Raw genomic sequence first — 110,108 nt, 5'->3', positions numbered from 1 at the left:
CAGGGAGTAGGTGATGCGCGAGGTGCCGCATTCGAGGATGCATCGTCGGCTGATCGATTCCCTTTATGTGGAATCGATGCTGCTGGCCGACGAGGCACGCGGCTATTTCGATGAAGGTGGGCGCAGGGACCGGGAATCGCTCGACGCTCTGTCGCGGGTGCTGTTTTCCTGTGAGTCGATGAAGGTCACGACGCGGCTGATGCATGTCATCGCCTGGCTGCTGACCCAGCGGGCGGTGGCCGCGGGCGAACTGCCGGTCAAGGACGCGCTGGACCCGTCCCGCCGGCTGGGCGACGCGCCCGAGACCGACGAGGCCGCGCTGAGCAATCTGCCCGACGGTGCGCGCTTGCTGATCGGCGCGAGCATCGACCTGCACCGCCGCGTCGAACGTTTCGACATCGCGCAGGGGCGCCCGAAGCTGGTCGACAGTCCGGCGCGGTCGATCCAGGACCGGCTCGCTCTGGCATTGGCCAGCTGAGCCGAGCGTCTCGACCGATCGCATCTTCGTTGAGTGACGATGGCAAAAGTCCGATCAGCGCTCCCGCGCAGGCGGGAGCCCAGAGCCACGAGCATCGCGGGTCGTTGTATTGCTTGACCCTGGGTTCCCGCCTGCGCGGGAACACCGAATAGTTTCGGTCGTGGACGAAGGACTTTCGGAGAGGTTTTATGGGGCGGGGCGGGCTCAAATCCCCAACCGAACCCGCGCCGCCGCATATTCGCGCGCCAGCTTCGCGACATAATCCCCCGCCGGCATCACCGCATCGATCGCGCCGATGCCCTGGCCCGACCCCCAGATGTCGCGCCAAGCCTTCGCCTTGGATCCTTCGTTCCCGCCGAAGTTCATCGTCTTCAGGTCGCCCTCGGGCAGGTTGTCGGGGTCGAGGCCCGATGCCGTGATTGAGGCGCGCAGGTAATTGCCGTGAACGCCGGTGAACAGGTTCGAATAGACGATGTCGCTTGCGCGCCCCTCGACGATGCCCTGCTTGTAACCGTCGACCGCGTTCGCCTCAGCTGTCGCGATGAAGGGCGAGCCGATATAGGCGATGTCGGCGCCCATTGCCTGCGCCGCGAGCACCGCGTCACCGGTCGCGATCGAGCCCGACAGCGCGAGCGGCCCGTCGAACCACTGGCGGATTTCCTGGACGATCGCGAAGGGCGACAGCCGCCCCGCGTGCCCGCCCGCGCCGGTCGCGACCGCGATCAGCCCGTCCGCCCCCTTTTCCACCGCCTTGCGCGCGAAACGGTCGTCGATGACGTCGTGTAGCGTGATCCCGCCCCAGCCGCGGACGGCGGTGTTCAGGTCCTCGCGCGCACCCAGCGACGTGATGATGATCGGCACCTGCCATTTCGCACAGGTCGCCAGGTCGGCCTCCAGCCGGTCGTTCGACTTGTGGACGATCTGGTTGACCGCGAAGGGCGCGGCCGGCGTATCCGGATTGTCCCGGTTCCACGCCGACAGTTCCTCGGTGATGCGATGCAGCCATTCGTCGAGCAGCGCCTGGGGCCGCGCGTTGAGCGCCGGAAAGCTGCCGACGATCCCCGCCTTGCACTGCGCGATCACCAGATCGGGGTTCGAGATGATGAACAGCGGCGATCCGATGACGGGGAGCCGAAGCCGGTCGAACAGGGGAGGAAGAGCCATGTCGGTTTTGTGCCGCAACCCAAATGGGCTGTCCAGCGGACCCGGCGTGCGCTTCATGAGATGACCCGGGCAGGGCGGTTGCGTGCGCCGCTCGGCGGGCGCAAGAACCGCTCATCCAGATTTTGCCCCGGAGTGTCGGAATGAGCCGCCTTGCCACTGCCTTGCTGTTGATGACCGTTTCCACGCCCGCGCTGGCGCAGGGGCAGTTGCCGAAGACCGTCGTGCCCGTCAGCTACGACATCAAGATCGAGCCCGATGCGAGCGCGATGACCTTCACCGGCAGCGAGACGGTGAACGTCCGCGTGACCGCGCCGACCAAAACGATCGTGCTGAACGCCGCCGATCTCGACGTCACGCTGGCCAGCGTCGACGGCGTGCAGGTGAAGCCGGTGCTGAACGCGCAGGCGCAGACGCTGACGCTGAACCTTGCCAAGCCGCTGACCGCGGGCAACCACCGCGTCGCCTTCGTCTGGTCGGGCAAGATCAATACCTCCGCCGCCGGGCTATTCGCGATCGACTACACCAACCCCGACGGAAGCAAGGCGCGGATGCTGGCGACGCAGTTCGAGGCGCCCGACGCCCGCCGTTTCGCGCCGATGTGGGACGAACCGGCGTTCAAGGCGAAGTTCACGCTCTCGGCCGTCGCGCCCAAGGGCCAGACCGCGTTTTCGAACATGCCGGCGAAGGTCACGAAGCTGACCGGCGACAAGCAGCTGTACAGCTTCGGCGAGAGCCCGATCATGTCGAGCTACCTGCTCTACCTCGGCATGGGTGATGTCGAGCGCAAGACGGTGATGGCGGGCAAGACCGAGATCGGCGTCATCACGCGGCGCGGTGTCATCGACCAGGCGGACTATGCGCTTGCAGCCGCCAAGCGGCTGCTTCCCTATTACGAATCCTATTTCGGCCAGCCCTATCCGCTGCCCAAGATGGACATGATCGCCGGCCCGGGTTCGTCGCAGTTCTTCGGCGCGATGGAGAATTGGGGCGCGATCTTCTATTTCGAGCCTGAGCTGCTGTTCGACGCCAAGCGCGCGACGGTCAGCAACCAGCAGCGCATCTACACCGTCATCGCGCATGAGATGGCGCACCAGTGGTTCGGCGATCTCGTCACCATGCGCTGGTGGGACGATCTCTGGCTGAACGAGGGCTTCGCGAGCTGGATGGAGGGCAAGGCGACCGCCGCGCTCAACCCGCAATGGGATTATCGCGCGCTGACCGTGGCGACCGAGCGGGAGGCGGCGATGCGGCTCGATGCGACCGCAGCGACGCATCCCGTCATCCGCAAGGTGACGACGGTCGACCAGATCGGCGAGGCGTTCGACACCATCACCTACCAGAAGGGGCAGGCCGTCATCGACATGCTGGAAAGCACGGTCGGCGAAGCGAAGTTCCGCGATGGCGTGCGGCGCTACATGGCGAAGTACAAGTATAGCAACACGCTGACCGACCAGCTGTGGGCGGAAGTGTCCGCCGCGGCGGGCCGCGACGTCGCGCCGTTCATGCACGACTTTACGTTGCAGGGCGGCGTGCCGCTGATCAGCGTGGCGACCAGCGCTTGCACGGGCGGGCGCTCGACGCTGACCTTCCGCCAGACGCGCTTCGGCCTCGATGCCGCGTCGAAGGCGCCGCAGACGTGGCGCGTGCCGGTGACCTGGACGACGCTGGGCACGGGCGCGGGGGCCAAGGGTTCTAAGGAAGTACGCGGCGCGACGCCGCAGACCGCTTCGGCCGGTTGCGGGACCGTCTTCGTCAATCCCGGCATGGGCGGCTATTTCCGCACACGCTACGACGCGGCCGGGCATGATGCGGTGGTGAAGGCCTTCGCCAGCCTGCCGGTGGCGGATCAGGTCGGCTTTATGGGCGACGACATGGCGCTGGGCTATAGCGGCGACCAGGATCTCGCGCTCTATTTTCAGACTTTGGGTGCGGTGACGGCGGATGCCGATCCGCTGGTGTGGACGATGGCGTCGGGCCAGCTGGCGCGACTGTCGGGCATGTATGACGGCACGCCGCTCGGCGACCGGGTGCAGGCGAAGACGCTTCAGGTGCTTGCCCCCGCGCTCGACCGCTACGGGCTGGAGCCGAAGCGTGACGACAGCGCGGCGGTGACCAATTTGCGCGAGCAACTGGTGTCGCTGCTCGGCGGGGCCGGCGATCCTCGCGTCGTCGATCGCGCCCGCAGCTATTTCGCCGCCGTGCGCAAGGACTCCTCGGCCATCCCACCGGCGATCCGCCGCCCGATGCTCGGCACCTTCGCGCGCAACGCGACCGCAGCCGATTGGGACGCCTTGCTCGCGACGACGCGCGCAGAGACGAACCCGGTGGTCAAGAACAGCTATATCAGCCTGCTCGGCGTCGCGAAGGACGAGGCGCTGGCCAACCAAGCGCTCGAACTGGTCAAGTCGTCCGACTTCACCGACCAGCAGAAGATCAGCCTGCTCGCCGCCGTCGCGCAGGCGCATCCCGACCTTGCCTTCGACTTCGCGACGGCCAATGCCGCGATGATCAACCCGATGCTGGAAACCAGTTCGCGCTCCAGCTTCATCGTCCAGCTGGGCGGCGGGTCGAACGATCCCAAGATGCCGGCGAAGATCACCGACTGGGCGGCGAAGAACCTGCCCGAGGCGTCGCGCGGGACCGCGGTGCGGACGGTGAACGCGATCCGCAACCGGGCGGTGTTCGCGGATCGACTGCGGCCGGCGGTTACGACTTGGGCGGGGAATTAAGGGCCGCAACTAACCAAACCAACCATCGTCATTCCCGCGAAGGCGGGAATCCATTCTGGCTGGCCGATGTGAGTCTCATCTCGGTCAGCCGGAATTCGCCCCCGCCTCCGCGGGGGTGACGGCTTAAGATCGCTAGAGGGAGGCATCAGCGCCGCGCAAAGGCTGCCGCGATCAGCCGCTTCGTCGCGGCCCAGGCCGCTGTTTCAGGGGCGACCAGTTCGACATGGCCGGTCGCGGGAACGGTGTGCAATGTCACCCGGTCGCCCTTCGCCCGGGCCGCAGCCACGTAATCGGTCGCCATCCGAAACGGGATGATCTTGTCCTCGCGGCCGTTCACGAGATCCTGTGGCACTCCCAGCGGAAACAAACGGGGGACCGACGTATCGGCATAAGGATCGGCCCGCCCGGTTCCCAAGAGTTTCGCCACCACCTCCGTCCCACACCCATTGTCCGGGCTAGCCGCGGTCGCCTCAAGATCGGGCAGACCGCCCAGACTGACGACGCTGTCGATCCGCTGCGGCTGAGCGGTGCGCAGTGCGCTGTCCCTCGGCAGCTTCGGCCGCCCCGCGAGCCACAGCGCCAGGTGTCCGCCCGCCGAATGGCCCACCGCAACGATCCGTTGCGTATCCAGCCCGAACCGCTTCGCCTCGACGCGCATTCGATCGGTCGCCGCCGCCGCATCCTGGAACGTTCCGGGATAGCCGCCCCCTGTGCGATCGACGCCGCGATAGTCGATGTTCCAGACGGCATAGCCCGAGCGGCGCAAATCGTCGGCGACCCAGTTCATCAGGCTGCGGTCGGCGATCGACGTCTGCCAGCAGCCGCCGTGCACCATCACCACCGTCCGGTACGGCGGCTTCGCACCCTTCGGCAGCCAGACGTCGACCTTCTGCATCGAATCGCTGCCATAGGCGACGGTCGCATCGGGTTCGGGCTTGGGTCGCTTGGTTAGGTCGGGCCATGTCAGCAGGTCGCCGGTCATGAGGCTGAGACTAACGGCGAGCGCGGTGTGAAGGAACATGCCGCGAGGTTAGCGGGCAAGACGCCCCCAGACCAGCGGGCGATCAGCCCGCGGAGGGGAGGGGTGGGACGGCGGGTATCTTCCCCGCCGCACGGCCGCGGATCACATTGCGGCGCTGTTCGAGCAATTCGACGACCTGCGCCGCGAAGCTCGACAATTGCCGCCTTTCGCGCTCGCTCATCCCCTCGGGCCGCGGGCGCGGATCGAACAGACAGACGGTGCCCAGCCGTGCGCGGTTGAGGGCCTTGATCGGTGCCGCCGCATAGAAGCGGACCCCGCCTTCGCACGCGACATGGATGTTGTCGCGAAAGGTCGGATGTTGGCGCGCGTCGGGCAGGACGGTGGTGTCGTCGCTTTCGAGGATATGGGTGCAGAGCGATTGGACGCGCGGCACGGACGTTCCGTCCACGCCATAGCGCGCCTTGTACCACTGGCGGTTGTCGTCGATGAACGAGATGACGGCGCTGCGGACGCTGAATGTTGTCGCGATCCGGGCGACGAGTGCGGTGAATTCGGGTTCCTCGGGCGTGTCCATCACTGCGTAACTGTGCAGCGTAGCGATGCGCGCAGCTTCGGTGACCATAGAGATTCACTCCCTCAGTCAAACCCTTACGGAATAATCCTTAGGAAAGAGTAAGCGGCACGGTAGTTTTGCGAGGTCATTGTCGATCAAACACCGCACGGCCCCGACACATGATGCGTCGCTTGGCAGAGGGCGGGGCGTCCTGCTAACGCGTGACGCTCAATGGCCAGCAATCCCGTCGACCCCATCATCGATGCCCCGTTCGACAGTGCGCTGTCCGAGCGGTATCTCGTCTACGCGCTGTCGACGATCACCGCGCGTTCGCTGCCGGATGTCCGCGATGGGCTGAAGCCGGTGCACCGTCGCCTGCTCTGGGCGATGCGGCTGCTGCGGCTCGACCCGGCCAGCGGTTACAAGAAATGTGCGCGCGTCGTCGGCGACGTGATCGGCAAATATCACCCGCACGGCGACCAGTCGGTCTATGACGCGATGGTTCGCTTGGCGCAGACCTTCGCGCTCCGATATCCGCTGGTCGACGGGCAGGGCAATTTCGGCAACATCGACGGCGATAACGCCGCCGCCTACCGCTATACCGAAGCCCGCCTGACACAGGTCGCGATAGACCTGATGGCGGGGCTGGACGAGGACGCGACCGATTTCCGCGCGACCTATAACGGCGAGGAGCAGGAGCCGGAGCTGTTCCCCGGCATGTTCCCGAACCTGCTGGCGAACGGCGCCGCCGGCATCGCAGTCGGCATGGCGACGAGTATTCCGCCGCACAACGCCGCCGAATTGCTCGACGCCGCGGTCGCGCTGATTGACAATCCGCAGGCGAACGTCCTCGATTACGTCAAGGGACCGGACTTCCCGACCGGCGGCCTGGTCGTGGACAGCCCCGCCGCCATCGCCGAATCCTACGCGACCGGTCGCGGCGGCTTCCGCGTGCGGGCGCGCATCACCGTCGAGCGCGAGAAGGGCGGCGGCTGGTATCTGGTCGTCAGCGAAATCCCTTACGGCGTGCAGAAGGGCAAGCTGATCGAGGGCATCGCGGCGCTCATCACCGACAAGAAGCTGCCGATCCTGGGTGACGTGCGCGACGAAAGCGACGAGGAAATCCGCATCGTCATCGAACCGCGTGCGCGCACGGTCGATGCCGACACGCTGACCGAGAGCCTCTATCGCCTTACCGATCTCGAAACGCGGGTGCCGCTTAACCTCAACGTGCTCGACAAGACGCGCACGCCTCGGGTGATGTCACTCGGCGAAGCGCTGGCTGCATGGGTCGAACATCAGTTCGTCGTGCTGCGTCGCCGGTCCGAACACCGGCTCCAGAAGATCGCCGACCGGCTGGAACTGCTCGGCGGCTACATCATCGCCTATCTCAACCTCGACCGGGTGATCGAAATCATCCGTACCGAGGACGAGCCCAAGCCGGTGATGATCGCCGAGTTCGAACTGACCGACCGCCAGGCCGAGGCGATCCTCAACATGCGGCTGCGCAGCTTGCGCAAGCTGGAGGAGATGGAGCTGGTCCGTGAGCGCGATGCGCTGACGAAGGAACAGGCCGGTCTGGTCGACCTGTTGGCGAACGAGGGCAAGCAGCGGCGGCGGCTCAAGGGCGATCTGCGCAAGATCCGCGATCGCTACGGTCCTGAGACGGCCTTGGGCGCCCGCCGCACGACGATCGCCGAAGCCGCCCCGGCCCGTGTCATCCCGCTGGAGGCGATGATCGAACGCGAGCCGATTACCGTCATCCTGTCGCAACGCGGCTGGATTCGCGCGATGAAGGGGCATGTCGACCTGGCGTCGGCGGAAACCATGAAATTCAAGGAGGGCGACGGCCCCGCCTTCGCCTTCCACGCGCAGACCACCGACAAGCTGCTGCTCGCCGCCGCAACGGGGCGGTTCTACACGCTGGGCGCGGACAAGCTGCCTGGCGGGCGTGGTTTCGGCGAACCGGTGCGGTTGCTGATCGAACTGGACGGCAGCGTGCAGATCATCGCCTTCCTGCGTGCATCGTCGTCGGATCGCCTGCTGGTCGCGGCGACCGATGGCCGCGGCTTCTTGGTCAAGACCGCCGATACGATCGCGGAGACGCGCAAGGGCAAGACGGTGATGACCCCGCGCGCGGGAGCGATGCTGTCGCTGGTGAAGCCGGTCCATCCGGAGGATGATTACGTCGCGGCGATCGGCGATAATCGCAAGATGCTGGTCTTCCCGCTGTCCGAACTGGCCGAATTGTCGCGCGGGCAGGGTGTCCAGCTGCAACGCTACCGCGACGGTGGCTTGTCGGATGCGATCACCTTCCGCTTCGACAAGGGGCTGACCTGGGCGATGGGCGGCGAGGCGGGGCGGATGCGGACGGAAAGCGACCTGACGCCGTGGCGTGCGGCGCGCGGAGCCGCCGGGCGGATGCCGCCGACCGGTTTTCCCCGTGACAACCGGTTTCAGGGCTGAACGAATCCAACCTAGTTTAGAGGGTCTTAACTAGTGCGGCCTAGTCAGGCTGCAATGTTGTTCCGCAAGGCCCGCGTGCCCATTCCCGTCAATGCCGGGCCGTCGTCGGACGTGGCGGACGGCGCGCGCGCGCATGGCCCGGCCATGTCGGCCCGCATGATCGACCTGCTGCCCATCCCGGCGGTCATCGTCGTCGCGCGGAATGAAGCGCTTGATTTCGAAGCGATCAACCGCCCGTTCCGCCAGGCGGGACTGGGCACCATCGCTGCCGAATCGCCATTGGTGCGCCTGCTCGGTGCGCGGATCGTCGCGTTCCTGGCGTCGGACGAGACGCATCAGGAATTCAACTGGCAAGTTGGCGAGTCGATCGACGCGCAGCACTTCCGCGTGATGCTCGCCCGTCGCGCGCAGACCCGCGGCGACGGACGATGTCTCGTCAGCCTGGTCGACCAAACGCCCGAACAGCGCACCCAGACCAGCCTGCGCCGCGAGATGTTCTCCGACAGCCTCACCGGTCTCGCCAACCGCGGCGGGTTTGAGGAGCTGATCGATTCACAGGTGACGACCGCCAACGCGCGGTCGCATGCGGTGATGATCGTCAATCTGGCGCGGTTCAGCCGCGTCAACGCCTGCCTTGGCTCGCTCGCCGGCGACGAGCTCCTGATCTCGGTCGCGCGTCGGATGAAGGGGGCCTTGCGCGGACGCGACACGCTGGCACGCATCGGCGGCGACGAATTCGCGATCCTGATCCAGACCGACGACGGCGTGCTCGACGCCGACCATGTCGCGCGCCGCATCCAGGCCGCGCTGTCGACGCCGTTCCGTCTGTCGGACTTCGAGATTCGCGTCGACTGCTCGATCGGCATCGCGCTCGGCACCGACGAGATCGCCGAGCCCGAAGACCTGATCCGCCACGCGCAGTTCGCGGTGAAGCGCGCCAAGCAGACGGGGGACGTCGAACTCTACGAACGGTCGAGCTACGACATCGTCCGGACCCATTTCGGGATCGAGACGCGCCTGCGCCGCGCGATCGAGAATGGCGAGATGCAGTTGGCGTTCCAGCCGATCTGCGACCTGTCGACGGGGCGGATCATCTCGTTCGAATCGCTCGCGCGCTGGGCACCCGACGACGTCCCCGTCTCGCCAGTCGATTTCATCCCGGTGGCGGAGGAATGCGGGCTCATCGTCCCCCTCGGCCGCTGGGCGATGGATGCGGCCGCGCGGACGATCGCCGAGTGGGACGCGCAGGCCGGCGGCCCGTGCGGCGCCAACGTGGCGGTCAACATTTCGGCGATCCAGTTGCAGCGCGACAATGTCCCGGCGATGGTCCGCCACGCGCTGGAGACGAACGGCGTCGACGGCAATCGCTTTACGCTGGAACTGACCGAAAGCGCGATCATCGGCGACCCCGACGGCATCTCCAAGACGCTTCAGGCGCTGAAGGATCTCGGCTCGCGACTGGCGATGGACGATTTCGGCACCGGCTATTCGAACCTCGCCTACCTCCAGCGGCTGCCGATCGATATCCTGAAGATCGACCGCAGCTTCATCACCGGGATGCTGGCCGACCGCGACAAGGTGGCGATCGTCCGGGCGATCCTCAGCCTGGCGCAGGCGCTGGGCATGCAGACGACCGCGGAGGGCGTCGAGAGCAACGACCTCGCCCAGACGCTCGCCGCGCTGGGCTGCACTTACGGGCAGGGCTATCTCTACTCGCAGCCGCTCTCCAGCGCCGCCGCTTTCGACTATCTCGCGTCGCGCAAGGCCTGAGCGACTTCGTCGTCGACGAGCCCGTCGACATTCGCGGGAAAGCCCAGGGCGATCCAGCGATCCTCGATCCGGCGCAGCAGGCGCGCGACCTCCGGCCCCTTGCCGATGCCGCGCGTGACGATGGCTCCGCCCGAAACCGGCAGTCTGGGTGGCGTCCAGCCCTCCGGCAGGCGCGCGTCCGCCCCGGCGATCAGCAGCCGATCCTGCGCGCTGTCGATCCCGACCCGATAGGCCAGCGCCTGCGCGCCTTCGCTGCTCGCGCCCAGACCGGCGGCTTCGAGCCGCTTGCGCTCTGCATTGGACAGCTTCAGCCGCGCCCCGACCTCGACCGCCGCGTCGTGACCGATCAGCGCGGCCAGGCGGCGGATGGCGTTGGGGGCGATCTGTTGCCCCGCCTCGGCATCGGCAAGCCGGGCAAGCCGGCCGATCCCCGCGGCATCGACTTCGGGCAGGACGGGGCGGAAGATGCCGCGGTCGTGCATCAGTCGCACGACACCGACCGCATCGCGCGCGACCAGCAGCTTCAGCAGTTCGTCGCGAATACGTTCGCGCGACAGGGCCATCAGGTCGTTGGCGCGATCGGAGCAGGCCGTCAGACCCTCCGGATCGGGCGTATCGCCGAAGCGGGCGAGGAACCGGAAGAAGCGCAGGATGCGCAGGTGATCCTCCGCGATCCGCTGGCGCGCGTCGCCGATGAAGCGGATGCGGCGCGCGTCGAGATCGGCGAGGCCGTCAAAATAGTCGAACACCTCGCCGGTCACCGGGTCGGCGTAGAGCGCGTTCATCGTGAAATCGCGTCGCGCGGCGTCCTCGCGCCAGTCGTCGGTGAAGGCGACGGTCGCATGGCGGCCATCGGTCGCCACGTCGCGGCGCAGCGTGGTGACCTCGACCGGGCCGCTTTCGATCACGGCGGTGATCGTGCCATGGGCGAGACCGGTCGGCACCGCCTTGATGCCGGCGCGGCGAAGGCGATGCATCACGTCCTCCGGATCGTGGCGCGTCGCGATGTCGAGGTCGGCGACCGGGATGCCGAGCAACGCATCACGCACGGCGCCACCGACGAAGCGCGCGTCCGCACCGCCGCCCAGCGCGTCGATCAGCTCGTCCAGACCGGCACGATGGCGCCAGTCGATGTCGGGAAGGGTCACCATTTCAACTGCTTCGAGAGATTGACGAGCATCGCCGCGGTTGCGCCCCAGATGGTTTCGCCCTGCCAGTCGATACGGGTGTAATGCCGCTCGCGTTCCTTCCACATTGCGGTTTCGGCGCGGTGATTGGCGGGGTCGAGGACGTAGGCCAGCGGCGCTTCGAAGACCGCGGCAACCTCCGCCTCGGACGGGGTCAGCGGCAGGTCGGGCGGAACGGTGGCGATGACGGGCGTCACGCGGTATCCGGTGCCGGTGCGATAGGGCGAAACCGTGCCGACGATCGTGACCGCGTCGCTCGGCAGGCCGATTTCCTCGCGCGCCTCACGCAGCGCGGCGGCGACGGCGTCGGCATCCTCCGGATCGATCCGGCCGCCGGGAAAGGCGACCTGTCCGGCATGGGCGCGCAGCGTCTCGGTGCGGCGGGTCAGGATCACGCCGGGCTCGGCGCGGTCGGTGATCGCGACCAGCACGGCGGCTTCGGTCGCCGGCGGAGCGCCCTCCAGTTCCAGCGCGTGGAGATCACCGGTCAGCAATTCGGGCGTCCCGGCGGCTCCGGCATCGAGCGCGGCGCGCAGCCGCTCGGCAAGCGTCATGCCGGCTCCAGCGGGAAGAATACGCCGTCGCTCCACACGCCCGGCGGCGTATCGTCGCCCTCGATCGCGAGGTTGGCGAGATCGTAATAGAGCGGCCGGGCGATCAGCGCGTCGAGCCCGCCGCGGATCCGAACATAGGGATGCGGGCCATCGGCCTTGCTTTCGAAGCGCAAGGGATGATCGGGGCCGGCGATGACGATATCGCCGACGTTGGTCTGGAAGGCGATGCGGCCGGCCTCCGCCTTCATCTTCACCGCGACGAACGGCGCATCGTCGACCGCGATGTCGAGCTTCTCGCCCGGATTGACGAGGACATAGCCGCCATTTGCCTCGCGCCGCAGGATCGTCGCGAACTTGCGGACCATGTCCTTGCGGCCGATCGGCGAGCCCTGATGATACCATTGCCCGTCCGACGCAATCCGCATCTCGCTGTCGCCGCAGTGGCTGGTGTTCCAGCGTTCGACGGGAGCGGGGGACCGGGTCGCGATGTGCGCGGCGACCTCATCCATCGACATAGCGTCGAGATCGGGAAGCGGCGGCATCGGCATGCCACCCCTTTGGCAAGCTAACGCGCGGGAGGGAAGGGGGAGTTGCCTATCTGTGCGCCGGCGCAGGCCGGAGCAGGATATGGTTCAGATTGGTTGAGCCACACGTCCATCCAGCCGTTCGCCCTGAGCTTGCCGAAGGGCCGCCCTTCTTCGTGCTCTTGCTTACGAAGAAGAAGGCCAGTGCTTCGACAGGCTCAGCACGAACGGAAATTCGGGGAGGATCAGATCTCGTATTCCGGTCGCCACTGCGGCTCGTCATAGGCCGGTCGGCGGGCGCCGGGCTGGCGGGACACCATCTTCGAATAGAGCGCCTTCACCGTGTTGCTGCCGGTGCGCTCGAAAAAGTTCGGCAGGACCGCGTGGACCATGCAGGCGAGGCCGCCGGCGATCATCTTTGCGCCGAAGCTCGATGCCACGCCGAAATGCTCGACATAGGTTTCGCCCACGCTCTCGGGATGGGCGCGGAACCAGCGGTGCAGGGGGCCATGGTTTGCCATGGATCAGCCATAGCGCAGACGGGTCGCGAACGGAACCTTAGAGCGTGATGACATGGTTTTGAACCATCGAGATTGCTCTGAGCCGTTCGTCGGCGAGGAGCGACGCGCAGCGCGGGCTGGTGGCCCCGCGCAAGCGTTGCGACGACGTCCGGCGGACGGCTCAGAGCAACCGCTTCGCGGCGGGCCGATTTTGGCCTGTGGAGTCGTCCCTCGTCAGTCACGGGGGCAAAGCCCCGTTCCATCCTCGCTCCTATCCACCGACCAAAATCGGCTCCGTCACGATGGGTCAAAACCATGTCATCACGCTCTAGTCGCGGCTGACCGAGTCGATCAATCGCCCGCCGGCCATGAATACCGCGATCGGGCATAGCGCGAACAGCAGCCAGCCACCGACGCCCGGATAGGTGTCGAGATAGCGCATCCCGCGCTCCACCGCGCCGACGCCCAGGCCGTAGATGACGAGGAAAGCCTCGAACTTGGTCTTGATCGTGAACAATCGGGTGATGCTCTGCCACATACCCGACAATCAGCAAGTCCCGTGCCAGCGGCGGAAAAGCGTTAATCGCGTGTTACCGGACGTAGTTAACTGTCAAGTAACCCGACAGTCTCCAGCGTCTCGAACAGGGCGCGGCGGGCGTCCTCGATCTCTCGGATCAGGCGGGCGTCGCCGATCGCGTCGTAAGCGATCGCCTCGGGCCACAGCCTCCGGACGACGGCGGCGATCCGGTCGAGCTTGGCCTCGTCGACCAGGAAGCGCGGGTCGACGGTCGCCGGATCGGCAACGACGCGCAGACGCAGGCAGGCGGGACCACCGCCGTTCGCCATCGATTCGCGCACATCGACCACCTCGACCCGACGGATCGGACCGTTGCCGGCGACATGCGCCTGAAGCCATGCCCAGACCGATGGCGTGTCGCGCGCCTCGCCGGGCACGATCAGCGTCATCGTCCCATCGGGCAGCGTCACCAGCTGGGCGTTGAAGAGATAGGAGGAAATCGCGTCGCTCAGGCTGACCGCAGACGCGGGGACTTCGACGATCTCGACCTCGGGCAGGCGCGCGCGCAGATCGGCGTAGAGCGCGTCGCCGTCCTCGAACGCTTGTTCGTGCGCGAACAGGACGCGTTCGTTCGCCACTGCGACGACGTCGTTATGGAAGGCGCCGGCAGCGATGGCGGCATCCGACTGACGGGCGAAGATCGCGTTTGCGACTCCATGCTGCCGCGCAATGGCCTCGCTCGCATCGCGGTGCTGGCGCGCGGGAAAGGGGCCGCCAGCGATGCCGTAGACGAACACCTCGACGCCGGGGCTCCCGTGCTCCGCGCACAGCCGCATGTGATTGGCGGCACCCTCGTCCCCGAATGGCGGCGGGACGGGGGCGTGGATCGCAAAGGCCGGGTCGGCGAACGCCATCCGCAGCTGGGCCAGCGTCGCCGGCCATTCATGACTGCGATGTGGCATGGTGCCGAGGTTCGCGACGCTCAGGTGACAGCGCCCGTCCGCGGTATCGGGCGCGGGCGAAACCGTCGCCGCATTCGCCGCCCACATCGCCGAGGCCGACAGAGCCTGCGCCTTCAGATGCGGGGGAGCGCTCGCATAGTCGGTCGCCAGGCTCGCCAGCCAGCGATGGTCCGGGCGCGGATGCGGCAGCAGGATGCCCTGGTGCAGCCCGAGCTTCAGATTGGCGCGCATCTTCTCGATGCCCTGCAACGCCGCCGCGCGCGGGTGGGACGTCGCGCCGGCGTTCTTCGTCGCCGCCAGATTGCCGTGGCTGAGCCCCGCATAATTGTGGCTCGGCCCGACGATCCCGTCGAAATTGATTTCGACCAGAGCCATCAGCGTTCCACCTCGGTCAGCACGTCGCCGACGCCGACCCCGAGCGCCGCGGCGCTGGCCGGGTCGATCGTGCCGTCGCCGACCTCGCCCAGCGTTACGCGGAAGTCGCGCAGCCGTCCGGTCGCGATGAGCGAGGGCACGCCGCCCTCCGCCACGCCGGTCAGCTCGAAATCGCGTGCCTCCCGCACCGTCTTCACCTGATCGGTCCGCGCCGTCATCGTCGGCCCGCCGTCGAAGATATCGACGTATTTTTCGTACGCGAAGCCTTCGTTTTCCAGCATTCGCATCGCCGCGCGGCCGGAGGGGTGGGGCAGGCCGATGACGCTGCGCGCGCTTTCCGACAGCATCGCGATATAGACCGGGTGCTTGGGCATCAAATCGGCGATGAACTGGTTGCCATGGACCGCATTGAACTGGTCCGCCTCCTGAAAATTCATGCCGAAGAAGCGGCCGGCGACGCCGTCCCAGAAAGGTGACCCGCCCGCTTCGTCGATGATCCCGCGCAACTCCGCCAGCACGCGGTCGCCGAAGCGGCTGCGGTGGTTGCGGATAAAGAGGTAGCGCGCACGGGCGAGCAACAGGCCCAGCCCCCCGGCGCGCTCGCCCGGATGCAGGAACAGCCCGCCGACCTCGCTCGCGCCGCCCAGGTCGTTGACCAGGTTCAGTATCTCCGCGCTGAACGTGCGGCCCAATTCCTCGCTGCGCTTGGTGATGGTGCCGATGCGATAGCTGTAGAACGGCCAGCGCTGGCCGACGTGCGGGAAAATCTGGCAGGTGCCGCGAACCTCGCCCGTGTCCAGATTTTCGAGCACCAGCACGAACAATTCGTCTTCGATCGTGTCGGCGTCGCGGTCGAAGGCGGCGTGGCTGCGCTCCAGCTTGGCGCGCAGCGCCGGCTTCTCGGGCGGCAGGTTGGTGAAGCCGCCCCCGGTCAGCTTCGCCATCTCGTACAGCGGTTGCAGATCGGAATCGCGCGCCGCGCGGATGACGTAGCTCACGCGAGCCCCCCTTCGATGATACGCAGGATCGTGACCGCCGACAGCCCGGCCCGCTCGGCCAGGCTGTCGGGGATCAGAAATTCGTCCGCCGAATGGATCGCACCGCCGCGCGGCCCCATCGTGTCGACGACCGGCACGCCGCAGGCAGCGATGTTGTTGCCGTCGCACACACCTCCGGTCGGATTCCAGCCGATCGGGATGCCCAGATCGGCCCCGGTCGCGCGGACCAGGCCGAACAGCTTTTCGGCGCCCGCGTCCAGCGACTTGGGCGGCCGGTTGAAGCCGCCGTGAACCTCGATCGCCACGTCATGCTCGGCCGAGACCATCGCCACTGCGCTGTCGAGGTGCGTCCGCGCTCGCACGACGTCATCGGGCAGGGCGGGGCGGAAGTTCACACGCAGAATGGCGAGGTCGGGGACGACATTGTTCGGCCCGCCGCCGTCGATCCGTGCCGGATTGACCGACAACCGCGGCCCGTGCGCGGCCTTCAAACGTACCGCCAGCGCGGCAGCGGCGACGATCGCGTTGCGGCCATCGTCCGGGTTACGTCCGGCGTGGGCGCTCTTGCCGCGCACGACCAGCGAGAAATTTCCCGTCCCTGCCCGTGCCCCCGCCAAGCCGCCGTCGGCGAGCGCGGGTTCATAGGTCAGCGCCGCGATCTTGCCCTGTGCCAGCTCGGCGATCAGCGCATTGGACGAAAAGCTGCCGGTTTCCTCATCGGAATTGATGAGAACATCGTAGCCGAAATCCCTGATTGAGCTCGCTTCGACCGCCTCCAGCGCAGCAAGCATGACCGCCAGCCCGCCCTTCATATCGGCGACACCGGGACCGTTGATCCGGCCATCGGGCAGGCGGGCGATCGCCTGAAACGGATGATCGGCGGCATAGACCGTGTCCATATGACCGGTGAACAGCATCCGCCGCGCCGCCCCCGGCCGGACGCGAAGGACGAGGTGGCGGCCGTGCGCGATCGCCTCGACCCGGCCGTCGACAGTTACCCGTTCAGCCGGAGCGGGATCGACCAGCGTGATCTCGCCGGGCAGGGTGGAGAAGGCATCCGCAAGCATCTCCGCGACCTGCGCCAGCCCCGCCAGATTGCCGGTCCCGCTGTTGACCGCGCTCCACGCCAGCGTGCGATCCAGCATCGGGGATGCAGCGGCGCGTGCGACGGCGGCGGTCTCGAGGGCGGTCAGGGACATGGGCGTCAGTCTAGCCCAGAACGGGGGCAAGGCCGCAACCCCTGGTAACAATTGTTACCAGTCCGCCGCCATCGTTAGAACGCGTAGACCAGCGACGCCCGGCTGGTCGTATCGGTGTTCACGCGACCCGCCGGCGGCCGGCTTTCGTAGCTGACCGCATAGGACATTTGCGCCGATAGCGGCCCGAACAGCTTGGCCGCCAGGGCGGTCCGCGTGGTCACCGTCGTATTGAGGTTCTGGACATAGGCCGACGCATCCTGGCTGAGCGTCACGCCGCTCGCCAGCCTCCAGTCGAAATCCAGATTGCCGCGCGCGCCGAGTTCGCTTTCGGTCGTGAAGTCGGTGAAGGCCGTCCGGCGGAAGGACGGGCCGAGTTCGATATCGAGCGTCACCGCTCGCGAGCGGATCGCGGTATAGCCCGCCCCGGCCGACGCCGAATAGCGCGAGAAATAGCCGAGGAACTTGTCCGCCTCATATTGCGCGGCACCGTACGCGTAGAGCCGGTCGTCGATCTTGTAGTTGGGTTCGTAGGACGCGAGATAATGTTCGCGCGTCGTCTGGCCCAGGCTCTCCTGATACTCGCCCAGCAGCCTGAGCTTGTGCCGCCACTGAAAGCCCTCGCGCGTGACATCCGCCGCCGCCGTCAGACCGACGTTGCGGGTGTTGCCGGTCGTGTAGAAGCCGCCCAGCTCCACCCGTCCACGCACCAGGTCGAAGAAGCCCGAGTCCTGAAGCGTCCGCGTTGCCGCCGCACTGCGCGCATCCTTCCAAGCGCCGGCGATACGGCGGATCGCTTCGGCACTTTCGGGGGCGGCAGAAGCGGCATATTTAGCGATCGTCTGCACCTCCGCCTCGCTGCCCGAAGTCATCGCCGCGTCGAGCATCGCCTTGATCGGATCGGGGATCGTTGCCGGCGCCGGCGACGTCTGGGGCGCGGCTGGATCGGCGTTGGCGAGCAGCAGCGGCAGGAGAGGAAGCAGGGCGGCACGCATGGGTCGACCCTCTACCAGCAAACGGGCGATTTTACGGCTTCGGCCGGGCGTGGCGGCGGAGCGGTTCGTCGAAGGCGGCGAGCACGGCCTCATAGAGGTCGCGCTTGAACGGCACGATCATCGCGGGAAGCTCGGCCGGCTCGGCCCATTTCCACGCGCGGAATTCGGGGTGTGCGGTCTGGATGTTCACATCCGTATCGGTGCCGGAGTAGGCGAACAGGAACCACCGCTGGCGCTGTCCACGCCACTGGCCCCGCCACAGCTTGCCGATCAGTTCGTCCGGCAGGTCGTATTGCAGTTCTTCCGGCGCCTCGGCGATCAGCGTCAGATGTTCGGGCGCGATGCCCGTTTCCTCGCCGACCTCGCGCAGGGCTGCCGTCAGCGCATCCTCGCCCGGATCGATCCCGCCCTGCGGCATCTGCCATGCCTCCAGCGTCGAATCGAGCCGCTGTCCGACGAACACCCGGCCGTCGCGGTTCAGGATCATGACGCCGGCACAGGGGCGATAGGGCAGGTCGGACATGGCGGGGCTCCGGCTGGCGGGGGCGGGTTCGGACGCCTACCTAGGGAGCGTGATCGCCGTCGTCCATCACCCCGACTATGTCGCCCCGGTCGTCCGCGGCGGCGGCCCGAGTAAGAATGCCGCCGTCCGTGACCTGTTGCTCGCTCATGGATCGCGCATCGAGTGGCACGCGCCCGAACCGATGCCCCGTGCCTGGGTGGAGGCTGTCCATGACGCCGATTACGTCGCCGAAGTCGCCGAGGCGCGAGTGCCTGCGGTCAAGGAGCGCCGCATCGGCTTTCCCATCGACGCTCTGGTATCCCGCCGCGCGTTCGCGGTGCCGGGCGGCACCTATCTGGCGGCGCTGTTGGCGGAAAAGCACGGGTTCGCCGCCAATACCGCAGGCGGCAGTCATCATGCGCTGGCCGATACGGGCGCGGGTTATTGCGTGTTCAACGACCTCGCCATCGCTGCCGTCCGGCTGGCGGAGGAGGGGCGGCGGGTGCTGATCGTAGACTGCGACGTCCATCAGGGCGACGGCACCGCCAGCCTGACCGCGGGCCGCGTCGACGTCGCGACCTATTCGATCCACGCCGAAAAGAACTTCCCCGCGCGCAAGGCCCGTTCGAGCCTCGATGTCGGCCTGCCCGACGGTGTCGACGACGATGGGTATATGGCCGCGCTGGAAAGCTCGCTGCTCCCGCTGTTGGCCGATTTCGCGCCCGACCTGATCCTTTACCAGGCCGGAGTCGACCCGTGGGAAGGCGACCGCCTCGGCCGCCTTGCGCTGACGCGCGATGGTCTGGTGCGACGCGACCAGTGGATCGCCACCCTTTCGCGCGACCGGGGCCTGCCGCTCGCGAGTGCGCTGGGCGGGGGATATGGAACCGACATGGGCGAAATCGCGGAGCGGCACGTCGCGTCGATCCTCGCGCTCGGATCGGTGTTCGAAAAATAGAATTTTTCAGAGAAGGCGCGAAGCCGCAAAGAAGTCGGGATCGTGTTATCCGCGTCAACGCCCGTCTCGTCGGCATAGGACAAATGGTTTTCGACCAACCCTCTTCGCGCCTTTGCGCCCTCTCTGAACAAATCTTCTTCCATTCGGCGGAAGGCTTCGGGATCGGCGCCGATTTCCAAAATTATGTCGGTGATTGAAACGCCTCCGGAACGGGGCGGGCATCGCGCGCGTATCCCGAATGATGCCTGACCCCGTGATCCTCTGGCTGCGCCAGGACCTCCGCCTTCACGATCAACCCGCCCTCGTCGCCGCTGCCCATGAGGCGGCGGTGATCCCGGTCTATATCCTGGACGACGATGCGCCGGGCGATTGGGCGATCGGGGGTGCGCAGCGGTGGTGGTTGCATCATGCGCTCGATGCGTTCGGCAAGGCGCTGAAAGACAAGGGATCTCGCCTGATCCTTCGGCGCGGCGATGCGGTGAAGGAACTTCACAAATTGTGTGAAGACACCGGTGCAAGCCAAATCCACGCCATCCGTCACTATGAACCGTGGTGGCGCAAGGCCGAGAAGGCGCTGGGCGACCGGCTGTGCCTGCACGACGGCAATCACCTGGCACCCATCGAAGAGGTGACGACCGGGTCCGGCGGGCTGTTCAAGGTCTATTCGTCGTTCTGGAAGGCGCTCGCGACCCGCATGCCGCCCGAGGATCCGTTGCCCGCCCCGCGATCGATCCCGGCGCCATCGAAATGGCCGAAGTCCGATAGCCTAGCCGACTGGAAACTTCTGCCGACCAAGCCCGACTGGTCCGGCGGCTTCGATAGCTGGACGCCCGGCGAGGCGGCAGCGCGGGAGGCGGCGAAGGATTTTGCCGACCGCGTGAATGCCTATGACATCGACCGCAATATGCCCTCGATCGACGGCAGCTCGCGATTGTCGCCGCACCTCCACATGGGCGAGATTTCACCGCGCGATGCCTGGCACCTCGCCGGCGGCGGCAAGGCGGCGCTCACCTTCCACAAGGAACTCGCCTGGCGCGATTTCACCAGCGGCGTGATCCTCGATCGTCCCGACTATGCCGATGCCAACGGTCGCCCGAAGTTCGACCAGCTCAAGTGGCGTCGTTCGCCTGAGGACCTGAAGGCATGGCAGCAGGGGCGCACCGGCTACCCGATCGTCGATGCCGGCATGCGCCAGCTGTGGACCAGCGGATGGATGCACAACCGCGTCCGGATGATCACCGCCAGCTTCTTGATCAAGCACCTGCTGATCGACTGGCGTGAGGGCGAGCGCTGGTTCTGGGATTGCCTGGTCGATGCCGACTTCGGCAACAACGCGGTCAACTGGCAGTGGGTCGCCGGTACCGGTGTCGACTCGAACATGTGGGGCCGCATCATGGCGCCGCTGGTCCAGTCGGAGAAGTTCGACGCCGCCGGCTATATCCGCGAATGGGTGCCGGAACTGGCCAAGCTGCCCGACGCCGCGATCCATGATCCCGAAACCGCCGGCTGCCGGCCCGCGGCCTACCCCAAGCCGATCATCGGCCACCGCGAGGCTCGCCAGCGGGCGCTGGAGGCCGGGCGCGCCGCGCGCTGACCTTGCCGCCCGCGCGCCGTACGCTATGCGGGCGCGGATGCACGGTACACGGCACGACAATCGCGGGCGCAAGGCGGCACGCAGGGGAGGAGCGACGGCAGGCCGTATCTTCGCGGCGGTCGGGCGACGCGTGCTCGACCGGGTGGATCGTGGGCTGGCCGAAGGCGCGATCGATGCGACATTGCCCGATGGCACTCACCGACGCCTGGGCGGACGGGCACCCGGCCCCGAGCCGATCGTCCATGTCCGGAGCTGGCGCGCGCTCTGGCGGCTGGCAACCGGCGGCTCGGCCGGTTGGTATGAGGCGTGGGCGGCGGGCGACTGGGCGAGCCCCGATCCGGTTCCGTTGTTCGATCTGTTCATGCGCAACCGCGCGTCGCTGGGCACCACCGCCCGCGCGGCGGCATGGTCGCGCGGGCTGCGGCGCCTGCGGCATTGGCTGCGTCGCAACGCGCCCGAGCAGGCGCGGCGCAACATCGCCTATCATTACGACCTGGGGAACGACTTCTACGCGCCCTGGCTCGACGCGAGCATGACCTATTCGAGCGCGCTGTTCCCGCGCGACGGCATGACGCTGGAGGACGGGCAGGCGGCCAAGCTTGCCGAAATCCTGGAGCGCACCGGTACGCGCGACGGTGAGACGATCCTGGAGATCGGCTGCGGCTGGGGCTCCTTCGCCGAGGCCGCGGTGGCGGGCGGGCGGCAGGTCCATGGCATCACCCTCTCGACCGAACAGCGCGACTATGCCGCCGCGCGCGTACCCGATGGCGCCCGCTTCACCCTGACCGACTATCGCGCAGTCACCGGCACCTATGACGCCGTCGCCAGCATCGAAATGGTCGAGGCGGTCGGGCGCGAATATTGGCGCGACTACCTCCGCCTGATTGCGCGCGTGCTGAAGCCCGGCGGACGCGCGGCGCTTCAGCTCATCACGATCGATGACGCGATCTTCGAATCTTATGCCGGCAATGTCGACTTCATCCAGCAATATGTCTTTCCCGGCGGCTTGCTGATCTGCGAGAGCGAGTTTCGCGCGATCGCCGCCGAGGAGGGGCTGGCCTGGCACGACGCCCGTGCGTTCGGCATCGACTATGCCGAGACGTTGCGCCTCTGGCGCGAGCGGTTCGACGCCGCCTATGCCGACGGTCGCTTGCCGGCCGAGTTCGGACCGGATTTCGTGGACTTGTGGCGCTATTATCTGATGTATTGCGAAGGCGGGTTCCGCGGTGGCGGCATCGACGTGCTGCAGGTGACCTTGGTGAAGGAGGGGGCATGAAGGGCTGGATGATCGCGGGTGCGCTGGCACTTGCCGGATGCGCGCAGACGCCGCCGGTGGCACCGCCCCCCGCCGCCGAAACCGCGCGGTTGCAGCAGGTCGGCGCGGCCGTGCTCTTCTGGTCGCAGGCGGAGCGCGATGCGAACTTTCCGCACATGGAGCGCATCTTCCCCACGCACGAGGTGAAGACCGGCCGCCGCGTGCGCCCGCTGCCCGACGGAACCCCGCTGCCGATCGCCGCAGCGGAGGTCGACGCCTTCATCGCCGCGCAGAACATCGCCGGTTTGATCGTCGTGCAGGACGGCAAGGTGCGGCTCGAACGCTATGCCCGCGGCCTGACGCGCGAGGGGCGCTGGACCAGCTTCTCGGTCGCCAAGTCGTTCACGTCGACATTGGTCGGCGCCGCGATCCGGGACGGCTATATCAAGTCGGTCAACGAACCGGTGACGCGCTACATCCCCGATCTCGCCGGCAGCGGCTATGATGGCGTGACCATCGCACAGCTGTTGACGATGACGTCGGGCGTGCGCTGGAACGAGGATTATACCGACCCGAAATCCGACGTCGCGCGCATGTTCACCATGTCCGTGCCCGCCGGCCAGGATCCGACCGTCGCCTATATGCGCACGCTGCCCCGCGAGTCCGCGCCGGGCACGAAATGGGTCTACAAGACCGGTGAGACCAACCTGATCGGCGTGCTCGTCCGCAACGCCACGAAGAAGCCGCTCGCCGACTATCTGAGCGAGAAGGTCTGGAAGCCCTATGGCATGGAAACGCCGGCGGCCTGGATGATCGACCAGACCGGCAAGGAAGTCAGCGGCTGCTGCCTGTCGGTGTCGTTGCGCGACTATGCCCGGATGGGCCAATTGGCGATGGAGGGCGGGCGCGGGATCGTGCCGGCGGGCTGGTTTGCGGACGCCACCGCCGCCAAGGCGCAGACCGGGCGACCGGGATACGGTTACGGCTATCAATGGTGGACCTATCCCGAGGGGCGATTCGGCGCGCAGGGGATCTTCGGCCAGTCGATCCTGATCGATCCGTCGCGGCGGATCGTGATCGCGATGGTCAGCGCCTGGCCCAGGGCGACCGGCGCGGAGCCGTCGGCGGCGCGGGCGGCGTTTCAGGCGAAGCTGATCGGGGCGGCGGTGGCTCGATAACCCGAGTCGTCATCCCCGCGAAGGCGGGGACCAATAGTCGCTGAAGGTGGTGAGACTCACTGCGGTCAGCCAGAATTTATCCCCGCCTTCGCGGGGATGACGATGGTGGGCGCGGGACAACGTAAGAGATGAGCGGACTCAGCCCACCCGCACGAACGCCCCCGTCTCGAACTCCTCGCCCAGCAGCGCCAGGATGCGCTCCGCGACGACCTCCGGCGCCTTGACGCTGGCGGGGTCTTCGCCCGGATAGGCGCGGGCGCGCATCTTGGTCCGCGTGGCGCCGGGATCGACGATCGCAACGCGCGTCTTGCTGAGCGCCTTCACTTCCTCGGCATAGCTCAGCAGCAGATTCTCGAATGCCGCCTTGGACGCGCCGTACATGCCCCAATAGGCGCGCGCGGTGCGGGCGACGCTGGAGGTGAGGCCGATCACCCGCCCATGCGGCGAGCGGCGCAGCATCGAATCGAACGACCCGATCAACGCCGCCTGCGCGCTCACGTTCAGCGTCAGCGTCTTGGCCAGTTCTTTGGGATCGAACGCCGACACCGGCGACAGCGAGCCAAGCTGCGCCGCATTCAGCACCAGAACGTCGAGCGCGTCCCACCGCTCGCCGATCGCCGCCGCCAGCCGCGGGATGCCGTCGCTCTCCGACAGGTCGAGCGGCGCGATCGTCGCATGGCCGCCGGCTTGGTGAATCGCGTCTTCGACCGCTTCCAGCCCGCCGGGCGTCCGCGCGGTCAGGATGACGTGCGCACCCGCCTTGCCAAGAGCGAGGGCAGTCGCCGCGCCGATCCCGCGGCTGGCCCCGGTGACGAGCGCCAGCCGGCCGGCGAGGGGAGTGTCGGTCATAAGCTTAGAATCCGTATGAAGTGGCTCAGCCAACCCGCTCTTCGAGCAAGGCAAACTGGTCGACGGGCGTCCCGCTCTCGTCCTGATCGGTCAACGGGGTGGGATAGTCCCCGGTGAAGCAGGCATCGCAGAACCCCGGCTTGACGCGGGGCCGGCCCTCGCTGCCCAGCGCCTTGTACAGGCCGTCGATGCTGACGAAGGCGAGGCTGTCGGCCTGGATATAGGTCCGCATCGCTTCCAGATCGTGGGTCGCGGCCAGCAGCTTCGAGCGTTCGGGCGTGTCGACGCCGTAGAAGCAGGAATGGCGCGTCGGCGGGCTGGCGATGCGCATGTGCACCTCCGCCGCGCCGGCCTCGCGCATCATCTGCACGATCTTCAGGCTGGTCGTGCCGCGAACGATCGAATCGTCGATCAGCACCACGCGTCTGCCCTTGATCAGTGCGCGGTTTGCATTGTGCTTCAGCTTGACGCCCAGATGCCGGACCTTGTCGCCTGGCTGGATGAAGGTGCGGCCGACATAGTGCGAGCGGATGATGCCGAGTTCGAACGGCACGCCCGATTCCTGCGCGTAGCCGATGGCGGCGGGCGTGCCCGAATCGGGGACGGGGATGACCAGATCGGCATCGGCCGGCGATTCGATCGCCAGCTGCGCGCCGATCGCCTTGCGCACGGAATAGACCGAATGCTCGTCCGCGATCGAATCGGGGCGCGAGAAATAGACCCATTCGAAGATGCAGGGCCGTGCGGCCTGCGGAGCGAAGGGGCGGTGCGAGCTGATCTCGGTGCCCTTGACGATCACCAGCTCGCCCGGCTCGACCGAGCGGAGGAATTCGGCGCCGACCACGTCGAGCGCGACCGTTTCGGAGGCGAAGATGACGCTGTCGCCCAGCTTGCCCATGACGAGCGGACGGATGCCCAGCGGATCGCGACAGGCGATCATCCCCTCGGGCGTCATGCAGATCAGCGAATAGGCGCCTTCGAGCTGCTTGAGCGCGTCGATGAACTTGTCGATCAGCGTGCGGTAGCTGGACGTCGCGACCAGATGGATGATCGTTTCGGTGTCCGAGGTCGACTGAAAGATCGAACCCGATCGGATCAGGTCGCGACGGATGCGCATCGCGTTGGAAATATTACCGTTATGCGCGACCGCGAAGCCACCGCTGGCCAATTCGGCATAGAGCGGCTGGACGTTGCGCAGCGATGTCTCGCCGGTCGTCGAATAGCGGACATGCCCGCAGGCGGTATTGCCCGCCAGCGCACGGATCACGTCGTCGCGATCGAAGTTCCCCGCGACATGGCCCATTGCGCGGTGCGTATGGAAGGCGCGGCCGTCCCAGCTGGTGATGCCGGCAGCTTCCTGCCCGCGGTGCTGGAGCGCGTGCAGGCCCAGCGCGACGAGTGCGGCCGCACCCTCCGCCCCGGAAACACCGAAGATGCCGCACTCTTCGCGCAGCTTGTCGTCGTCGAACGGATGGGTCGTGAGCATCGGGGCCTTCGCATGAGCGGCTGGTCGGTCCGACGGCGCATATAGGCGCGTGTCGCGGGATTGTCATGCATCCGACGTTCGGCCCGGCGCGTTTGGCCGGTGAGGAGATGGATGATGGCCAAGGACCACGGTGCGCAGATCAAGGACGACAAGCTGTACGAGGACCTGCGCGACGAGGGCATGTCCAAGGAAAAGGCCGCCCGCATCGCCAATGCGAAGGCCGCCGGCACGCTCGATCACGACAGCTCGCATCTCGAGGATCGCACCAAGGCGGAGCTGTACGATGAGGCGAAGGAGATCGGTATCGAGGGTCGATCCGACATGTCGAAGGACGAATTGGTGAAGGCGATTCGCGGCCACAAGTGATGGCTGGTTAACACGGCGGTGACGGGTGCGGTGCCAGAGACGGTCCATGTCCCGCCCGACCCTTGCCGCCGCCCTGATCGTCCGCAACGAGGCGCGGTGCCTGAAGCGGTGTCTGGACAGTGTCGCGCCGTGGGTCGACCGGGTCGTCGTTATCGACACCGGATCGACGGACGAAAGCTGCGACATCGCCCGTGCCTGCGGTGCGACCGTCGCGACGTTCGATTGGATCGACGACTTCGCCGCTGCCCGCAACCGGGCGCTCGAACAGGCCGATGCCGACTGGACGCTGGTCATCGACGCCGATGAGTGGATCGCGTCCGGGGGCGAGAATCTGCGCGACTGGTGTGACGGTTCCGACCGCATCGGCGTCGTGGCGATCGACAGCGATACGGCGAATGCGGGTGTCCATCGCAACTGGATCAGCCGTCTGGTGCCCCGCGGCGTCCGCTTCGTCGGGCGCGTGCACGAACAGCTGGATTCGTCCCTGCCGCGCGTGCGGGCGCCGCTCGCGCTGGGCCATGACGGCTATGCCGCCGAGCGCCTGTCGGCCAAGAGCACGCGCAACCGCCCCCTGCTGCTGCTCGCACTTCAGGAGAGGCCGGACAACGGCTATCTCCTCTATCAGCTCGGCCGCGATGCCGAGATCGCCGGCGACCTGGCTGCAGCCTGCACCTGGTATGCCCGCGCCCTCGTCGCGACTCCGCGCGAGGCGAATTGGCGGCATGAGCTCGTCCTGGGCGCGATCTCCAGCCTGACCGCGGCCAAACGGTTCGATGACGCGGTCGCGCTGGCCGACGCCGAGTTTCCATATTGGCAACGGTCCCCCGACTTCTTCTTCGTGCTCGGGAATCTGATGCTCGACCGGGCGGTGGCGGACCCTGCGCAGGCGGTGAGCGACTGGCTGCCGCTGGCGCAGGGCGCGTGGGAGCGCTGTCTCGCGATCGGCGATCGACCCGAACTGGAAGGCAGCGTGGCGGGGCGGGGAAGCCATCTCGCGCGGCACAACCTCGCCCTGATCGCGCCGATGCTGGGACACCGCGCTGCCTGATTGAGTGTGAGCGCCGAGTCGCCGTAGAAGGCGCCATGACCTCCTCCCGCGAAACCGGCCCGACCCTTGACCCCAAATATGACGCCGCCGGCCTGATCACCGCGGTCGCGACCGATGCCGCGACTGGCGAGGTGCTGATGCTGGCGCATATGAATGCCGAGGCGCTGGCCGCGACGATGGCGAGCGGGGAGGCGACCTTCTGGTCCCGATCGCGTGGTCGGTTGTGGAAGAAGGGCGAAACCTCCGGCCACGTCCTGCGCGTCGTAGAGGCGCGAATCGATTGCGATCAGGACGCGGTCTGGCTGCGCGTCGAGCCGCATGGACCCGCCTGCCACACCGGCGCGCGCAGCTGCTTCTATCGCCGGATCAAGGACGGTCGACTGGTCGCCGACGAATGATCCTCCGCGTCGTCGCGTCGGTCGTCCTGCTCGCCGCGCTGGCCAGTTGTCCGCGTAGCGAGCCGCGTGTGCGTGCGTTGGCCGAGCCCGATCTGGAAACCGCCGCCATCCTGCGCGGTCTGGTCCGCGATCCCGCCGAGAGCGACATCGCCGGGCTCTATGCGCGCAACACCGACCGCATCTGCATCGTCCGCCGTGATGCGGGCTACCGGCTCGGTGCGACGGTCGACTATGGCGAGGGGATTGGATGCAGCGCGGCGGGCGAGGTGTCGCGGTCGGGCACGCGACTGAGCGTCCGGCTGAGCGACACCTGTCGGTTCGAGGCGGCATTCGACGGTGACCGCATCGTTTTCCCGGCGATCCTGCCGGACGGCTGCGCCTCCCTCTGTCGCAAGCGGGCGAGCTTCGGAGCGGTCGACGTCGCCCGATTGAGCGCGTCTGGCGCCGAAGCCGCAACGATGCGCACTGCCGATGGCCGTCTCCCGTGTTCTTGACGTTCACGTAAAGGGAAGTTATTTTGGCGGGTATGTCGAGACACGCTCCAGCCATCGCGCTTGCGCCGATCCCGGACCGGCAGGATCGCCAGCAGTTCACGATTTCCGACCTGTCGGACGAGTTCGACGTGACGGCCCGCGCGCTGCGCTTCTACGAGGATGAAGGGCTGATTGCGCCTGAGCGCCGGGGGCTTCAGCGCATCTATTCGCACCGCGACCGCGCGCGCCTGGCGTGGATTTTGCGCGGCAAGCGCGTCGGCTTCTCGCTCGCCGAAATCCGTGAGATGATCGACCTCTACGACATCGGCGACGGCCGTCAGGTCCAGCGCCAGGTGACGCTGGAGCGCTGCCGCGACCGTATCGCGGTGCTGGAACAGCAACGCCACGACATCGACGCCGCCATCGCCGAGCTTCAGGAATTTATCGACCTCGTCGAAACCACCGTTTCAAAACAAAAAGACTGAACCGAGAGGACGCCCATGCCCCAGTATACGCCGCCCGTGCGCGATACGCGCTTCGTACTCGACGCCGTCGTCGGCCTCGATCGCTACACCAACTCGGCCGGCTTCTCGGCTGCGACGCCCGACACGGTCGACGCGGTACTGGAAGAAGGCGGGCGCTTCGTCGCCGAGGTGCTGTTTCCGCTCAACCTGTCGGGTGACCAGCAGGGGTGTACCCGCCACGCGGACGGCTCGGTGACGACGCCGGAGGGCTTCAAGCAGGCCTATGCACAGTTCGTCGAGAGCGGCTGGGGCACGCTGAGCGCGCCCGAGGCGTTCGGCGGGCAGGGGATGCCGCACGTCGTGTCGACGGCGTTCCAGGAATATATGATTTCCGCCAACATGGCGTTCGCCATGTATCCCGGCCTCGCCCACGGCGCGATCGCCGCGCTGGTCGCCAAGGGCTCGCCCGAGCAGCAGGCGAAGTATCTGCCCAAGATGGTGTCGGGCGAATGGGGCGGCACGATGAACCTGACGGAGCCGCAGTGCGGTACCGACCTCGGCCTCATCAAGACCAAGGCCGAGCCGCAGGCGGATGGATCGTACAGCATCACCGGCACCAAGATCTTCATCTCGGCCGGCGAACATGACCTGACCGACAACATCATCCACCTGGTCCTCGCCAAGACGCCGGGCGCGCCCGACAGCTCGAAGGGGATTTCGCTGTTCGTCGTGCCCAAGGTGATGGTGAACGACGACGGGTCGCTCGGCAAGCGCAACGCCGTCCAGTGCGGGTCGATCGAGCACAAGATGGGCATCCACGGCAACGCGACCTGCGTCATGAACTATGACGGGGCGAAGGGCTGGCTGGTCGGCGAGGAGATGAAGGGCCTCGCCGCGATGTTCATCATGATGAATGCCGCGCGTCTTGGCGTGGGCTTGCAGGGTCTGGCGTTGGGTGAGACCGCGTTCCAGAACGCCGTGCAATACGCCAAGGACCGCCGCCAGGGCCGCGCGCTGACCGGTCCGGCCGAGCCGGGCGAGAAGGCCGACACTTTGTTCGTCCACCCCGACGTCCGCCGCATGCTGATGGACGCCAAGGCGAAGATCGAGGGCCTGCGCGCGCTGTGCCTGTGGGGCGGGCTGCAGGTCGACCTGGAGCACAAGGCCGAGGACGATGCCGAGCGCCAGATGGCGGCCGACCTGATCGGCCTGCTGACCCCGGTCATCAAGGGCGTCGGCACCGACTGGGGCTATGAAGTCGCGACGCAGGCGCAGCAGGTCTATGGCGGCCACGGCTATATCGTCGAATGGGGCATGGAACAGTACGTCCGCGATGCCCGCATCGCCCAGATCTATGAGGGCACCAACGGCGTCCAGGCGATGGATTTGGTCGGGCGCAAGCTGGCGCAGAATGGCGGCCGTGCGGTGCAGGCGTTCTTCAAGCTGGTCGCGCAGGAATGCGCTGCGGCGAAGGCGAACGACAAGACTGCGGATTTCGCGGGTCGTCTCGAAAAGGCGCTCGGCGAGCTACAGGCCGCGACGATGTGGTTCATGGCCAACGGCATGCAGAACCCGAACGCCGTCGGCGCAGGCGCGTACAGCTATATGACGCTGATGGGCCTCGTCTCGGTCGGCTTGATGTGGCTGCGCATGGCTGACGCCGCTGCGCGGATGCTGGCGGCGGGCGAGGGCGATGCGAAGTTCCTCGAGGCCAAGCTGGTCACCGCGCGCTTCTACGCCGAACGCATCCTGCCGGACGCGGGTGCGCTGCGTCGCAAGATCGAGGGCGGCGCGGACGCGGTGATGGCGCTGGAGCCGGAGATGTTCGCGGCGTGAGACTGTAATTCATACCCGTTCGTGCTGAGCGAAGTCGAAGCACCGTTCTCCGATACGCCCGCGCCTCTCGCGGCACGGAGTACGGTGCTTCGACAAGCTCAGCACGAACGGACTATTACCTGTCGTACTCCTCCCGAGAGCGGGCCAGGGCTTACTTCTCGTCCGCCTTCAACGGCACTTTCCCTGGCAGTGGCGAACCCGCCGGCGGATTGGCGCCCGTCATGGGAACCGGCGCCGCAACCTCGCCCTTCCGCCTCACGCCCGTCAGCGGGTCCGGCCCGGTCGGTTTCGTCACCGTCGCTCCGGGCGCAGCACCGGCGATCGCCCGGAGCGCGCTGCCCGGCGTGGCGTCGTAGCTGAAATTGGTCGGCGGCGGTGGCGCCATGGTGATCGACACCTGCGCCTTCATGCATTCGGCCGGCGAGGCGCGCTTGAACTCGCCGCAGTTCCACAGCGCCTTCTCGAACCCGAACGCCCGGTCGCGTAGATAGCTGAAGCCCATCGCGCGCTGCTGCACCGGCGTGATCGGCAGGGCGGCGGGGGTGCCGGCGAGCGCGCTCCACGCCATGAACTTGCAATAGGGGCGGTCGCCGCAGGTTCGCATGGCGAGCGCGGGATATTGATCGGGCGACAGCTTCGGGTCGAGCGACACGAGGAAGGTGTTGGTGTCCTGCTCCAGCCCGGTCGGCGAGATCGCGGCCTCGCCCAGCACCGTCGGATCGAGTGTCGCGGTCGTCATCCCGGCGGCCTCGGCGGCGGTGCGATGCGCTTCGGACAGACGGGCGAGCTGCGGAACGATCGGCTCGACCCCGCCATAGGTGCCGCGGAACGCCGGTGGCGTGCCCCACCAGCCGCTCCAGCGAAAGAACAGGTGGGTGTCGACCGCGACGATCTTGTCGAGGCTGCTGCTCCAATAGGGCACGACCCAGTCGGTATGATAATGTGTCGCATGGCCGACCCGCTTGTCGACCGTTCCGTTCAGCGCCATCCGCGCGACGGCGCGCGCGCGCTCCCATGCCGCCGGATTGACCGCGCGCATCATCGCGCCGTCGCAGGTGAAGGTGAACTGGCAGCCGGTCCGCCGCTCGGCGCCCTGGAACACGACGCCGCACACCGTCTTCGGAAACGCCGGGTGGCGGACGCGGTTGATGACGACCTGGACGACCGCCTTCTCGCCGCCGGCGTCGTCGCCGGCTTCGTAGATCGCCGCGGCCGCGAGACAGTCGAGCGCGCGCGCCTGGCTTTCCGGCGTGCCGGTCAGCCGGAACGGGCGCGCGGCCGGATTCGGGTCGGTCGAGAAGGGGACGGTCGCGTTGAACGCGCGCGCGTCCTGGGGTGCGAGATCGATATAGTCGGCGGGTTCGACCGTCGGCACTTCGGTCTTCGGCACGACGCGCTGCGGACGTGCGGCAATCGCCTTGGCCACGGGCGACAGCTTGGGTGTCGTCCGCACGATCGCCAGCGGCACCGCGATCGCGAGAAGCGCGAGCAGGGCGAGAACGGCCGCGATCCAGCGCGGGACGGGGGGATTGGCTGTCTGGGAAGTCATAGCGGGCGCGCGGCTATAGCGCGGTTCGGGCCGGATGCGAAATCTGCCGCGATCCACTAAGCTTGCAGCCATCATCCCGGCGAAGCCTCGACCTATGCGAGCCCATGCCAGTGCTCCCGCGCAGGCGGGAGCCTAGGGTCATAAGCTACTCAGCCCATTGTCTTGCTTGGCTCTGGGTTCCCGCGTGCGCGGGAACACGGGTGGGTTTCGGTCAAGTACGGAGACATTCCGAAAGGTCGCGCGAAAGCGGGCGCGATCTTTTCCTCAGGACGGCCACATCCCCTTCGCCTCGCAGACGTCGAACGCGTCGGCGACCGCATGCGTGCAGGCTTCGTTACCCGGCTGGCAGGCCTTTGCCGCCCGCAATCGCGTTGCCCCACAGCTTTCGGTCGCCGGCGCGATCTTCGGCAGGGCTCGCAGCGACGAGGGGTAGACTCGCGGCGGGATCGGGATCGTCACCGTGCTCGCGGCAGCACTGGAGGCCGCGCCGCCGCCGAAGACGACCGGCCACAGCAGCAGCAGTGCGAGCATCGTCGTGGCACAGATCAGGGCGTTGCGCATTCGTCCCCCCGGACAGGTCGGCGTTCGCGGACACAAATGCCGCGAACGCCGCGCGCTATCAAGCCTCCGGCAGGAAATCCGGGACGGACAGATAGCGTTCGCCCGTGTCGTAGTTGAAACCGAGCACGCGCACGCCATCGGGCAGGTCGGGCAGCTTCTGCAGGATCGCCGCCAGCGTCGCACCGGACGATATGCCGACCAGCAGCCCCTCTTCGGCGGCCGAGCGTCGCGCCATGTCCTTGGCGACGGCGGCGTCGACCTGGATCACGCCGTCGATCGCCTGGGTGTGGAGGTTGGCCGGCACGAAGCCCGCGCCGATGCCCTGGATCGGGTGCGGTCCCGGCTGGCCGCCGGAGATGACCGGCGACAGCGCCGGCTCGACCGCGAAAACCTTGAGGTTCGGCCATTCCTTCTTCAGCGTCTCGGCGACGCCGGTGATGTGCCCACCGGTGCCGACGCCCGTCACGATCACGTCGATCGGCGCGTCGCGGAAGTCGTTCAGGATCTCCTGTGACGTCGTGCGGACGTGGACGTCGATGTTCGCCGGGTTCTCGAATTGCTGCGGCATCCAGGCGCCGGGCGTCGCATCGACGATTTCGAGCGCGCGCTCGATCGCGCCCTTCATGCCCTTCTCGCGCGGGGTCAGGTCGAATTTCGCGCCATAGGCCAGCATCAGGCGGCGGCGTTCGAGCGACATGCTCTCCGGCATCACCAGGATCAGCTTGTATCCCTTGACCGCCGCGACCATCGCCAGGCCGACGCCGGTGTTGCCGCTGGTCGGCTCGACGATCGTGCCGCCCGGCTGCAACTGGCCCGAGGCTTCCGCCGCCTCGACCATCGCGAGCGCGATGCGGTCCTTCACCGACCCGCCGGGGTTGGAGCGTTCGGACTTCACCCACACTTCGCTGTCCGGGAACAAGCGGGACAGGCGGATGTGCGGCGTGTTGCCGATCGTCTCGAGTACGGAATTGGCCTTCATGACGTCGGTCCTTTCGCGTGAACGGGCTTGGGATTTGGCATATCGGGGTCGAGGATCAAGAGCTCGTCCGGCGGATCGAACGTCCGGGCGAGCCGCAGTTGCGGGAAGATGCGCGCCCACAGCGCCGTGACGGCGACAGCGGCGATGCCGCCTGCCGTCACCGCCACCGCCGGACCGACGAGCGCCGCGAGGAAGCCCGACCGCGCCTCGCCCAGCTCGTTCGAGCCGGAAATGAACAGTGTCGACACTGCGCCGACCCGCCCGCGCATCTCGTCGGGGGTGTGCAGTTGGATCAGCGACTGGCGGACATAGACCGACACCATGTCCGCAGCGCCGACGACGAACAGGCAGGCGAGCGCGAACAGCACCGCGGGCGCGAAGTCGCTACCCACCGCCGCCGCACCAAAGATCGGCTGAAAGATCGGCACCGACAAGCCGAACAGCGCGTTCGCCGCGCCGAAGATCGCGACCGATACCAGCATCTTGACGCCGACGTTGCGCCGCAGCGGCCGGATGCCGAACCACAGGGCGACGACGACGGCCCCGAGCGACGGCGCCGCGCGCAAGTGACCGAGCCCTTCGGCTCCGACTTGCAGGATGTCGCGGGCATAGATCGGCAGCATCGCCGTCGCACCGCCCAGCAGGACTGCGAACAGGTCCAGGCTGATCGCGCCATAGACCAGTCGGTTGCGCCGGACGTAGCGCAGCCCGTCGATCATCTGCGCCCACGGCCCGCGCGTGCTGGTGATTACGGCTCGCGGGATCGCGCCGATCAGCATCAGCATCGCGAACGACAGCAGGAACAGCGTACCCGACACGGCGTAAGGCACCCACCCGGCGACGGCATAGAGGTAACCGCCCATCGCCGGCCCCAGCACCGATGCGGCCTGCCACGCGATCGAGCTGAACGCGATTGCCGTGGGCAGCACCGCCTTCGGCACCAGGTTCGGGGCGAGCGCACCGAGCGCCGGCCCGGCGAAGGCGCGCGCGACGCCTAGCAGGGCCGCGACGAAAAAGAGTGCGGGCAGGGTGATGTGCCCGGTCCAGGTCAGCCAGCCGAGCGTAATGGCGCAGGCCGCTTCCAGCCCGACCGACGCGCGCGCGATCCAGCGCCGGTCGACGCGATCGGCGACCCAGCCGGCGTAGAGCGACAGGAAGAGGAGCGGCAGGAACTGTGCGATGCCGACCAGTCCGAGCTGAAAGGCAGCCGCCTTGATGCCCATCGTCTCGCGGGCGATGTCGTAGACCTGCCAGCCGATGACGATAACCATCGCGGTCTGCGCCAGCGTCGTGGAGAAGCGCGCCAGCCAATAGGCGCGGAAATTGGGGTGGGTGAGGGGGTGGGGTGCGGCATCGGCCATGCCCGTTCCTTAGGCGGGCAGGCCGATGCCGCGCAATGATGTCAGGCAGTCAGAGGTTCGGAGCTTTTGTTGCCACCCACGAAGCTCTGCTGTCCCGGATCGCCCAGGAACGTCAGCAGATCCTTGGTGATGCGATCCCGCGCCGTCTCGGTAAAGCCGTGCGGCTCTCCGTCATATTCGACGAGCTGCGCGTCCGGAATGCCCTTCACTGCCTCGCGCGCGGTGGCGTCGATCGGCACGGTCTTGTCGGCGGTGCCGTGGACGATCAACGTCGGCACGGTGAACGACGCCAAGTCGCCGCGGAAGTCGGTGTGGCCGAACGACTCCGCGCACGCCAGCGTCGCCTTCAGGCTGGCATCCATTGCGATACGCGTCGCGGTGTGCAGCACTTCGTCGCTGACCGGGCTGGAGAATGTGCCGACACCGAAGAACTGGCCGAAGAAGGTGTTGCGGAAGAAGTCCGCGCGGTCCTTCTTGATGCCGTCGCCGATCTCCTGCAGCGTCGCTTCGGGGACGCCGTTCGGATTGTCGTCGGTCTTGAGCATATAGGGCACGACCGAGCCGAGCAGCGCGGTGGAGATCACGCCCTTGCCGCCATGCCGCGACATGTAGCGCGCGACCTCGCCGCCGCCCATCGAGAAGCCGACCAGCGTCACATTCTCGTTAGCGCCCGTCGCTTCCAGCACATCGGCCAGATCGTCGGCCAGCGTGTCATAGTCGTATCCGCTCCACGGCTGCCCCGACCGGCCGAAGCCGCGGCGATCATAGGCGATGACACGGAAACCGGCATCGGCCAGCGCCATGCTCTGCGCATCCCACATGTCGGACGAGAGCGGCCAACCGTGGATCAGGACGACGGGACGGCCGTTGCCCCAATCCTTCACATAGATGTCGGTCCCATCACGGGTTTTGACGTAAGGCATGGACAACTCCCATTATTTTGCGTCATCTCAACGGGCGGGTCGGAACCCCGTTCCGCACGACTGCGTACCGCGGCGCGGACATATCGGTTGGCCAAGGCGTCTTGTTGCAACGCAGCGGAATGGCTATGGACCTGAACCATTCTTCAACTTCAGACCGTTTTCATGTCCGATGATCCTTCCGGCCCCGTGCCGACCCTGTTCGCCGCGATCGTCAAGCAACTGTGCGTGAACGCCACCTACAACCGCGACAAGATCGTGCTGGCGCCGCATGTTGCCTATACGCGGCATGGGGAACTCTACGTCGACGCGATCACCGTCGCCCGGAACGGCATGTTGCCGCGGGAAGAGAAGCTGGGCAGCTTCAAGGTCACCGGTCTCGGTGATCCCAAGCTGACCGGCCGCGCCTTCACGATCAGCGGTCTCTACGAGCCTGAGGCGGAGAGGTATGTCGGCTGCACGCTGGTGGCCGTCGAGCCAGCCGCCGCATAATCGACCGTACCGGCGTCGGCGGGCGTCATCTCTTCCTGCCGGTCCCACAAGTCGTCCGCCACGGCGCGCTGCCGGGCATAGAGCGGGGCTCCGCGATTGACGGGGTAGGTGTAGAAGGTCGTCGCCTCCGCCATCGTCCACTGCGCTGTCCCCACGCCGACGACCGCACTCCCGGCGATGACCAGCCCGCCGATCGCGGCGCGGCGCAGATAGCCTTCCAGACCCCGCATTCGCACCCATCCTTCCCATGATTTGCGCGCGACCGATCTACGTCGATGCCGAATGTTGGTTCCCATCGGTCGTCAGAGGGCGTGCCCCACAACGGGAAATCTGCGGTTCGATCGATATGCCGTTCAAAAACCGTTCAGTCGCCCACACATAATGCAAGTCAACGCCGCGGCTTGCTCCGCCGCGCGGGGGCAGATACTAGCGGCCCGACCCCCATCAGAAGGGCTCGCATCAGGAGATCCCGGATCATGAAGTCTATCTCGAAGCTTGCGCTGGCGGCAGCGTTGTCGACCGGCGTCGTGTCGACCGCCATCGCGCTTCCGGCGGCGGCGCAGAAGAAGAACGACAAGGCGGCCCAAGGCCCCAAGCTGTCCGACGCCATCCGCAAGCCGCTGGCGGCTGCGCAGACCGCGTTGACGGCCAAGGACTATCCGACCGCGCTGGCTCAGACCGCCATCGCCGAACCGCTGGCGACGACCGACGAGGAAAAGTATTTCGTCGCCGCGATGCAGCTTCAGGCGACCGCGCCGTCGAACGATCTTCAGGCGCTGGCGCCGATCCTCGACAAGCTGATCGTCAACCCGAAGACACCACCGGCGCAGCTCGGCCAGTACAACTTCCTGCGCGGCGAAGCGGCGTTCCAGAAGAAGAAGTATGCCGAAGCGCTGCCGTATCTGACGAAGGCGCAGCAGCTGGGGTACCAGAACGAGGCGCTGCAGCTGCGTATCGCATCGGCGAACATCGAAACCGGCAATACCGCCGGTGGCCTCGCCGCGATCGACAAGACGATCAACGACGAGATCGCGGCCGGCAAGAAGCCGTCGGAAGACCTGTACAACTATGCGCTCGGCAAGGTGTACGGCAAGGACCCGGCCGCCACGTCGCAGTGGTCGATGCGCAAGCTGAAGGCCTATCCGACCGCGAAGAACTGGCGCGAATCGCTGCTTATCTACCGCGACGGTGCGGCCAAGGGTAAGCTCGATCGCGGCATGCAGATCGACCTGTTCCGCCTGATGCGCGCCACCAAGTCGCTCGCCGACCGTGGCGATTATCTGGAATATGCCGACCTGCTGTACATCGGCGGCTATCCGGCCGAAGCCAAGGCGGTGATCGACGAGGGCAAGGCGACCGGCAAGATCCCGGCGAGCGATGCCAGCGCGACGCGGACGATGACCGACGTCAACACTGCGCTGAAGAGCGAAGGCTCGCTGGCCGGCTCGGAAACCAAGGCGAAGGCCGCGGGGAACGGCAAGATGGCGCTGTCGACGGGCGACGCGTATCTCGGCCAGGGCAACACCGCCAAAGCGCTCGAGATGTATGCGCTGGCCGGGCAGAAGGGCGGCGTCGACGCCTCCGAGCTCGCACTGCACACCGGTGCGGCCTATGCCCAGGCAGGTCAGAAGGACCAGGCGCGCACCGCGTTCCAGTCGGTGTCGACCGGCCCGCGCAAGGATATCGCGGCCTTCTGGCTCCAGTATCTCGACACCGGCGTCGCCGGCGCGACTCCGGCTGCCGCTGCGCAGTAAGCCGAACCGTCGCACGTCGGATGCGAATGAAGGGGGGCGGCCTGCGGGTCGCCCCCTTTTTCATGTCCGCTCTTGCTCGGCCGCGCCGCTTCGCGCCACAAGCGGTGACGTGACCGGGAGAGATGGATGGCCGACGAACAGATGATCCGCTGCGAGCGGAACGGCGATGTGCTGGTAATCACGCTCGACCGCCCCGACCGGCTGAATGCCGCGCCATCCGCGATGTTCGAAAGGATTACCGCGGCGCTGGCCGATATCGGCGACGCTCGCGCGGTGCTGTTGACCGGTGCCGGCCGCGCCTTCTGCTCGGGCGCCGATGTGGGAGCGGGGGCGCTGCAATCGGCCGACCCTGCGCAGGCGACCTATGACGCGCTGACCGCCAGCTACAATCCCGCGATCCAGGCGGTGGTCGATCTGGGCGTACCGGTCGTCAGCGCTGTGCGCGGCCCCGCCGCCGGCATCGGGTGCAGCCTGGCACTCGCTGCGGATTTCTGCGTCGCGAGCGAGTCCGCCTATTTCCTCCAGGCCTTCGTCAACATCGGCCTCGTCCCCGATGGCGGCGCCAGCTGGATGCTGCCTCGCCTGATCGGTCGCGCCCGCGCGCTGGAGATGATGCTGCTGGGCGAGCGGGTGCCGGCGGCCAAGGCGCTCGACTGGGGCATGATCCACCGGGTCGTGACGGACGACGCGCTGGAGGCGGAGGCGCTTGCCCTGGCCCAACGCCTTGCCGCCGGCCCGACCATCGCACTGGGCCTCATCCGCCGCGGTGTAGCCGCCGCGCTCGAATCGCGCCTTCCCGATGCGCTGGAACGCGAGGCGCAGGACCAGCGTCAGGCCCGCCGCACCGCGGATTCGGCGGAAGGCGGCATGGCTTTTCTATCGAAGCGCAAACCGGACTTCCGCGGACGATAATCTTCGCTACATCGCGACGCATGACTACGCACACCACCAAGATGCTGATTCTCGGTTCCGGCCCGGCGGGCCTCAGCGCCGCGATCTACGGCGCGCGCGCCGGCATGGAGCCGATCGTCGTCCAGGGCATCCAGCCCGGCGGCCAGCTGACGACCACGACCGACGTCGAAAATTATCCGGGCTTCCGCGAAGTCGTCCAAGGCCCGTGGCTGATGCAGGAGATGCAGGCGCAGGCCGAGCATGTCGGCACGCGGATGATGTGGGACACGATCGTCGAGGTCGACCTGACGCGGCGTCCCTTCCGCCTGATCGGCGACGGCGGCGACGTGTACGAGGGCGACGTGCTGGTCATCGCGACCGGCGCACAGGCCAAGTGGCTCGGTCTCGACAGCGAGGAATTGCTGAAGGGCAAGGGCGTCAGCGCCTGCGCGACCTGCGACGGCTTCTTCTATCGCGGCAAGAAGGTCGCGGTGATCGGCGGCGGCAACACCGCGGTCGAGGAGGCGCTCTACCTGACCAACCACAGCGACGACGTGACGCTGATCCACCGCCGCGACACCCTGCGTGCCGAGAAGATCCTTCAGGCGCGCCTCCACGCCAACGAGAAGATCTCGGTGTTGTGGAACAAGGAAGTCGTCCGCTTCGTCGGCGAAGGCACGCCGGAAGGGCTGGTCGCGATCGAGCTGAAGGACACCGTCACCGGCGAGATGTCGCGGCTTGACGTCGAGGGCGGCTTCGTCGCAATCGGCCATCACCCCGCGACCGAACTGTTCCGCGGCCACCTCGCGCTCGACGACGATGGCTATATCGCGGTCGAGACGGGCTCGACCCGCACCAGCGTCCCCGGCGTCTTCGCCTGCGGCGACGTGATGGACAAGGTCTATCGTCAGGCCGTCACCGCCGCCGGCACCGGCTGCATGGCCGCACTGGACGCCGAACGCTTCCTTGCCGAAGCCGAGTTCGAGGCGGTGAAGGAAGCGGCGGAGTAAATGTTGCGGCGCTGGGGTATTCTCCAGCCCAGTTGAATCAACCTGTGCTCCGGCGCAGGCCGGAGCCTTGGCAGTCGAAGACCGGTCGCCCGCCAACGCTCCGGCCTTCGCCGGAGCACGGCTATGCATCAACCCAGTTGAATCGGATTCTAAGGAAAAGACGAGGCGCAATCCCCTTCGGTGCTCCCGCGCAGGCGGGAGCCCAGGGTAATGAGCGACGACCTCAGTAACCCTAGGCTCCCGCCTGCGCGGGAGCACGGAGGGGTTGTTCGCTAATCTCGCCGACATCGCGTGCTCCGGCGAAGGCCGGAGCGTTGGCGGACGTAAGGGCTTCGATCGCCACGGCTCCGGCCTTCGCCGGAGCACAATAGGGTTTCGCTCACGGCCGCTGCCCCGCGCCCGGCGTCACCCCAGCGCCTTGCGGCTCGCGAATTCGCATAGCGATCCGAACGTCGCCAGCGTATCGCCGTCGATGTCGTCGTCGTCGATCAGAATGCCCAGGCGATCCTCGATCTCAGTCAACACGCCGGCGACCGCCATCGAATCCAGTTCCGGCAGCGCGCCGAACAGCGGGGTTTCTTCCCGAAAGGCGGCGGCGCGCTCGGCGCTCACGCCCAGTACGTCGCGCAGCACCGCGCGCACGGTTTCGACGATTTCGGCTGCCCCATCGCCTTGCACGGTCTGACGTCCCCCGGAAAAATCCTTGTCGGCCCCTACTTTGGGCGACACGCCTTGCCAAGTCCGCGCGAGGCAAGCCATGTGCCGTCATGGCGCAGCCCGACCCCACGCCCCATCCGATCGACCATGTCCTGCGCGGGGATGCGGACGCCATCGCGCTGGAGGATCGCGCCGGCGCGCTGACCTTTGCGGAAGCGGAAAGCGCCGTCGCGCGCCTGGCCGGCTGGCTGGCCGGGTTCGACCTGCCGCCCGGATCGCGCGTCGCCAGTTGGCTGCCGAAGACGCGCGACGCCTGCTTCCTCCCGCTCGCCGCGCCGCGGGCCGGGCTGGTCCATGTCCCGATCAACCCGGTCCTGAAACGCGCGCAGGTCGCGCATATCCTCGCCGACAGCGGCGCGCGCCTGCTCGTCACCCAGCCGAGCCGCACCGCATCGCTCGAACCCGGCGACGTCCCAGCGGGCGTCATGGTGGCCGAGGCGGCGGGGCAGGGCGATCCGCTGCCCCCCGGCACCGCTGATCCGGATACGCTGGCGGCGATCCTTTACACCTCCGGCTCGACCGGTCGACCCAAGGGCGTGATGCTCAGCCATGCCAATCTCTGGCTCGGTGCGGTCAGTGTCGCCCATTACCTGCGGCTGACCCCCGACGACCGCGTCCTCGGTGTCCTGCCGCTCAGTTTCGATTACGGGCAGAACCAGTTGTTCTCGACTTGGCAGGCCGGTGCACGCGTGATCCCGCTTGATTATCTGACACCGCGCGACGTGGTTAAGGCCGTTGCGCGGCATAGCGCTACGACGCTCGCCGGGGTGCCGCCGCTGTGGGTGCAACTGCTAGAGAGCGACTGGGGCGATGCCGGTGCGACCCTGCGTCGCCTCACCAACTCCGGCGGCGCGCTGACGCCGCGGCTGGTCCGGGCCTTGCGCGAGCGGTTCCCACACGCCGACCTCTACCCGATGTACGGCCTGACCGAAGCCTTCCGTTCGACCTATCTCGATCCTGCGTTGGTCGATGCCCACCCGGACTCGATCGGCCGTGCGATCCCCTTTGCCGAAGTGATGATCGTCCGCCCCGATGGCTCGCAAGCCGCCCCCGATGAGCCTGGCGAACTCGTCCACGCCGGTCCGCTCGTCGCGCAGGGCTATTGGCAGGACCATGAGCGCACCGCCCACCGCTTTCGCCCCGCGCCCTCATGGTCGCGGTCGGGCGGGACGGCAGTCTGGTCCGGCGACACCGCGGTCGCCGATCCCGACGGCCTGCTGCGCTTCGTCGGCCGCGACGACGAGATGATCAAGTCCGCCGGCAACCGCATCAGCCCGACCGAGATCGAGGAAGCCGTCGTCGCCGGCGGTGAGGCGGTCCAAGCGGTCGCGATCGGCGTGCCCGACCCGCGCCTGGGTCAGGCGATCGTCGTCGTGGTCCGTGGTGACCCCGCTCGCGAGGGCGACCTGCGCGCCCGCCTGCGCCGCGACCTGCCCAGCTTCATGCAGCCGGCCCGCTACGACTGGCGCGATGACCTGCCGCGCAACGCCAACGGCAAGTTGGACCGTGCGGCCCTCACTAAGTCCGTCCGGACAGGGGATGGTCAATGAAGCCGACCGGACCGATCCCGCCCTATTTCACTGCGCCCGGACCGCTTGCGATCGCCGGCCGCGCCGCCGAGGATTGGGCTGCGGACCGCGGCACGCCCCTGTTCGTTTACGACCAAGCGATCGTCGCCGACCGTATCGCCACACTTCGTGCCGCTTTGCCCCCGGCAGTCGAGATCCATTATGCGATCAAGGCCAATCCTTACGCGCCGCTGCTCGCTGCGATGGCGCCGCTGGTCGGTGGGCTCGACGTCGCTTCCGCCGGCGAACTCGACATGGCGCTGGCCGTCAAACCCGCCGCCCACATCAGCTTCGCGGGGCCTGGCAAGCGCGATGCCGAGCTGGAGGCCGCGATCCGCGTCGGTGCGACGCTCAACCTCGAAAGCGAAGGCGAAGCGACCCGCGCGGTGGCCATTGCCGATCGGCTTGGCATCACGCCGCGGCTGGCGGTGCGGGTGAACCCCAGCTTCGAACTCAAGGGCAGCGGCATGAAGATGGGCGGCCGCCCGTCGCCCTTCGGCATCGACGAAGCCCGCGTCCCGGCGCTCGTCCGCCGGCTGATCGCGGCGGGTGCCGATTGGCGCGGTTTCCATATTTTCGCCGGGTCGCAGGCGCTCGACACTGCCGCGATCATCGAGACGCAGCGCGCGACGGTCCATCTCGCCCGCGACCTCGCCGATCGCGCGGGTGCCATGCCGCCGCTGGTCAATCTGGGCGGGGGCTTCGGCGTGCCCTATTTCGCGGGCGACACGCCGGTCGACGTCACCGCGATCGGCGCGGCGCTCGGCGAGGTGCTGGAGCCGGGCTGCGCCTATGCGATCGAACTCGGCCGCTGGCTGGTCGCGGAGGCGGGCGTGTACCTGACCCGCGTCGTCGACCGGAAGGATAGCGGGGGCGAGACCTTCCTCGTCGTCGACGGTGGCCTCAACCATCAGCTTGCTGCGACGGGGAATTTCGGAACAGTGGTGCGCCGCAACTATCCCGTCATGCTCGCCCGCGGCGGGGAACCGACCGAGACGGTGTCGATCGTCGGCCCGTTGTGCACCCCGCTCGACCGGCTGGCGGACCGCATCGCCTTTCCACGGGCGGACGTCGGGGATGTGGTCGCGCTCTTCCTGGCCGGAGCCTATGGCGCGACCGCCAGCCCGGCGCGGTTCCTCGGGCATCCCGATGCGCAGGAGGTCCTGGCGTGATCGCTCCAGTGTCGGCCGCTGGTTGAAGACCACCGACGAACTGAGCCTGCGAAGCGGCCGGGCCGGTGGAACGCCGCGGCGGAACTTGGTACCGCGACGGCGGCATGAGCGGCACCGCAGGCATATTCTACCCCGGCACGCCGAAGCCGGTCGACCCGGCGCGCATCGCGATGATGCTCGACGCCCTGGCTCACCGCGGTCCCGACGGGGCAGGGGTGTGGACGGGCAGCGGCGTCGGGCTTGGTCATCGGCGCCTGGCGACCATCGACGTAGCCGGCTCGCCTCAGCCGATGCAGGCAGGTGCGCTGACGATCACCTATGATGGCGCGATCTTTAACTTCGCAGAGTTGCGCGCGGAGTTGCAGGAAAAGGGTGCCCGATTCGCTACTTCGGGCGATGCCGAAGTCCTGCTCCACGGCTGGCATGCGTGGGGGGCGGGGCTGCTCGACCGGCTGATCGGCATGTTCGCCTTTGCGATCCACGATGCCGACGCGAACACACTGACATTGGTCCGCGACCGACTGGGCGTGAAGCCGCTCCACTATGTCGAACTCAGCGATGGCGCGATCGCCTTTGCCTCGGAACTCAAGGGGTTGCTCGTGCATCCTTTGGTCCGGCGCGAAGTCGACGTCCGCGCCGTCGACGACTTCATGGCGCTCGGATACGTCCCCGATCACGCCTGCATCGTGGCCGGTGTGAAGAAGCTGCCCGCCGCCGGACTTCTCCACCTCGAACGCGGTCGCCCGATCCCGGCCCCGCGCCGCTGGTGGGACATCGACTTCACGACCCGCGCGACGGGCTCGCCCAGGGAGTTGGAAGCCGAACTGGTCGATCGCCTGCGCTCTGCCGTCCGCTGCGGGATGGTCGCCGATGTGCCGCTCGGTGCGTTCCTGTCGGGCGATCTCGACAGCTCGGCGATCGTCGCGCTGATGGCGGAGGCGTCGCCGCGCGCCGTCAAGACGCTGTCGCTCGGCTTCGAAAAGGCCGCATCTGCCCACGCGGTCGCCGAGCGTTTCGCCACCGACCATCGCCGCGGCAGCCCCGTTCAGGACGACCTCTCCCTGATCGACAACCTGGTCGCGGCGTTCGACGAACCCTTCGCCGAACCTTCCGCTTTCGCCACCTACCGGTTGAGCGAACTGGCGCGGGGAAGCGTCGCAATCGCGCTGTCGGGCGACGGTGCCGACGAAGCGTTCGCCGGGCACCGCCGCTACCGCCTCCACGCGATCGAAGACAGCGTGCGCAGCCTGCTGCCCGGCGAGATGCGGCAGACGATGTTCGGTACGCTCGGACGGCTCTGTCCCGATGCGGATTGGATGCCGCGTCCCCTGCGCGCGAAGTCGATGTTCCTATCGCTCGCCGACGACGGTGCCGCCGCCTATGCCCACGCGGTCGGGATGACGACGCCGGAGGCCCGCGATCGGCTGTACGGTGATGCCTTCCGCCGCAGCCTCGGCGGCTACCGCGCCGAGGACGCGGTGATCGCGACGATGCGCACCGCCCCGGCGCGGACGGCGCTCGACGCCGCGCAATATACGGATATGCATCACCAGTTGCCCGGCAACGTGCTGACGCGGGTTGATCGCATGTCGATGATCAACGGCCTGGAACTTCGCCTGCCTCTGCTCGACCACCGCCTGCTCGAATTCGCTGCGACCCTGCCGGATCGGCTGCGAATCCACGGCGGGCAGGGCAAATGGCTGATGCGGAAGGCCATGGTGCCCTGGTTGCCGAAGGACATCCTCTATCGGCCGGAGCCAACTCCCGTGTCGCCGATCAGCGGCTGGTTTCGCCGCGACCTGGCGAGCGAGGCCGCTTCGCTCAGCAAATCGCCGGTGTTGGGCGCATGGTTCGAGCGAGCAACGCTCGACCGGTTGTCGGAGGACCATCTGGCCGGGCGTGCCGACCACGGCCTGCTGCTCTGGCAGTTGCTGATGCTCGACCGCAGCGTGCGGCGGATGTTCAGCTAAACCTAAGTCGCCCTCACCCTTCCGCGGCTTCGCCGCTCCCTCCCTCTCCCGCTGGGAGAGGAGTGTCGGGTCGTCCATGCCCCCGGGCATGGACTGAACAGCGCGGGGCGCTGTTCACCCGACGCTGGGCCCGCCGCCGTCAGGCGGTGGGAAGGGTGAGGGTGACGGTGTCACCGCAACTTCGCGATTCCCAATCCGTCCGCCTTCGCCCGGTCCTTCACCGACTCCTCGCTGCGCGTCAGCGCCTTGGCGATCGCCTTCAGCGCCATGCCCTTCTTCGCCAGCGTGTGCAGCTTCTGCACCTCCGCGGCGGTCCACGGCTGCTTGTGCCGCTCGAATCCTTCGCCCTTAGCCATGGAAGACAGCCATAGCGGCATGCAGCGTAAGCGCCACCAGGCAGAGCGTCGAGGCCACGAAGAGGACGAAGCGCGGTCCGACCTTGTTGACCGTCGCCTGGAACACCGAGTGGACGATCCGCAGGGCAACATAGCCCCACGCCAGCCACGCGTTGAAGCCGTTGCCGGTCCCCGTCAGCGCGATGACGATCGCCACCGCGTAAAAGATCGTCGGCTGTTCCATCAGGTGGTTATAGTTATGCGCCGGCCAATTGGCCTTGGGCGGCAGCGCGCGGTCGGCGTCGCCGGTCTTGCTGCCGGTCAGCTTGGTGAGGTCGATCCCGGCGGCCTTCAGCGCGGGCAGGCGGGTGGCCAGCATCCAGACCCACATGACCAACGTCCAGGCGATCAGAACGACGACGGGTTTGAGAATGTCCTGCTGCACGAAAAAGCCTCCCCCCGGGTGGTTGCGGGGTGAGGCTGCATCATTCGGTTGTCGACTGCAACCTATCGATCGTCATGCCGGGCTCGACCGGGCATCCAGGGTCACGAGTGGCGTCGCCTGCCGCCCTGGATGCCGGATCAAGTCCGGCATGACGTCGACTTTTAGGCGAACAACTTCGCCCAACCCCGCTTCGCCCGGTCCTTCCAGTGCCCGCGATGATACGCATCGCTCGCCAGCAGCGGCATCACCGAGCCGGCTTCCGCGAACACCATCTGCTCGATGCCGGTGTTCACCTTGCCCCAGCTGGCCGCTTCCTGCAGCGTCGACGACGAGCACGCCCCGTCGCGCACATCGGCGACGGTGATCTGTACGGCGTACTTGTGAACCTCGACGTCCTCGTGGCCCAGGATCTCGGCGCAGACGACGGTGTCCTGGATGAAGTTCTTCGGCACGCCGCCGCCGATCATCAGCAGGCCGGTGGTGCCCGCCTGGATCTTGATCTCGGTCAGCTCGCGGAAGTCGGCGATGGCGTCGAGCACCATGTACGGACGGCCTTCCTTCGCGGCGTCGACCTGATGCTTCACCAGGCCGAAGCCCGCCGACGAATCGACGAACGCCGGGCAGAAGATCGGCACGTCATGCTCATAGGCGAGCTTGACCAGGCTGTTGTCCTTCTTGCCATGCTCGACGAGGTACTTGCCCATCTCGCGGATGAACGCGCGGCTCGAATAGGGCTTGGGCTCCAGGCTCTCCGCGATCTTATTGATCGTGAAGTCGCAGTCCTGCAGCTGCTCCTCGTCGATGTACGTGTCGTAGATGCGGTCGATGTAGAGCGAACGCAGCGTGTCATCGTCCGGGATTTCAAGCGCTTGATAGTGCTTGTGGCCAAGGCCTTCGAAGAAATCCATGTCGACGATGGTGGCGCCCGTGGCGACGATCACGTCGACCATGTTGTTGCGCACCAGTTCGGCATAGAGGTCCATGCAGCCGCCGGCCGAGGTCGAGCCCGCGATCACCAGGCAGACCGTGCAGTCCTTGTCGGCCAGCATGTCGTTGTAGATCTTCGTCGCACGGCCGAGGTCGCGGCTGGTGAAGCTCATGTCCGCCATCGCATCGACGATCGGGCGCGCGTCGAAGCTCTTGATATCGATGTGCTTGACCTGCTTCGACAGAAGTTCGGCCTTGCGGGTGTCGTTGATCGGGGCGTTGGCCGCCGCGGTCTTGGTCAGGGTGTCGGTCATGATCGATTACCTCAACAAATAGCCGTCATCCCCGCGGAGGCGGGGTTCCAGGGTCGCGAGCGACGCCCTGCTTGGCTCTGGATTCCCGCTTTCGCGGGAATGACGTGGGAAGATTACAGCGTGACGACGTTCGACGCGACCGCTGGCTCCACCTCGGCATAGAGGCTCGCCATCGGTTCGTCCTCGACGATGACCGTCTCGTCCGACCCGAAGCCGTTGAACGCGGTGCGCATGGCCGAACCATAGGCGCCGAGCATCCCGACCTCGATATAGTCGCCCGCACGGATGTCCGCCGGCAACAGGAACGGACCGGTCATATGGTCCAGATCATCGCAGGTCGGGCCGTAGAAGCTGAACGCCATGTCCTTGGCATTGCTGTCCGGCTCGCGCAGCAGGCGGACCGGAAAGCGCCAGCCGATGTGCGCGGCGTCGAACAGCGCGCCGTACGCACCGTCGTTGATATACAGTTCGTCGCCACGACGCTTTTCGACGCGCACGATGATCGAGCTGTATTCGGCGCACAGCGCACGGCCCGGTTCGGCCCACAGTTCGGCCGAATAGCTGACCGGCAGCGATTCGAACGCGCGGTGGATCGTCTCGAAATAGCGTTCCAGCGCGACCGGCTCCATGCCCGGATAGACACTGGGGAAGCCGCCGCCGACGTCGATCACGTCGACCGTCACCGCCGCCTCGACGATGGCCGCGCGCACGCGCTCCATCGCCTGGGCATAGGCGTCGGGCGACATCGCCTGGCTGCCGACGTGGAAGCAGATGCCCAGCGCATCGGCCGCCTGGCGTGCAGCGAACAGCAGCGCCTTGGCTTCGTCCGGCATCACGCCGAACTTCGACGCGAGGCTGAGCTTCGACAGGTCCGACGATACGCGGATGCGCACGCACAGGGTCAGGTCCGCCGCGGCCACACCGTCGCGCGACGTCGCGGCGACGATCTTCTCCAGCTCCTCCATCGAATCGAGGCTGAAGACGCGAACGCCATGCTCGAAATAGGCCTGATGAATCGCTTCCTCGGCCTTCACCGGGTGCATGAAGCACAGGGTGGCGTCCGGGAGCGTGCGTGCGACGAGCCGCACTTCGCCCAGCGACGCGACGTCGTAATGCGTCACGCCGGCATCCCAGAGGATCTGGAGCAGGTCGGGGGAGGGGTTCGCCTTCACCGCATACATCGACCGGCCCGGGAACTTCTCGACGAAGAATCGGGCGGCACGCGCAGCGGCATGCGGACGAACGAGAGTTACCGGCTGGACCGGCTTCTCCTTGGCGATCTCGACGGCGGTACGAACGAGGGTCGGGGCGGCTAGCCCCAGCGCGCGATCTTGCTGGTGCAACTCAAGGGACCTCCAATGCCAGGGGTAAACCCCGGACTTTCAGTTCACGAACACTGCCTTGCGGTGGAAGTCCCATGGGGCAGCGGAGGCGGGCAAATAGGGTCGTCTAACGAGCATGTAAAGTGTTTCGTTGCGTCGCGATTTGCGGCAGGGACGAGGCGTGACGATCGTGCGACAACCCACCCGCGCCGGCGTGCGCGATGCCGCGGCCAAAATGGCCGATCTGCTGCCCCCGACGCCGCTGTTGCGTGCCCGGATTCGCGGCGTGGAACTGGCGTTTAAGGCCGAGTCGCTGCAACCGATCGGCGCGTTCAAGATCCGCGGTGCCTGGCACCGGCTGACCGCGCTGGACGAAGAGGCACGGGCGCGGGGCGTCGTCGCCTTTTCCTCGGGCAATCACGCGCAGGGTGTCGCCTGGGCCGCCCGCGAGCTGGAAATGCCCGCCGTCATCGTGATGCCCGACGATGCGCCCAAGGTGAAGCGCGACTCGACGCTGTCGCTCGGCGCTGAGGTGGTGGGGTGCAACCGCTTCACCGACAGCCGCGAAAAGATCGCCGCCCATCTCGCCCATGCGCGCGGCGCGGTGCTGGTGCCGAGCTTCGACGACGCCTGGGTGATCGAGGGGCAGGGGAGTGCGGGGATCGAGGCGGAGGACCAGTTCGACGAGATCGGCTGGGGCACGGTCGACCATGTCGTCACGCCCTGCGGCGGCGGCGGGCTGTCGGCGGGCCTCGCGCTCGCGCTGCCGGACGCGCAGCTGACGATCGTCGAACCGGAAGGCTGGGACGATATGCGCCGCAGTCTAGAGGCGGGCTGGATCGAGGAAGTCCCCGATGACGCGCCTTACACCTCCTGCGATTCGCTTCAGACGAAGCGGGTGTCGCAACTCACTTTCGACGTTCTGTCGCGTCGCGGCGCTACGGGCGTGGCAGTGACGGAGGCCGAGATCCGCGCGGCGCAGCGCTGGGCGGCGGCTAAGCTGCGCCTGGTGGTCGAACCCGGCGGCGCGGTCGCCATCGCCGCGCTGCTCGCGGGCAAGGTCGAGCCGCAAGAAAATATGCTGGTGATGGTGTCCGGCGGGAACGTCGATCCGGAGGCCTATGCGGCTGTTTTGGGTCGGTCGGATTGAAGACGGTTTGATTCACGCAAAGGCGCAAAGGCGCTAAGATTACGTCGCCTGTGGCGCGCGTAGGTTACTTCGCCACCCCTGGCTGCGTTGGCAGCCGACCAGCTTTTGAAGTCTCGCTTCGCGAGTCTGACCCCGCGATCGCCCCACAGGCAACCAATCTTCGCGCCTTTGCGCCTTTGCGTGAATCAAACTTTCTTTTTCAAAACCTTACCCTACAAACGCCCGCTCGATCACATAATCGCCCGGCTTGGCATTCGACCCCTCGGTAAAGCCCATCCCGTCGAGCATCGCCGCGGTATCGCGGATCATCGCCATGCTGCCGCACAGCATCACCCGGTCGGTCGTCGGATCGAGCTTCGCGTCGCCCGGAATGCCGTCGAACAGCGACCCGTCCTCGATCATCGTCCCGATGCGCTTCTGCGTCGGGAAATCCTCGCGCGTGACGGTCGGCACATAGTGTAGCTGCGCCCGCGCCTGATCCTCGACCAGCGGATCGCCCGTCAGCTTCGATTCCAGCACGTCGCGATAGGCCAGGTCGCTCACCCGGCGGACCGAGTGGACGACAACGATCTGGTCGAACATCTCGTATACGTCCGGATCGCGGATCAGGCTGAGGAACGGCGCGAGACCCGTGCCCGTCGCCAGCAGGAACAGTCGCTTGCCCGGCGTCAGCGCATCGGTGACCAGCGTGCCGGTCGGCTTACGGCCGAGATAGATCTGGTCGCCGACCTGAACCTGTTGCAGGCGCGACGTCAGCGGGCCGTCGGCGACCTTGATCGACAGGAAGTCCAGTTCCTCGTCCCACGCCGGCGACGCGACCGAATAGGCGCGCAGCAGCGGCTTGCCCTCGCCCTGCAGGCCGATCATCACGAACTCGCCGGAGCGGAAGCGAAAGCTCGCCGGCCGCGTGATCGCGAAGCTGAACAGATGCTCGTTCCAGTGGTGGACCTTGGTCACCGTTTCCACGGTCAGCGCGGCGGTCGGTTCAAGCACGGTCGGGGCAGCGATCGAATCGCTCATCAGAAACTATGTCCTTCATGCGTCGCGGGTTGGTTGTTCCCTCCGCGATAGATGGTTGGATTGTCGGAATGCGCGGCGCCCATAGCAGACAAGGCGGCCGGCGGTCGAGTGTTGCGAGTGAATCGCAAGGATGCGATGGACGGGCGTATGGACGCCCTCGCCAAACTCGCCCCCACCATCACGATGCTCGCCGTCTTCGCGCTCGTCTTCGGCGGCATCCGCCTCTTGCGCGCGGGGGCCGAGAATCGGACCAAGGGCGTGCTGATGCTCGTCTGCGCGGCGGTGCTGGTGGGGAATGTGCTCATCTGGACGCTGTAACGGGGGCGGGGAGCGGCGCATTTGGCCGCTCGTGCACCGTTTGCGAAGGCAGAATGGGTTCGTCCGGGGCAAGGTGAGCTTGCTACCCCCATTCCGTTCGCACTGAGCTTGTCGAAGTGCCGCTCTTCTTCTTCTACTCGGAGGCACGCGCGGGCATCGGCAAAGCCGATGCCGTCGGTCGGTGCGATGCACCGCCGGCCGGGCTCGCCGCCGCCGCGGATTAGCGTGTCGCTAATCCGCGGCGGGCTCCAAATTCGCCTATTTGATAGGCGAATTTGGATCGAGCCGCATATCCAGATACCGGTCCACGCTGCCCATCAGCTGATCCATCTCATGCTCGAAGAAATGGTTCGCGCCGGGGATGGTGTCGTGGTGGATGGTGATGTGCTTCTGGGTGCGCAGCTTGTCGACCAGCTTCTGCACCGCGATCGGGGTCACGACCTCGTCCGACTCGCCCTGGATGATGATGCCCGAGGACGGGCAGGGCGCCAGGAAGGTGAAGTCGAACATGTTCGCAGGCGGCGCAACCGAGATGAAGCCGCGGATTTCCGGGCGGCGCATCAGCAGCTGCATGCCGATCCAAGCGCCAAAGCCGAAGCCGGCGACCCAGGTGGTCGACGCTTCCGGGTGGAAGCTCTGCACCCAGTCGAGCGCGCTCGCCGCGTCCGACAGTTCGCCGACGCCATTGTCGAACACGCCTTGGCTCTTGCCGACGCCGCGGAAATTGAAGCGCAGCGTCGCGAAGCCGCGACGCTGGAACGTCTTGTAGAGTTCCTGCACGATGCGGTTGTTCATCGTGCCGCCCGACATCGGGTGCGGGTGCAGGATCATCGCGACCGGTGCGCGCGGCTTGGGGGCAGGGGCGAAGCGGCCTTCCAGACGACCTTCGGGACCGGGGAAAATGACTTCTGGCATGATGATCGGAACCTGCGAAGGATGCTGACGCGTTGAAATGGCGCCTCGGAAAGCGCGCGCTATATAAGAAGGCCGTACGCGGGCGCAACGAAACTCGACTCTACCCAAGGAGCCTCGTGGCCAACCGTCTCTATCTTGATCATGCGGCGACCACGCCGATGCTTCCCCAGGCCGCCGAGGCTGTGGTGCGCGGGCTGGCCGGCTGGGCCAACCCGTCGTCCCCGCATGCGGAGGGGCGGGCGGCCCGCGCGATGCTGGAGAGCGCACGCAACGTGCTGAAGGCCGCCTATCGTTGGCCGGGCGAGCTGATCCTGACCAGCGGCGCGACCGAGGCGATCGCGATGGCGCTGACCCGCGCGCAGGTCGCCTCTGTGCTGATCGGCGCGACCGAGCATGAAGCCGTGTTGCGCGCCGCGCCCGAGGCGGTCCGCATCCCGGTTCGGCCGGACGGCGTCATCGATCTGGAGGTGCTCGGCCACGAGCTCGCCGTCGCTCCCGCGCCAGCGCTCGTCGCGATACAATGGGCCAATAGCGAGACCGGCGTGATCCAGCCGATCGCCGAGATCGCCGAGATCGTCCACGCCGCCGGCGGCAAGCTGTTCGTCGATGCCGCGCAGATGCCGTCTGCGTGGAACGACCACCCGCCGCAGGAGGTCGCCGACCTGATCGCCATTTCGGGGCACAAACGTGGCGGTCCCGCCGGGATCGGCGGGCTGCTGGTGCGCGATCTGGCCTTGCTGCTCCCGACCGGCGGGCAGGAGCGGGGCTATCGCGGCGGCACGGAAAACGTCCCCGCCGCGCTCGGCTTCGCTGCCGCCACCGCCGTCGAGGAAGACCTGGCCGCGATGGCGACGCTGCGCGCACGGCTCGATTCGGCGATCGAGTCGCTGGGCGGGGAGATCGTCGCCGGTCATTCGCTCCGCGCGCCGCACATCGCCTCCTATCGCATGCCCGGCCTGTCCGCGGCGGCGCAGCTGATCCGCTTCGATCTGGCCGGCATCGCCGTATCGGCCGGATCGGCCTGTTCGTCCGGCACGATGCGCCCCAGCCACGTCCTCGCCCATATGGGCTGGGAAGGGGCGGCGGCGGGCGAGGTGGTGCGCGTCAGCTTCGCCCGCGGCACGACTCCGGCCGACGTCGAACGCTTCATCAGCGCCTGGGCCGAAGTCGCCCGCGACCTGCGCTTCCGCGGCGAGGCAGCCGAAGAGCTGCTGTGATCTACCTCGACTATCAGGCGACGACCCCGCTGGCGCCGGAAGCGCTGGACGAGATGCTACCGTGGCTGCGCGACGGTTTCGCCAACCCGCATTCTCCCCACGCCGCCGGCCGCCGCGCGAAGGCCGCGGTCGAGGTGGCGCGGGATCAGGTCGCCGCGCTGCTGCCCCCGAACGGCCGCGTCAGCTTCACCAGTGGCGCGACCGAGGCGCTCAACTGGGCGATCAAGGGCGTCGCCGGCCCGGTCGTCACCCTCGCCACCGAACATGCCGCGGTGTTGGAGACGGCGGATGCGCGTCGCGATTGTACGGTCCTGCCGGTCGGCGCGGACGGCCGCATCGACCTGGCCGCCGCCCGCGAGGCGATCCGCCCCGGCACCGCGCTGGTCGCGGCGATGCTCGTCAACAACGAGATCGGCACGATCCAGCCGATCGCCGAACTCGCCGAGATCGCCCATGCGGTGGGGGCGCTGTTCCTGTGCGACGCGGTGCAGGGCTATGGTCGCCTCGACGTGCCCGATGCCTGTGACCTGGTCGCCGTCTCCGCCCACAAGATCCACGGGCCGAAGGGCGTCGGCGCATTGTGGGTCCGCGACGGCGTGACGCTGGCGCCTCTGCTTCACGGCGGCGGGCAGGAGGCCGGCGGACGTTCCGGCACGCTCAGTCCGGCACTCTGTGCCGGCTTCGGCGCGGCGGCGGCGGTGGCCAAGGTGCGGCAGGCCGAAGATGCGGCGCATGTGGCGGCGCTGTTCGACCGGGCTTGTGCCTTCTTCACCCCCCTCCCTGAAAGGGAGGGGCCGAGGGTGGGTGACTCTCCCCAGACCAAGACGCGCGTGGAGGGCAACCCACCCCCAACACCTCCCATTTCAGGGAGGGGAGGATGGATGCTCAACGGCTCGCTCGACCACCGCTACCGCGGCAACCTCAACATCCGCCTCCCCGGCCTCGACGTAGCGAGGCTGATGAGCGACCTGCGCGACATCGCCTTCTCCGCCGGCTCGGCCTGCGCCAGCGGGTCGGGTCGCCCCAGCCATGTCCTGCGCGCGATCGGCCTGAGCGATGCACAGGCGCGCGAGAGTCTCCGCATCGGTTTCGGCCGCTATACCACGCTTGAGGAACTGGACGACGCCATGACCCGCATCGCCGCCGCCGCCAGCCATCAGCGGCGCGCGGCATGATCCGGGTTCATGTCATCGGCGTCGACGGGCGCACATCGGACCTGGCCGGCGAACCCGGCGACACGCTGCTCCGCGTCGCGCAGGCCGCCGGCCAGCCGCTGGAGGGCACGTGCGAAGGCCAGATGGCCTGCTCCACCTGCCACGTCATCGTCGCGCCGGAGGATTTCGACCGCCTGCCGCCCGCCAGCGAGGAGGAGGAGGACATGCTCGACCTCGCCGCCGGCGCGACGCGGACCAGCCGCTTGGCCTGCCAGATCGACCTGACGCCAGACATCGACGGCATCACCGTCCGCCTGCCGGCAGAGGCACGGGATATGCGCGGTCGATGAACGGGAGATAACGTCTCATTCATGGAACGTGCATGGCCAGCTAACCATTCTCCTCGTCAGTAGCCCGCGTATCGGGCGTGTAAAAAGAGGAGTTGGATCATGAAGATGATCGCATTGGCCGCCGCCGGCCTCATCGCCGCCACCGCGCTCACGCCCACCCCGGCGCAGGCTCAGCGCTATGGCTGGAACGATGGCCGCGGATGGGATCGAGGATATGATCGGGGTTGGGATCGCGGCCGCCGCCACGATCGCCGCAACTGGAACCGCGGTTGGCGCGGCGACCGCGGCTGGGATCGCGGTGGGTGGAACCGGGGCTATGATCGCGGCTGGCGCGGCAATCGCGTGCGCTGCGTCTGGGTCGACGGCTGGCGCGGACCGGAGCGCCGCTGCTTCCGCTGATCAGGTGACTTGATCGCGCCGCCCGGCTCCCCTATCTGGCGCACGGGAGTCGGGCGGACGGGGTCGTCGCCAACTTGGTCAGGTCCGGAAGGAAGCAGCCACAACGATTTCGCCCCGGGTCGTCCCGGCTCCCACCGCGCAGCCTGCGAGAGAGCGGCTGCGCCGCTCCACGCAAGCAAGCGCGGCCGGCGGGCCAGCGGCCCGACCGACGCCGCGGCTTAGCCGCGGCGCGACCACCCATCAAAAGCTCGCCGACAGGCCCAGCCACACGGTCCGCCCGTAATTGACCGTGCCATAGGTCGCATCATCGAGTCGCTTGTCGCCGAGGTTGTAGATCCCCCCATTGACCGTCAGCTGCCGCGTCAGCCGGTGCGATGCCAGCAGGTCGGCGGTGACATAGGCCGGAGCGGGGCTGCCGGTGATCGTCGCTTCATATTCGCGACCATAATAGTTGATCGACGTCCAGAGCCGTGTCGCCGGGTCGATGTCCCAGTCGCCGCGCAGATTGCCCTTCCATGTCGGCGTCAGCGCCAGCGGGGCGCCGGCATTGGGGCCGCTCTTCTGCTCGGAATCGAGATAGGTCACGTTGCCGCGGACCGAAAGCGCCGGGTCGATTCGCCACCGGCCGCTCAGCTCCACGCCCAGGATCGCAGCGCGGTTGATGTTGACGCGGTCCATGACCTGCAACCCCTCCCAGCGGCGGGTGGTCGTCACGGTCGACAGCTGGTCGCGGAAGTCGTTGTAGAAGACCGTCGCCGACACGCCGCTGCCGGCGCGATCGGACCACATCGCGCTGGCTTCGTAGTTGACGCTGGTTTCCGGCTTCAGGTCCGGATTGCCGAATTGGATGAAGCGGTTGCGCCGGATCACCGCATAATCGGGGATGACCGCGCGCAGCTCGGGCGCCTTGAAGCCACGCGCGACACCGCCCTTCAGCGTCCACCGGTCGGTCACCCGCCACACGGCATAGCCCCGCGGATTGACATGCTGTCCGTATTTCTCGTGGTCGTCGAGCCGCACGCCGCCGGTCAGCGTCAAACGCGGCAGGACACGCCATTCGGTTTCGGCGAACACCGCCTGCTGAACGACGGAATAGCGTTCATAGGCGCGCTCGCGCGGCGTTCCGCGGTTCGCCTGGTTCCAGTCGCGCAGGCCGGTCTTCAACCATTGGACCCCGACGGTCGTCGTATTGCGGGCGGTGGCCAGCACCAGCTTCCCGTCGAACACGCGGTTGCGCACTTCGGGGCGGCGGCCGAAGACGTCCGTCTGATCGGGCGTGGCCAGCCCCTCGCGGCTGGTCTTCTCGTCCAGATAGGACAGGACTGACGTCAGCTTGCCCCAGCGGCCGTTGTGCATCGCCGACCAATAGTCGCGGTCGTTATCCTGCTGGCGCGTCGCCCAGTTCGGGCTGACGCCTCGGCCGTTGCGCAGGCGCGACAGCCCGCCCTCCAGGATGACCTCATGCCCGGTAGCGGGCGTCAGCACCGCCCGTCCGGTGACCGTGCGGTTCCGCGCGCGGGCAAAGCCGTTGGTGACGATCACATCGTCGTCGGCCGCGCGGTGCAGGAAGCTGCCCCACGCCTGCACGCCCAGAATATCGGCGACGACCGGGCCGCTGACGAAGGCCTGGGCGTTGCCGGCGTTGCCCTGATCGTCGTTCAGCCGCAGCGAGTAGTCGTAGGACAGCGTGCCGCTCCACACGGGAGTCGGGCGGCGGGTGATGATGTTGATGACCCCGCCGATCGCGTCCGACCCGTAGAGCGACGACATCGGTCCCCGCACCACTTCGATCCGTTCGATCGCGGCGGCGGGGGGCGTGAAGCTCTGTTCGTAACCGCGGTTGCCGTTCACCCGCGACTCGCGCGCGCTCTGGCGCCGGCCGTCGACCAGGATCAGCGTATAGTCGCCAGGCATGCCGCGCAGCTGAATGTCGGTTTCGTTGGCGCCGCCGTTCACGACCACCCCTTCGACATCGCGGACCGCATCGGCCAGATTCTGGATCGAGCGGCGGCGCAGGTCACCACCGTCGATGACGGTGATCGACGCCGGTGCGTCCTCCTGCCGCTGCTGATATCCGGTCGCGGTGACGACGATATCCTCGCCGCCCTGTGTCTCGGACTGGGCCGGTGCGGTGCTCTGCGCCAGCGCGGGCGCAGAAAACAGCAAGGTCGATGTCAAAAGGGCGGCAAGATACGACCGCGCCGACAGGCACGGGCGGGGGATCGGCGACATGATTTCCTCCTTTGGAAACGGCCTCTCCCAAAACCCGCGGGTCCGATAATGCTATTGAATATTGATCGCAATTAAAAACGTAGGTTTGATCTTTCTGTTGGCGAGCGGAGCATGAGGCAGGTCAGGCAGCCGCTTCCGTTTCCCGTTACTCACACTCATGCCCGTGACCGCAGGAAGCGCGAGCCGACGGCAGGATTACGCCTCCGCCGAAGTGGAACAAAAATAGAACTTTCCTACATAGCCCAAATCTGCTCCATCCTTTCGGATGACCGCGCCCCGTGCCCCCGCCGATCCTTTTCCCTTCACGTCCGTGCCGATCGCCCGCGCGCGCCACGACGGCTGGTCGCCGGAGCGTCAGCGCCGTTTCATCGCGGCGCTGGCCGAACTCGGCAGCGTCAACGGCGCCGCCCGAGCGGTGGGCTCGACCCGCACCAGTGCCTATCGCCTGCGCACTCGCGACGGCGCAGAGAGCTTTGCCGCCGCCTGGGACGCGGCGCTGTCGGATGCGCGGGCTCGGCGGTTCGATGCGCTGTTCGAGCGGGCGACGGTCGGTGTGCTGGTGCCGCGCCGGTATCGCGGGGAATTCGTCGGCACGCGGCATTTCCACGACAATGCCGCGGGACTCGCCGCGCTGCGCGAGCCGCCGATTCCGCCGCGTTGGGTGCAAAAGTGACAAAGGTGACGAAAGTGACGAAGGCTGACGAATGGAGCGCGGTATCGCAACTTTTGCCCGGACCGCCCGGGCTATTCGGCTGCCGCGATCGTCGCCTGTCGCGCGATCAGGCGCCAGCCGTCGCTGCGCTTCGCCCACACGTCGGTGAAGGGGCGCATTACCTGCTTGCCGGCGCCCGGTCCCTTCAGCGGCACCATCGTGTCGTATCCCATGACGACGGTCACTTCGGGCTTCTCGCCGACGAAGGTGATGTGCTTGCGGAAATCCTTATAGTCGAGGAAGTCGTGCTCCATCACCGCAATCACCTCTTCGCGGGTCAGGACGCGGTTGTCCGGCGAATTGACGACGAAATCCTCCGCCCACACCGACCGGACGCCCGCCGCGTCATGCGCCATCATCGCCTTGCCCAGCCGGCCGTAGCTGGCGCCGATCTCCGGCGGCATCCGCACGCCGGGCGCGAGTTGCGCGGTCGCGGGCAGTGCCGTCGCGAACAGGATGGCGGCCAGTCCGATCGTCTTGCGCATGGGTCGTCTCCGTGTCGAAGCCAGCGGCACTATGCGGCGCACGGGTTGCACGCGCAACGTCGCGAAGCCTTCGACAACGCTCGCCAGACCCCCTAGAGAAGACCGCAATGTCCGACTCTCTAGACCTCGGCGAACCCCCGCAGCCCAAGGGCGCTGCGTATCGCGTCCTCGCCCGCAAATATCGGCCGCAGACCTTCCGTGAGCTGATCGGCCAGGACGCCATGGTCACGACGCTCGCCAACGCCATCAAACGCGACCGGCTGGCGCACGCGTTCCTGCTGACCGGCGTCCGCGGGGTCGGCAAGACGTCGACCGCGCGGCTGATCGCCAAGGCGCTGAACTGCATCGGCCCGGACGGGCAGGGCGGGCCCACGATCGATCCGTGCGGGGTGTGCGAGCCGTGCCGGGCGATCGCCGAGGGGCGTCATATCGACGTGATCGAAATGGACGCCGCCAGCCACACCGGCATCGACGACATCCGCGAGATCATCGAGGCGTCGCGCTATGCCGCCGTCTCGGCGCGCTACAAGATCTACATCATCGACGAAGTCCACATGCTGTCGAAGGCCGCGTTCAACGGCCTGCTCAAGACGCTGGAGGAGCCGCCCGGCCATGTGAAATTCCTGTTCGCCACGACGGAGGTGAACAAGGTGCCGGTGACGGTCCTCTCGCGCTGCCAGCGCTTCGACCTGAAGCGCATCCCGGCCGATCTGCTCGCCGGTCACTTCGCCGAAGTCTCGCGAGCCGAGGGTGTCGAGGCCGAACCCGATGCGCTGGCGCTGGTCGCCCGCGCCGCGGAAGGATCAGCGCGCGATGGCCTCTCGATCCTCGACCAGGCGATCGCCCATGCGGGCATCGAGGGCGGGGCGGTGACAGCGGATGCCGTGCGCGACATGCTGGGCCTCAGCGACCGCGGCGCAATCCGCACCTTGTTCGGCAAGCTGCTGGAGGGAGATGCGGCCGGCGCGCTTGCCAATCTGCGCCAGCAATATGACCTGGGTGTCGATCCGACTGCGGTGCTGAAAACGCTGCTGGAGACGGTCCACGGCGCGACGCTCGTCAAGATCGGCGCGGACATGGCCGGGACCGGCCAGGCGGCGGAGGAACGCGCCGCGCTGACCGACTGGGCGACCGCGCTCAGCTTCCCCGCGCTCCACCGTCTGTGGCAGCTGCTGTTGAAGGGACATGACGAAGTGGCGCGCGCTGCGCTGCCGATCGAGACGGCGGAAATGGCGCTCCTGCGCGTCATCCATGCCTCCAGCCTGCCCGATCCGGGGGAGCTGGCGCGACAGATCGCAAGCGGCGGCGTGCCCGCACCGGCGACGGGGCAGGGCGCGGCTCCGGCGGCTCCGGCGGCGTCGGCTCCGACTGCCGAGGCGGTGCTGCCGGCGACGCTGCGCGACGTCCATACCCTGCTCGACGCGTCCGACCGGATGCGCCTCGCGGTCGATGTCTGGCACCGGCTGCGCGTGGTGAGCTTCGCCTTTCCGGAGATCATCCTCAGCAACCTCACCCCGCTGCCCGCCGACCTGCCGAAGGAGCTGGCCGCCGAATTGCGCGTGCTGACGGGCAAGACGTGGAAGGTGACGTTGTCGCCGACCGCCGGCGACCCCACCTTGGCAGAACAGAGTGCGGCGGCCGAAGAGGCGACGCGCGCGGCGGTGCTGGCGACTCCGATGGTCGCCGCGGCGCTGGCGGCGTTCCCCGGCGCGGAACTTAAGGACTATAAACTGGCCGGAGGCTTTCAGGCGTGAAGAGTATCGAAGACATCATGGTGATGGCGCAGAACGTCCAGGACGAACTGCAAAAGGCGCAGGCGAATCTCGACACAATCGAGGTCGAGGGCGTGTCGGGCGGCGGCCTGGTCAAGGTCAAGGCGTCGGCCAAGGGCCGGATTATGAGCGTCGACATCGACGACTCGCTGCTGGCGCCTAGCGAGAAGCAGATGCTGGAAGACCTGGTCGCCGCCGCGTTCAACGATGCGCGGACCAAGGCGGATGCCGCGTCCTCGACCGAAATGGGCAAGCTGACCAGCGGCTTGCCGTTGCCGCCGGGGTTCAAGCTCCCGTTCTGAGACGTTTCCATTGCGGAACGAAAAGCCCGGCTAAACCGTTGCGCGCGCATCGACTTTGTAACGAAGGGGATGCGTGATGAGTGACGACCGTTACACCGAAACCACGACGACCAACGCCCAGCCGACCCACACGACGACGATCGTCGAACGGCGCGGCGGCGGCGGCGGCCTGCTGATCGGCCTGGCCGTCCTGATCGTCGTCGCAGTCGGCGCGTTCTTCCTGTTCACCCAGAACAGCAGCGAGACGCGCAAGGACAACGCGATCGCAGGCGCCGCGACGTCGGTCGGCTCGGCCGCGAAGGATGTCGGCGACGCCGCGAAGAAGGCGGTGGACTGAAGCCTGCCCTTGGGGAGAGTCAAACTCACTCTCCCCGTTCGTGCTGAGCTTGTCGAAGCACCGTTCTACGAGCTCAGCACGGACGGTTTTTAGTGCGGGGTCTACCGCAAACAGGCATCCAGCCCCTGATTGCCCACCACCGAAATCCGCCGCTGGATCAACCCGGCATAGCGCCCGGTAAAGCCCCGCGGAGCGATCCCGGCGCGCTTCTTGGGCAGCGGCAGGACAGCTGCGATCTGCGCCGCCTCCCGTGGGCTCATCTTGGCGGCGCCGTGCTTGAAATAGCGCTGCGATCCGGCCTCGACGCCGTAAGTGCCGATGCCCGTCTCGGCGACGTTGAGGTAGACTTCCATAATCCGCCTTTTGCCCCAGATCGTCTCGATCAGGACAGTGAAATAGGCCTCCAGCGCCTTGCGAACATAGCCGCCGCCCTGGAACAGGAAGACGTTCTTGGCGGTCTGCTGGCTGATCGTCGATCCGCCCCGGATACGCCCGCCCTGTGCGTTGCGATAGGCGGCGGCAGCGATCGACTTATAGTCGAAGCCGGAATGCGAGCAGAAGCGCGAGTCCTCCGCAGCGATAGCGGCACGCGGCATGTCCGGGTCGATCCGCTCGAGTGGGGTCCAGTCCTTGGTCACGCCGTGCCCGGACACGACGTCGCCCAGCATCGTCCAGGTGATCGGCGGCGGCACGAACCGGTAGACGACGGTCATCACCACGCTGACGATCAGAAAGGCGAGCAGCAGCTTCGCCAGCCACCTCATGACGCGGCGGAGAAAGCCGGTACGGGCCGGGCGGCGGGGCGGACGAGCGGTGGCGGCCATGCCGCCCTGCTAACCGCCGCGGCGTCGCAAGGGAATATGGGTCATTGCATTGCCGTCGGGCGACCCCATAGCATGGCATGATGCGCATCCTGCCGATCCTGCTCACCGCCCTCGTCGCAACGCCCGCCCAGGCGCAGGGTCTGCGTGACTTCTGCGCCGACCGACCCGGGCTCGGCACGCCGGCTTGCACGCTCGATCCCGGCCATGTGATGGCGGAGACGGGGCTGGCCGACTGGACGCTCGACCGCTCCGCCGGACAGCGGACCGACACGACGACGCTGGCCGACACGCTCCTCCGCATCGGCCTGGATGCCCAGACCGAGGCGCAGGTCGGGTGGACTGCCGTCGGCCTCCAGCGTCAGCGTGACGCGAGCGGGATGGTCGAGCGATCGGCCGGCGTCGGCGATATGACGCTGGCGCTGCGCCGCAACTTCAGCAATCCGGACGGGTCGGGCGTGTCCGTCGCCGCGATGGGTATCGCCTCCCTGCCGACCGGCGGGCAGACGATCGGAGCGGGCGACTGGGGCGCGGCGATGCTGGTGCCGATGAGCGTCGACCTGCCGGGCGGCCTCAACCTGCAACTGACGCCCGAGGTGGATGCCGCGGTCGACGAAGACCGGCACGGCCGCCACCTCACCTACGGAAGCGTCGTCGGGTTGCAGCTACCGTTCGGCAAGTCCTTGTCAGCGACCGGCGAGCTGTCGGTCTTTCGCGACGACGATCCCGGCCAGCATGTGACCAAATCGATCGCCGGCGTGTCGCTGGGCTGGCAGCGAGGCAAGAACCTGCAGTTCGACGCCGGGGCAAACGTCGGGCTGAACCGGACGACGGACGACCTCGAACTCTATGTCGGGGTCGCCCGCCGGTTCTGATCAGGCGGTGGCGGGGATCATCCGGTTGCCGCCGGCCAGGCGCATCATCGCCTTTTGCAGCTTCTCGAACGCACGAACCTCGATCTGGCGGACGCGTTCGCGGCTGACGCCATAGACCTGGCTGAGTTCCTCCAGCGTCTTCGGATCGTCGGTCAGGCGGCGCTCGGTCAGGATGTGCTTCTCGCGCTCGTTCAGGTCGTCCATCGCCGTCACGAGCATGTCGTGGCGCACATCGGCTTCCTGCGCATCGGCGACGATCTTGTCCTGCAACGGCGCGTCGTCGGCCAGCCAGTCCTGCCACTGTCCCTCGCCATCCTCGCGCATCGGGACGTTGAGCGAAGTGTCGCCGCCCATCGCCATGCGGCGGTTCATCGACGTGACCTCTTCCTCGGTCACGCCCAGGTCGGTCGCGATCTTGGTGAGATGTTCGGGCGACAGGTCGCCTTCCTCGAACGCGTCGAGCTTCGACTTCATGCGGCGCAGGTTGAAGAACAGCTTCTTCTGCGCGGCCGTTGTGCCCATCTTTACCAGCGACCAGCTGCGCAGGATGAATTCCTGGATCGACGCGCGGATCCACCACATGGCGTAGGTCGCCAGGCGAAAGCCCCGGTCGGGCTCGAACTTCTTCACGCCCTGCATCAGGCCGATATTCCCTTCGGAAATCAGCTCGGACACGGGCAGGCCATAGCCACGATAGCCCATCGCGATCTTCGCGACCAGACGCAGGTGGCTCGTCACCAGCTGTGCGGCGGCATCGGGGTCGCCATGATCCTGAAAGCGCTTGGCGAGCATATATTCCTGCTCGGGCGCAAGGATCGGAAACTTCTTGATCTCGGCGAGATAGCGGTTGAGGCTCGCCTCACCGCCGAGCGCAGGAATCGTCGCTGGGACGTTGCTGCTTTTTGCCATGATCGTACCTTTCTCCTTGCTGGACCATGCCGCACCGCGGCAAAGGTCCCTGACCTTATACTCGAAGCTGGTTGAACAGTTCCTGCATGTCAGCCGGCATTTCGCTTTCGAACGACAAAGCGATGCTTGTGATGGGGTGAATGAACCCCAGCCGGGCGGCATGCAACGCCTGACGGTGGAAACCGAGTGTTTCCAAGAGCGCCCGGTGCGACGACTTCGTCCGGCCGTAGACCGGGTCGCCGACGAGCGGATGGCCGAGCGATGCCATGTGGACGCGCACCTGATGTGTACGCCCCGTTTCCAGCCGACATTCGACGAGCGCGGCGTCGCGAAGTTCACGAAGTTCACGCCAATGCGTGATCGCGTGCTTACCGCCCGAGACGATCGCCACCTTCTTGCGGTTCTGCGGCGAGCGGGCGAGCGGTGCGTCGACGACACCTGCCTTCACGCGCGGCCGGCCCGACACGATCGCCTTGTACCGCCGGTCGATGCTGTGTGCCTTGAACTGGCGGGCGAGTCCCTCGTGCGTGCGGTCGGTCTTGGCCGCGACCATCAGGCCCGACGTGTCCTTGTCGATCCGGTGGACGATCCCCGGTCGCGCGACGCCGCCGATGCCCGACAGCGAGCCCTGGCAATGGTGGAGCAGCGCGTTCACCAGCGTGCCGTCGAGGTTGCCCGCCGCCGGGTGCACGACGAGCCCGGCCTGCTTGTCGATGACGATCAGATGCTCGTCCTCGTACACGACGTCGAGCGCGATATCCTGCGGTTCGTTGTGCGCCGGCGTCGGGTCGGGCACGGCGATGTCGTAGAGGCCGTCGCCGACCGCCTTTTTCGCCGGGTCGCGGACCAGACCGGCCGGGCCCGTGACGGCGCCGGAGGAGATCAGCACCTTCAACCGCTCGCGCGACATGGTCGGCACGGCGTCGGCGAGCGCACGATCCAGCCGCCAGCCATCGGCTGCCGCGGCAATCCGCGCTTGAATGATGGAAACCCCCCGGTCCATGAGTGGCACCCAAATGGGAAAGAGTGTCGAAATTTCAAGCCGCATCCTGGCCGAAATCGCTGCCGAGGCGGCATCGATCGAGGATCGTGAAATTTGCGGCCTGCTGTTCGGCGACGACGACCGGATCACGGCTCACATACGATGCGCAAATGTCGCTGCCGAGCCGGAGCGCCGTTTCGAGATCGATCCCGCTGCACTGATCGCCGCGTATAGAGCGGAGCGGGGAGGGGGCGCGCGGATCATAGGGTGCTATCATTCGCACCCTTCGGGCGACCCCGCGCCGTCGCGGACGGACGCGGCCGATGCCGTAACGGAAGGCTGGATCTGGTTGATCGCGGGCGGCGGCCCGATTCGCGGCTGGCGGGTGGTCGCCGGCGGAGAACGCCATGAACGGTTCGATCCCGTCGACCTGCGCCCGATCGATGCCATGTGAGCGGTTGCGGCGAGCGCCCGCTTGCCTGTAAGGCCACGCGCTTCCCCAGGAGCATTGCCTTGCCGACATCTTCGACCGAATTCGCCAGCTTGCTCTGTTCGCGCCTGTGCCACGATCTGTTGAGCCCCATCGGGGCGCTCAACAACGGGCTGGAGCTGCTGGCGGACGAAACCGATCCGGAAATGCGCCAGCGCTGCCTGGAGCTGCTGAGCGAAAGCGCGCGGGCATCGGCGAACAAGCTGAAATTCTTTCGCCTGGCCTTCGGTGCGGCCGGTGGCTTCGGCGAGCGGGTCGACACGCGCGAGGCGCAGGCCGCGGTGATGGGTCTGTTCGGCGACAATCGCCGCGTGAACATCGGCTGGATGATCGAGGACCCGACGCTGCCGAAGGGCGCGATCAAGGTGCTGCTCAACCTGACCCTGATCGCGGGCGATGCACTGGTGCGCGGTGGTCAGCTGGATATCGGCGCCGAACAGCGCGACGACCATGTCGAGATCGTCGTGCGCGGTGAGGGGCAGCGGATCGTGCTGGACGACGAACTGCGCGGCGCGCTGGCGGGGACCTCGGCGGGCGCGATCACGCCGCGTGCGGCGGCGGCGCATCTGGCGCGATCGCTCGTGACCGAAAACGGCGGCTCGCTGCAAATTTCGCCGCCCGATGCGCCCGTCCTGATGTTCGGTGCGATCATCAACGCGACGTAACCTCGTGCCCTCCCCTGCAAGGGGAGGTGGCAGGCCGCAGGCCTGACGGCGGGGTGTCCAGGTGTCCGGAGAGGGTTACACCCCTCCGTCGCGCTGACGCGCGCCACCTCCCCTTGCAGAGGAGGATTGTTGGGGCAGCCGACGCCCGCTCGTTTCATCATCGAAACCTCCGGCGACGTAAACGCCGATTTAACCGCACCTGTCTCAAGGTCCCGCCGGATTGCCAGTGGGGACCCAGGTGGACGAGTTACTCCAGGAATTCATCGCGGAGACGCGAGAGACGCTCGACGTGCTCGCGGGCGAGATCGTCGCGTGGGAAGCCGATCCCACCGATCGCGGGCGGCTGGATGCGATCTTCCGCTTCGTCCACACGGTCAAGGGGAGCTGCGGCTTCCTGGATCTGCCGCGCCTCGCCCGGCTCAGCCATGCCGCCGAGGACGTGCTGGCCGCGGTGCGCGACGGCAAGCGCATGCCCGACCGCGCGCTGGTCAATGCGGTGTTGGCGGTCGTCGACCGGATCGGCGAGCTGGTCGAGGCGATCGACGCACAGGTCGCGCTCGACGACTCCGGCGAAGACCTGCTGATCGCGGCGCTGGCCGAGGGGCGGGAGTTCGTCGTGCAGGCGCCGGCTCCGACGGGACACCGCAGCGCTGCCCGCAGCGTTCGACTGAACGTCGACCTGCTCGACCGGATGATGTCGGGAATGTCCGACATGGTGCTGGCGCGCAACGAACTCGCACGGCGCGTCCGTGAGGAAAATCCCGACCCCGCGCTCGAAGCCGCGCTCGAACGCCTGTCCGCGACCGTCGCCGACATGCGCGAGACGGTGACGCGGACGCGGATGCAGAAGATCGATTCGCTGTTCTCTGCGCTTCCGCGCATGGTCCGCGATACTGCCGCAAGCCTAGGCAAGTCGGTGTCGGTGACCGTCGAGGGCTCGGACGTCGAACTCGACCGCGAGATGATCGAGGTACTGCGCGACCCGCTTGTTCACATCGTCCGTAACTCGATCGATCATGGGATCGAGGCGCCGGCGGTGCGTCGCGCGCTGGGTAAGCGCGAAAATGGTCGCCTGACGGTCAGCGCGCGCCAGGCCGGCAACCAGATCATCGTCGAGGTGATCGACGACGGCGCCGGCATCGACACTGACCGGCTCATCGCCAAGCTCGCTTCCAACGGCGCACGCGACGAACGCGACCTGCGTGCACTGTCGGCGCGCCAGCAGCTCGACCTGATCTTCGAGGCCGGCCTGTCGTCGAAGGACGAAGTCACCGAAATCTCGGGCCGCGGCGTCGGCATGGATATCGTCCGCGCCGCCATCGAGCAGATCGGCGGCCGGATCGAACTCGACAGCACGCGCGGCAAGGGATTGCGCATCGCGATCCATGTGCCGCTGACCCTCTCGATCATTCCGACCATCGTCGTGGGCGTCGGCGATCAGCGCTTCGCCATTCCGCGCCAGGCGATCGAGGAGATCGTGAGCGAGGAGGGCGAGGCGATCCGCATCGATCACGTCGGCAGCGCGACGCTGGCGACGGTCCGCGACCGCCGCCTGCCGCTGCTGCCGCTCGACGAGCGCCTGGGGTTGAAGCGCAACCGCGATACACAGATGCTCGTCATCGTCGGCATCGGCATCGGCAGCTATGTGCTGGCGGTCGATTCGGTCCATGATACCGAGGAACTGGTCATCAAGCCCGCCGCGCCGGCGATCATGGCCTGTGGGCTGTTCGCCGGGCAGACGCTCCCCGATAACGGCCGTCCGATGCTGATGCTCGACTGCTCCGGCCTCGCCGCCGACGCCGGGCTGGTCTTCACCCGCGAGACGCCGGTCGACGAAGACGCGGTCGAAGCCGAGGTTCCGGGCATTCAGGCGCTGTTGTTCCGGGATGTCGACGATACGCTGCGCGCCCTGCCGCTCGCTGCAGTCGACCGTATCGAAACCGTCGCCGCGGCGCGGATCGGCGTTTCGGGCGGCAAGCTTCGCCTGATCGTCGATGAACAGATCATTCCGCTGATCGCCAGCGCCGACACGTCGGCCCGCCCGACGATCGACGTCGTGCGGATGACCGATGGGGCCGGCGAGATCGGCTATGCCATTACCGAGGCGCTGGATATCGTGGCGCTGCCCGACACGATGGCCGATCCGGTCGTCCCCGGCATGGTCGCCGGCGTCGCGCTGATCGACGGCGAACCGGTCGAGGTCATCGATCCGTTCTGGCTGTTCGCGACCGAGCGGGCGGAGGGCGAGGCGCCGCCGGTGCGGCAGCCGACCTGCCTGATCGGTCGCGATCCGTGGCTGCGGGGCTTCGTTGCGCCGATGCTGGCGCGCGCCGGCTACCGCGTCGTCGAGGAGGATGCCGGCGGCACCGCCGATGCGGTCCTGCTGCTCGATGGCCAGGGTGCCGACGGGCACGGCAGCGACGATGCCATCCGCCTGACCGCCGGGGCAGCATCGACGCCCGGCGCGATCTACCGATACGACCGCGCCGCGATCCTGGCTGCGGTCGAGGCCAGGGTGGCGATCCGCCACGGCGATGCGAAGCGGGCGGGAGTCGGCCGATGAAAGATCTGTTCCTCATTGCCCATATCGCCGGCCGGACGGTCGCGATCGGCTCCGACCAAGTCGAATCGGTGGTCGACATCGCCGAGGTGACGCCGGTGCCGCGCGCGGCGTCGCTTGTCCTGGGGCTGTCGGCCCTGCGTAGCCGCGTGGTAACCGTGATCGATACGCGGATCGCCCTCGGGCTCGACGGCGGCAGCGGGACGGGTCGCGCGGTCATCGTGCGCGTCGACGGGCATCACTACGCGATGCTGGTCGATGCTCTGGACGACGTATCGGCCTTCGCGCTCCAGCCCCTGGCGAACGGCACCGCGCTCGCCCCCGAATGGCGCGCGATCGCGATCGGCATTGTCGAGCGGGACGAAGAGCCGGTGCTGGCGATCGATCTGGCCGGCCTGGTGCCCGGTGTTTCGACGGCGCTCGCGGCCTGAACGAAATCCGGTTGGATTAACGCGTCCCTTACCCCTTGCGACGCATAAGCGTGATCGCAGTCGCGTAGAAGAAAGTGATCAGATGAAGACCTGTCTCGTCGTCGATGATTCCAAGGTAATCCGAAAGGTTGCCCGACATATCCTCGAAACGCTCGACTTCGAGGTGCGCGAGGCTGGCGACGGTCGCGAGGCGCTCGACAGCTGCCGCGAACTGACGCCGGACGTCATCCTGCTCGACTGGAACATGCCCGTGATGAGCGGGATGGATTTCCTGCGCGCCCTGCGGGATTCGGAGATCGCCAAGCGGCCGAAGGTCGTCTTCTGCACGACCGAGAACGGCATGGCCTATATCCGCGCCGCGATCGAGGCGGGGGCCGACGAATATGTCATGAAGCCGTTCGACCGCGAGACGCTGGAGAGCAAGCTGCAGATCGTCGGCATGGCCTGACGCGCGTCCGCGTAGAGGCCAGAGCCATGTCCATTCCCAGTCCCAGGCCGGTCGCCGAGGCGGCCGTGCGCAGCGTCCTGATCGTCGACGATTCGATCGTCGCACGTGCGGCACTCGGCCGGATGATCGACGCGACCGACCGCTATGTGGTCGTCGGCGCGGTCAGCGGCGTGCGTCCGGCACTCGAATTCCTGAAGCGTCACCGCGTCGACATCGTCCTGCTCGACCTGCAATTGCCCGAGATCGACGGGCTGACCGGCCTTCCCGACCTCCTGGCCGCGGGGCAGGGGGCGAAGGTGCTGGTCGTGTCCGCAACCGCCGGGGAAGGCGCGATCGCGACGATCCAGGCGCTGGCGCTGGGCGCCGCCGATACGCTCGCCAAGCCGGGTATCGGCGACTTTGCCGGGCGTTTCTCGGACTTGCTGCGCGAGCGGCTGGATCGGCTTGGCAGCGTCGACGAGGTTGCGACCGCAGCGCCGCGCGCGCCAGTGTCTGCGCCGCAGCAGTCGATCAGCCCGTTCGACATCGTGGCGGTAGGCGCGTCGACCGGCGGCATCCATGCGCTGAGCGCGATGCTGCGCGCGATCCCGCCGGCGTTCCGTCAGCCGATCCTGATCACCCAGCATCTGCCGGCATCCTTCATGCCCTATTTCGCGGCACAGCTTGCGCTGATCGCGGGGCGTCCGTGCGACGTCGCGGAGGATCACATGCGGATCCGCCCCGGCCGCATCATGATCGCGCCGGGCCACGCCCACCTCTGCTTCGCGCGGACCAGCGACGGCGCGGCGGCGCGGCTGTCGCGTGAGCCGGCGGTCAGCGGCTGCCTGCCATCGGTCGACCCGATGTTCGCGTCGGCCGCGCAGGTGTTCGGCAAGCGTGCGCTCGGCGTCGTGCTGAGCGGGATGGGGCGCGACGGCAGCATTGGCGCGCGCGACCTGCTGGGCGAAGGCGCGTCGGTCATCGTTCAGGATCGCGGCAGCTCGGTCGTGTGGGGCATGCCCGGTGCGATCGCCAATGCGGGAACGGCGACCGCCATCCTGCCCCCCGATGCGATCGGGCGCCTGATCGCCGAGCAGGGGGTGGGGAAATGACCGCGCTCGTCGGTACCGGCGGTACGACCGACGCCGGCACGGCCGCAGCGATCCGAACGATCGCGACGATGTTCGAACGGCGTACCGGCCAATTGCTCGGCCAGCAAAGGATGTGGCGGGTCGAGTCGGCATTGTCGCCGATGCTGCGCGATCTGGACATGAAATCACTGGCACAACTGTCGGTGCGGCTGAATGCCGCGGGCGAGGAACCTCTTGTGCAACGTGTGGTCGACGCGCTGATCAATCACGAGACGTCGTTCTTCCGCGACGCGCCGGTCTTCACGATGGTGGCGGATGCGGCGGTCGCGCTGCACGCCGCCGCGCCCGACCGGCGGCTGCGTATCTGGTCGGCGGGCTGCTCGACCGGGCAGGAGCCACTGAGCCTGGCGATGATGCTCGACGAGCGCGGACTGCCCGACACCGCCTATGACATCATCGCCACCGACGTGTCGGCCGATGCCGTCGCGCGCGCACGGCAGGGCAGCTTTACCCAGTTCGAGATTCAGCGCGGCCTGCCGATGATGCGGATGATCACCTGGTTCGACGGCGACGACCGGAGTTGGACCGCGAAGCGCGAGCTGGTCGGCCGTATCCAGTTCCGCACCCACAATCTGGTGTTCGACGCGCCGCCTCCCGGTCACTTCGACGTGATCCTTTGCCGCAACGTGCTCCTGTATTTCGCGCAGGACGTTCGCCGTCAGGTCTTTTCGATGTTCGCCGACGCGCTGCGGCCATCCGGGCTGCTGGTGCTCGGCGCGGGGGAGACGGTGATCGGCCAGACCGACCGGTTCGATCCGTCGACGCAGTGGCGCGGCGCCTATACGCGGGTCGACTGAGCGGCATTGCCGTCAGCGGCTATCGACCGTAGGTTGACCGCCGCGCATGGACTTCATCGACTCGCCTTCGCCCAATTTCGACGAACGCCTGCTGCCGGTGTCGGCGATCGTGCTGCATTATACCGGCATGCTTGACGGCCCATCGGCGCTGCAACGCCTGTGCGACCCGGCCGCGAAGGTCTCCTCGCACTATCTGGTGTATGAGGATGGGACGGTCCATCGCCTGGTCGCGGAGGACAAGCGCGCCTGGCATGCGGGCAACTCGCATTGGCGCGGCATGACCGACCTGAACAGCGCATCGGTCGGGATCGAGATCGTCAATCCGGGCCATGAGTATAAATACGTTCCCTACCCCGACGTGCAGATCGACGCGGTCATCCGGCTTGTGTCCGAGATCAAGGATAGGTGGCAGATCTCGCGGGGCAACGTTGTCGGCCATTCGGACATCGCACCGGCGCGCAAGCGCGACCCGGGCGAGCTGTTCCCGTGGCATCGCCTCGCCCGCCTGCGCCTCGCGCTACCGCGACCCACGAAGAACCTGATCGATCCGCAGTGGACCGAAGCCGGCTTCCTGCTGGCGCTCGAGCGTTTCGGCTATGACGTGACCAATCCGATGGCGGCGATCGTCGCGTTTCAGCGGCGGTTCCGACCCGAACTTGTCGATGGCGAGATCGATGCCGAATGCCGGATGATCCTGCTGGCGCTGTTGTTGCCAAAACCCCAAGGGGACGACTAAGGCCGACCGCGCCAGAGGGTCGGGCGGCCGCGGGTGTCTTCACGACACGCGAGGAAAGTCCGGGCTCCACGAAACGACGGTGGCGGGTAACGCCCGCCGGGGGTGACCCCAGGGACAGTGCAACAGAGAGCAGACGTCCGGGTCTCGACCCGGTCACGGTGAAAGGGTGCGGTAAGAGCGCACCGCGCGACTGGTAACGGAAGCGGCACGGTAAACCCCACCGGGAGCAAGACCGAATAGGGATGGCATATGGGCCTCGTTTCGGCCCGTCGTCCGGGTTGGTTGCTGGAGGCGGCGCGCGAGCGTCGTCCTAGAGGAATGGTCGCCTATCCTTGCCGCGAGGCGAGGTGGACAGAACCCGGCTTACAGACCCTCTGGCGCTTCGCCGAGGCGATTAGCAGTAGCTAATCGCCGGTGCGGCGAGCCGCACGGCGAAGCGCGGCCGGCCTCGTGCAACGAGGACCGACGGGCACGCGATTAACTCGCGTGCCCAAGCCAGCCGGCAATCCTGATGCGCCCGATCCCCAAGCTGATATACCTCGAACCCACACCGATTCGGCCCCGTCCGGCCGCGTCGACTGGGGGGAACAGGACAGATGTCGGCAATGATCGCCGCGGCCATGATCGCACAGGCCGCGCAGCCCACGGTGCAACAGGCCTTCGAAGCCGCGACGGCGTTGCAACGCGACAAGAAATTCGCCGAGGCACTGGCGGCGTGGGAAGCGCTGGAGAAGCGCGTCGCCGGCAATCGCCGCACGCTGGCGATCATCGCCGCGCGCAAGGCCATGCCGCTCTATAAGCTCAACCGGCGGGACGAATCGATCGCCGCGGCGCGAACCGCGCTGGCCGGCCTGCCGGAAAGCGACACGACGCTCAGAGCCGACCGCTATGATACGCTGCTGCTGCTGGCTGCGGTCGCGAAGGCCTCGCTCGACTATGCCGGCGCCGTGTCGCTCTATGCCGAGGCCGGTCGGTTCGCGGATCAACCCGGCGACCAGCTGGGCGCGTTGCTCGGCGAAGCGGAGACCGGCATCTTCGTCGCGCCCGATCGCGCCCGCGCCGCGCTCGACCGCGCCGATGCGATCATGGCCGGCAAGACCGTCGCGCCCGCCGTCATCGCGGATTTCCAGCGCCAGCGCACCTTGCTGCTGCTCAATACCGGCGATGTCGCGGGTGCCCGCAAAATGGGGTTGAAGACCGTAACCACGCTCGGCGGCCTGACGTCGCGGGTCGACCTGCGCGATGTCGCGGCGCGATCGGACGTAGCGATAGCGGCCCTTTTGGCGGGCGACGAGGAGGAGGCGCGGCGGTACATGGCCTATACCGGGGCGGGGCGGCTCGGTGACGACAAGGCGCTGTCGCCCGGCACCGGCATCACGCCCCCCGATTGCGGCGGCGACGCCGGTCTGAAGCCGAGCGATGTCGCCATCGTCCAATTCTCGATCGGCGAGGACGGATCGGTGACCGCGAGCGAGCCGGTCTACGCCGCCGGCGGCGGGCGCGTCGCGCTGGAATTCGCGCGGGCGGCGCGTCGCTGGTCGTGGGAAGCGGAGGAGGTGAAGGCCCTGCCGCCCTTCTACCGATACAACGTGCGGGTCGAGCTGCGATGCTCGGTGGCGTTCGAGCGGCCGTCCTTGCAAGCGGCGCTCGCCGGTGATCTTGCCGAGTGGTTGCAGACGAAGCGTGTGACGCTGGCGACGGGTACGGAGCGGCTGACGCCGGCCGAACTCGTGACGCTCACGTCGTCCCTGCCGGCCGCGGGGAGCGAGACGATCGCCGCCGTCCCTGTGCTCTATCGCCTGATGACGAATTCAGCCGTGGGCCGGGAGGAGACGTTGACTTACGGTCAGCGAGCGATGGCGATCATCGACAGGAGCGATGCACCGCCGCTGGCCCGGCTGGCGGTGGCGCTGCCGACGTTGAAGGCCAGCAGTGCGGAAGCGTGGCGGACTTCCCCGTTGCGCCAGCGACTGGAGGTGTTGCTGACCGACCCGCGCTACGCCAACGACCCCCGTGCCCGCGCGGTGCTGCGTCTGGAACTGGCTGACAGCAACAAGCCCGGATCGGCACGTTCGGTCGAAATGCTGCGTGCGGTCGCCGACGATGCTGCACTGCCGGACAAGGACCCGTTCAAGGTCGGCGCGCTCGTCCGGCTGGCTTCGGCGGAAAAGATCGCCGGGCGGCCCGATATGGCGCGGGCGATGTTCGAACGGTCCGGACTGGCCGCCAGCCAATGCGCGCTGGTCGACAAGCAGCCGCAGCTGCTGCGCTTCAATGGCGAATTTCCACAGGAAGCGCGCCGCTGGGGGTTCGAGGGATGGGTGCAGGTCGAAAGCGATATCGATGCAGAGGGGCGGGCGCTGAACACGCGGGTCGTTGCCGCCTATCCACCCTTTGTCTTCAGCGACGGTGGGCGCGATCTGGTCGCGACGGCCCGGTTCGCCAAGACCTTCCGTCCCGACGGCGGTCTGGGGTGTGGGGGGACGTCGACCAAGATCAGGTTCAAGCTGGCGAACTAGGCTTCGGCCGATCGACGCGCACAGTGGCCAAGCGTCCTGACTTGCGTCGCCCGGCATCGGCCCTATGTCGGGGCCGATGGCGCGGCCGACACGTTCCGATAACTGGGGTTTCCCTCGCTGGGGCGGCTATGGCTCGTCGCGCGAGGCGACGACCGTGCGCCTGTGCGACCGCCATGGATGCGAGGAACCGGGCAAATGCCCCGCGCCCAAGGCACCCAACAGCCCCGAACGCTGGTATTTCTGTCAGACCCACGCGGCGGAATACAACAAGGGCTGGGATTATTTCGCCGGCCTCTCGGCGGAGGAAGCCGCCGCGCGCGAGGCAGATGAGCGGCGCGATGCCGGCGGTTTCTCGCAATCGAAGCATAACAGCTGGGCGGGGCCGGGCGACGGCACGCGGTCGCGCGACGAAATGCGTGCGCTCGATGTGCTGGAGCTGGAACCGGACGCCGATTTCGAGGCGGTGCGTGTCGCATGGCGGCGGCTGGCGAAGGCGAGCCATCCCGATGTGAAGCCGGGCGACGCGGAGGCAGCGACGCGGTTCCAGGCGATCCAGGCGGCCTATGAAGTGCTGCGGACCGCCGAGGAACGCCGGCAGTGGAAGCCCGCGTGATCCGCCACCTGCCGTCGGGGTGGGAAGACGCGGTCGTCATTTGCGGGAAATGTTCGAAGAAGCTGAGTGGAGGCTTTGGCGATCGTGGCCGGTTGTCGCTGGCGAAGGCGCTGCGCAAACGGCTGGGACTCGCGAAGGGACGCAAGGCTGCGATCGGGATCGTCGAGACGAAGTGCCTCGGGGTCTGCCCCAAACGCGCGGTCGTCGTCGGACGGGCTGGCGGGTGGCTGGTCGTGCCGGAAGGGACCGAGGTCGATCGGGTCGCGGCCGAGCTGGGGTTGGGCGAGGCCCAATGACTGCCTCTCACGTCCGTTCGCCCTGAGCTTGTCGAAGGGCTGTCCTTCTTCGTGCCTCAAGGCCCGTCGCACGACGAAAAGGGCAGTGCTTCGACAGGCTCAGCACGAACGGGGGGCGACGGGCGGGCGGGCGCTACGCGTACCGCAGCGCCGTCTCGCGGATCAGCGCGATCATGTTAGGGATGCCCTGGGTCCGGTTCGAACTGAGCTGGTTCCGCAAGTCGAACGGCGCCAGCGCGCCTTCGATATCCGTCGCGAGGATCGCTGCCGGTGTCTGGTCCTGGACCGTCAGCAACACCAGCGCGATGATCCCCTTGGTGATCGCGGCGTTGCTGTCGGCCAGGAAGTGCAGCCGCCCGTCGTCCCGGACGGTGGGATAGACCCATACCGAGGCCGAACAGCCGCGCACAAGCGTCGCGTCTGTCTTCAAGGCCTCGGGCATCGGCTCCAGGTCGCGGCCGAGGTCGATCAGCAGGCGGTAACGATCGTCGGCGTCGAGGAAGCCATATTCGTCGGTCAGGTCGGCAAGGGTGGTCATCCCTCGCCCCTACGCCGGGGGTGGCTCAGAGGTCCACCCCGGCGGCGATCGCTTCCAGCTTGCGGATGCGTTCCTTGAGGTCCGCGATCTCGATGCGGGCGCCGGCGCTGGGGACGCTGGGCGCCTCGTCCAGCTCGCGACGGGCGTTCAGCTCCTGTGCCTTCAGCGCCAGCCAGCCGCGCCAGCCGGTCAGGGTCGCCATCGTCACCATGCCCAGGCCGGCGAGGCCGGCGGTGGCGATCGTCAGGTAGGAATTGGGGTCGGTCATCATGCCATACTTCCTGTCAGGCTTGAATGTCAGTTGCGGGGGCCGCGCAGCTTCTCGATCTCACGATCGAGCCGCAGGCTGCCTTCGTTGTCGGTGACCACGCGTTCCAGCACCTGGATGCGGTCGCGCAGGTCGGCGATCTCGCTCTTCAGGCGGTGGTTCTCCGCCGCGGTCGAAGCATCGCCCATCATGTCGAACTCGCCGCGGACGTCGCGACGACGGATGCCCATCTTCGCCTTGACGATGTTGGCGAACATCACGATCGCGACGATCATCACCACCATGAATTGACCACCGGACATGCTTGTAACTCCCTCTTTTATCGTTGTTTTGCTGTAGTGGGCTTATTCGGCCGGGTGGAGCGCCGCTTCGCGGGCCTCGCGGCGGCGGGGGCGGTCGACCCGCTCGGTCAGATAGCAGCCGACTCCGGCCACCGCCGCCATGACGATGCAAAATACCAACATTGTCGTGTGTCCCTGGTTGAGTTTGGCCGGGCGGAAAATCCCGCCCGCACCCCTCGAAAGTCAGTTCAGCGGCGGGTTCGTCCGCTCATCGCGCAGCCGCTCGATCTCTTCCGAGACGCCCATGCCGCTGTCGGTCACGATCCGCTCCAGCACCCGCACTCGCTGTTCCAGCCGTTCGGTGTGGGCGGCATATTGCGCCGCCTTCTCCGCGGTCTGGGCATTGAGCGCTTCGGCCATCTTTTCCTTGTGGGTCAGCCAGCGCTTGAACATTTCGCTGCCGATCCCGAGGATGACCGGCAGGCCGATCACCACGAAGCAGATCATGAAGATGGTGAAGCCGTTCATCGTCGTAGGTCCTTCGTTCAGCGCAGGGCGTCGATTTCGCGGGCTGTCCGCTCGGCGGGGTCGGTGGCGATGCGTTCTAGCACCGCGATCCGCTCCTCCAGCCGGCTGACCTTGCCCTGAAGCGTGGCGTTCTCGTTCGTCAGCAGCTCGATCTTCCGTGTGTCGGCGAGCGCCTTCTTGCCTTCCCCGGTAGCGCCCCACTCATCGGTCGGCTCATAACCGTGTCGGGCGCGGATCCAGTTGTTGATCAGCCAGCTGCCCATGCAGATCGCCACGATCATGATGACGAAGAGAGGTTTACCCCATTCCATCATATGTCTCCCGCTCGAGGCCTGCGCTTAGCGCAGTGCCTCGATCTCTTCGGCCAGGCGCGTGTTGCGGCTGGTGTAGTGGGTCTCGATGTCGGCCAGGCGACGGTCGAGCTCGCGGAACTTGCTGCGGACCTCGGCGGTCGAGCGCTTGGGGTTCGACCGGACGCCCTGCCAGAACTTCTCCTGATCCGGCGTCTCGTAGAGGTCGTAGGGCTTCTTCGGCGCCAGCACGCCGGCGGCGATGTAGCCGACGATGACGATCCCGTTGCTGACGACGGTCAGCAGGACCATCCCGACCCGAACCAGGGTCACGTCGATCCCGGTATAGTCCGAGATGCCGGCGCAGACGCCCATCCACTTGCCGTTGGGCTTGTCGGTGTAGAATTTCGTGCGGGCAGCCATGTCTCAGTTCCTCCGCGAAAAATCATAGTCTTTGATCGGGCTCGGGCTGGTCGTCGCATCGGACGTCGGGGCCGAGAGGTGGCGGAAATCGGGATTGTCGGCAGCGACGATGCGTTCGACCGTCTGCACTCGGTCCTCAAGACGGCGGGCGAAGTGATAGAGCTCATCGAGCAACTGTTCGTCTTCGTCGGTAATCCGCGGCGCCTGCTTCCACTTCGTCACGTAATGGAAGATCAGCCAGGGCAGGCCGATGAAGATGCAGGTGATCGCGATCAGCGGTACGAAAATCTCCTCCATCGCCTCAGCCCTCCTTGTTCAGGCGCGCCTTGAGCGCGGCGAGCTCGGCGTCCACCTTGTCGCTGGAGCGCAGGTCGGCGAATTCGTCCTCCAGCGTGCGGACCGCGCCCAGGCCGGCGGCATCCGCGCGCCCTTCGGCTTCGTCCACGCGACGCTCCAGTATGTCGAAGCGCGAGAAGGCTTCCGCAGTCTTCGGACCCGCATACATGTCGCGCAGGCGGAAGCGGTTGTTGGCGCTTTCCAGCCGCGTCTCGACCGAGTTCTGGCGGGCGCGGGCCTCGCTCAACTTCTTCTGGAGCTTCGCGATATCGACTTCGTAGGCGCGCAGCGCGTCGTCGAGCACCGAAATCTCGGCGTTCAGCTGATCGCACATGTCGGCAGCCTTCTGGCGCTCCAGCAGAGCCGCCTTGGCAAGATCCTCGCGGTCCTTCGACAGCGCCAGCTCGGCCTTTTCGGTCCAGCTCGCCTGAAGCCCTTCGAGCTTCATGATGTGGCGGCGCATTTCCTTCTGGTCGGCGATCGTGCGGGCGGCCGAGGCGCGGACCTCGACCAGCGTGTCCTCCATCTCGGAGATGATCATGCGGACCATCTTCGCGGGGTCTTCCGCCTTGTCGAGCAGGTCGGTCACGTTGGCGGCGATGATGTCGCGGGTCCGGGAGAAGATACCCATCGAAAACTCCTACACTCACTCACATATGTCTTGCCGGGGTGGGGCGAGGGATCCCACCCCGGCTCGCCCGGCCCAGGGGCCTGAACCGGACGGTTGCTCATAGCATTGCAGGGGGCGTGCCAAATCCAAAAACCCCGGATTTGCGTCGTTTTTCGACCCTGCCGGTATCGATCCGATTTAGCTGCTTGCTAACAGTTGGCGATTTACGCCATGCAGAGGCAATGGCTATCCAGCGCACAACCCAGGTCGTAGGACAATCGAGCGCATTTCTCGACTCGCTGGAGCGCGCCAGCCGCGCCGCGGCGCTCGATCGGCCGGTGCTGGTGATCGGCGAGCGCGGGACCGGCAAGGAACTGGTTGCCGAGCGTCTTCATCGCCTGAGCCCGCGCTGGGACCAGCCACTGGTCGTCATGAACTGTGCCGCGCTGCCCGAGACGCTGATCGAGGCCGAACTGTTCGGGCATGAGGCGGGCGCCTTCACCGGCGCGACCAAGGCCCGCGCGGGGCGGTTCGAGGAAGCGGACGGCGGCACATTGTTCCTCGACGAGCTGGGCACGCTGAGCATGGCGGCGCAGGAGCGGCTGCTGCGCGCGGTCGAATATGGCGAGGTCACGCGGATCGGTGCGTCACGGCCGATGCGTGTCGACGTACGGATCGTGGCGGCGACCAACGAGCATCTGCCCGAGCGGGTCGAGAAGGGGACGTTCCGCGCCGACTTGCTCGACCGGCTGAGCTTCGAGGTCATAACCCTGCCGCCGCTGCGCGCGCGGTCGGGCGACATATTGGTGCTCGCCGACTTCTTCGGGCGGCGCATGTCTTCGGAGATCGGCCGCGATCGCTTTCCCGGCTTCGGCGTCCACGCAACCGATGCGCTGACCGATTACAGTTGGCCGGGGAATGTCCGCGAGTTGCGCAACGTCGTCGAACGGGCGGTCTATCGCTGGGACCGGCCGGGGCCGATCGACGAGATCGAGATCGATCCCTTTGCCTCACCGCATCGTCCCGGAGCGGCGCGAGGCAAGCCGTCGGAGCCGCCGCGTTCCGGCTCGAACGTGCCGATCGAAGAACCCGTGGTGGCATGCGAGGAAGGTCCGTCCGACTTCAAGGCGCGCGTCGCCCGGTTCGAGCGCGAGTTGCTGACGAAGTGCCTGGCCGAGCATCGCTACAACCAGCGCCAGGCCGCCGCCGCACTCGGCCTGAGCTATGACCAGTTGCGGCATGCTTTGCGTCGACACGGGTTGCTCGGGGCCGGCTAACCTCCCATATCGCCGCCGTAACGACCGCGGACCCTCAACGGCGCCCGCGCGTTGCTGCGACGACATTCCAAACTGGAGACGATCATGGCCTTCGAACTTCCGCCGCTCCCTTACGCCTATGACGCGCTGGAGCCGACGATCGACAAGGAGACGATGACGCTCCACCACGACAAGCACCACAAGGCCTATACCGATAAACTGAACGAGTTCGTCGACGGTGATGCATCGCTGCAGGGCCAGTCGATCGAGCAGATCATGTCGAGCCTGAGCGGCAAGCCCGCGGGCCTGCGCAACAACGGTGGCGGCTATTGGAACCACGACTTCTTCTGGAAGTCGATGAAGGGCGGCGGATCGCAGCCGACCGGCGCGCTCAAGGACGCGATCGAGGCCAAATGGGGTTCGGTCGACGCGATGAAGGAAAAGTTCAACGCGGCCGGCGTCGGGCAGTTCGGATCGGGCTGGGTGTGGCTGATCGTCGGCGAGGACGGCGAGCTGGCGATCACCTCGACGCCGAACCAGGACAATCCGCTAATGGACGTCGCGGAGACGAAGGGCACGCCGATCCTGGGCAACGACGTGTGGGAGCACGCCTATTACATCTCGTACCGCAACGTGCGGCCGGATTATCTGAAGGCGTGGTGGAACGTGGTCGACTGGGACGTCGCCAACGAGCGGTATGACGCGGCGAAGAAGTAAGTGAGTCTCACGCCCTCTCCCCGTCAGGGGAGAGGGATGGGGAGAGGGGAAGGTGTCTCACCGAGACCGGTTCTCGCGGACAGGCCCCTCTCCCAACCCTCTCCCCGGAAGGGGAGAGGGCTTGTTTTGTCATCCCTCAGGCGGCACCGGCGTATCGCCGTCGACCGTCAGCCCGTTCTTCAGCAGCATCGGAATGTTCGCCAACGCGAACACAAACGTCGCGGGCATCACCACCCATAGCTTGAACGCGGCCCAGCGGGTCAGGTCGTCGCCGGGTGCCAGCATCCGCCATGCGATCTCGTTCGCCACTGCCATGACCGCGAAGAATACCGCCCAGCTGATCGTCAGCTTGCGCCACCCCGCCTCGGTCAGGCCCGGATAAGCGCTCTCCAGCATCAGCTTCAACATCGGTCGCCCGGTCGCGACGCCGAACGCCAGGATGCCGGCGAGCATCGCATAGACGATCGTCGGCTTGACCTTGATGAAGGTCGTGTCGTGAAAATAGAGCGTCAGCGCCCCGAACACGAGCACCAGCCCGCCCGAGAACCACAGCATCGGCGAGATGCGCCCGAGCTTTAGCCGCGACACGATCATCGCCGCGGCGATCGCGACCATGAAGGCGACGGTCGCGGTCAGTGCCTTGGCGATCTGCGGGCCGGGCGCGAGTTGATTGACCGCGAAGAACACGACCAATGGACCCGCGTCGATGCCTAGGCGTAGGAGGGGGGAGGGGGCTTTGTCGGCAGCCATTCGCAAATTTCCGTTCGTGCTGAGCTTGTCGAAGCACCGTACTTCGTGCCGCGAGCGACTGGCGTGTGTATCGCAGAACGGTGCTTCGACAAGCTCAGCACGAACGGAAATAACGGCCTGTCAGGCCCGCAACGGGTACCGATCAGAGCAATTCGTCCACCCCGGCGATCATTCGCCCGACCTCGGTCGGGTCGAACGGCCGCAGGTCGTCGATCTTTTCGCCGACCCCGATGGCGTGGATCGGCAGGCCGTATTTCTCCGCCGCCGCGACCAGCACGCCGCCGCGCGCGGTGCCGTCGAGCTTGGTCATGACCAGGCCGGTGACGCCGGCCACTTCCTTGAAGACCTCGATCTGGCTCAGCGCATTCTGACCCGTCGTCGCGTCGAGCACGAGGACCACGTCGTGCGGGGATTCCACGTTCAGTCGGCCGAGGACGCGGCGAATCTTCGCGAGTTCGTCCATCAACTCGCGTTTGTTCTGCAACCGGCCGGCGGTGTCGACGATCAGCACGTCGATGCCGGTCGCGGTCGCCTGCTTGACCGCTTCGTAAACGATGCCGGCCGCGTCGCCGCCCTCGGCGCCGCTGACGATGGGTACGCCGATCCGCTCCGCCCAGGTGCGAAGCTGGCCGATCGCGGCGGCGCGGAACGTATCGCCGGCCGCCAGCATCACGCCGTAATCCTGCTCCAGGAACAGGTTGGCGAGCTTGGCGATCGTCGTCGTCTTGCCGCTGCCGTTGACGCCGATGACCAGAATGACCTGCGGGCGCGGAAAGGCCTCGATCTCCAGCGGCTTGGCAACGGGGGCGAGCGCCTTGGCGATCTCCTCGGCGACGACGACGCGGATGCCGAGCTCCTCCATGTTGCGCTCATACTGCCCGTCGGAGAGCCGCTGGCGGACGCGTGCGGAGGTCGCCGGGCCGAGGTCGGAGGCGATCAGCGCCTCCTCGATATCGTCGAGCGTCGCATCGTCGAGCCGCGCCGCGCCGAGCCCGGCGAGGTTGCCCGTCAGCCGGTCAGAGGTCCGCTTGAAGCCGCCGAGCAGGCGCTGCGACCAGGATGGGGTGGTGCTCATGAAATCTGTCCGATCAATTGGCCGTCGGCGATGTGAGTAATGCTGGCGATAACCAAATCACCCGTTCGGGCTGAGCTTGTCGAAGGGCTGTCCTGCTCTTCATCCTGCGGGATCGAAGAAGGACAGGGCTTCGACAGGCTCAGCCCGAACGGCAGGGAAAGGGTGATGCTTGCGAAATTCTCGGCATGGCCCCGATCGCCGGGAGCTTCGACCAGCACGCGCTGCTCCGTCCCCACGAGCGACGCGAGCCACCTCGCCCGGTGCGCCTCTGCCTCGGCCCGCAGCCGCGCCGCGCGGTCCTTCACCACAACCGGCGCGACCTGCGGCATCCGGGCGGCCGGCGTGCCGGATCGCGGAGAGTAGGGAAACACGTGCGCGTGGACGATGTCGCAATCTGCGATCAGCGCGACGCTATTGGCGAACATCGTCTCATCCTCGGTCGGAAAGCCGGCGATGATGTCGGCGCCGATCGCGATCTCCGGCCGCTTCGCCTTCAGCCCCTCGACCAGCGCGACGCTTTGCGCACGGCTGTGACGCCGCTTCATGCGTTTGAGGATCAGGTCGTCACCGGCCTGAAACGACAGGTGCACATGCGGCATCACGCGCGGCTCGCCTGTCAGCAGGTCGAACAGGCGATCGTCGATCTCGATCCCGTCCAGCGACGACAGGCGGAGCCGGGGCAGGGTCGGCACAAGCTTCAGGATGCGCTCGACGAGGTGACCGAGCGTCGGCGCGCCGGGCAGGTCGTGACCGTAGCTGGTCAGGTCGACGCCGGTCAGAACGACCTCGTTATGCCCCGCCGCGACCAGGCCCGCGATCCGCTCGACCACGGCGCCGGCCGGGACAGATCGGCTCGGCCCGCGGCCGAAGGGGATCGCGCAGAAAGTGCAGCGGTGGTCGCAGCCGTTCTGGACTTCGACGAGGGCGCGGGCGTGACCCTCGAACCGGACAGGTGCGGGAAGGGCCGGAGCGCCCCAGTGCGATGGCGCCAGCTTGTCGAGATTGCCGACCACCCGGTCGACCTCCGCCATGCCCGCGAACCCGGCGGGGTCGATCGTCGCCGCGCAGCCGGTCACGACGATCTCCGCGCCCGGCCGCCGGCGGCGGGCGCGACGGATCGCAGCGCGGGTGGCCTTCACCGCGTCGTTCGTCACCGCACAGCTGTTCACCACCACGACGTCACGGTCACCGAGATACCCCCGGATCGTTTCGCTTTCGGCGATGTTGAGCCTGCAGCCGAGCGTAATCACCTCGGGCGCCAAGGGAGCGAGCATGACGGGTCATCTAGGGCCATCATCGGCCTATCACAACGGCCATGACGGAGCGTATTTTCGCGCAGGGCTAGAAGCGAGGAGAGAGCGATGCAATTGCATCGTGACCGACGAGCGACGCCGCCCTGCGCGAAAATACGCCCGCCGCCCCGCGGTTGGCTCCACTTGCCCGCCGGCGGCGTCGCGCGTCTTGCACGTAGCAGCGCTACGTGCTGCAACACGCTTCTCGCCGGACGAACAGGTGGAGCCAATCATGGCCATTGTGATAGACCGATGATGGCCCTCGGGCCGGGCACCGGCGAAATCTATGACGCGGCGCAGAAGGTCAATGACTTCTGGTTTTCGCTGACCGAGGAACAGCAGTTCGCCAAGGACCCGGTGCTCGACCGCGCCATAGCCGACAATTTCGCTCAGATGCGTCAGGATGTGCTCGACAGCGACGCGCTCGGCTGGCGCGCGGAGCCGGAGACGATATTGGCCGCGATCATCCTGCTCGACCAGTTCAGTCGCAACCTCTACCGCGGCCAGGCCAAGGCGTTCGAGGCCGATCCGCTGGCGCTGTCGCTCACGCATGACGCGCTCGACAAGGGATGGGACGCGGTGTTGCCGCCCGAGCGCGCGGTGTTCCTGCTCATGCCGCTGATGCATGCCGAACAATCGCAAGCCCAGGCTCTGAGCGTCGCGAAGTTTGAAGCATTGGGATTGGAAAAAAACGCGAAGTTCGCGCGCGACCATGCGGAGGTGTTCGAACGTTTCGGCCGCTTCCCCGGTCGCAACGAGGCGCTGGGGCGCGGTTCGACCGAAGAAGAGCTAGATTACCTCAGCCAGCCAGGCGCCGGCTGGTAACCTCGGCCAACGGATCGGGCGTGCGGCCGACCAGCATGCCGCGCTCGGCGAGCAGGCGGCGGGCGCCGGCGATCGACAGCGGCTTGCCGTAATGCCAGCCCTGCCCCTTGGCGATGCCGAGCGCGATCAGCCGTTCCTCGATCTCCCCATCCTCGACGCCCTCGGCGGTGACCGGCAGGTTCAGGCTGTCGCCCAGCCGCGCGATCGCACCTACGATCGCGGCAGAGTCGGCGCTTTCGGTGAGCGAGGTGACGAAGCTCTTGTCGATCTTGATCCGGTCGAAGGGCAGCGCGCGCAGATGGGCGAGCGAGGAATAGCCGGTCCCGAAGTCGTCGAGCGCCAACCGGACGCCCTGGTTCTTGAGACTCGCGACGGTGGACTGCGCGAGCGCAAGATTGTCGAACAGCGCGGTTTCGGTGATCTCGATCTCGCAGCGCCGGGCGGGGAAGCCCGTTTCGGTCAGCACCTTGATGATCTTCTGTGCGAGCCACGCGTCGCGCAACTGCCACGGCGAGATGTTGACCGAGATGATCAGGTCCGGGTCCCAGTCCCGCGCGGCGGCGAAGGCCTGGCGCAGGATCGACAGCGACAGGTCGGCGATCATGCCGGTTTCCTCGGCGATTCCGATGAACGCGTCCGGGCTGATCAGGCCCCGCGTCGGATGGTCCCAACGCGCCAGCACTTCGAACCCGGTCAGGCGGCGGGTGCCCAGATCGACCTGCTGTTCGAAATAGGGCACGATCTCCTGCCGGGGAATGGCGAGGCGCAGCCCGCTTTCCAGTTCGTTGCGGGTCTGAAGCTCCCGCTCCATCTCCGCATCGAACCAGGCGAACCGGTTCTTGCCGGACTTCTTGGCGGCGTACATCGCGATGTCCGCGGCGCGGAGCAGCGGCTCGATGGTCGCGCCGTCGGTATCCGATCGCGCGATGCCCAGCGAGGCGGAGATATGGCAACGGATGCCGTCCGCGTCGAACGGCTGCGCCATGCGGCTGACCAGCTTTTCGGCGATGCGGACGACGACGTCGGGATGGCCGGCGTCGAACAGGAAGCCGCAGGCGAATTCGTCGCCGCCCAGCCGCGCGACGAGGGCGCCGGACGGCAGCAACCGCTCCATCTCGGCCGCGACGACGCGTAACAGCGCGTCGCCGACCGAGTGACCGTGCATGTCGTTGACCGACTTGAAATGGTCGAGGTCGACCATGAGGACAGCCATCGCCTTGCCACGCTGGACGGCCCGGGTGAGCGCGATGGCGCCTTCCTCCGCGACGCTGCGGCGGTTGAGGAAGCCGGTCAGCGGATCGCGCGCCGCGAGCATCTGCGCGCGTTCCTCTGCCGCGGCCCGATCGACGACCTCCTGTCGCAGCGAGCGGTGACGCCGCCAGCCGAGCAGGATGAGCGCGACGTTCAGGATCAGCGCGACGACCAGTGGTTGATCGACCGGATCGGGCGCGTTGTTGACGTAGCGATCCAGCGTCGTCGACAATACCGAGCTGCCGATCCCGACGAACATCAGGATCGCCGCAACGCTGATGGCGCCGGTCACCAGTTCGGCGCGAGAGGCGCTCAGGCGCTGATCGCTGATATCCGTACGCACGCTGTCCATTCGCCTTCCCCGGATTGGTCGGCGGAGGGGTAGCGATGCAGGGTGTAGATGCGGTTAAGGCGCACCGGCCTTGCGTTTGATGGCCAGCCTCGCTAGAGGGCGCGTCGATCGTTCCCTTTTTCCAGGGGTGCGTGACGCATCTGCCGCCGATCCTGCATGACGGGACGGCGACGCCGGCCGACGAGGTTTCGTCCGCCGGCGTTTTTCGCGTTACGTGGCTTCGGGCGCAAGGGCAATTTTGGAGTGCGCGCGATGTTCGACAGCCTGAGCGACCGCCTTGGCGGAGTGTTCGACCGCCTGCGCGGCCGCGGTGCGCTGACCGAGGCCGACGTGCGCGGTGCGATGCGCGAAGTCCGCGTCGCGCTGCTCGAAGCCGACGTCGCGCTGCCCGTCGCGCGCGAATTTGTCGACAAGGTGACCGAACAGGCGGTCGGCCAGAACGTCCTGCGCTCGGTCACGCCGGGGCAGCAGGTCGTCAAGATCGTCAACGACGCGCTGGTCGAGATGCTGGGCAGCGACAATGTCGGGCTCGACATCGACGTGACCCCGCCGGCGGTCATCATGCTCGTGGGCCTCCAGGGCTCGGGCAAGACGACGACGACCGCGAAGCTCGCCAAGCTGCTGAAGGGCCGCGAGCGCAAGAAGGTCATGATGGCGTCGCTCGACGTCAACCGCCCGGCCGCGCAGGAACAGCTCGCGGTGCTCGGCACCCAGACCGAAGTCGCGACGCTGCCGATCGTTGCGGGCCAGCAGCCGGTCGACATCGCGCGTCGCGCACTCCAGGCCGCGAAGCTCCAGGGCTTCGACGTGCTGATGCTCGACACCGCAGGCCGCCTGCACGTCGACCAGGCGTTGATGGACGAGATGAAGGCGGTCGCCGACATCGCGACGCCGAACGAAATCTTGCTCGTCGTCGACGCGCTCACCGGCCAGGACGCGGTCAACGTCGCCAAGAACTTCAGCGAGCAGGTGCCGCTGACCGGCGTCATCCTGACCCGCATGGACGGCGATGCCCGCGGCGGTGCGGCGCTCTCGATGCGCGCCGTCACCGGCAAGCCGATCAAGTTCGCCGGCATGGGCGAGAAGCTCGACGCGATCGAGCCGTTCCACCCCGGCCGCGTCGCCGGCCGCATCCTGGGCATGGGCGACGTCGTGTCGCTCGTCGAAAAGGCCGCGCAGTCGATCGAGGCCGAAGATGCCGAGCGGATGGCCGCAAAGCTCGCCAAGGGTCAGTTCGACATGAACGACCTGCGTGCGCAGCTTGCCCAGATGCGCCGCATGGGTGGTCTGGGTGCATTGGCTGGCATGATCCCGGGCATGAAGAAGGCGCAGGCCGCAATGGCCTCCGGCGCGGTCGACGAGAAGATCCTGCTGCGCATGGACGCGATGATCGGGTCGATGACGCCCAAGGAGCGCGCCAAGCCCGAACTGATCAACGCCAAGCGCAAGATCCGCGTCGCCAAGGGCAGCGGGACGACCGTTCAGGACGTCAACAAGCTGCTGAAGATGCACCTCGAAATGTCGACGGCCATGAAGCGCATCAAGAAGATGGGCGGGCTGAAGGGCATGATGGCGATGCTGGGCAAGGGCGGCCTTGGCGGCATCGGCAACGCCATCGGCGGCGCCCAGATGGGCGACATGATGGGCAAGCTCGACCAGCAGGGCGGCGGGATGCCGGGCCTGCCGGGACTTGGCGGACCCGATGGCATGAAGCTGCCGCCGGGCTTCGAAAATCTGATCAAGAAAAAGTAATTTAATTGAGCGTTTAGAGAAGGAAGAAGATAATGGCAGTTAGCATTCGCCTGTCGCGTGGCGGCAGCAAGAAGCGTCCCTATTACCGCATCGTCGTTGCCGATTCGCGCGCGTCGCGTGACGGCAAGTTCATCGAGAAGATCGGCACCTACAACCCGCTGCTCGCCAAGGACGACGAGAAGCGCATCGTGCTCGACGGCGATCGCGCCAAGCACTGGCTGAGCGTCGGTGCGCAGCCGACCGACCGCGTCGCCCGCTTCCTCGACGCCGCCGGCGTTCGTGAGCGCGCCGCGCGCAACAACCCGAACAAGGCGAAGCCGGGCGAGAAGGCCACCGAGCGCGCCGAAGAGCGTGCTGAGAAGCAGAAGGCCGCCGAAGAAGCCGCTGCCGCCGCCGCTGCTGCTCCGGCCGCGGAAGAGTCCGCTGCCGAGTCGGCCGCCGAGGAAGCACAGTCGGACGCGTAATGCCGTCGTCCCCGCGCAGGCGGGAACCCATCTCCCGCACCGTCTTCATGGCGGCCGCGGGAGATGGATTCCCGCCAGCGCGGGAATGACTGCTTTCTCGTGACCCGATGGCGGTCGTTATGCGTTGTTCCTGCTGCAACAGCCGGAGCAACTACCATGACCGCCACGCCTCCTCCGACCGAACCGGACACCGATGACCAGGACGACGCCACCGAAGAAGGGCGCTCAGCAACCGACCCAGCCGAAGGCGCCGACGACGCGCCCCCCGGCGACGACGGCAGCGCCGACCGCGCCAGGTGAGCGTACTGTCACGCTGGCGGCCGTGATCGGTGCGCATGGCATTTCCGGCGAGGTCCGGCTGAAGGTCTTCGCGGAAGACCTTGGTGCGCACAAAAGCTTCAATGGCGGCACGCTGACGGTCAAGTCACTCAAGATGACCCCGCAAGGCGCCATCGCGCGCTTCGCGGAAGTGACCGATCGGACCGCGGCGGAAAAGATGCGCGGCACCGAACTCACCGTGCCGCGCGACAGCCTGCCGCCGCTGGGCGAAGACGAATATTATCATGCCGACCTGCTTGGCCTGGCCGCCGTCGCGGAGGATGGAGCCGCGATCGGCACCGTCGTCGCGATCGACAATTTCGGTGCCGGCGACGTGATCGAAATCGAGCGCCCGGACGGCAAGCGCTTCATGATCCCGATGACCGAAGCCGCGGTACCCCGCTGGGACGCGACCACGTTGACCGTCGCCGATGGCTGGGCGGATTGATCCGCACCGCGGTCCTGTCCGACATCCACGGCAATCTGCCGGCACTCGAAGCCGTCATCGCCGACGCGACCGCGCAAGGCTGCGACGCATTCTTCAATCTCGGTGACAGCCTCTCCGGTCCGCTCTGGCCGGCCGAGACCGCCGACCGCCTGATCTCCCTCGATTGGCCGACGATCGCGGGCAATCACGAGCGGCAGTTGTTCGGCACGCGACTGGGGGCAAGCGATGCCTTCGCCGCCGCGCGCCTGTCCGGTCGGCACCGGCGCTGGGTCGAAAGTCTGCCCGCGACGCTGGCGATCAATGACGCCTGGCTGTGTCACGGCAGCGCGAGAAGCGACATCGAGCATCTGCTGTTCTCGGTCGATACGGTGGGCTTTCGCGCCGCGACCGATGCAGAAATCCCCGAGAGGCTGGATGGCGCCGCGACGCTGACCCTCTGTGGCCATTCGCATGTCGCGGCCGAGCGTAGGCTGCGGGACGGACGGCGTATCGCGAATCCGGGCAGCGTGGGATTGCCGGCCTATACTGACGATCGACTTTACCCCTACGCCGTCTCGAACGGTGATCCGTGGGCGCGCTACGCGATCCTCGATGACGGGAGACTGACGTTCCACGCGGTCGACTATGACCATCGCGCCGCTGCACGGCGCGCGCGGGACGGTGGGTTCGATCAGTGGGCAAGCTGGCTGGAGACGGGCAAAATCCCGAACACCTGACGAAGCATACCTCCCAGCCCAGAGCGTATCCAGCCAGGCTGAACCGGCTTGTGATCCGGTGAAAGCGGCGCGGCGTGCAGGCCGATTGGATCGCACTCGGGAACGCCAACCGTTCGCCCTGAGCGAAGTCGAAGGGCATGGCACTCCTGTGCTTCGACTTCGCTCAGCACGAACGGTAACGGGTGAGCCGGATTACGGGCGCTAGCTGGTGACTGCGATCTCGATGCGCGTCGGTTCGTCGCTGGGGGCGAACCGCGTCTGACGCAGGAGGCGGCGGACCTCCGCGATCTCGCGTGCCGGTCTGCCGCCCGACTGGAGCAGCTTCAGGGCGGAAACCGTCCCGTCCGTCGTCACCGAGGCGCAGAAGGCGATCGACGCCGCCGTGCGCAAATGCTGCGGGATGTCGGGGCGCGACACCAGGATCGGGGCGCGATCGGGTGGCGAGCTACAGGCCGTCCGGTTGGAATAGACGGGCTCGACGATGCCCGTTGGCGGATCGACGTTCGTGAACAATTGCACGTGGCGGACCTTCGGAAACTCGTAGATTTCCACGACGTCGATTGACGGTGTCCAGCACAGGCACATCGTTGTTGGCGAGATATCAAGTGCGGGCCAGCCGACGATCACGGCGCCGTGGATCAGGGACGTTCCGACGAGACCGCGCCAGTCGAGCATGATGTGATGGTATCACATCAATGGCCACCCGCAACCGTCAGCGGCGCAGCGGCATACGCTCCGAAAGCTCGTTGCGAATCGTCGTCGCGGCCACACCGGCCTGACCCATCGCGTTGCTAATCTGGTCCAGGCCCTTCACCACGTCCCCGGCAGCGAACAGGCCGGGGAGGGAGGTGCGCTGGTGGTCGTCGACCTCCAGACAGCCGTCGTCGCTGGCTTGCGCGCCCGCCTCGACCGCCAGTTTCGATCGGATGACCGAGCCGAGCGCCGGGTAGACGCTGTCGAACCGGCGTTCGCCCTCGGCCGTCTGCACGACCATCTCGGCGCCGTCCGCGTGCAGCGGCGTGCAGGGGCCATCGACCCACTCGACACCGGCGTCGGCCAGTTCGCGACGGCACACGTCGGGCAAGTCGTGTGCACCGTCATGCGCGATCAGTGTAACTTCCCTGGTATAGCCGCGTAGAAACAGCGCCTCGCGCATGCCGTGGTCGCCGGTGCCGATGACGCCGACGCGCTTGTCGGTCACTTCATAGCCGTCGCAGATCGGGCAATAGCGGATCAGCCCCGCCGCGAGCGCCGCGTCGTGCGCGTCGCGCGGCATGTCCGGGCGGTTGTTGACGACGCCGGTCGCGAGCAGGATCGTGCGGGCGTCGAAGGTATGGTCGCCGGCATGGACGCGGAAGTCGCGTCCGATCGGCTCGATCCGCGTCACCTCCACACCCTCGCGCACCGCGCCGTAGCGTTCGGCCTGGCGGAGCATGCGAAGAAGCAGGTCGGGGCCTTCGATCCCGTCCGGATAGCCGGCGTGGTTGTGCGTCCGCGGGATGAGCGCGGCGCGGCTCGACCCGCAGTCGAACAGCCGGATCGAAAGGTGAAAGCGCGCGAGATAGATCGCCGCCGTCAGGCCGGCCGGACCGGCGCCGATGATGATGCAGTCGTCCACGCGAGCCCAAGCGACGAAGCGGTCGTCGGTTCCGCTTGGCGATTACATGATTGCTTCGTATCCCTCCGCACAAACGGGGGAGACGACAGATGAAGCATATGGCGATCGCATTGGCGTTGGCGGGTGTCTCAAGTCCCGTCCTTGCCCAAACCACACCGGCGACCGTGCCCGCGGCAGACGTCGCCGGCATCGCGCCGAAGATCGACGCGATCTTTGCCGACTGGGCGCGTGAGGCGCATGTTCCCGGTGCGGCGTACGGCATCGTCAAGGACGGTCGTCTCGTCCATGTCGGCACGATCGGCACGCAGGATCAGGAAAGCAACCGCCCCGTCACCGCCGACAGCCGCTTCCGGATCGCGTCGATGTCGAAGGCCTTCACTGCGCTCGCCATCCTGAAGCTGCGCGATGCCGGCAAGCTGTCGCTCGACGCGCCGGCCGAGCAGTACGTGCCGGAGATGCGCGGGTGGACCTATCCGACCAGCGACAGTCCCAAGATCACCGTCCGCGACCTGCTCCACCACATTGCCGGCTATGTCGAGGACAATCCCTGGGGCGACCGCCAGCAGGTGCTGACCGAGCCGCAATTCACCAGGATGTTGAAGGACGGCGTACCCTTCGCGACCGCGCCGGGATCGGCGTTCGAATATTCGAACCTGGGCTATGCCACGCTGGGGCGCATCGTCTCCAACGTGTCGGGCGTGCGGTATCAGGACTATATCCGCCGGGAGATTATGGCGCCGCTGGGCATGACCTCGACCGGCTATGACATCTTCGCCTCGCCGAAGGATGCCCGCGCGATCGGCTATCGCTGGCAGGACGGCGGCTATGTCCGCGAACCCGACATGGCCGATGGCGCTTTCGGGGCGATGGGCGGGGTCGAGACGACCGCCAACGACTATTGGCGCTGGGTGGCGTTTCTTCTGTCGGGCTGGCCCGCGCGTGACGGCGCCGACACGGGGCCGGTGAAGCGGTCGACGGTGCGTGAGATCGTCGAGGGCGCGAACTTCGTCAGCGGCCAGATGCGAAATGCTGCGCTCGGCGCGCCATGCCGGCAGGCGAGCGCCTATGGGATGGGCTGGCGCGTGATCGACGACTGCGACATGGGACGCGTGGTGACGCACAGCGGGGGCTATCCGGGCTATGGCTCGAATGTCGCACTGCTGCCGGACGCAGGTGTGGGCGTGTTCGTCTTCTCCGCCCGAACCTACACCGGCGGTGCGTTGCCGATGTGGAAGACGCTGATGGCCCTGCGCGACGCCGGATTGGCCACGCCGCGGACGGTGCCGGTGTCGGAAGGATTGGCGGCGGCCTATGCCGCGGCGAAGACGGCGTGGACCGCAGGAGATGCGACCGTCGCGCCGCTGGCGAACAACGTCCTGCTCGACCGCGACGCCGCCCGCCGCGCCCGCGAGATCGCTGACGCCAAGGCGCAGGTCGGCACGTGCACGATGGCAGAGGCGATCCGACCGATCTCCGCGATGGAGGGCACCTTCACCTGGCATTGCGAGCGCGGCCACATCGCCGGCCGCGTCCAGCGCGCCCCGACGCCGGCGTTGAGCCTACAGGTCATCGACTTCCGGGTGGTGCGGGATTGACGTATATACATCGCGTATATACATTTCGTGCATGACGAAGGAATATCTCGCGAAAACGTTCAAGTCGGGCAATTCGGTGGCGCTGCGGCTGCCGAAGGCGCTTGGTGTGAGTGAGGGGGCGCAGATGCGTGTGCGCGAGGAAGCGGGGAAATTCATCCTCGAGCCGACCGATGCGCCGAAGCGGAAGTTCAACGTCGATAAGGTGTGGGGCGCCGGGATCGGGCTCGGGTTTGAACTGATCCCGGACGAGGACCGCGTGTTCGAACCGCGTCGCCTGATTGGTGACGAGGCCGCAGGTGCATGAAGTATCTGCTCGACTCCAATATCGTTATCGGAGCGACGCTGGCGATCGGTGATGGACTGCGTCGGCGCATGGCCGACTGCGACGCGGGTGACATGGTCATGTCGTCGATCGTCTATGCGGAAGTCGCGTTCGGCTGCATGCAGGGAAAGCCACCGGCGATCTCCGTCCTGCGCGCCTTTGTCGAAGAGGTGCCGATCGTCGATTTCGATGCCGGCGCCGCGATTGCTTATGCGGGATTGCCCTTTCGCAGGGCAAGCTACGACAGGCTGATCGCCGCGCACGCGCTCGCGCTTGGCCTGACATTGGTAACCGACAACACAGCGCATTTCGCCGACATTCCCGGCCTGCGCGTCGAGAATTGGGCGCAATGACCTTCGCCGCCACCGTCCTGACCCTATACCCGGAGATGTTCCCCGGCCCGCTCGGCACGTCGCTTGCCGGGCGGGCGCTGCGAGAGGGCAAGTGGTCGCTCCAGACCACGCAGATTCGCGACTTCGCAACGGACAAGCACCGGACGGTCGACGACACGCCGGCCGGGGGCGGGGCGGGGATGGTGTTGCGCGCCGACATCCTCGCCGCAGCGATCGACAGCGTGACCGACCCCGTGCCCATCCTGGCGATGAGCCCGCGCGGGGCGCCATTGACCCAGGCTCGCGTGCGCGAGCTGGCGGCTGGGCCAGGCGTTGCCATCCTGTGCGGCCGGTTCGAGGGGTTCGACGAGCGCATCTTCGCCGGCCGCGCGGTCGAGCCGGTGTCGATCGGCGACTATATTCTGTCGGGTGGCGAGATGGGCGCGCTGGTCCTGCTCGACGCTTGCATTCGGCTGCTTCCCGGCGTAATGGGCGCGGCCCTCAGTGGGGATGAGGAAAGCTTCGAAAGCGGCCTCCTCGAATATCCGCACTATACCCGACCCGTCGAGTGGGAGGGCCGCACGATCCCCGAAGTGCTGCGATCGGGGGATCATGCGCGGATCGCGGCCTGGCGTAAAGCGCAGGCCGAGACCGACACACGGCTACGGAGGCCGGACCTGTGGGAGCGTTACACCGGCGCTCGGGTCCAACCTCCCTCTGGTGCGCGGCATCCGTCAGAGGACGACAAGACATGAACGTCATTCAGCAGCTCGAAGCCGAGCAGATCGCCAAGTTCACCGACAGCAAGTCGATCCCCGAGTTCCGTCCGGGCGACACGCTGCGCGTCGGTGTGCGCGTCGTCGAAGGCGAGCGTACCCGCGTCCAGGCCTATGAAGGTGTGTGCATCGCGCGCGCCAACAAGGGCATGGGGTCGAGCTTCACCGTCCGCAAGATCAGCTTCGGCGAAGGCGTGGAGCGTGTGTTCCCGCTGTATTCGCCGAACATCGACAGCATCACCGTCGTCCGCCGCGGCGTCGTGCGTCGTGCCAAGCTGTACTATCTGCGCGGTCGTACCGGCAAGTCGGCGCGTATCGCCGAGCGCCGCGACAACCGTCCGACCGAGGCTGCGGCGGCCGAATAAGCCGCCAGCCTGTCTGGTTACGGGCGGGGCGTCGCGACTTTGGTCGCGGCGCCCCGTTTCGTTTTGGTGGCGGGCGCGCGGAGACTTGAAGTTCAAAGCGATCGGCGTTGCTGGACATGGCTCGCCCTAAGCAAGGTCGAAGGTTAGCCCTTCATCAAGTGCTTCAATTTCGCTCAGCACGAACGGTTTTATAAATTTGGTGGGGCTATCGATCGCGAAACCCCATCGACGTTGCCGTGAAGTGAAGGCTGCCGCGAAGGTATCGCCTATGCCGCATTGGCCAGAGCCTCAGGCCACATCCCGCAACATGAAATATAGCAGTGCGAACCAGGCGAAGAGGCCGAGCACGCCGATCACATAGGGCAGCCGCTCGCGCCAGCCGCGCTCGACAGGGTCTTCGCCGTCCATCACCCAACATCCTAGCCTGTGAAGCCAAGACGGCAAGCGTGCGTCGCTTCGCAGTGCGATCCACGCTTGGGGGGTGAGGATATCGCCGACGCCGTCGCGCGTCCGGTGCTGCCGACCCGCAAGCCTCCGCCGCTCGTTGCAGCGGGCGTGCCGGTCGCAGCCTGAGGGGCTTGCACGGGACGGGGCGTCCGGTACGCTCCGCCGCATGCTCCGATCTTCCCTCGCGGCACTTGCCGCCTCCGTCGCGTGTCTCACTATGCCTGCCAAAGCCGAAGACCTGACGCTGCAACGCGTCTTCGCTAGTCCCGATCTCGCCGGCGAACAGCCGCGCGCGTTGAAGCTGTCGCCTGATGGGCGCCTGCTGACCTCGCTGCGCCCGCGCGCCGAGGAAAAGGACCGCTTCGACCTGTGGGCGATGGATACGGCGACGGGTCAGTGGCGGATGCTGGTCGACAGCAAGAAAGTCGGGACCGGCGCCGAACTGTCCGAGGCGGAGAAGATGCAGCGCGAGCGCGCCCGCATCGGCGGCCAGCGTGGGATCGTCGCCTATCAATGGTCGTCGGATGGCAAGTCGATCCTCGTGCCGCTCGACGGTGACCTGTATCTCGCGACGCTCGACGGCAATGTGAAGCGCCTGACCAATACGCCGGGTGGCGAACTCAACCCGTTGGTCAGCCCGCCCGGCAACCTGCTGAGCTTCGTGCGAGATCAGAATCTCTACGTCTCCGACCTAAGCGGCGGCGAGGCGCGCAAGATTACCCCCGACGGCGCCGGCACGGTGCATTGGGGCGAGGCGGAGTTCGTCGCTCAGGAGGAGATGGACCGGACCACCGGCTACTGGTGGTCGCCCGACGAACGGTATGTCGCGGTCGAGCGTTTCGACGAAGCCCCGGTCGGCACGGTCGTCCGCGCGGCGATCGGTGCGGATGGGACACGGGTGTTCGAACAGCGCTATCCGGCCGCCGGCACGCCCAATGTGCTGGTCGACCTCTATGTGATTCGCCCGGACGGCAGCGGGTCGGTGAAGGTCGATCTCGGCAAGGACCGCGATATCTATCTCGCGCGCGTGAAGTGGGCGCCCGATGGCAAGACGCTCTACGTCCAGCGCCAGAACCGCGAGCAGACCGTGCTCGACGTGCTGAAAGTCGACCCGGCGACCGGCGCCGCCAGCGTGCTGTTCACCGAGAAGTCCGGACCGAAGAGCTGGGTCAACCTGTCGAACGTCTTCGTGCCGATGAAGGACGGCAGCATCGTCTGGTGGTCCGAACGCGACGGCCACGGCCACCTCTATCGCTTCAAGGCGGGCAAGTGGACGCAACTGACCAAGGGGGCCTGGGACGTGGCCGGGGTGAACGGCGTCGATGAGGCGGGCGGCAAGCTCTATTTCAACGGCAACAAGGATGGGGTGTTGGAGCGCCATGTCTATGCGCTCGACCTCCGGACGCTTGCGACGACGCGCCTGACCGAACCAGGCTGGTGGAACACTGCCACCGCCGACGATGCGGCCACGCGCTTCATCGTCCAGCGCTCCAACCCGACCCAACCGACTCAGGTCTATCTCGCCGACCAGACCGGCCGACGGCTGTCGTGGATCAGCGAGAACACTGTGAAGCCGGGGCACCCCTATCACCCCTATCTCGCCAGCCATGTCGAGACAAAGTTCGGAACGCTGAAGGCGTCGGACGGCGAGACGCTGTATTGGGAAATGCTGACGCCCAGGCTGGAGCCCGGCAAGCGCTACCCCGTATTCTTTGAACATTACGGCGGCCCGCACAGCCAGACCGTGTCGCGTAACTGGGGGCCGCCGCTGCACCAGTATCTGGTCGACAAGGGCTATATCGTCTTCATGATCGACAATCGCGGCTCGGCCAACCGCGGCAAGGCATTCGAGGATGCGATCTGGCACGCGATGGGCGGGATCGAGGTGCGCGACCAGCTCGACGGCGCCAATTATCTGAAGACGCTCGATTTCGTCGATCCCAAGCGGATCGCGACCTATGGCTGGTCCTACGGCGGCTATATGACGCTGAAGATGCTGGAGGCGAACCCCGGCGTGTATGCCGCGGGCATCTCCGGCGCGCCGGTTACGAAGTGGGAACTTTACGACACCCACTATACCGAACGCTACATGGGCGCCGATCCGAAGGGGCGGGACAAGGCGGCCTATGCGAAGGCCGCGGCGATCGAGGACGGGCCGAAGATCCGTGATCCGCTGATGCTGATCCACGGCATGGCCGACGACAATGTCGTGCTCGACAATTCGACCGCCTTCGCCGCCCGGATGCAGGCGACGAATACGCCGTTCGAAATGATGTTCTATCCCGGAAAGACCCATTCGGCGGGCCGCGACATCCACGTCTGGACGACGATCCTCGACTTCCTCGATAGGACGGTTGGCCCCGGCCCCAAGTAGAGCTTGGCTTGCTCGTGGGGGGTCGTGCCGCTACGGCGCCGCGCGAGCAAGTGGAGGGTTATATGGGGTATCGGATCGTTGTCGCGGGTGCGACAGGCAATGTCGGGCGCGAGGTTCTCGCCATCCTGGCCGACCGCGAGTTCCCGATCGACGAAATCACGGTGCTCGCCTCCGCACGCAGCCAGGGCGACGAAGTCGACTTCGGCGAGACGGGCCGCAAGCTCAAGATCCAGAATATCGACAATTTCGATCCCGCCGGCTGGGACATGGCGATCTTCGCCATCGGGTCGGACGCGACCAAGGTGCATGCCCCGCGCTTTGCTGCGGCCGGATGTATCGTCATCGACAATTCGTCGCTGTACCGGATGGACCCGGACGTGCCGCTGATCGTGCCAGAAGTGAACCCGGACGCGATCGACGGCTACACGGCCCGGAACATCATCGCGAACCCCAACTGCTCGACCGCGCAGATGGTCGTCGCGCTGAAGCCGATCCATGATGCGGCGAAGATCACCCGCGTCGTCGTCGCGACCTATCAGTCGGTGTCCGGCGCGGGCAAGGCCGGCATGGATGAGCTGTTCGAGCAGAGCCGCAACATCTTCGTCGGCGACTCGGCCGAGCCCAAGAAGTTCACCAAGCAGATCGCGTTCAACGTGATTCCGCACATCGACAGCTTCCTGGACGACGGGTCGACCAAGGAAGAGTGGAAGATGGTGGTCGAGACCAAGAAGATCCTCGATTCCAAGATCAAGGTGACCGCGACCTGCGTGCGCGTGCCGGTCTTCGTCGGCCATTCCGAAGCGCTCAACGTCGAAATGGAGAACGAACTGTCGGCCGAGGACGCGCAGAAGATCCTGCGCGAGGCGCCCGGCGTCATGCTGGTCGATAAGCGCGAGGACGGCGGGTATGTGACCCCGGTCGAATGCGTCGGCGACTATGCGACCTTCGTGAGCCGCGTGCGCGAGGACCCGACCGTTGAGAACGGTTTGGCGCTGTGGTGCGTCAGCGACAATCTGCGCAAAGGCGCGGCGCTGAATGCGGTGCAGATCGCGGAACTGCTCGGGCGGCGGCACCTGAAGAAGGGGTGAGCGCTTCTCGCGTCCATTAGCCCTTCGATAGGCTCGGTGCGAACGGTGGTGGGGTTCGGTGGCCCCACCAACCTTCATCAATAAGATTTCCTTGCCGGAAATCCGCGGTCGACGCGTTGGGCGGGGATGGATGAGACACCCCTGATCACCGGCCTGAAATGGTTCGCCACGCTGACCGGTATCACCGCCGCATTCATGGTGTCGCTCGACAGCGGGCGGCGCGTGACGGGGTGGGGGTTCGTGATCTTCGTCGCCTCCGCCATCGCGTGGATCGCCGGGGCCGTGTTGACGCAGGATTGGGCGCTGACGTCGCAGAACAGCGTCCTGCTGGGCATCAACCTGTTGGGCGTGTATCGCTACCTGATCCGCAAGAAGGACGTGTAGAGCGATTTACTGGGCGATCGGCCTCGGGGGGCTGGGAGCGATCTTCGGCAGCTTCATCGCGACCGTCGCGGTGCGCTGGCCTGCGCCCGCGCTGACCGGCCGCTCGCGGTGTGATGGCTGTGGGCGCACGCTGGCGGCGTACGAGCTTGTCCCGATCCTGAGTTGGTTGGCCTTGCGCGGAGGGTGCCGGACCTGCGGCGGTCGGATCGGGCTGCTGCATCCTGTCATCGAGATGATCGCAGCTGCTATCGGCATTGCGGCGGGCGTCGCCGCCAGCGGCGCGCCGGCGGTGGCGGGTGCGGTGTTCGGCTGGCTGTTGCTGCTCGCCGGCGCGATCGATTTCGTCGCCTTCCGCCTACCCAACCCGGTGACGATGACCATTGCCCTGCTCGGTCTGGCGACGGGACTGGCCGGGCTGGAGCCTGATCTTACGGATCGGGCGATCGGTGGCGTCGCGGGGTTCGGTGTCCTGTGGCTGATCTCAGCCGCCTATGTTCGCGCTCGCGGTCGGATAGGGCTGGGAGGCGGGGATGCGAAGCTGCTCGGCGCGATCGGGCTTTGGCTTGGCTGGCGCGCGCTGCCATGGGTCGTGCTGGTCGCTTGCATGCTCGGGCTTGGCTGGGCGGCGGCGCGGCGAATGCGGCGAGACGATCGCTTGCCGTTCGGGACAGTGTTGGGGGCAGCGGCGTTTGCGCTATGGCTGATCACCACCTCGAACGCGGGACCGATCGGATGACCGAGTTGAACCAGTTCCTCGATCGCCAGCGGGCGGCGTTCATGGCCGAACTGCCGGTGACCGCCGCCGTCCGCAAGGATCGGTTGAAGCGCGCCATCGCCATGGTCGCCGACAGTGCGGCCGCCTGGTGCGATGCGCTGAGCGAGGATTTCGGCCACCGCAGCCGCGAGCAATCGATGATCACCGACATCGGCGGCTCGATCGGCCCGCTGAAGCATGCGCTGAAGCATGTCGACCGTTGGATGGCGCGGGAGAAGCGGGCGGTTCGCTTTCCGCTTGGCCTGCTCGGCGCGCGGGCGTGGGTCGACTATCAGCCAAAGGGTGTCGTCGGCGTCATCGCGCCGTGGAATTTCCCGGTGAACCTGGTGATGGCGCCGCTCGCCGGCATCCTCGCTGCGGGCAACCGGGCGATGGTCAAGACGTCCGAATTCACGCCCCGCACCGCCGCGCTGTTTGAGGAGATGTCGCCGCGATACTTCGCCGCCGACGAACTGGTGTTCGTGTCCGGCGGGCCGGATGTGGGGCAGGCGTTCGCCGGGCTGCCGTTCGACCATTTGCTGTTCACCGGAGCGACCGGTATCGGCCGCCACATCCTGCGCGCCGCCGCCGATAATCTGGTGCCGGTGACGTTGGAGCTTGGCGGCAAGTCGCCGGTGATCCTTGGACGCTCCGCCGACATCGCGCGCGCCACCGAGCGGATCGCGCTGGGCAAGATGCTCAATGCCGGCCAGATCTGCCTCGCACCCGACTATGTGCTCGCGCCGGCCGACCGCGAGGCTGCGGTGGTCGAGGGGCTGAAGGCGGCGGCGTCGGCGATGTACCCGACCTTGCTCGCCAATCCGGACTATACCGCGATCATCAACGACCGGCATCATGCCCGGCTGACCGACTGGATCGAGGACGCGCGGGCGAAGGGCGCGACGGTCGACGTGGTCGATCCTGCGGGCGAGGACTTCGCCGGCACCAACAGCCGCAAGATGCCGCTCCACATCATCCGCGATGCGACCGACGAGATGACCGTGATGCAGGAAGAGATCTTCGGCCCCGTCCTGCCCATCCGCCGCTATGAACGCATCGACGATGCCATTGCGGAGGTAAACCGCCGCGACCGCCCGCTCGGCCTCTATTATTTCGGTGAGGATGCCGCCGAGCAGGCGCGGGTGCTCGATCGGACGATTTCGGGCGGTGTGACCGTCAACGACGTCGTGCTGCACGTATCGATGGAGGACCTGCCCTTCGGTGGCATCGGGCCGTCGGGCATGGGCGCCTATCATGGCCGCGACGGGTTCCGGACGTTCAGCCACGCCAAGGCGGTGTTCAAGCAATCGCGGCTGGACGTGGCGAAGCTCGCCGGGCTCAAGCCGCCCTATGGCAAGGCGACGCGGCGGACGATCGCGCAGGAGGTGAAGGGCTAGGTTTCGTGCTCCGGCCGAGGGCGGAGGACGATTCCTACGGCAGCTGCGCCTTCGGAAAGTCGGCCCAGACGTCGTCATAGTCCTCGTCCAGCGCGCTCGTTTCCAACGCGTAGTCGGTTGCGGCGAAGACCCAGCGGCTTTCGATCATGAACGCCATCGTGCCGTCGATCTTGTGCGGCTTGAGCTCCGCCTCGCTCGCCCCCCGCCAGCTTGCGACATCGGGGCCGTGGCCGCTCATCTGGTTGTGAAGCGACAGCGCGCCGGGTCGGAAGCCGTCTGCCTTGGCGTCATAGGCACCCGCGATCAGGCCCATGCATTCGCTCATCACGTTGCGGTGGAACCAGGGCGGGCGGAACGTGTCCTCCGCCACCATCCAGCGCGGGGGGAAGATCACGAAGTCGACGTTGGCGGTGCCGGGGACATCGCTGGGCGAGGTCAGGACGGTGAAGATCGATGGATCGGGGTGGTCGAAGCTAACCGTGCCGATCGTGTTGAAGCGCGACAGGTCGTAGCGACACGGCGCGAGGTTGCCGTGCCAGGCGACGACGTCGAGCGGCGAGCGGCCCAGTTCGGTCGTCCACAGGCTGCCGAGGAATTTCTGGACGAGCTCATAGTCGCCCTCCACATCTTCGAACCAGGCGACCGGCGTCTCGAAATCGCGCGGGTTGGCGAGGCCGTTAGCGCCGATCGGACCGAGATCGGGCAGGCGGAAGGGCTGGCCGTGGTTCTCCGCCACATAGCCACGGGCGGTGCCGTCGGGCAGCTCCACGCGGAAACGGACGCCGCGCGGAATGATCGCGACCTGGCCGGGCGCGACGTCGATCCGCCCCATTTCGGTCAGCAGGCGAAGCGCGCCCATCTCGGGAAGGATCAGCATTTCACCGTCCGCGGACACGAACGCACGACGGACCATGTCTTTCGATGCGTGATAGAGGTGCATCGCGACGCCGGTCTGAGTCTTGGGACCGTCGCCTGCGACCAGCATCGTCGTCAGGCTGTCGAGCCAATCGCTTTGGTGCGCCGTATCCAGCGGGCGCCAGCGGAGGCGATTGGGGGCGAGGGGGGCATCGCTGACGCCGGGCGCGAACCGCTCGGCGCCGGCGTAGCGGGTGAAGGCGGGGTGGCTGGCCGACGGGCGCAGGCGATAGAGCCAGGAACGCCGGTTCTCGTGCCGGGGCGCGGTGAAGGCGGTGCCGGACAGTTGCTCGGCGTAGAGGCCGAAAGCCGGCTTCTGCGGGGAGTTGCGGCCCTGGGGCAGGGCGCCGGGGACGGCTTCGGTGGCGAAGTGGTTGCCGAAGCCGGTCATGTACTGCGGGTTTGTCATCTCGCCTCTCCCTCCCTCGCCCCTTCGCAGAAGGGGAGAGGGTTGCGCAGACTTGGGCTCGTCAGAGCGCTAGTCGTAGCTGGGTGAGGGGTTGGCGGTCGCCTGGGCGACCGCGCGAGCCTGCGGCTCGCTCGACCCTCTCCCAACCTCCGCTAGGCAGCACGCTGCCAAGCTACGGTATCCCTCCCCCTGTCCAGGGGGAGGGCAGTTTAGATCAGGCCTCGGCCTTCGCCGGAACGACGCCGCGACGGATCTGGTCGAGTTCGATGCTCTCGAACAGCGCCTTGAAGTTGCCTTCGCCGAAGCCGTCGTTGCCCTTGCGCTGGATGATCTCGAAGAAGATCGGGCCGATCATGTTGGCGGTGAAGATCTGGAGCAGGAGCCCGCCGCCCGTCTCCGGTGCGCCGTCGATCAGGATGCGGCGCTTGCGCATTTCAGCCACGTCGTGACCGTGGCCGGGCAGGCGCTGGTCGATCATGTCGAAATAGGTATCGGGCGAATCCTGGAAGATGATGCCGCGCTCGCGCAACTTGTCGACGGTCGCGAAAATGTCATCGGTCGTCAGGGCGATGTGCTGGATGCCTTCGCCCTTATAGTCCTTGATGAACTCCTCGATCTGCGAATGCTCGTCCTGGCTTTCGTTCAGCGGGATGCGGATCTTGTCATCCGGCGCGGTCATCGCCTTGCTGAACAGGCCCGTCGCCTGGCCCTCGATGTCGAAATAGCGGATCTGGCGGAAGTTGAAGATGCGCTCGTAATAGTCCGCCCAGTAATCCATCCGCCCGCGCTTCAGATTGTGGGTCAGGTGGTCGAGCACGTTCAGGCCGACGCTGTTGTCGTTGCGCGCCTTGCCCGTCGGCAAGAAGTCGGTGCCCCACACGTCGTCCTTGGCATCGACGAGGTAGAGGTTCGCGCCGCCGATACCCTCGATCGCCGGGATGTCGAGTTCACCGGGGCCGTTGCTGCCCTTGACCGCGACCGCACCGCGCTCGACCGCCAGCTTCAGTGCGGCTTCGTCGTCCGCAACGCGGAACGCCATCGCATTCGCGCTCGCGCCGTGCGCATCGCGGAAGCCGGCGACCTGGCCTGCCTCGTCCATGTTCAGCAGGAAATTGATCTCGCCCTGCGCATAATGCCGTACGTTCTTCGACTTGTGCGTGCCGACATGGGTGAAGCCGAGTTTTTCGAACCAGTCCGCCATCGCGTCCGGATCGGGCGAGGTGAATTCGACGAAGGCAAAGCCGTCGAGGCCCATCGGATTGTCGTGCTGATCGGTCATGGCATCCTCATGAACTGGTTTCAGTTGTTACTATATCAGCGGGACGGTGCCGTAAAGGCCGGCCTTGCCGCGCGCCGCCGACGCGCGCACAGTTGCGCGCGTGACGGAACAGCTGAAACTCGACGATTTCCTCCCCTATCGCTTGTCGATCGCGTCGAACCGGGTGTCGGACGCGGTGGCGGGCACGTACCGCGCGCTGTTCGGACTGCGGATTTCCGAATGGCGGCTGGTCGCGGTGCTCGCCGAAAGCGAGGGGTTGAGCCAGCAGGCGCTGGGCGCTCGGACGCAGATGGACAAGGTGACGGTCAGCCGCGCCGCTATCGCCCTGGTCGATCGCGGGCTGGTGGCGCGGGCGGCGAACCCGAGCGATCAGCGGTCGCACAATCTGGCGCTGACCGAGGCGGGGCGCGCACTTTACGCGGAGGTCGCGCCCAAGGCGCTGGAGATTGAACGGCGGCTGTTCGGTGGGTTCGACGCCAGCGATCTCGAACGGTTCCGGGCGATGCTGGCGCGGATCGAGGATGCCGTCGACCGACTTTGACCTACGCATATGTTATTGGCTGCAAACATAATTTCGTGACGCCGGAGCCAATCGGGACATCGATCGTTACGCCCCTCTAACGGGGCGCGCGACCCCTAAGAGTTAAGGGCGGGAGTTCGCGGGACGTGCATCGGGGCATGATGAGTTTGTGGCTGTTGGCTGGCGCGGTGTCGTTGCCGGCGCTCGCGCATGGGCAGATCAACCAGCCCAAGCCCAACCAGGGGGCGCCGTCGAAGCTTCCCGATGCGTCCCAGCGACAGCCGCAGCAGCAAGGCGCCGTTGTCGCGGACCCGCAGGGCGACGCGCCGATCGTCCCCGACGCGACCTTTGAGAAAGAAGTGCCTCAGCTGAGCAGCGATCCGAATGCGCCGCTGGAGCCGATCGAGGATTTCGCCGCGCCCGCCACCGTCGCGCCGGCTTCGGCAGCCCAGCCATCGGTGGCCGGTGATACCGTCGCTGCCCAGGTCGCGCAGGACGGGGAACTCGCTAAACCACTCGCGCCCCTGTCGAGTTTCAACGTCGAGCCGGTGGAGATCGCCGGCGTAGAGGACGCACCGGCCAGCGAAATCCGCTACGAGACGCGGATCGAGGGGCTCGACGCGATCGGCTTGACCGACCGGTTCAACGCCTTGTCCGCGCTGAAGGATGACAAGGACGCGCCCAACGCCGTTATCGTCGCGGCCCGCGCTCGCGAGGATGAGGAACTCGCTAAACGGCTCATGCGCGCCATCGGCTATTACGACGGGACCGCGACGTCGACGATCGAGCCGCTGAAGGATCAGCAGGGTCGGGTCCGCGCGATCGTTACCGCCATTCCGGGCGCGCAGTACAAGTTGGGGTCGATCACCGTCCGCGCCGAACCCACGGTGCCGCAGGGCCTGATCGAACGCGAACTGCCGTTGAAGGTCGGCGAGCCGATCGATGCAGAGCGTATCCAGGGCGCGGAGGCGAACGTGTCGCTGAAGCTGCCGCAGCAGGGCTATGCCTTTGCTGAGGTCGGGCAGCGCGACATTCTGCTCGACGATGCGACACATCTCGGCGACTATACCCTGCCGGTTACGACCGGCCCGCGCGGCAGCTTCGGGCGGATCGTGACTAAGGGCGATCCGGTGTTCGAGACCGATCATATCGAGGTCCTGCGCCGCTATCGGCCCGGCGAATTGTACGATGCGCGCAAGGTCGACGACCTGCGTCAGGCGCTGGTCGCGACCAGCCTGTTCCAGTCGGTCGCGGTCGAGCCGCAGCGGACCGGCCGGGCGGGGCCGGACGGCACGGAAGATGTCGACCTGCTGATCACGCAGAACAAGGGGCCTGCGCGGACGCTTGCCGGGCAGATCGGCTATGGCACCGGCGAAGGCTTTACGCTCCAGGGCAGTTGGACGCATCGCAACCTGTTCCCGCCCGAAGGCGCGCTGATCGCCAGCGGGATCGCCGGTACGCAGCAGCAGGGGCTGGGCGTCACCTTCCGCCGTTCCAACGCCGGCAAGCGCGACCGCACCGTGTCCGCCACCGTCTCGGCCAACCGCCAGAACTACGACGCCTACGAGGCCTTCACCGGCACGCTCGCCGGCCGGATCAGCTATGATTCGACACCGATCTGGCAGAAGAAATGGACCTATTTCTACGGCTTCGAACTCGTCGGGACCAATGAGGATGTCTATGACTTCTCGCTGTCGGACCGGGTCCGACGGACCTACTTCATCGGCGCGTTGCCGGCCTATCTTGGCTATGATTCGTCCGACGACCTGCTGAACCCGACGAAGGGCTTCCGCGTGAAGCTGAACCTCAGCCCCGAAGCGTCGATGAACCGCGGCACCCGACCCTATGTCCGCGGCATGCTGGAGGGGACGGCCTATTATCCGGTAACGAGCAGCATCGTCATCGCCGGCCGCGCGCGGGTCGGCGCCATCGGCGGCATCGCACGCGACGACCTGGCCCCGTCGCGGCGCTACTATGCCGGCGGCGGCGGCTCGGTACGCGGGTTCGGTTTCCAGGAACTGGGGCCGAAGACCGAGGAGCCGAATCCGAAATTCGATCCCGACGATCCCGAGACGAAGGAGCCGCGCACGATCTTCCGCCCGGTTGGCGGACGCAGCTTCAACGAGTTCGCGATCGAGGCGCGGTACCGGTTCGGCAATTTCGGGATCGTGCCGTTCCTGGATGCCGGGCAGGTCTATGACAGCACGCTGCCCAAGGGCTCCGACCTCCGGTTCGGGGCGGGTATCGGCGGGCGGTTCTACACCAATTTCGGGCCGATGCGGATCGACGTCGCGACGCCGATCGCGCGCAAGCCGGGGGAATCGAAGATCGCCCTGTACCTCTCGATCGGGCAGGCCTTCTGATGGTCGAGACGCCCGCAACCGCCGAACCGACGACCGTCGTCGTCCGGGAACGTCGCCCGCTGTGGCAGACGATCGCGAAATGGGTCGGAATCGTCATCGCCGGGCTGGCATTGCTGCTGGTGCTGGTGATGTTGGGCATCAACACGCAACCGGGCCGCCGCTTCGTTGCCGATCGCATCGCCGGCTATACGATGGCGAACGGCATCAACATCCGCGTCGGGCGGATCGACGGGTCGATCTATGGCGACATGCGCCTGCGCGACGTGCGGGTGCGCGACCAGAAGGGCGTGTTCCTGACCTCGCCCGAGCTGCGGGTCGACTGGCGGCCGTTCGCCTTCGCGCGCAACCATGTCGACATCCGCCAGCTGACCAGCCCGTTGGTGAGCATGAGCCGGATGCCGGTGCTGAAGCCCGTGCCCAGCGATCCCAATGCGCCGTTGCTGCCCGACATCGACATCGACGTGAACCGGTTGGCGATCGATCGGATCGACCTGGCCCCGGCGGTCAGCGGCACGCGGCGGCTCGCGCAGGTGGCGGGCAGCGTCCACATCGCCGACCGCCGTGCGCAGGTACAGCTGGACGGGCGGACGCTGACCGGGCCGGGTATCGCCGGCGGCGACCGCGTCGCGCTGCGGCTGGATGCGGTGCCGGAGAACAACCGCTTCGATCTCAAGCTGAACGTGCAGGCGCCGGCCAATGGGCTGGTCGCGAGCATGGCGTCGCTGGACGCTCCGTTGACGCTGGCGGTCGATGGCCGCGGTGACTGGCAGCGGTGGACGGGCCGGGCTGTGTCAACGCTCGGCGGCGGCAGCCTTGCCGATCTCAAGGTCGAGGGGCGTGACGGCAAGTTCGTCGTGCGCGGGACGACGCAACCGGGGCTGTATCTGAAGGGGCCGGTCGAGCGGCTGACGTCGCCGCGGCTCGACGTCGCGATCGATGCGGCCTTCGCCGATCGCGTTGCGGATACCAAGCTGCTGCTGCGCTCCAGCGCGTTGCAGGTGACCGGCGACGGCAAGCTGAACCTCGCCGACAGCCGCTTTTCGAACTTCAAGGCGACGGCGATGCTGCTGACGCCGGGCGCGATCGCGCCGAACCTGAACGGGCGCGAAGTCCAGCTGGCGGTGGCACTCGACGGGCCGTTCGCGACGCCGGTCGTCGATTACAAGCTGCGTGCCGCAGCGCTCGGCTTCGGCGAGACGGTGGTGCAAGGTCTGTATGCCGAGGGTCGCGCGCGGGTTGATGCCGATCGGATCATGATCCCCGTCGCGGCGAAGGCCGCGCGGGTGTCGGGTCTGAACGCCGCGGCCGGCGGGTTGCTGACCAATGTCGCGATCAACGGCGACCTGGCGATCAACAACGGCACCGAAATCCTGTCCGACAATCTGCGCATTCGCTCCGACCGGATCGACGCGACCGCCGTCGTCGCCGCGAATCTGGCGTCCGGACGCTATGCGGGCGCGCTCAAGGGGCGGGTCAACGACTACCGCGTCGAGGGCTTCGGCATCGTCAATCTGACAACCGACGCGCAACTCTATACACCGGCCGCAGGCGGCTTCGGCATCCGCGGGCGGGTGGTCGCGCGGACGTCGCGGATTTTCAACGACGGCGCGCGCGACTTCCTGGGCGGCAACGCCATCGCGCGGGTCGACCTGGACTATACCCCACAGGGGATCATCGTCTTCAACAACCTGCGGGTGAACGCGCCGCAATTCCGTGTGACGCGCGGGTCGGGGCGTTACGATCCGGCGGGGCCGTTGCTGGTCGATGCGGATGCCTATTCGACCGTTTATGGTCCGGTGAGTGCGCGCGTGACGGGGACGCTCTATGCGCCCGTCGCCACCATCCGTGCCGCGCGGCCGGGGCTGGGCGTCGGGCTGAACGGCGTCACCGCGACGATCCGTGGACAGGGCAGCCGATACGCCATCGTCGCGCGTGGCGGGTCGGAATATGGGCCGTTCTCCGCTGACCTGCTGCTGTCGACCGGACCGCGGCTGACCGCGGATATCCGCAAGGCGACCTTCGCCGGGATCGATTTTCGGGGGCGCGTCGAACAGACGCCGGCCGGGCCGTTCGCCGGGCAGCTGGCGTTCAACGGGTCGGGCGTAAACGGATCGCTGCGGCTGGCGGCGCAGGGCAACGTCCAGCGCGCCGACGTGAATGCGCGCGCGCTGAACGCGGTCATTCCGGGCAGCGCTGGTCTGACGATCGGTCGTGCGATCATCGTCGGGACGGCCGTCCTCTATCCGAATCAGCCGGCGATCACCGGCGACGCGCAGATCGCGAGCCTGAAGATGGGTGAGTTCCTGCTCCGCACCTCACGCGTGAAGCTCGACTATCGCGGCGGCAGCGGAACGGCGCAGGCATTTGCCGACGGATCGTCGGGCGTGCCGTTCCGCGTCGGGCTGAACGCGCGCTTCTCGCCGCGGCTCTGGCTGGCGGCGATGCAGGGGCAGGCGAACGGAATCAATTTCAAGACCGCCCAGCCGGCGCGGATCATTCCGGAACGCGGCACCTATCGCCTGCAACCGTCCCGGATCGACTTCGACCAGGGCTCCCTGCGGCTGGCCGGGCGTTACGGCAACGGCATCGAAGTGCAGTCGCGGCTCGACCGGCTCGACCTGTCGATCGCCAACGCCTTCGTGCCGGGCATCGGTCTCGGCGGGCAGGCGAGCGGCAGCCTCGATTTCCGCCAGCCGACCGGTGCCAGCTTCCCGCAGGCGGATGCGAAGCTCAGGATCGCCAACTTCACCCGCTCCGGCCTCGCGTCGGTGTCGACGCCGGTGAACATCGTCTTTGCCGGGCGGCTGGTGCCCGACGGTGGCGACGCGCGCGCGATCATCCAGCGGGGCACGACGACGGTCGGGCGCTTGGTCGCGACGCTGCGGCCGCTGCCCCCAGGCGCGGGCAGCTGGACGACGCGGTTGATGGCGGCGCCCCTGTCGGGCGGGATCCGCTACAACGGGCCGGCGGGCGTGCTGTTCTCCTTCGCCGGATTCGCCGGTCAGCAACTGAGCGGGCCGATCGGTGTGGCGGCGGACTTCGGCGGGCGAGTGTCGTCGCCACAACTGTCGGGCGTCGTGCGTGCGAGCAACCTGACATACGACAATGAAACCTATGGCACGCGCCTGACCAACATGCGGCTGAACGGGCGCTTCACCAATGACCGGTTCGAATTGACCGACATGGCGGCGCAGGCGGGCGAGGGGGCCATCGCAGCGCAGGGCAGTGTCGGCCTGGCGTCGGATGCCGGCTTCCCGATCGATGTGAGAGCGACGCTCAACAATGCGCGTCTCGCTCGCAGCAATGCGCTGGGCGCGACCGCGACCGGCACGATCCGCGTGACCAATTCGGCTGCGAACGGCGGCCTGATCCAGGGCGAGCTGACCATTCCCGAGGCGCGC

The 110,108-nt window shown here is 67.0% G+C and carries 112 protein-coding genes and 2 other RNA genes (1 of these 114 running past the window's edge); 65 read left to right on the top strand and 49 right to left on the bottom strand.

Going from position 1 to position 110,108, the window contains the following annotated elements; all coding sequences use genetic code 11:
- The first annotated feature begins 13 nt into the window (after positions 1–13).
- Positions 14–478 (top strand): DUF1465 family protein, encoded by a 465-nt coding sequence (locus ACFSC3_RS15170; RefSeq protein WP_380941267.1) that lies wholly within the window; start codon positions 14–16, stop codon positions 476–478.
- Positions 479–682: 204 nt separating this feature from the next.
- Here ACFSC3_RS15170 and ACFSC3_RS15165 read toward each other — a convergent pair whose 3' ends face one another.
- Complete coding sequence (locus tag ACFSC3_RS15165) at positions 683–1,642, bottom strand: NAD(P)H-dependent flavin oxidoreductase (protein WP_380941266.1); 960 nt, start codon at positions 1,640–1,642, stop codon at positions 683–685.
- Between the two features lie 140 nt (positions 1,643–1,782).
- On the opposite strand from ACFSC3_RS15165, the gene ACFSC3_RS15160 reads away from it, so the two are divergent.
- Positions 1,783–4,371, top strand: coding sequence for a M1 family metallopeptidase (locus ACFSC3_RS15160; RefSeq protein ID WP_380941265.1), 2,589 nt, complete (start codon positions 1,783–1,785; stop codon positions 4,369–4,371).
- Positions 4,372–4,516: 145 nt separating this feature from the next.
- On the opposite strand, the gene ACFSC3_RS15155 is transcribed toward ACFSC3_RS15160, so the two are convergent.
- Positions 4,517–5,392, bottom strand: coding sequence for an alpha/beta hydrolase (locus ACFSC3_RS15155; RefSeq protein WP_380941264.1), 876 nt, complete (start codon positions 5,390–5,392; stop codon positions 4,517–4,519).
- Between the two features lie 43 nt (positions 5,393–5,435).
- On the bottom strand, positions 5,436–5,975 hold the full coding sequence (locus tag ACFSC3_RS15150; protein ID WP_380941263.1) for a GAF domain-containing protein: 540 nt from the start codon (positions 5,973–5,975) through the stop codon (positions 5,436–5,438).
- A 162-nt stretch (positions 5,976–6,137) separates the two neighbouring features.
- Here ACFSC3_RS15150 and parC point away from each other — a divergent pair, with 162 nt between their 5' ends.
- A complete protein-coding gene (gene parC / locus ACFSC3_RS15145; protein ID WP_380941262.1) occupies positions 6,138–8,372 on the top strand; it encodes a DNA topoisomerase IV subunit A in 2,235 nt (744 codons plus the stop codon).
- Positions 8,373–8,528: 156 nt separating this feature from the next.
- Entirely contained in the window at positions 8,529–10,142 is a 1,614-nt protein-coding gene (locus ACFSC3_RS15140; RefSeq protein WP_380941480.1) for a putative bifunctional diguanylate cyclase/phosphodiesterase, read from the top strand.
- Here ACFSC3_RS15140 and ACFSC3_RS15135 read toward each other — a convergent pair.
- From ACFSC3_RS15135 to ACFSC3_RS15090, 10 genes are all read right to left on the bottom strand, one after another.
- Positions 10,118–11,293 carry a CCA tRNA nucleotidyltransferase gene (locus ACFSC3_RS15135; RefSeq protein WP_380941261.1) on the bottom strand — a complete coding sequence of 392 codons (1,176 nt, stop codon included), beginning with the start codon at positions 11,291–11,293 and terminating at the stop codon, positions 10,118–10,120. The genes ACFSC3_RS15140 and ACFSC3_RS15135 overlap by 25 nt on opposite strands.
- A complete protein-coding gene (locus tag ACFSC3_RS15130) occupies positions 11,287–11,883 on the bottom strand; it encodes a CoA pyrophosphatase (RefSeq protein ID WP_380941260.1) in 597 nt (198 codons plus the stop codon). The genes ACFSC3_RS15135 and ACFSC3_RS15130 overlap by 7 nt, the downstream gene beginning before the upstream one ends.
- A complete protein-coding gene (locus tag ACFSC3_RS15125; protein WP_380941259.1) occupies positions 11,880–12,431 on the bottom strand; it encodes a DUF1285 domain-containing protein in 552 nt (183 codons plus the stop codon). The genes ACFSC3_RS15130 and ACFSC3_RS15125 overlap by 4 nt, the downstream gene beginning before the upstream one ends.
- Before the next feature lie 221 nt (positions 12,432–12,652).
- The gene (locus ACFSC3_RS15120; protein ID WP_380941258.1) at positions 12,653–12,928 is read right to left on the bottom strand and encodes a DUF6356 family protein; all 276 of its coding nucleotides are present in this window, start codon (positions 12,926–12,928) and stop codon (positions 12,653–12,655) included.
- 307 nt (positions 12,929–13,235) lie between these two features.
- The gene (locus tag ACFSC3_RS15115; RefSeq protein ID WP_380941257.1) at positions 13,236–13,445 is read right to left on the bottom strand and encodes a hypothetical protein; all 210 of its coding nucleotides are present in this window, start codon (positions 13,443–13,445) and stop codon (positions 13,236–13,238) included.
- Positions 13,446–13,510: 65 nt separating this feature from the next.
- Positions 13,511–14,761 carry an N-succinylarginine dihydrolase gene (locus tag ACFSC3_RS15110; RefSeq protein WP_380941256.1) on the bottom strand — a complete coding sequence of 417 codons (1,251 nt, stop codon included), beginning with the start codon at positions 14,759–14,761 and terminating at the stop codon, positions 13,511–13,513.
- A complete protein-coding gene (locus ACFSC3_RS15105; protein WP_380941255.1) occupies positions 14,761–15,759 on the bottom strand; it encodes an arginine N-succinyltransferase in 999 nt (332 codons plus the stop codon). The genes ACFSC3_RS15110 and ACFSC3_RS15105 overlap by 1 nt, the downstream gene beginning before the upstream one ends.
- On the bottom strand, positions 15,756–16,958 hold the full coding sequence (locus ACFSC3_RS15100) for a hydrolase (protein ID WP_380941254.1): 1,203 nt from the start codon (positions 16,956–16,958) through the stop codon (positions 15,756–15,758). The genes ACFSC3_RS15105 and ACFSC3_RS15100 overlap by 4 nt, the downstream gene beginning before the upstream one ends.
- Positions 16,959–17,032: 74 nt before the next feature.
- Positions 17,033–17,950, bottom strand: coding sequence for a DUF481 domain-containing protein (locus ACFSC3_RS15095; RefSeq protein ID WP_380941253.1), 918 nt, complete (start codon positions 17,948–17,950; stop codon positions 17,033–17,035).
- Between the two features lie 31 nt (positions 17,951–17,981).
- Complete coding sequence (locus tag ACFSC3_RS15090; protein ID WP_380941252.1) at positions 17,982–18,473, bottom strand: RNA pyrophosphohydrolase; 492 nt, start codon at positions 18,471–18,473, stop codon at positions 17,982–17,984.
- A gap of 49 nt (positions 18,474–18,522) precedes the next feature.
- On the opposite strand from ACFSC3_RS15090, the gene ACFSC3_RS15085 reads away from it, so the two are divergent.
- The 4 genes from ACFSC3_RS15085 to ACFSC3_RS15070 all read left to right on the top strand — a co-directional run bounded on the left by ACFSC3_RS15085 (position 18,523) and on the right by ACFSC3_RS15070 (position 23,437).
- On the top strand, positions 18,523–19,410 hold the full coding sequence (locus ACFSC3_RS15085; protein WP_380941479.1) for a histone deacetylase family protein: 888 nt from the start codon (positions 18,523–18,525) through the stop codon (positions 19,408–19,410).
- Positions 19,411–19,651: 241 nt separating this feature from the next.
- Entirely contained in the window at positions 19,652–21,004 is a 1,353-nt protein-coding gene (locus tag ACFSC3_RS15080) for a cryptochrome/photolyase family protein (protein WP_380941478.1), read from the top strand.
- A 37-nt stretch (positions 21,005–21,041) separates the two neighbouring features.
- Positions 21,042–22,280 carry a class I SAM-dependent methyltransferase gene (locus tag ACFSC3_RS15075; protein ID WP_380941251.1) on the top strand — a complete coding sequence of 413 codons (1,239 nt, stop codon included), beginning with the start codon at positions 21,042–21,044 and terminating at the stop codon, positions 22,278–22,280.
- Positions 22,277–23,437 (top strand): serine hydrolase domain-containing protein, encoded by a 1,161-nt coding sequence (locus tag ACFSC3_RS15070; protein WP_380941250.1) that lies wholly within the window; start codon positions 22,277–22,279, stop codon positions 23,435–23,437. The genes ACFSC3_RS15075 and ACFSC3_RS15070 overlap by 4 nt, the downstream gene beginning before the upstream one ends.
- Before the next feature lie 138 nt (positions 23,438–23,575).
- Here ACFSC3_RS15070 and ACFSC3_RS15065 read toward each other — a convergent pair whose 3' ends face one another.
- Both ACFSC3_RS15065 and purF read right to left on the bottom strand, forming a co-directional pair.
- A complete protein-coding gene (locus ACFSC3_RS15065; protein ID WP_380941249.1) occupies positions 23,576–24,286 on the bottom strand; it encodes an SDR family NAD(P)-dependent oxidoreductase in 711 nt (236 codons plus the stop codon).
- Between the two features lie 25 nt (positions 24,287–24,311).
- A complete protein-coding gene (gene purF, locus ACFSC3_RS15060) occupies positions 24,312–25,772 on the bottom strand; it encodes an amidophosphoribosyltransferase (protein ID WP_380941248.1) in 1,461 nt (486 codons plus the stop codon).
- 114 nt (positions 25,773–25,886) lie between these two features.
- Between purF and ACFSC3_RS15055 the strand changes: the two genes are divergently transcribed.
- From ACFSC3_RS15055 to ACFSC3_RS15030, 6 genes are read left to right on the top strand one after another with little or no spacing between them, the layout of a single operon-like run.
- Positions 25,887–26,138 (top strand): DUF7218 family protein, encoded by a 252-nt coding sequence (locus ACFSC3_RS15055; protein ID WP_380941247.1) that lies wholly within the window; start codon positions 25,887–25,889, stop codon positions 26,136–26,138.
- Positions 26,139–26,184: 46 nt separating this feature from the next.
- Positions 26,185–27,186, top strand: a complete 1,002-nt coding sequence (locus ACFSC3_RS15050) for a glycosyltransferase (protein WP_380941246.1) — start codon at positions 26,185–26,187, stop codon at positions 27,184–27,186.
- A gap of 35 nt (positions 27,187–27,221) precedes the next feature.
- Entirely contained in the window at positions 27,222–27,584 is a 363-nt protein-coding gene (gene hisI, locus ACFSC3_RS15045) for a phosphoribosyl-AMP cyclohydrolase (RefSeq protein ID WP_380941245.1), read from the top strand.
- Positions 27,581–28,078: a hypothetical protein gene (locus ACFSC3_RS15040; RefSeq protein WP_380941244.1), complete on the top strand. Its 498-nt coding sequence runs from the start codon at positions 27,581–27,583 to the stop codon at positions 28,076–28,078. The genes hisI and ACFSC3_RS15040 overlap by 4 nt, the downstream gene beginning before the upstream one ends.
- 32 nt (positions 28,079–28,110) lie before the next feature.
- The gene (locus ACFSC3_RS15035) at positions 28,111–28,542 is read left to right on the top strand and encodes a MerR family transcriptional regulator (protein WP_380941243.1); all 432 of its coding nucleotides are present in this window, start codon (positions 28,111–28,113) and stop codon (positions 28,540–28,542) included.
- A 15-nt stretch (positions 28,543–28,557) separates the two neighbouring features.
- A complete protein-coding gene (locus ACFSC3_RS15030) occupies positions 28,558–30,357 on the top strand; it encodes an acyl-CoA dehydrogenase C-terminal domain-containing protein (protein ID WP_380941242.1) in 1,800 nt (599 codons plus the stop codon).
- Between the two features lie 151 nt (positions 30,358–30,508).
- On the opposite strand, the gene ACFSC3_RS15025 is transcribed toward ACFSC3_RS15030, so the two are convergent.
- From ACFSC3_RS15025 to ACFSC3_RS15005, 5 genes are all read right to left on the bottom strand, one after another.
- The gene (locus ACFSC3_RS15025; RefSeq protein WP_380941241.1) at positions 30,509–31,906 is read right to left on the bottom strand and encodes a cell wall hydrolase; all 1,398 of its coding nucleotides are present in this window, start codon (positions 31,904–31,906) and stop codon (positions 30,509–30,511) included.
- A gap of 264 nt (positions 31,907–32,170) precedes the next feature.
- Entirely contained in the window at positions 32,171–32,467 is a 297-nt protein-coding gene (locus ACFSC3_RS15020; protein ID WP_380941240.1) for a hypothetical protein, read from the bottom strand.
- A gap of 58 nt (positions 32,468–32,525) precedes the next feature.
- Positions 32,526–33,446 carry a cysteine synthase A gene (gene cysK, locus ACFSC3_RS15015; protein WP_380941239.1) on the bottom strand — a complete coding sequence of 307 codons (921 nt, stop codon included), beginning with the start codon at positions 33,444–33,446 and terminating at the stop codon, positions 32,526–32,528.
- Positions 33,443–34,807, bottom strand: a complete 1,365-nt coding sequence (locus ACFSC3_RS15010) for an MFS transporter (RefSeq protein WP_380941238.1) — start codon at positions 34,805–34,807, stop codon at positions 33,443–33,445. The genes cysK and ACFSC3_RS15010 overlap by 4 nt, the downstream gene beginning before the upstream one ends.
- Before the next feature lie 41 nt (positions 34,808–34,848).
- Positions 34,849–35,730 carry an alpha/beta fold hydrolase gene (locus ACFSC3_RS15005; RefSeq protein ID WP_380941237.1) on the bottom strand — a complete coding sequence of 294 codons (882 nt, stop codon included), beginning with the start codon at positions 35,728–35,730 and terminating at the stop codon, positions 34,849–34,851.
- A 162-nt stretch (positions 35,731–35,892) separates the two neighbouring features.
- On the opposite strand from ACFSC3_RS15005, the gene ACFSC3_RS15000 reads away from it, so the two are divergent.
- Positions 35,893–36,219: a hypothetical protein gene (locus ACFSC3_RS15000; protein ID WP_380941236.1), complete on the top strand. Its 327-nt coding sequence runs from the start codon at positions 35,893–35,895 to the stop codon at positions 36,217–36,219.
- Here ACFSC3_RS15000 and ACFSC3_RS14995 read toward each other — a convergent pair.
- Entirely contained in the window at positions 36,153–36,449 is a 297-nt protein-coding gene (locus ACFSC3_RS14995) for a hypothetical protein (protein ID WP_380941235.1), read from the bottom strand. The two genes, ACFSC3_RS15000 and ACFSC3_RS14995, sit on opposite strands and share 67 nt — an antisense overlap.
- 246 nt (positions 36,450–36,695) lie before the next feature.
- On the opposite strand from ACFSC3_RS14995, the gene ACFSC3_RS14990 reads away from it, so the two are divergent.
- From ACFSC3_RS14990 to trxB, 3 genes are all read left to right on the top strand, one after another.
- A complete protein-coding gene (locus tag ACFSC3_RS14990; RefSeq protein ID WP_380941234.1) occupies positions 36,696–37,973 on the top strand; it encodes a hypothetical protein in 1,278 nt (425 codons plus the stop codon).
- Between the two features lie 126 nt (positions 37,974–38,099).
- Positions 38,100–38,885 (top strand): enoyl-CoA hydratase-related protein, encoded by a 786-nt coding sequence (locus tag ACFSC3_RS14985; RefSeq protein ID WP_380941233.1) that lies wholly within the window; start codon positions 38,100–38,102, stop codon positions 38,883–38,885.
- 20 nt (positions 38,886–38,905) lie between these two features.
- A complete protein-coding gene (gene trxB, locus ACFSC3_RS14980; RefSeq protein WP_380941232.1) occupies positions 38,906–39,874 on the top strand; it encodes a thioredoxin-disulfide reductase in 969 nt (322 codons plus the stop codon).
- A gap of 405 nt (positions 39,875–40,279) precedes the next feature.
- On the opposite strand, the gene ACFSC3_RS14975 is transcribed toward trxB, so the two are convergent.
- Positions 40,280–40,516 (bottom strand): phosphopantetheine-binding protein, encoded by a 237-nt coding sequence (locus ACFSC3_RS14975; protein WP_380941231.1) that lies wholly within the window; start codon positions 40,514–40,516, stop codon positions 40,280–40,282.
- Between the two features lie 125 nt (positions 40,517–40,641).
- On the opposite strand from ACFSC3_RS14975, the gene ACFSC3_RS14970 reads away from it, so the two are divergent.
- The 3 genes from ACFSC3_RS14970 to asnB all read left to right on the top strand — a co-directional run bounded on the left by ACFSC3_RS14970 (position 40,642) and on the right by asnB (position 45,301).
- Positions 40,642–42,141: an acyl-CoA ligase (AMP-forming), exosortase A system-associated gene (locus tag ACFSC3_RS14970; protein WP_380941230.1), complete on the top strand. Its 1,500-nt coding sequence runs from the start codon at positions 40,642–40,644 to the stop codon at positions 42,139–42,141.
- On the top strand, positions 42,138–43,331 hold the full coding sequence (locus tag ACFSC3_RS14965) for a pyridoxal-dependent decarboxylase, exosortase A system-associated (protein WP_380941229.1): 1,194 nt from the start codon (positions 42,138–42,140) through the stop codon (positions 43,329–43,331). Before ACFSC3_RS14970 ends, ACFSC3_RS14965 begins: the two co-directional genes overlap by 4 nt.
- A 104-nt stretch (positions 43,332–43,435) precedes the next feature.
- On the top strand, positions 43,436–45,301 hold the full coding sequence (gene asnB, locus ACFSC3_RS14960) for an asparagine synthase (glutamine-hydrolyzing) (protein ID WP_380941228.1): 1,866 nt from the start codon (positions 43,436–43,438) through the stop codon (positions 45,299–45,301).
- Between the two features lie 170 nt (positions 45,302–45,471).
- Here the strand turns inward: asnB and ACFSC3_RS14955 are convergent, their stop codons facing one another.
- From ACFSC3_RS14955 to ACFSC3_RS14940, 4 genes are all read right to left on the bottom strand, one after another.
- Complete coding sequence (locus ACFSC3_RS14955) at positions 45,472–45,657, bottom strand: hypothetical protein (RefSeq protein WP_380941227.1); 186 nt, start codon at positions 45,655–45,657, stop codon at positions 45,472–45,474.
- Entirely contained in the window at positions 45,650–46,081 is a 432-nt protein-coding gene (locus tag ACFSC3_RS14950) for an MAPEG family protein (RefSeq protein WP_380941226.1), read from the bottom strand. Before ACFSC3_RS14950 ends, ACFSC3_RS14955 begins: the two co-directional genes overlap by 8 nt.
- Before the next feature lie 161 nt (positions 46,082–46,242).
- The gene (locus ACFSC3_RS14945) at positions 46,243–47,322 is read right to left on the bottom strand and encodes a 1,9-bis(guanidino)-5-aza-nonane synthase (RefSeq protein ID WP_380941225.1); all 1,080 of its coding nucleotides are present in this window, start codon (positions 47,320–47,322) and stop codon (positions 46,243–46,245) included.
- Positions 47,323–47,435: 113 nt separating this feature from the next.
- The gene (locus ACFSC3_RS14940; RefSeq protein WP_380941224.1) at positions 47,436–48,665 is read right to left on the bottom strand and encodes a type III PLP-dependent enzyme; all 1,230 of its coding nucleotides are present in this window, start codon (positions 48,663–48,665) and stop codon (positions 47,436–47,438) included.
- A gap of 160 nt (positions 48,666–48,825) precedes the next feature.
- Here ACFSC3_RS14940 and ACFSC3_RS14935 point away from each other — a divergent pair, with 160 nt between their 5' ends.
- Positions 48,826–49,794, top strand: a complete 969-nt coding sequence (locus tag ACFSC3_RS14935) for a threonine ammonia-lyase (RefSeq protein ID WP_380941223.1) — start codon at positions 48,826–48,828, stop codon at positions 49,792–49,794.
- A gap of 207 nt (positions 49,795–50,001) precedes the next feature.
- Here ACFSC3_RS14935 and ACFSC3_RS14930 read toward each other — a convergent pair whose 3' ends face one another.
- Positions 50,002–50,814: a ferredoxin--NADP reductase gene (locus tag ACFSC3_RS14930; protein ID WP_380941222.1), complete on the bottom strand. Its 813-nt coding sequence runs from the start codon at positions 50,812–50,814 to the stop codon at positions 50,002–50,004.
- Positions 50,815–50,931: 117 nt separating this feature from the next.
- Between ACFSC3_RS14930 and ACFSC3_RS14925 the strand changes: the two genes are divergently transcribed.
- On the top strand, positions 50,932–51,132 hold the full coding sequence (locus ACFSC3_RS14925) for a hypothetical protein (protein ID WP_380941221.1): 201 nt from the start codon (positions 50,932–50,934) through the stop codon (positions 51,130–51,132).
- Between the two features lie 258 nt (positions 51,133–51,390).
- On the opposite strand, the gene ACFSC3_RS14920 is transcribed toward ACFSC3_RS14925, so the two are convergent.
- Positions 51,391–52,047 carry an alpha/beta hydrolase gene (locus ACFSC3_RS14920; RefSeq protein WP_380941220.1) on the bottom strand — a complete coding sequence of 219 codons (657 nt, stop codon included), beginning with the start codon at positions 52,045–52,047 and terminating at the stop codon, positions 51,391–51,393.
- A gap of 116 nt (positions 52,048–52,163) precedes the next feature.
- Between ACFSC3_RS14920 and ACFSC3_RS14915 the strand changes: the two genes are divergently transcribed.
- The 5 genes from ACFSC3_RS14915 to ffs all read left to right on the top strand — a co-directional run bounded on the left by ACFSC3_RS14915 (position 52,164) and on the right by ffs (position 55,304).
- A complete protein-coding gene (locus ACFSC3_RS14915; protein WP_380941219.1) occupies positions 52,164–53,264 on the top strand; it encodes a cysteine desulfurase family protein in 1,101 nt (366 codons plus the stop codon).
- On the top strand, positions 53,261–54,439 hold the full coding sequence (locus tag ACFSC3_RS14910) for a cysteine desulfurase family protein (protein WP_380941218.1): 1,179 nt from the start codon (positions 53,261–53,263) through the stop codon (positions 54,437–54,439). Before ACFSC3_RS14915 ends, ACFSC3_RS14910 begins: the two co-directional genes overlap by 4 nt.
- Positions 54,436–54,768, top strand: coding sequence for a 2Fe-2S iron-sulfur cluster-binding protein (locus ACFSC3_RS14905; RefSeq protein ID WP_380941217.1), 333 nt, complete (start codon positions 54,436–54,438; stop codon positions 54,766–54,768). The genes ACFSC3_RS14910 and ACFSC3_RS14905 overlap by 4 nt, the downstream gene beginning before the upstream one ends.
- 99 nt (positions 54,769–54,867) lie before the next feature.
- Complete coding sequence (locus ACFSC3_RS14900; protein WP_380941216.1) at positions 54,868–55,167, top strand: hypothetical protein; 300 nt, start codon at positions 54,868–54,870, stop codon at positions 55,165–55,167.
- Positions 55,168–55,210: 43 nt separating this feature from the next.
- Positions 55,211–55,304: signal recognition particle sRNA small type (gene ffs / locus ACFSC3_RS14895), an RNA gene on the top strand.
- Between the two features lie 103 nt (positions 55,305–55,407).
- Here the strand turns inward: ffs and ACFSC3_RS14890 are convergent.
- Entirely contained in the window at positions 55,408–57,399 is a 1,992-nt protein-coding gene (locus ACFSC3_RS14890) for a TonB-dependent receptor domain-containing protein (RefSeq protein ID WP_380941215.1), read from the bottom strand.
- Positions 57,400–57,664: 265 nt separating this feature from the next.
- Between ACFSC3_RS14890 and ACFSC3_RS14885 the strand changes: the two genes are divergently transcribed.
- On the top strand, positions 57,665–58,072 hold the full coding sequence (locus tag ACFSC3_RS14885) for a hypothetical protein (RefSeq protein ID WP_380941214.1): 408 nt from the start codon (positions 57,665–57,667) through the stop codon (positions 58,070–58,072).
- 71 nt (positions 58,073–58,143) lie between these two features.
- On the opposite strand, the gene ACFSC3_RS14880 is transcribed toward ACFSC3_RS14885, so the two are convergent.
- Complete coding sequence (locus ACFSC3_RS14880) at positions 58,144–58,596, bottom strand: nuclear transport factor 2 family protein (protein WP_380941213.1); 453 nt, start codon at positions 58,594–58,596, stop codon at positions 58,144–58,146.
- A 107-nt stretch (positions 58,597–58,703) separates the two neighbouring features.
- Here ACFSC3_RS14880 and ACFSC3_RS14875 point away from each other — a divergent pair, with 107 nt between their 5' ends.
- The 3 genes from ACFSC3_RS14875 to ACFSC3_RS14865 all read left to right on the top strand — a co-directional run bounded on the left by ACFSC3_RS14875 (position 58,704) and on the right by ACFSC3_RS14865 (position 61,007).
- Positions 58,704–60,350, top strand: coding sequence for a DNA polymerase III subunit gamma/tau (locus ACFSC3_RS14875; protein WP_380941212.1), 1,647 nt, complete (start codon positions 58,704–58,706; stop codon positions 60,348–60,350).
- Positions 60,347–60,670: a YbaB/EbfC family nucleoid-associated protein gene (locus tag ACFSC3_RS14870; protein WP_380941211.1), complete on the top strand. Its 324-nt coding sequence runs from the start codon at positions 60,347–60,349 to the stop codon at positions 60,668–60,670. Before ACFSC3_RS14875 ends, ACFSC3_RS14870 begins: the two co-directional genes overlap by 4 nt.
- 76 nt (positions 60,671–60,746) lie before the next feature.
- The gene (locus tag ACFSC3_RS14865; protein ID WP_380941210.1) at positions 60,747–61,007 is read left to right on the top strand and encodes a hypothetical protein; all 261 of its coding nucleotides are present in this window, start codon (positions 60,747–60,749) and stop codon (positions 61,005–61,007) included.
- A gap of 101 nt (positions 61,008–61,108) precedes the next feature.
- On the opposite strand, the gene mtgA is transcribed toward ACFSC3_RS14865, so the two are convergent.
- Positions 61,109–61,831: a monofunctional biosynthetic peptidoglycan transglycosylase gene (gene mtgA / locus ACFSC3_RS14860; RefSeq protein ID WP_380941209.1), complete on the bottom strand. Its 723-nt coding sequence runs from the start codon at positions 61,829–61,831 to the stop codon at positions 61,109–61,111.
- Positions 61,832–61,908: 77 nt separating this feature from the next.
- Here mtgA and ACFSC3_RS14855 point away from each other — a divergent pair, with 77 nt between their 5' ends.
- Positions 61,909–62,703, top strand: a complete 795-nt coding sequence (locus tag ACFSC3_RS14855) for a transporter (protein ID WP_380941208.1) — start codon at positions 61,909–61,911, stop codon at positions 62,701–62,703.
- Here the strand turns inward: ACFSC3_RS14855 and rpoH are convergent, their stop codons facing one another.
- Both rpoH and ACFSC3_RS14845 read right to left on the bottom strand, forming a co-directional pair.
- Positions 62,704–63,612, bottom strand: a complete 909-nt coding sequence (gene rpoH / locus ACFSC3_RS14850) for an RNA polymerase sigma factor RpoH (RefSeq protein WP_380941207.1) — start codon at positions 63,610–63,612, stop codon at positions 62,704–62,706.
- A gap of 55 nt (positions 63,613–63,667) precedes the next feature.
- On the bottom strand, positions 63,668–64,615 hold the full coding sequence (locus tag ACFSC3_RS14845) for an RluA family pseudouridine synthase (protein WP_380941206.1): 948 nt from the start codon (positions 64,613–64,615) through the stop codon (positions 63,668–63,670).
- Here ACFSC3_RS14845 and ACFSC3_RS14840 point away from each other — a divergent pair.
- From ACFSC3_RS14840 to ACFSC3_RS14785, 12 genes are all read left to right on the top strand, one after another.
- The gene (locus ACFSC3_RS14840) at positions 64,614–65,048 is read left to right on the top strand and encodes a M67 family metallopeptidase (protein WP_380941205.1); all 435 of its coding nucleotides are present in this window, start codon (positions 64,614–64,616) and stop codon (positions 65,046–65,048) included. The genes ACFSC3_RS14845 and ACFSC3_RS14840 overlap by 2 nt on opposite strands.
- Positions 65,049–65,107: 59 nt before the next feature.
- Positions 65,108–65,749: a histidine phosphotransferase family protein gene (locus ACFSC3_RS14835; protein WP_380941204.1), complete on the top strand. Its 642-nt coding sequence runs from the start codon at positions 65,108–65,110 to the stop codon at positions 65,747–65,749.
- Positions 65,750–65,987: 238 nt separating this feature from the next.
- The gene (locus ACFSC3_RS14830) at positions 65,988–68,312 is read left to right on the top strand and encodes a chemotaxis protein CheA (RefSeq protein ID WP_380941203.1); all 2,325 of its coding nucleotides are present in this window, start codon (positions 65,988–65,990) and stop codon (positions 68,310–68,312) included.
- The gene (locus ACFSC3_RS14825) at positions 68,309–68,740 is read left to right on the top strand and encodes a chemotaxis protein CheW (RefSeq protein ID WP_380941202.1); all 432 of its coding nucleotides are present in this window, start codon (positions 68,309–68,311) and stop codon (positions 68,738–68,740) included. The genes ACFSC3_RS14830 and ACFSC3_RS14825 overlap by 4 nt, the downstream gene beginning before the upstream one ends.
- 82 nt (positions 68,741–68,822) lie before the next feature.
- On the top strand, positions 68,823–69,188 hold the full coding sequence (locus ACFSC3_RS14820; protein ID WP_380941201.1) for a response regulator: 366 nt from the start codon (positions 68,823–68,825) through the stop codon (positions 69,186–69,188).
- A 26-nt stretch (positions 69,189–69,214) separates the two neighbouring features.
- Positions 69,215–70,279, top strand: coding sequence for a chemotaxis protein CheB (locus ACFSC3_RS14815; RefSeq protein WP_380941200.1), 1,065 nt, complete (start codon positions 69,215–69,217; stop codon positions 70,277–70,279).
- Positions 70,276–71,115, top strand: coding sequence for a CheR family methyltransferase (locus ACFSC3_RS14810; RefSeq protein WP_380941199.1), 840 nt, complete (start codon positions 70,276–70,278; stop codon positions 71,113–71,115). Before ACFSC3_RS14815 ends, ACFSC3_RS14810 begins: the two co-directional genes overlap by 4 nt.
- A 46-nt stretch (positions 71,116–71,161) precedes the next feature.
- Complete coding sequence (locus tag ACFSC3_RS14805) at positions 71,162–71,851, top strand: N-acetylmuramoyl-L-alanine amidase (protein WP_380941198.1); 690 nt, start codon at positions 71,162–71,164, stop codon at positions 71,849–71,851.
- A gap of 11 nt (positions 71,852–71,862) precedes the next feature.
- An RNA gene (rnpB, locus tag ACFSC3_RS14800) (RNase P RNA component class A) lies at positions 71,863–72,233 on the top strand.
- Between the two features lie 214 nt (positions 72,234–72,447).
- On the top strand, positions 72,448–74,370 hold the full coding sequence (locus tag ACFSC3_RS14795) for a hypothetical protein (RefSeq protein WP_380941197.1): 1,923 nt from the start codon (positions 72,448–72,450) through the stop codon (positions 74,368–74,370).
- Between the two features lie 76 nt (positions 74,371–74,446).
- Positions 74,447–74,983 (top strand): J domain-containing protein, encoded by a 537-nt coding sequence (locus ACFSC3_RS14790; protein WP_380941196.1) that lies wholly within the window; start codon positions 74,447–74,449, stop codon positions 74,981–74,983.
- On the top strand, positions 74,980–75,279 hold the full coding sequence (locus ACFSC3_RS14785; protein WP_380941195.1) for a (2Fe-2S) ferredoxin domain-containing protein: 300 nt from the start codon (positions 74,980–74,982) through the stop codon (positions 75,277–75,279). Before ACFSC3_RS14790 ends, ACFSC3_RS14785 begins: the two co-directional genes overlap by 4 nt.
- A 133-nt stretch (positions 75,280–75,412) precedes the next feature.
- Here ACFSC3_RS14785 and ACFSC3_RS14780 read toward each other — a convergent pair whose 3' ends face one another.
- The 8 genes from ACFSC3_RS14780 to pspA all read right to left on the bottom strand — a co-directional run bounded on the left by ACFSC3_RS14780 (position 75,413) and on the right by pspA (position 78,574).
- Positions 75,413–75,817 carry a SufE family protein gene (locus ACFSC3_RS14780; RefSeq protein ID WP_380941194.1) on the bottom strand — a complete coding sequence of 135 codons (405 nt, stop codon included), beginning with the start codon at positions 75,815–75,817 and terminating at the stop codon, positions 75,413–75,415.
- Between the two features lie 25 nt (positions 75,818–75,842).
- Complete coding sequence (locus tag ACFSC3_RS14775) at positions 75,843–76,085, bottom strand: hypothetical protein (protein WP_380941477.1); 243 nt, start codon at positions 76,083–76,085, stop codon at positions 75,843–75,845.
- A gap of 29 nt (positions 76,086–76,114) precedes the next feature.
- Positions 76,115–76,387, bottom strand: coding sequence for a hypothetical protein (locus ACFSC3_RS14770; protein ID WP_380941193.1), 273 nt, complete (start codon positions 76,385–76,387; stop codon positions 76,115–76,117).
- A 222-nt stretch (positions 76,388–76,609) separates the two neighbouring features.
- Positions 76,610–76,894, bottom strand: a complete 285-nt coding sequence (locus ACFSC3_RS14765) for a hypothetical protein (RefSeq protein ID WP_380941192.1) — start codon at positions 76,892–76,894, stop codon at positions 76,610–76,612.
- A gap of 17 nt (positions 76,895–76,911) precedes the next feature.
- Positions 76,912–77,205, bottom strand: a complete 294-nt coding sequence (locus ACFSC3_RS14760) for a hypothetical protein (protein WP_380941476.1) — start codon at positions 77,203–77,205, stop codon at positions 76,912–76,914.
- Positions 77,206–77,232: 27 nt separating this feature from the next.
- Positions 77,233–77,607 carry an envelope stress response membrane protein PspC gene (gene pspC / locus ACFSC3_RS14755; protein ID WP_380941191.1) on the bottom strand — a complete coding sequence of 125 codons (375 nt, stop codon included), beginning with the start codon at positions 77,605–77,607 and terminating at the stop codon, positions 77,233–77,235.
- A gap of 3 nt (positions 77,608–77,610) precedes the next feature.
- Entirely contained in the window at positions 77,611–77,904 is a 294-nt protein-coding gene (gene pspB, locus ACFSC3_RS14750) for an envelope stress response membrane protein PspB (RefSeq protein WP_380941190.1), read from the bottom strand.
- A gap of 4 nt (positions 77,905–77,908) precedes the next feature.
- A complete protein-coding gene (gene pspA, locus ACFSC3_RS14745; RefSeq protein WP_380941189.1) occupies positions 77,909–78,574 on the bottom strand; it encodes a phage shock protein PspA in 666 nt (221 codons plus the stop codon).
- A gap of 227 nt (positions 78,575–78,801) precedes the next feature.
- Here pspA and pspF point away from each other — a divergent pair, with 227 nt between their 5' ends.
- Complete coding sequence (gene pspF, locus ACFSC3_RS14740; protein ID WP_380941475.1) at positions 78,802–79,830, top strand: phage shock protein operon transcriptional activator; 1,029 nt, start codon at positions 78,802–78,804, stop codon at positions 79,828–79,830.
- Positions 79,831–79,914: 84 nt separating this feature from the next.
- Complete coding sequence (locus tag ACFSC3_RS14735; RefSeq protein WP_380941188.1) at positions 79,915–80,526, top strand: superoxide dismutase; 612 nt, start codon at positions 79,915–79,917, stop codon at positions 80,524–80,526.
- Between the two features lie 129 nt (positions 80,527–80,655).
- On the opposite strand, the gene ACFSC3_RS14730 is transcribed toward ACFSC3_RS14735, so the two are convergent.
- The 3 genes from ACFSC3_RS14730 to ACFSC3_RS14720 all read right to left on the bottom strand — a co-directional run bounded on the left by ACFSC3_RS14730 (position 80,656) and on the right by ACFSC3_RS14720 (position 83,625).
- On the bottom strand, positions 80,656–81,276 hold the full coding sequence (locus ACFSC3_RS14730) for an inner membrane-spanning protein YciB (RefSeq protein ID WP_380941187.1): 621 nt from the start codon (positions 81,274–81,276) through the stop codon (positions 80,656–80,658).
- Between the two features lie 142 nt (positions 81,277–81,418).
- The gene (ftsY, locus tag ACFSC3_RS14725; protein ID WP_380941186.1) at positions 81,419–82,351 is read right to left on the bottom strand and encodes a signal recognition particle-docking protein FtsY; all 933 of its coding nucleotides are present in this window, start codon (positions 82,349–82,351) and stop codon (positions 81,419–81,421) included.
- Positions 82,348–83,625 (bottom strand): MiaB/RimO family radical SAM methylthiotransferase, encoded by a 1,278-nt coding sequence (locus ACFSC3_RS14720; RefSeq protein WP_380941185.1) that lies wholly within the window; start codon positions 83,623–83,625, stop codon positions 82,348–82,350. The genes ftsY and ACFSC3_RS14720 overlap by 4 nt, the downstream gene beginning before the upstream one ends.
- A 270-nt stretch (positions 83,626–83,895) precedes the next feature.
- On the opposite strand from ACFSC3_RS14720, the gene ACFSC3_RS14715 reads away from it, so the two are divergent.
- Positions 83,896–84,468 (top strand): DUF924 family protein, encoded by a 573-nt coding sequence (locus ACFSC3_RS14715; protein WP_380941184.1) that lies wholly within the window; start codon positions 83,896–83,898, stop codon positions 84,466–84,468.
- On the opposite strand, the gene ACFSC3_RS14710 is transcribed toward ACFSC3_RS14715, so the two are convergent.
- Positions 84,443–86,071, bottom strand: a complete 1,629-nt coding sequence (locus ACFSC3_RS14710) for a putative bifunctional diguanylate cyclase/phosphodiesterase (protein WP_380941183.1) — start codon at positions 86,069–86,071, stop codon at positions 84,443–84,445. The two genes, ACFSC3_RS14715 and ACFSC3_RS14710, sit on opposite strands and share 26 nt — an antisense overlap.
- Positions 86,072–86,323: 252 nt before the next feature.
- On the opposite strand from ACFSC3_RS14710, the gene ffh reads away from it, so the two are divergent.
- The 4 genes from ffh to ACFSC3_RS14690 all read left to right on the top strand — a co-directional run bounded on the left by ffh (position 86,324) and on the right by ACFSC3_RS14690 (position 89,769).
- A complete protein-coding gene (ffh, locus tag ACFSC3_RS14705) occupies positions 86,324–87,823 on the top strand; it encodes a signal recognition particle protein (RefSeq protein ID WP_380941182.1) in 1,500 nt (499 codons plus the stop codon).
- A gap of 32 nt (positions 87,824–87,855) precedes the next feature.
- Positions 87,856–88,287, top strand: coding sequence for a 30S ribosomal protein S16 (rpsP, locus tag ACFSC3_RS14700; RefSeq protein ID WP_380941181.1), 432 nt, complete (start codon positions 87,856–87,858; stop codon positions 88,285–88,287).
- 193 nt (positions 88,288–88,480) lie between these two features.
- On the top strand, positions 88,481–89,053 hold the full coding sequence (gene rimM / locus ACFSC3_RS14695; protein ID WP_380941180.1) for a ribosome maturation factor RimM: 573 nt from the start codon (positions 88,481–88,483) through the stop codon (positions 89,051–89,053).
- On the top strand, positions 89,050–89,769 hold the full coding sequence (locus ACFSC3_RS14690) for a metallophosphoesterase family protein (RefSeq protein ID WP_380941179.1): 720 nt from the start codon (positions 89,050–89,052) through the stop codon (positions 89,767–89,769). Before rimM ends, ACFSC3_RS14690 begins: the two co-directional genes overlap by 4 nt.
- 201 nt (positions 89,770–89,970) lie before the next feature.
- Here ACFSC3_RS14690 and ACFSC3_RS14685 read toward each other — a convergent pair whose 3' ends face one another.
- A complete protein-coding gene (locus ACFSC3_RS14685) occupies positions 89,971–90,444 on the bottom strand; it encodes a hypothetical protein (RefSeq protein ID WP_380941178.1) in 474 nt (157 codons plus the stop codon).
- 37 nt (positions 90,445–90,481) lie between these two features.
- Positions 90,482–91,387 carry an NAD(P)/FAD-dependent oxidoreductase gene (locus ACFSC3_RS14680; protein WP_380941177.1) on the bottom strand — a complete coding sequence of 302 codons (906 nt, stop codon included), beginning with the start codon at positions 91,385–91,387 and terminating at the stop codon, positions 90,482–90,484.
- Between the two features lie 89 nt (positions 91,388–91,476).
- On the opposite strand from ACFSC3_RS14680, the gene ACFSC3_RS14675 reads away from it, so the two are divergent.
- From ACFSC3_RS14675 to ACFSC3_RS14630, 10 genes are all read left to right on the top strand, one after another.
- Positions 91,477–92,982 (top strand): serine hydrolase domain-containing protein, encoded by a 1,506-nt coding sequence (locus tag ACFSC3_RS14675; RefSeq protein ID WP_380941176.1) that lies wholly within the window; start codon positions 91,477–91,479, stop codon positions 92,980–92,982.
- A 31-nt stretch (positions 92,983–93,013) separates the two neighbouring features.
- Positions 93,014–93,286: an AbrB/MazE/SpoVT family DNA-binding domain-containing protein gene (locus tag ACFSC3_RS14670; RefSeq protein ID WP_380941175.1), complete on the top strand. Its 273-nt coding sequence runs from the start codon at positions 93,014–93,016 to the stop codon at positions 93,284–93,286.
- A complete protein-coding gene (locus tag ACFSC3_RS14665) occupies positions 93,283–93,657 on the top strand; it encodes a type II toxin-antitoxin system VapC family toxin (protein ID WP_380941174.1) in 375 nt (124 codons plus the stop codon). The genes ACFSC3_RS14670 and ACFSC3_RS14665 overlap by 4 nt, the downstream gene beginning before the upstream one ends.
- Positions 93,654–94,391 (top strand): tRNA (guanosine(37)-N1)-methyltransferase TrmD, encoded by a 738-nt coding sequence (gene trmD / locus ACFSC3_RS14660; RefSeq protein WP_380941173.1) that lies wholly within the window; start codon positions 93,654–93,656, stop codon positions 94,389–94,391. Before ACFSC3_RS14665 ends, trmD begins: the two co-directional genes overlap by 4 nt.
- The gene (gene rplS, locus ACFSC3_RS14655; RefSeq protein WP_380941172.1) at positions 94,388–94,777 is read left to right on the top strand and encodes a 50S ribosomal protein L19; all 390 of its coding nucleotides are present in this window, start codon (positions 94,388–94,390) and stop codon (positions 94,775–94,777) included. Before trmD ends, rplS begins: the two co-directional genes overlap by 4 nt.
- Positions 94,778–95,390: 613 nt before the next feature.
- Positions 95,391–97,598 carry a DPP IV N-terminal domain-containing protein gene (locus tag ACFSC3_RS14650; protein ID WP_380941171.1) on the top strand — a complete coding sequence of 736 codons (2,208 nt, stop codon included), beginning with the start codon at positions 95,391–95,393 and terminating at the stop codon, positions 97,596–97,598.
- 62 nt (positions 97,599–97,660) lie between these two features.
- Positions 97,661–98,686: an aspartate-semialdehyde dehydrogenase gene (locus ACFSC3_RS14645; protein ID WP_380941170.1), complete on the top strand. Its 1,026-nt coding sequence runs from the start codon at positions 97,661–97,663 to the stop codon at positions 98,684–98,686.
- A 126-nt stretch (positions 98,687–98,812) separates the two neighbouring features.
- Positions 98,813–99,070 carry a hypothetical protein gene (locus tag ACFSC3_RS14640; RefSeq protein ID WP_380941169.1) on the top strand — a complete coding sequence of 86 codons (258 nt, stop codon included), beginning with the start codon at positions 98,813–98,815 and terminating at the stop codon, positions 99,068–99,070.
- 4 nt (positions 99,071–99,074) lie between these two features.
- The gene (locus tag ACFSC3_RS14635) at positions 99,075–99,806 is read left to right on the top strand and encodes a prepilin peptidase (RefSeq protein WP_380941474.1); all 732 of its coding nucleotides are present in this window, start codon (positions 99,075–99,077) and stop codon (positions 99,804–99,806) included.
- Complete coding sequence (locus ACFSC3_RS14630) at positions 99,767–101,221, top strand: coniferyl aldehyde dehydrogenase (protein ID WP_380941168.1); 1,455 nt, start codon at positions 99,767–99,769, stop codon at positions 101,219–101,221. The genes ACFSC3_RS14635 and ACFSC3_RS14630 overlap by 40 nt, the downstream gene beginning before the upstream one ends.
- A gap of 34 nt (positions 101,222–101,255) precedes the next feature.
- On the opposite strand, the gene hmgA is transcribed toward ACFSC3_RS14630, so the two are convergent.
- Positions 101,256–102,545, bottom strand: a complete 1,290-nt coding sequence (gene hmgA, locus ACFSC3_RS14625; protein ID WP_380941167.1) for a homogentisate 1,2-dioxygenase — start codon at positions 102,543–102,545, stop codon at positions 101,256–101,258.
- A gap of 214 nt (positions 102,546–102,759) precedes the next feature.
- Positions 102,760–103,824, bottom strand: coding sequence for a 4-hydroxyphenylpyruvate dioxygenase (gene hppD / locus ACFSC3_RS14620; RefSeq protein WP_380941166.1), 1,065 nt, complete (start codon positions 103,822–103,824; stop codon positions 102,760–102,762).
- Positions 103,825–103,888: 64 nt separating this feature from the next.
- Between hppD and ACFSC3_RS14615 the strand changes: the two genes are divergently transcribed.
- The 3 genes from ACFSC3_RS14615 to ACFSC3_RS14605 all read left to right on the top strand — a co-directional run.
- A complete protein-coding gene (locus tag ACFSC3_RS14615; protein WP_380941165.1) occupies positions 103,889–104,365 on the top strand; it encodes a MarR family winged helix-turn-helix transcriptional regulator in 477 nt (158 codons plus the stop codon).
- A gap of 137 nt (positions 104,366–104,502) precedes the next feature.
- The gene (locus ACFSC3_RS14610) at positions 104,503–106,707 is read left to right on the top strand and encodes an autotransporter assembly complex protein TamA (protein ID WP_380941164.1); all 2,205 of its coding nucleotides are present in this window, start codon (positions 104,503–104,505) and stop codon (positions 106,705–106,707) included.
- A protein-coding gene (locus ACFSC3_RS14605) for a translocation/assembly module TamB domain-containing protein (protein ID WP_380941163.1) crosses the window boundary here: on the top strand, positions 106,707–110,108 show its 5' portion. Its footprint extends 837 nt past the window's final position; only the first 3,402 of its 4,239 coding nucleotides appear in the window; its start codon is at positions 106,707–106,709; the stop codon falls past the right edge of the window. Before ACFSC3_RS14610 ends, ACFSC3_RS14605 begins: the two co-directional genes overlap by 1 nt.

The organism is Sphingomonas floccifaciens (genome assembly GCF_042681125.1).
Taxonomy (GTDB): Bacteria; Pseudomonadota; Alphaproteobacteria; order Sphingomonadales; family Sphingomonadaceae; genus Sphingomonas; species Sphingomonas floccifaciens.
Note: the sequence above shows the minus strand (reverse complement) of the source record. Positions and strands in the feature narration are given on the sequence as shown.

Excerpts from the sequence above, each read along its gene's own strand:
- ACFSC3_RS15170 (WP_380941267.1), top strand. The coding sequence starts at position 14 with ATGCGCGAGGTGCCGCATTCGAGGATGCATCGTCGGCTGATCGATTCC.
- ACFSC3_RS15165 (WP_380941266.1), bottom strand. The coding sequence starts at position 1,642 with ATGGCTCTTCCTCCCCTGTTCGACCGGCTTCGGCTCCCCGTCATCGGA.
- ACFSC3_RS15160 (WP_380941265.1), top strand. The coding sequence starts at position 1,783 with ATGAGCCGCCTTGCCACTGCCTTGCTGTTGATGACCGTTTCCACGCCC.
- ACFSC3_RS15155 (WP_380941264.1), bottom strand. The coding sequence starts at position 5,392 with ATGTTCCTTCACACCGCGCTCGCCGTTAGTCTCAGCCTCATGACCGGC.
- ACFSC3_RS15150 (WP_380941263.1), bottom strand. The coding sequence starts at position 5,975 with ATGGTCACCGAAGCTGCGCGCATCGCTACGCTGCACAGTTACGCAGTG.
- parC (WP_380941262.1), top strand. The coding sequence starts at position 6,138 with ATGGCCAGCAATCCCGTCGACCCCATCATCGATGCCCCGTTCGACAGT.
- ACFSC3_RS15140 (WP_380941480.1), top strand. The coding sequence starts at position 8,529 with ATGATCGACCTGCTGCCCATCCCGGCGGTCATCGTCGTCGCGCGGAAT.
- ACFSC3_RS15135 (WP_380941261.1), bottom strand. The coding sequence starts at position 11,293 with ATGGTGACCCTTCCCGACATCGACTGGCGCCATCGTGCCGGTCTGGAC.
- ACFSC3_RS15130 (WP_380941260.1), bottom strand. The coding sequence starts at position 11,883 with ATGACGCTTGCCGAGCGGCTGCGCGCCGCGCTCGATGCCGGAGCCGCC.
- ACFSC3_RS15125 (WP_380941259.1), bottom strand. The coding sequence starts at position 12,431 with ATGCCGATGCCGCCGCTTCCCGATCTCGACGCTATGTCGATGGATGAG.
- ACFSC3_RS15120 (WP_380941258.1), bottom strand. The coding sequence starts at position 12,928 with ATGGCAAACCATGGCCCCCTGCACCGCTGGTTCCGCGCCCATCCCGAG.
- ACFSC3_RS15115 (WP_380941257.1), bottom strand. The coding sequence starts at position 13,445 with ATGTGGCAGAGCATCACCCGATTGTTCACGATCAAGACCAAGTTCGAG.
- ACFSC3_RS15110 (WP_380941256.1), bottom strand. The coding sequence starts at position 14,761 with ATGGCTCTGGTCGAAATCAATTTCGACGGGATCGTCGGGCCGAGCCAC.
- ACFSC3_RS15100 (WP_380941254.1), bottom strand. The coding sequence starts at position 16,958 with ATGTCCCTGACCGCCCTCGAGACCGCCGCCGTCGCACGCGCCGCTGCA.
- ACFSC3_RS15095 (WP_380941253.1), bottom strand. The coding sequence starts at position 17,950 with ATGCGTGCCGCCCTGCTTCCTCTCCTGCCGCTGCTGCTCGCCAACGCC.
- ACFSC3_RS15090 (WP_380941252.1), bottom strand. The coding sequence starts at position 18,473 with ATGTCCGACCTGCCCTATCGCCCCTGTGCCGGCGTCATGATCCTGAAC.
- ACFSC3_RS15080 (WP_380941478.1), top strand. The coding sequence starts at position 19,652 with ATGCCTGACCCCGTGATCCTCTGGCTGCGCCAGGACCTCCGCCTTCAC.
- ACFSC3_RS15075 (WP_380941251.1), top strand. The coding sequence starts at position 21,042 with ATGCACGGTACACGGCACGACAATCGCGGGCGCAAGGCGGCACGCAGG.
- ACFSC3_RS15070 (WP_380941250.1), top strand. The coding sequence starts at position 22,277 with ATGAAGGGCTGGATGATCGCGGGTGCGCTGGCACTTGCCGGATGCGCG.
- ACFSC3_RS15065 (WP_380941249.1), bottom strand. The coding sequence starts at position 24,286 with ATGACCGACACTCCCCTCGCCGGCCGGCTGGCGCTCGTCACCGGGGCC.
- purF (WP_380941248.1), bottom strand. The coding sequence starts at position 25,772 with ATGCTCACGACCCATCCGTTCGACGACGACAAGCTGCGCGAAGAGTGC.
- ACFSC3_RS15055 (WP_380941247.1), top strand. The coding sequence starts at position 25,887 with ATGGCCAAGGACCACGGTGCGCAGATCAAGGACGACAAGCTGTACGAG.
- ACFSC3_RS15050 (WP_380941246.1), top strand. The coding sequence starts at position 26,185 with ATGTCCCGCCCGACCCTTGCCGCCGCCCTGATCGTCCGCAACGAGGCG.
- hisI (WP_380941245.1), top strand. The coding sequence starts at position 27,222 with ATGACCTCCTCCCGCGAAACCGGCCCGACCCTTGACCCCAAATATGAC.
- ACFSC3_RS15040 (WP_380941244.1), top strand. The coding sequence starts at position 27,581 with ATGATCCTCCGCGTCGTCGCGTCGGTCGTCCTGCTCGCCGCGCTGGCC.
- ACFSC3_RS15035 (WP_380941243.1), top strand. The coding sequence starts at position 28,111 with ATGTCGAGACACGCTCCAGCCATCGCGCTTGCGCCGATCCCGGACCGG.
- ACFSC3_RS15030 (WP_380941242.1), top strand. The coding sequence starts at position 28,558 with ATGCCCCAGTATACGCCGCCCGTGCGCGATACGCGCTTCGTACTCGAC.
- ACFSC3_RS15025 (WP_380941241.1), bottom strand. The coding sequence starts at position 31,906 with ATGACTTCCCAGACAGCCAATCCCCCCGTCCCGCGCTGGATCGCGGCC.
- ACFSC3_RS15020 (WP_380941240.1), bottom strand. The coding sequence starts at position 32,467 with ATGCGCAACGCCCTGATCTGTGCCACGACGATGCTCGCACTGCTGCTG.
- cysK (WP_380941239.1), bottom strand. The coding sequence starts at position 33,446 with ATGAAGGCCAATTCCGTACTCGAGACGATCGGCAACACGCCGCACATC.
- ACFSC3_RS15010 (WP_380941238.1), bottom strand. The coding sequence starts at position 34,807 with ATGGCCGATGCCGCACCCCACCCCCTCACCCACCCCAATTTCCGCGCC.
- ACFSC3_RS15005 (WP_380941237.1), bottom strand. The coding sequence starts at position 35,730 with ATGCCTTACGTCAAAACCCGTGATGGGACCGACATCTATGTGAAGGAT.
- ACFSC3_RS15000 (WP_380941236.1), top strand. The coding sequence starts at position 35,893 with ATGTCCGATGATCCTTCCGGCCCCGTGCCGACCCTGTTCGCCGCGATC.
- ACFSC3_RS14995 (WP_380941235.1), bottom strand. The coding sequence starts at position 36,449 with ATGCGGGGTCTGGAAGGCTATCTGCGCCGCGCCGCGATCGGCGGGCTG.
- ACFSC3_RS14990 (WP_380941234.1), top strand. The coding sequence starts at position 36,696 with ATGAAGTCTATCTCGAAGCTTGCGCTGGCGGCAGCGTTGTCGACCGGC.
- ACFSC3_RS14985 (WP_380941233.1), top strand. The coding sequence starts at position 38,100 with ATGGCCGACGAACAGATGATCCGCTGCGAGCGGAACGGCGATGTGCTG.
- trxB (WP_380941232.1), top strand. The coding sequence starts at position 38,906 with ATGACTACGCACACCACCAAGATGCTGATTCTCGGTTCCGGCCCGGCG.
- ACFSC3_RS14970 (WP_380941230.1), top strand. The coding sequence starts at position 40,642 with ATGGCGCAGCCCGACCCCACGCCCCATCCGATCGACCATGTCCTGCGC.
- ACFSC3_RS14965 (WP_380941229.1), top strand. The coding sequence starts at position 42,138 with ATGAAGCCGACCGGACCGATCCCGCCCTATTTCACTGCGCCCGGACCG.
- asnB (WP_380941228.1), top strand. The coding sequence starts at position 43,436 with ATGAGCGGCACCGCAGGCATATTCTACCCCGGCACGCCGAAGCCGGTC.
- ACFSC3_RS14955 (WP_380941227.1), bottom strand. The coding sequence starts at position 45,657 with ATGGCTAAGGGCGAAGGATTCGAGCGGCACAAGCAGCCGTGGACCGCC.
- ACFSC3_RS14945 (WP_380941225.1), bottom strand. The coding sequence starts at position 47,322 with ATGACCGACACCCTGACCAAGACCGCGGCGGCCAACGCCCCGATCAAC.
- ACFSC3_RS14930 (WP_380941222.1), bottom strand. The coding sequence starts at position 50,814 with ATGAGCGATTCGATCGCTGCCCCGACCGTGCTTGAACCGACCGCCGCG.
- ACFSC3_RS14920 (WP_380941220.1), bottom strand. The coding sequence starts at position 52,047 with ATGCCAGAAGTCATTTTCCCCGGTCCCGAAGGTCGTCTGGAAGGCCGC.
- ACFSC3_RS14905 (WP_380941217.1), top strand. The coding sequence starts at position 54,436 with ATGATCCGGGTTCATGTCATCGGCGTCGACGGGCGCACATCGGACCTG.
- ACFSC3_RS14900 (WP_380941216.1), top strand. The coding sequence starts at position 54,868 with ATGAAGATGATCGCATTGGCCGCCGCCGGCCTCATCGCCGCCACCGCG.
- ACFSC3_RS14890 (WP_380941215.1), bottom strand. The coding sequence starts at position 57,399 with ATGTCGCCGATCCCCCGCCCGTGCCTGTCGGCGCGGTCGTATCTTGCC.
- ACFSC3_RS14885 (WP_380941214.1), top strand. The coding sequence starts at position 57,665 with ATGACCGCGCCCCGTGCCCCCGCCGATCCTTTTCCCTTCACGTCCGTG.
- ACFSC3_RS14880 (WP_380941213.1), bottom strand. The coding sequence starts at position 58,596 with ATGCGCAAGACGATCGGACTGGCCGCCATCCTGTTCGCGACGGCACTG.
- ACFSC3_RS14875 (WP_380941212.1), top strand. The coding sequence starts at position 58,704 with ATGTCCGACTCTCTAGACCTCGGCGAACCCCCGCAGCCCAAGGGCGCT.
- ACFSC3_RS14865 (WP_380941210.1), top strand. The coding sequence starts at position 60,747 with ATGAGTGACGACCGTTACACCGAAACCACGACGACCAACGCCCAGCCG.
- mtgA (WP_380941209.1), bottom strand. The coding sequence starts at position 61,831 with ATGGCCGCCACCGCTCGTCCGCCCCGCCGCCCGGCCCGTACCGGCTTT.
- ACFSC3_RS14855 (WP_380941208.1), top strand. The coding sequence starts at position 61,909 with ATGATGCGCATCCTGCCGATCCTGCTCACCGCCCTCGTCGCAACGCCC.
- rpoH (WP_380941207.1), bottom strand. The coding sequence starts at position 63,612 with ATGGCAAAAAGCAGCAACGTCCCAGCGACGATTCCTGCGCTCGGCGGT.
- ACFSC3_RS14840 (WP_380941205.1), top strand. The coding sequence starts at position 64,614 with ATGAGTGGCACCCAAATGGGAAAGAGTGTCGAAATTTCAAGCCGCATC.
- ACFSC3_RS14845 (WP_380941206.1), bottom strand. The coding sequence starts at position 64,615 with ATGGACCGGGGGGTTTCCATCATTCAAGCGCGGATTGCCGCGGCAGCC.
- ACFSC3_RS14825 (WP_380941202.1), top strand. The coding sequence starts at position 68,309 with ATGAAAGATCTGTTCCTCATTGCCCATATCGCCGGCCGGACGGTCGCG.
- ACFSC3_RS14820 (WP_380941201.1), top strand. The coding sequence starts at position 68,823 with ATGAAGACCTGTCTCGTCGTCGATGATTCCAAGGTAATCCGAAAGGTT.
- ACFSC3_RS14815 (WP_380941200.1), top strand. The coding sequence starts at position 69,215 with ATGTCCATTCCCAGTCCCAGGCCGGTCGCCGAGGCGGCCGTGCGCAGC.
- ACFSC3_RS14810 (WP_380941199.1), top strand. The coding sequence starts at position 70,276 with ATGACCGCGCTCGTCGGTACCGGCGGTACGACCGACGCCGGCACGGCC.
- ACFSC3_RS14805 (WP_380941198.1), top strand. The coding sequence starts at position 71,162 with ATGGACTTCATCGACTCGCCTTCGCCCAATTTCGACGAACGCCTGCTG.
- ACFSC3_RS14795 (WP_380941197.1), top strand. The coding sequence starts at position 72,448 with ATGTCGGCAATGATCGCCGCGGCCATGATCGCACAGGCCGCGCAGCCC.
- ACFSC3_RS14790 (WP_380941196.1), top strand. The coding sequence starts at position 74,447 with ATGGCGCGGCCGACACGTTCCGATAACTGGGGTTTCCCTCGCTGGGGC.
- ACFSC3_RS14780 (WP_380941194.1), bottom strand. The coding sequence starts at position 75,817 with ATGACCACCCTTGCCGACCTGACCGACGAATATGGCTTCCTCGACGCC.
- ACFSC3_RS14775 (WP_380941477.1), bottom strand. The coding sequence starts at position 76,085 with ATGACCGACCCCAATTCCTACCTGACGATCGCCACCGCCGGCCTCGCC.
- ACFSC3_RS14770 (WP_380941193.1), bottom strand. The coding sequence starts at position 76,387 with ATGTCCGGTGGTCAATTCATGGTGGTGATGATCGTCGCGATCGTGATG.
- ACFSC3_RS14765 (WP_380941192.1), bottom strand. The coding sequence starts at position 76,894 with ATGAACGGCTTCACCATCTTCATGATCTGCTTCGTGGTGATCGGCCTG.
- ACFSC3_RS14760 (WP_380941476.1), bottom strand. The coding sequence starts at position 77,205 with ATGGAATGGGGTAAACCTCTCTTCGTCATCATGATCGTGGCGATCTGC.
- pspC (WP_380941191.1), bottom strand. The coding sequence starts at position 77,607 with ATGGCTGCCCGCACGAAATTCTACACCGACAAGCCCAACGGCAAGTGG.
- pspB (WP_380941190.1), bottom strand. The coding sequence starts at position 77,904 with ATGGAGGAGATTTTCGTACCGCTGATCGCGATCACCTGCATCTTCATC.
- pspA (WP_380941189.1), bottom strand. The coding sequence starts at position 78,574 with ATGGGTATCTTCTCCCGGACCCGCGACATCATCGCCGCCAACGTGACC.
- ACFSC3_RS14735 (WP_380941188.1), top strand. The coding sequence starts at position 79,915 with ATGGCCTTCGAACTTCCGCCGCTCCCTTACGCCTATGACGCGCTGGAG.
- ACFSC3_RS14730 (WP_380941187.1), bottom strand. The coding sequence starts at position 81,276 with ATGGCTGCCGACAAAGCCCCCTCCCCCCTCCTACGCCTAGGCATCGAC.
- ftsY (WP_380941186.1), bottom strand. The coding sequence starts at position 82,351 with ATGAGCACCACCCCATCCTGGTCGCAGCGCCTGCTCGGCGGCTTCAAG.
- ACFSC3_RS14720 (WP_380941185.1), bottom strand. The coding sequence starts at position 83,625 with ATGCTCGCTCCCTTGGCGCCCGAGGTGATTACGCTCGGCTGCAGGCTC.
- ACFSC3_RS14715 (WP_380941184.1), top strand. The coding sequence starts at position 83,896 with ATGATGGCCCTCGGGCCGGGCACCGGCGAAATCTATGACGCGGCGCAG.
- ACFSC3_RS14710 (WP_380941183.1), bottom strand. The coding sequence starts at position 86,071 with ATGGACAGCGTGCGTACGGATATCAGCGATCAGCGCCTGAGCGCCTCT.
- ffh (WP_380941182.1), top strand. The coding sequence starts at position 86,324 with ATGTTCGACAGCCTGAGCGACCGCCTTGGCGGAGTGTTCGACCGCCTG.
- rpsP (WP_380941181.1), top strand. The coding sequence starts at position 87,856 with ATGGCAGTTAGCATTCGCCTGTCGCGTGGCGGCAGCAAGAAGCGTCCC.
- rimM (WP_380941180.1), top strand. The coding sequence starts at position 88,481 with ATGACCAGGACGACGCCACCGAAGAAGGGCGCTCAGCAACCGACCCAG.
- ACFSC3_RS14685 (WP_380941178.1), bottom strand. The coding sequence starts at position 90,444 with ATGCTCGACTGGCGCGGTCTCGTCGGAACGTCCCTGATCCACGGCGCC.
- ACFSC3_RS14675 (WP_380941176.1), top strand. The coding sequence starts at position 91,477 with ATGAAGCATATGGCGATCGCATTGGCGTTGGCGGGTGTCTCAAGTCCC.
- ACFSC3_RS14670 (WP_380941175.1), top strand. The coding sequence starts at position 93,014 with ATGACGAAGGAATATCTCGCGAAAACGTTCAAGTCGGGCAATTCGGTG.
- ACFSC3_RS14665 (WP_380941174.1), top strand. The coding sequence starts at position 93,283 with ATGAAGTATCTGCTCGACTCCAATATCGTTATCGGAGCGACGCTGGCG.
- trmD (WP_380941173.1), top strand. The coding sequence starts at position 93,654 with ATGACCTTCGCCGCCACCGTCCTGACCCTATACCCGGAGATGTTCCCC.
- rplS (WP_380941172.1), top strand. The coding sequence starts at position 94,388 with ATGAACGTCATTCAGCAGCTCGAAGCCGAGCAGATCGCCAAGTTCACC.
- ACFSC3_RS14650 (WP_380941171.1), top strand. The coding sequence starts at position 95,391 with ATGCTCCGATCTTCCCTCGCGGCACTTGCCGCCTCCGTCGCGTGTCTC.
- ACFSC3_RS14645 (WP_380941170.1), top strand. The coding sequence starts at position 97,661 with ATGGGGTATCGGATCGTTGTCGCGGGTGCGACAGGCAATGTCGGGCGC.
- ACFSC3_RS14640 (WP_380941169.1), top strand. The coding sequence starts at position 98,813 with ATGGATGAGACACCCCTGATCACCGGCCTGAAATGGTTCGCCACGCTG.
- ACFSC3_RS14630 (WP_380941168.1), top strand. The coding sequence starts at position 99,767 with ATGGCTGATCACCACCTCGAACGCGGGACCGATCGGATGACCGAGTTG.
- hmgA (WP_380941167.1), bottom strand. The coding sequence starts at position 102,545 with ATGACAAACCCGCAGTACATGACCGGCTTCGGCAACCACTTCGCCACC.
- hppD (WP_380941166.1), bottom strand. The coding sequence starts at position 103,824 with ATGACCGATCAGCACGACAATCCGATGGGCCTCGACGGCTTTGCCTTC.
- ACFSC3_RS14610 (WP_380941164.1), top strand. The coding sequence starts at position 104,503 with ATGATGAGTTTGTGGCTGTTGGCTGGCGCGGTGTCGTTGCCGGCGCTC.